Raw genomic sequence first — 108102 nt, 5'->3', positions numbered from 1 at the left:
CTGCGTGCCCGGTATGGTCCGGGTCATTGACCGACAGGATAGCGAATCACCCGGACTCTGGCCAGAGGCTTAACGCCGCCGCCACCACAGATCGGCTGAATAAAGCGCGAGCGCCGCCCAGATCATGGCGAAGGCGATCAGTTTCTCCCGCCCGAAGGGCTCGTGGAAGATGAAGACCGCGGTGAGGAAGATGCAGCTCGGCGCGATATATTGCATCAGGGCGATGGTGGTCAGCTTCAGCTTCTTGGCGCCATTGGCATAAAGCATCAGCGGCACCGCCGTGATGACCCCGCAGCCCAGCATCAGCAGCGTGTCCCAGGCCCCGGTATTGCCCAAGGCCAGCGCACCGCGCGCGGCCAGCCACAGCAGGCAACCCGCCGCCACCGGGAACAGGATCAGCACCTCCAGCGTGAAGCCCTGGTTCGGGCCGATCGGCAGCGCGCGCTTGGCCAGCGCGTAAAGCCCCCAGCTCACCGTCAGGGACAGCGACAACAGCGGCAGCCGCCCCGCCTCCCAGGTCAGCACCGCCACGGCCGCACCCGCCAGCGCCACCGCCGCCCATTGCAGCGGCGTCAGCCGCTCGCGCAGGACGATGGCGCCCAGAAGGATCGAGAACAGCGGGTTGATGTAATAGCCGAGCGCCGCGCTGATCGTCTGGCCCGACTGGATGGTATAGACATAGACCCCCCAGTTGACCGAGATCAGCGCCGCCGTCAGCGCCCCCATCGCCAGAAGGCGCGGCGTGAGCAGCGCCCGCCGCAGATCGGCCGTGCGCCCCAGCCAGACCAGCACCGCCAGCGCCACCGGCACCGACCAGACCACGCGATGCGCCAGCACCTCGGCCATGCCGATATGGCGCAGCTGATGCAGATAGAGCGGCATCGCGCCCCAGATCCCGTAGGCCGCCAGCGCCAGCAGGAAGCCCTGCAGGCTGTCCCCGTCCGACGCGACGGAATCGTCGGCCCGCCCCTTGTCCATCTTCGTTCCTTAAATATCCCGGGGGGAGCGCGGCACGCGCGGGGGGCAGCGCCCCCCTCCCCGGCCGCCTCATGCGCCCCACTTACGCGCCAAGCAGGTCCTGCACAAGTGCAGCAAAATGCTCGCCGCGCTTCTCGAAATTCGGGTATTGGTCGAAGGACGCGGCCGCGGGCGCCAGCAGCACCACCTCGCCCGGTTCGGCCTCGTCGGCGGCGCGGGCCACGGCGCGCTCCATCGTCTCGCAGATCTCATGCGGGGTCGTGCCCAGTTGCAGGGCGAAATCGCGCGCCGAATGGCCGATCATATAGGCCTTGCTGACCGAGCCGAGGAACGGCACCAGCCCGGCGATGCCCCCCTCCTTGCCCAACCCGCCGGCGATCCAGCGGATTTTCGGAAAAGCCTGCAGGGCCTTGGCCGCCGAATCGACGTTCGTGGCCTTGGAATCGTTGACGAATCGCACGCCGTTGCGCTCGCCGATCAGCTGGCTGCGATGCGGCAGGCCCTGGAAGCTGGCCAGACCCGCCTCGATCTGCCGTGGCGCCAGCCCCAGGGCGCGCACCGCCGCATAGGCGGCGCAGGCGTTCTGGTGGTTATGGGCGCCCGGCAGACCAGTGATCGGCCGCAGGTCGATCGAGGCCACCTGCCGCCCGCCCCGCCATTCCGCCAGAAAGCCCTTGCGGGCAAAGACCGACCAGCCCGGCCCTTGAAGCTTCTGGCCCGAGGACACGCGGACCACCCGCAGATCCTCGGCCCCTTCGGCCAGTTGCATCGCCAGATAGCGCCCCTCGGCCTCGTCCACCCCGATCACCGCCCGCGCCGGCGCGCCTTCGGTGAAGAGCCGCCGCTTGGCCGCGAAATAGCCGCCCATCCCGCCGTGGCGGTCCAGATGGTCGGGGCTGAGGTTGGTAAAGACCGCCACATCCGGCGCCAGACGGCGCGCGAGGTCGGTCTGGTAGCTGGAGAGTTCCAGCACCACCACGCCCGCCTCGCCCGGCAGGTCGATGGACAGAACCCCGGTGCCGATATTGCCCGCCATCCGCACGTCCCGGCCTGCCTCGGCCAGCAGATGCGCGATCAGCGCCGTGGTGGTGGATTTGCCGTTCGAGCCGGTGACGCAAACCACTTTCGGCGGCTCGTCCATCCCGGCAAGCGACTGGAAGAAAAGCGAAATGTCGTTGTCGACCGGCACGCCTGCCGTGAGGCACGCGGCGATCACCGGATGCGGCGCGGGATAGAGATGCGGGATCCCGGGCGAGGTAATCAGCGCCGCCAACCCCTCGACCGCGCCCTGTTTCGTCAGGTCCACCGGCACGAATCCCGCCGCCTCGGCCTTGGCGCGTCCCTCGGGGCTGTCGTCCCAGGCGCAGACCTCGGCGCCCCCGGCCTTCAGCGCCGCGCAAGTCGCCAGACCCGAGCGCCCGAGCCCCAGCACGCCCACCCGCCGACCTTCGTATGCTGTGACTGCGATCATCGAACGCTCCCTGATTGGCCCGCAAGCTACGACGCGGCGCGGGCAGAGGAAAGGGCCGCTTGACTCAGTCCCGCCTGCGCCACACCCTTGCCGAACAGCGGCGAGTGAGACCATGCCAGAGCACGACGCGACTTGGGCCTACGCGGAGGCACGCGACGAGATCAGGCGGGTCCGGGAGTCTGGCGCGACCGATCTGGTCCTGTCCGGTTTCGGTTTCGACCCGCTGGAACAGATCCCGCCCGAAGCAGCGCAACTGACCGGCTTGCGGCGTTTCAACTGTGCTCAGACCCGCGTCCGCGATCTGGCGCCGATCGCCGGTTTGACCGGGTTGGTCGAGCTCCAGATCAGCGAAACGCAGGTTCAGGATCTGTCGCCGCTTGAAGGCCTCGATGCCCTCAGGATCCTTTCGGCCGATGACCTCCCGGTGCGCGATCTCTCGCCCCTCGCCGGGCTGCGAGACCTTGAAATCCTGCATCTCGCCGGGACACTGGCGGATGACTTGCGCCCTCTGGCGACTATGCGCGGCCTGATCTCGCTCGGCCTCTGGCGATCGAGGGTCGTCGATCTGGCCCCCCTGGCCCCGCTGACAGGCCTCAAGCACCTCCGACTGGGCAACACGCAGGTCACCGATCCGAGCCAACTGGCGCCGTTGTCGGGCCTTCAATCCCTCACCCTTGAGGAGACGCCGATCACCGACCTTGCACCGCTGGCGGCGATCCGCGGGCTGCGCTCCCTGTCGCTAGGAAAGTGCCGGATCAGCGAGCTGGGCCCTCTGGCGGCGCTGTCCAGGCTCGAAACCCTTTCCCTCAATGACACGCCCGTGTCCGATCTGTGGCCGCTCGCCCGGTTGCCCGCGCTGGCAGGGTTGTCGATCCACCGCACGCAGGTTCACGACCTCCGGCCGCTTCGCGATCTGCCGTTGAACGGCTGGGCGTCGGATGTGCTCGGCCTGCCCGGCCTGCATTTTCGCGACATCCCCGCCTGTCGCAACGACCCCGAGTTGGAGCGGCTGTCGCGGATAGCTGACTGGAGGCAGGCGACGCGCGAAACGCTGGCGTATCTGCGTACGCTGCCGCCCTGATCCGGCCTGGTTCTGGCCCCGTGCCTCGGCCGTCAGAACGACAAAAGCCCCTGCTTGCACAGGGGCTTTTGCAAATGGCGCGGTTGACGGGGCTCGAACCCGCGACCCCCGGCGTGACAGGCCGGTACTCTAACCAACTGAGCTACAACCGCGCGTAGGGGGTCATCTAGGGGGTGCGGCGGGGGGCGTCAAGCGGGAAAACGCACCGCCCCTCACCGATTGTGACAGCCCGGCTCAGCGGCGGAACGCGGCCTCGACATCGGCCTCGGTCAGGCCCATGTCGGCCAGCCGCTCGGCTCCCATCCCGCGCAGCGCCACTTTCTGGCGGTAGGCGGCGTCGGCGGCGGCGATCCGGTCCAGCAGGCGCAGCACGAAGGGGCGCCCCGGGGCGGCAAGGAACGGGCGGGTCTGGGTCAGGCTCTGCATGGCAGGCTCCGTCTTCTTCTGTGTCTCGATGGCCCTTTCTCGCATCCCCCCGCAATCCTTGCGCAAAAGCAGGGCCGATTGCCTCTGTAAGCTGCGCAAGAATTCCGTAAAATCGACAGTGCACTTGCAAGATGGGCGCGATGCCGGACCCAATCCTCCTCAGCCTGCGCCTGAACGGCCCGTTCAGCGCCCGCGGCCCCGACGGCCACGAGATCGCCGGCCTGTCGCGCCGCGCCCAGGCGCTTCTGGCGATTCTGGCCTGCCAACCGGATGGGCGGATCGAGCGCGGGCTGATGGCCGATCTCCTGTGGTCCGACCGGGGCGAGGACCAGGCCCGCGCCTCGCTGCGCCAGGAGCTGTCGGTGCTGCGCAAGGCGCTGCCCGCCGACCTGCTGGGTGCCAACCGGCAATCGCTCTGGCTCGCGCCCGGGCGTTTCACCCTTCTCGCCGCGACGGGCAGCTTTCTTGAGGGATTCGACCTGCCCTCCGAAGGGTTCGAGGACTGGCTGCGCGAACGCCGCAACCGGGCCGAGGCGCCGCCTGCCTCCCCCCTGCCCGCCGCGCCCCTCTCTGCCGCGCCACATGCCCAGCCCTCGCTGGCCGTCCTGCCCTTCGAGGAACTGGGCGGCGGCGGCGACATGTTCGCCGATGGCGTGGTCGAAGAGATCACCGGCGCCCTGAGCCGGGTGCATGATTTCCACGTCATCGCCCGGCAATCGGCCTTCGCCCTGCCCCATCCGCTGCCGGTGCCCGAGGCCGCGCAGCGCCTCGGCGCCGATTACGTCGTCGAGGGCTCGGTCCGCCGCGCTGGCGAGCGGGTGCGAATCGCCGTGCAGCTGGTGAACGGGCCGGATGGCCGCACCCTGTGGTCGGAACGCTTCGACGACCGGCTGGGCGACCTCTTCGACCTGCAGGACCGCATCGCCGCGCTGGTCGCGGGCCAGATCGCGCCCCGCCTCCGGCATGCCGAGATCGACCGCATCGCCTCGATCCCGCCCGGCGACCGCAACGCCTATGGTCGCGTCCTCAGCGCCCTGCCGCATTTCTGGGCCCATACAAGGCGCGACAATACCCGGGCGCTGGCGATCCTCGATCAGGCGCTGGCCGCCGATCCCGCCTATGGCCCGGCGCTGGCCTACAAGGCCTGGGCGCTGGCGCAGCAGGCCACCTATGTCTGGTCCGACGACCCCGAGCGTGACCGCGCCGCGGCGCTGGACCTCACCCGCCGCGCCGCCGCCCGGGTCGGCGATCACGCGCCCTCGCTGGTGGCGCTGGGGGCGGCGGTCTCGCTGGTGTCGACCGAGATCCGGCTGGCCGATTCCTATATCGACCGGGCGCTGGCCATCGACCCGAACAACGCCTGGGGCTGGCTCCGCCGCGGCTGGAGCCGCAATTACGCCGGTCGTACCGAAGAGGCCCGGCGCTGTTTCGACCGGGCCGAGGCGCTGAGCCCGCTGGACCCGTTCCTCTTCAACATCGCCTTCGGCCGCGCCAGTTCCTACCTGCGCGAGGACCGGTTCGACCTGGCGCTGGTGCAGCTCGAACGCGGCGTGGCGCTGTCGCCGGGCTCGGAATGGGCGCATCGGACCCTGGCGGTGGTGCTCTATCACCTCGGACGCCTGGACGAGGCCAGGGCCGCCGTGGCCCGGCTGAAACAGGCCTATCCCGGCCTCACGGTCGAGCGGCTGCGCCATTCGGTCGGCCCCACCATCACCGGCATGCACCGGGGCTATTTCGAGGCCCTGATCGCCTCGGGCCTGCCCGAGGGCTGAGGACAGCGGGAGGCCGGAGCCTGACCCGCGATGGCATCCGCTCGGCCTGTCGCCTCTGTCTGGCCTGCCCCCTGCGCCTGCCTGAACCCCCGCGCCTGCCTGACCGTGACGGGGCGGCCCTGCCCCGGTTCGTGGCCCCGGACCTGACCGGCAACGGCGTGCAGACCGGCCTGGCGAGCGATCCCGGATCGGGCCGTCACCACCTCGGATCCGGCCTGCGATCCGCCGCTGATCGCCGCCCGGCTGGTCTTGGAGAGCACCCCGGCGGGGCGGCATTGCGGTCTGCGGGTGAACGGCCGGAAGATGCGTGTCACCGAGCCTGTCCCTTGCGAAAACCGGCACGGCAGGATCGCCCCTGTCTGTCCGGTGATCGACAAGGCAGCCCTTGAGGCGCAGCTCTCAGCGCGGCTCGCAGCGGCGTGGGACGGACTTGCCAGAAGGTTAACGCGGGCCGCCAAGCCCTTGATCTTCCTTGCCTCGCCCGGTGTTCCATGCCTGGGACAGGCCGTCCAGCGGGCAAAAAGAAAGGCCCCGTGAGGGGCCCTGAGGAAGCTAATGGCGCGGTTGACGGGGCTCGAACCCGCGACCCCCGGCGTGACAGGCCGGTACTCTAACCAACTGAGCTACAACCGCGCGATGGGGGGTGATTAGCCGCCCCGTCCGGCAAGGTCAAGCGCCTTCACGCAAGTTTCCGACGGTCGCGCCAGCTTCCCCAGGCCAGCACCGCCAGATAGGCCAGATCCGACACCGCCAGCACCACCCAGGGCTGCGAGACCAGCGCGCCCGCATAGACCGCGACCCCCACCAGAACCAGCGCCGCCCGCTTCCTCGGCACCCGCCAGCCCTTGGGCGAAGGCGTCGGCAGGCGCGAGATCATCAGGAGCCCGACGAAGGCCATGTAGAGCCCGGCCAGCGCCGGCCATTCCCGCATGTCCATCCAGCCCGCCAGCGTGAGGTACAGCGGCAAAAGCCCCAGCATCGCCCCGGCAGGCGCCGGAACGCCGACGAAATGCACCCGCCCGGGCGGCGGCGGCGCATTGCGGTTCACGTTGAACCGCGCCAGCCGCAGGCAGGCCCCCAGCACATAGATCAGCACCAGCACCCAGCCGAGCCCAGGCCAGTCCTGCAACAGCGCCGAATAGATCACGATCCCCGGCGCCACGCCGAAGCAGACGAAATCGCTGAGCGAATCGAGTTCGGCGCCGAAATGGCTGGCCGCGTTCAGCTTGCGGGCCAGAAGCCCGTCCATCCCGTCGATCAGCGCCGCCAGCACGATGAGCCCCGCCGCCACCTGCCAGGACCCGGCGATGCCATAGCGGATCGCCGTCAACCCCGCGCAAAGCCCCAGCAGCGTCACCAGATTGGGGATCAGCTGCACCAGCGGCAGGGTGCGGCGGTCGGCGGGCTCGCTCTCGTCCTCGAAGGCGGGATCGCGGTCCATGCTCAGCGGACCTCGGCCAGCCGCGCGGGCTCGGCCAGGGTGAGGTCGGCCAGCACCGTCTCGCCCGCGACCATGGTCTGGCCGAGCGAGACGAGCGGCTGAACGCCCTCGGGCAGGTAGACATCGAGGCGCGAGCCGAAGCGGATCATCCCGAACCGCTCGCCGGTTTCCAGCACCGCGCCCGGCTTCACGTCGCAGACGATGCGCCGCGCCACCAGACCCGCGATCTGCACCACGGCCAGCTTGCGCCCGTCGGCCATCTGCACGGCGACCGAGTTGCGCTCGTTGTCGACCGAGGCCTTGTCGAGCGAGGCGTTGAGGAATTTGCCCGGCCGGTAGCTGACGGCGGTGATCGTGCCGGCGATCGGCAGGCGGTTCACATGGCAGTTGAAGACGTTCATGAAGACGCTGACCCGGGTCATCGGCTCGGTCCCCATGCCCAGCTCGACCGGCGGCGCGGCGGGCTCGATCAGCGAGACCACGCCATCGGCGGGGCTGATGATCAGCCCCTCGCGCTGCGGCGTGTAGCGGTCGGGATCGCGGAAGAAGTAATAGCACCAGACGGTCAGCACGACCCCGACCCAGCCCAGCGGCTGCCAGATCAGGAACAGGACCAGCGTCACCGCGGCAAAGATGCCGATGAAGGGATAGCCCTCGCGGTGGACCGGCTTGATGACGGCGGCGAGAATCGAATCGTGCGCGGGGTCGGGCATCGGGGCTCCTTCAGATGTTGGGTCAGGTTCTAGCCCGATCACGGCCCGAGGCAAAGGGGAGAGGGTTTTCGCCCTCGGTTCCTCGGGCGACCGGAAGCGGGGGGCTGCTCGCCCCCCGCACCCCCTCGCCAAAGGGGACCCTCGGGCCCCCTTTGGAAACCCCCGAGGATATTTGGAGAACAAAGATGAAGCGGTCAGGCAGGCGGCAGGCGGGCCGCGACAAGATCGGCGGCGCGGGCGATGGCGGCCTCGATCGTCAGGTCCGAGGTGTCGATCAGCACCGCATCCGGGGCCGGTTTCAACGGGGCGTCGGCGCGGTTCATGTCGCGTTCGTCGCGGGCGATGACCTCGGTCAGGACCTGCGCCTCGTCGCCGCCCAGCTCCAGCCAGCGGCGATGGGCGCGGATCTCGGGGCGGGCGGTGACGAAGAGCTTCACCTCGGCTTTCGAGCAGATCACCGTGCCGATGTCGCGCCCGTCCAGCACCGCGCCGCCCTCGCGCCGGGCGAAATCCTGCTGGAAGGCGATGAGCGCGGCGCGGACCTCGGGGATCGCGGCGACCCGGCTCGCGGCCTGCCCGGCCTCCAGGCTGCGCAGATCGTCGCGGGCGAGGTCGTCGGGCGTCAGGCCCCGCGCCGCCGCCACCGGGTCGCCGCCCCTGGCCCCGACCGCGCGGTACAAAAGCCCCGTATCCAGATGCGCGAGCCCGAAGCGCCGGGCCAGCGCCTTGCTGATCGTGCCCTTGCCCGCTGCCGCCGGGCCGTCCACTGCCACCGTGAAGATCATGCCTGCCTCCGTTTGGCCCTGCCTAGCGCAGGGCCCGCCCCCTTGAAACCCCTGTCCCGGTGCCAATATCGCAGGAAAGGAGATCCCGATGCCCCGCACCCCTTATTACCGCGGCCCGGTCAGCGACCATTTCGACGGGACGCGCTTTTTCAACCCCGGGGGCGAGGCGCCGCGCGGGTTGCGCGACCTCTGGCGCTGGCAGCGCGAGGGGCAGCGGATGCGCTGGCCGGCAAAGGTGGCGGTAACGCCGGTGGTGCCGGCGCCCGTGGTCGATGACCTCAGCGTCACCATGGTCGGCCATGCCACGCTCCTGATCCAGACCGCCGGGCTGAACCTGCTGACCGACCCCGTCTGGTCCGAGCGCGCCTCGCCCTCGCGGCTGGCGGGGCCGCGGCGGGTGGCGCAGCCGGGCGTCCGGTTCGAGGATCTACCGAAGATCGACGCGGTGCTGCTGAGCCACAACCATTACGACCATCTGGACCTTGCGACGCTCAAGCGGCTGAAGGCGCATGACCCGCTGGTCATCACCCCCCTCGGCAATGACGCGCTGCTGAAAGGCACCGGCCTCAGGGTCGAGACCGCCGATTGGGGGGAGAGCCGCCAGTTCGGGCCCCTCACCCTCCATCTCGAACCCTGCCACCATTGGTCCGCCCGCGGGATCCGCGACCGCTCGATGGCGCTCTGGGCCGGGTTCGTGATCGAGGGGCCTGCGGGCAAGATCCTGCATATCGGCGATACCGGCTTCGACCAGGGCCGCCCCTACCGCGACCTGCCCGCCCGCCACGGGCCGCTGCGCCTCGCCATCCTGCCGATCGGCGCCTATGAGCCGCGCTGGTTCATGAGCCCGCAGCACCAGGACCCGGACGAGGCGCTGCAGGGCTTCCGCCTTGCGCGCGCGGCCTACGGGATCGGCCACCATTGGGGCACCTTCCAGCTGACCGACGAGGGACGCGAGGCCCCGCCCGAGGCACTCGCCCGGGCCCTGCACACCCACGCCATCCCGGCCGAGCGTTTCCGCGCCCTCGCCCCGGCCGACAGCTGGGCGATCCCGCCCCTCTGATATCTTCGTTCTGCAAATATCCTCAGGGGGTGAGGCCGTCAGGCCGAGGGGGCGGAACGCCCCCTGCGCGGGGCACCCGCGCCGGCGCGAGGGGGCTCGATGCCCCCGAGCGCCGGCCCTCCTCAGCCCCGCACCCGCCGCCAGCTCGCCCGGGCCGCCAGCACCGCCGCCAGCGCGAAGGCCGCGAATTTCGCCAGGGTGAAGGCGCTTGCGCCCTGCACATCGGCCAGGTCGACGTAATCCGGCCCCCCCTCCAGCAGCCGCTGGATGAACAGGTTCTCGCCCCAGTCGAGCGCGGTATAGGCCAGCGCCGCGGTGGCGCAGACCATGCCGAAGGCGCCGCGCAAGGGCCGCATCCACCACAGGAAGGTCAGCCCCATCAGCGCCGGGAAGACGGTATCGGCCAGCCTGATCGGCCCCTGATAAAGCGCATAGCCTGCCGGGCTCAGCGCGCGCAGATAGGCCCGCACCTCGCCCAGGTCATAGCCCGTCAGTCGCAAATCGAAGGGCGGCAGGCCCTGGGCCTCGACCTGCAAGGGCCGGCCGAGCCAGAGCGCCAGATAGAGATAGGAGGCGAGGGTCGCGAGCGGCAGGAGCCAGGTCAGCGCGCGCCGCATCGCCTCACCGCCGCGCGATCCGGGCGCCGAGCGCCGCCATGAGGGGTTCGAAGGCCGGGAAGGAGGTGGCGATCGGTCCGCCGTCATCGACCGCGACGGGTTCCTCGGCGACCAGCCCCAGCACCAGGAAGCTCATGGCGATCCGGTGGTCGAGCCGCGTCTCGCAGGTGGCGCCGCCCGGCACGCGGCCGGTGCCATGGACGATCAGCGTATCCTCGTCCTCCTCGATGCGGACGCCGCAGGCCTCCAGCCCCCGGGCCATGGCGTCGATCCGGTCGCTTTCCTTGACCCGCAATTCCTTGACGCCGCGCATCACCGTGGTGCCCTGCGCCATCGCCGCCACCACCGACAGCACCGGAAATTCGTCGATCATCGAGGCCGCGCGGTCCTCGGGCGTGGTCACGCCCTTCAGCCCCGGCGAATGGCGCACGCGCAGGTCGGCGACCGGCTCGCCCCCTTCCTCGCGCGGGTTCTCGAAGGCGATGTCGGCCCCCATTTCCAGGAGCGTGACATAGAGCCCGTCGCGGGTCGGGTTGCGGCTGACGCCGGGCACCAGGATCTCGGACCCCGGCACCAGCAGCGCGGCGCAGACCGGGAAGGCGGCGGAGGAGGGATCGCGCGGCACGGCGACCGACTGGCCGGTGAGTTCCGGCTGGCCTTTCAGGGTGATGACCCGGCCTTCCGGGCTTTCCTCGACAATCACCTCGGCGCCGAAGCCGCGCAGCATCCGCTCGGTATGGTCGCGCGTCGCCTCGGGCTCGATCACCACGGTTTCACCGGGCGCGTTCAGCCCGGCCAGCAGCACCGCGGATTTCACCTGCGCCGAGGGCATCGGCAGGGTGTAGCGCACCGGCACCGGCTCGGCCGCGCCGACCAGCGTCATCGGCAGCTTGCCGCCCTGCCGCCCCACCGCCCGCGCCCCGAACAGCGCCAGCGGGTCGGTGATCCGGCCCATCGGCCGCTTGTTGAGGCTGGCGTCGCCGGTGAAGGTGGCGGTGATCGGCGTCGTGGCCATGGCGCCCATGATCAGCCGCACGCCAGTACCCGAATTGCCGCAATCGATGACCTGCGCGGGTTCCGCGAAGCCGCCCACGCCCACGCCCTGCACGATCCACTCGCCTTCGCCCAGCCGGGTGACCGTGGCGCCGAAGGCCCGCATCGCCTCGGCCGTGTCCAGCACGTCCTGTCCTTCCAGCAGGCCGGTGATCCTCGTCTCGCCGACCGACAGCGCGCCCAGGATCAGCGCCCGGTGGCTGATCGACTTGTCGCCGGGGATCTGGGCCACGCCCGTCAGGGCCGGCGAGCGGCGGGCAATCATCGGGATCGGCGTGGCATGGGCGGACATGGGAACCTCGGGCGCTGCTTTCCGCGGGGTGATAGCGCAGCCCCGCCCCTCACACCAGTCCCGCGAGGTGCAGCGCCACACCCGCCAGCGCCGCCGCCCCGATCAGCAGCCCCGGCCCCAGCCTGAACCCGAAGGCCGCGACCAGCGCCAGCGCCGTCAGCCCCGCCGCCCAGGGGTCGAGCGAGGACCAGACCGGCCAGCCCGCGACCGTCTGGTGAAACAGCGCATGGATGCCGAACCACAGCGCCAGATTGGCGATGACCCCGACCACCGCCGCGGTGACCGAGGCCAGCGCGCCGGTCAGCGCCGGATTGCCCCGCAGCCGCTCGGCATAGGGGGCACCGGCAAAGATCCAGAGGAAACAGGGCGCGAAGGTGACCCAGGTGGTAATCAGCCCCGCCAGCGTCGCCAGCCAAAGCCCGCCCGCCTGCCAGCCCGCCATGAAGCCCACGAATTGCGTGACCATGATCAGGGGGCCGGGCGTGGTCTCGGCCATGGCCAGCCCGTCCAGCATCTGCGGCGCCGAGAGCCAGTGGAACTGCTCGACCGCCGCCTGTGCCACCCAGGCCAGCACCGCATAGGCCCCGCCGAAGGTCAGCACCGCCATCTGGCTGAAATAGACCGCGACCTGCGCCAGCACATGCCCCGGCCCCAGCCCGAGCAGCAGCAGCGCGACCGGCCCCAGCCAGAGCGCCGCCCAGACCAGCGCCACCCGCAGGGTCGCGCCCCGGGGCGCCGTGCCGGTCGCCACGGCCTCGCCCCGCGCGGTCAGAAAGCCGATCCCCGCCGCGGCCAGAACCACCAGCGGAAAGGGCACGCCGAAGAAAAAGAGCGCGAGGAAGGCGGCCCCGGCGATGGCCCAGGCCTGCGGCCCCTTCAGCGCCCGCCGCCCGATCCGCACCAGCGCCTCGGCCACGAGCGCGATGACCGCGGCCTTCAGCCCGAAGAATACCCCGGCGATCCAACCGACACCGCCCGCCAGCACATAGACCCAGCTCAGCGCCATGATGGCGAGGATCCCCGGCAACACGAAAAGCCCGCCCGCCAGGATCCCGCCCCGCCAGCCGCCCCTCAGCCAGCCGACATAGGTGGCAAGCTGCATCGCCTCGGGCCCCGGCAGCAGCATGCAGAAATTCAGCGCATGCAGGAACCGCGCCTCGTCGATCCAGCCGCGCCGGTCGACCAGTTCGCGGTGCATGAGCGCGATCTGCCCGGCCGGTCCGCCGAAACTCAGAACCCCGATCCGGGCCCAGACCCTCAGGTCGCTTTCGGGTTGGTCGCTGTCAGGCGCGTTCATCCTTGGGGGATTCCATGACGACATAGGTGCTGATCGCATTGACCTGTGGCAGGGTGCCGAGGATCTCGGTGTGGAAATGCTTGTAGGCGGCGAGGTCGGCGACCTCGACTCGCAACAGATACTCGATCGTCCCTGTCACATTGTGACACTCGCGCACCTGCGGCGCCTGGGCGATGGCGCGCTCGAAGTCGCTCTGGCTGGCCTTGGTGTGCTGGCTGAGGCCGACGGTGATATAGGCCACGAAACCGCGCCCGGTCTGCGCGGGATCGAGGACCGCGCGGTAGCCCTTGATGACGCCTCGCCGCTCCAGCTCCTGCACCCGCCGCAGACAGGCCGAGGGCGAGAGGCCGACGCGCTCGGCCAGCAGCAGATTGGACAGGCGGCCGTCCCGCGACAGCTCGCGCAATATCTTCTCGTTGAGGGGATCATGGTCGATCATGGATTGCAAAGATATCGCCAGAGGACGCATTCTTGCAATTCAATTCGGCGGAAGACCGCATAGGATTGCGCCCAGACCAACCTCAGACATGATCGCCATGCCCCTGCCCTCGGACCTGCTTGCCGCCCTGATGCTCTATGCTTTCGTCTCGTCGATCACGCCGGGGCCGAACAACCTGATGCTGCTGGCCTCGGGGGTGAATTTCGGCTTCCGCCGGACGCTGCCGCATATGCTGGGGATCGGCGCCGGTTTCACGCTGATGGTGGCGCTGACCGGCTGGGGGCTGGCCGGGCTCTTCGCCCTCTGGCCGCCGCTGCATCTTGTGCTGACACTCGCCTCGGTCGCCTATCTGCTGTGGCTCGCCTGGAAGATCGCCCATGCCGCGCCGCCTGCCCCGGGCGAGGCCGCCGGGCGGCCCTTCGGCTTCTGGCAGGCGGCCGGGTTCCAATGGGTCAATCCCAAAGCCTGGAGCATGGCGCTGACCGCGAGCACGCTCTACCTGCCGCCCGCAGGCGGGAACGCCGCGATCCTCGCCCTGGCGCTGGTCTTCGGCGCCATCAACCTGCCCTGCGTCTCGACCTGGGCGGCGATGGGGAGCCTGCTGCGCGGCTGGCTGGCCGATGCGAGGCGGCTGCGGCTGTTCAACGGGGCGATGGCGGTGCTGCTGGTGGCGACGCTCTGGCCGGTGATCCGGGGATGAGCCCCCCTCGCCAGCGCCGCGAAATCGGGTAAGCTCGGGGCATGCCCGCCGATACGATCCTTGCCCTGCTGATCTTCGCCTTCGTCGCCTCGGCGACGCCGGGGCCGAACAACGTCATGCTGCTGAGTTCGGGCGTCAATTTCGGCGTGGCGCGGACGGTGCCGCATATGGCCGGGGTGACGCTGGGCTTTGCGCTGATGATCGCGCTTGTGGGCTTCGGGGTGGCCGGGCTCTTCACCGCCTGGCCCGAGGCACGGCTGGTGCTGACGGTGATCTCGGTCGGGTATCTGCTGTGGCTGGCCTGGAAGATCGCCACTGCCGCCCCGCCGTCCGACTCGGTCAAGGCCGGGGCGCGGCCGCTGACCTTCCTGCAGGCGGCGGGGTTCCAATGGGTCAACCCCAAGGGCTGGACCGCGGCGCTGACCGCCAATGCGCTCTATGCGCCGGGGGCGGACCTGCCCTCGGTCCTGATGGTGGCGGGGGCGTTCCTGCTGGTTTCGGTGCCCTCGGTGCTGATCTGGACGGTGATGGGCCGCGGGTTGCGGCGCTTCCTGGCGGAGCGGCGGCGGCTGAGGATCTTCAACACGGTGATGGCGGCCACGCTGGTGGCGACGCTCTATCCGGTGTTGTTTGGTTAGGGCGGGCCCGGAAGGCGCCGGCTCGCTCAAGGCAACGCCAGCCCGGAATCACGCCGAAGGCGCCGGGCAAGCGCCGGCCCGTCCCCACGGGCTGGCACTTTGGCTGCCGCCCGCGCCGACCTGCCCGTCGACGGATGCCTCACGATAAAGCGCTTCGCACGAGCCTTGCGGCGCCATCCCCCGGGCCGGCGCTTGCCCGGCACCCGCTCGGTGGCAAGGCACAGGTAGGATGGGCAATATTGCCCATCCTACGGGATCCCTCAGGCCGGGATCATGCCCTTGGTACGGGCGATTTCGGTCATCCGGGCCTGCAGCTTCTCAAACGCCCGGACCTCAATCTGGCGGATCCGCTCGCGCGAGACGCCGTATTTCGTGCTCAGATCCTCCAGCGTCACCGGCGGCTCGGCCAGACGGCGCTCGGTCAGCACGTCGCGCTCGCGCTCGTTCAGCACGTCCATCGCTTCCATCAGCATCGCCTGACGCGCCTCGAATTCGTCGCGCTCGGCATAGGCCCCGGCCTGGTCGGCATCCTCATCCTCGAGCCAGTCCTGCCACGAGGACGACCCCTCGTCGCCGCCCACCGTCACGTTGAGCGAGGCATCCGACCCCGCCAGACGGCGGTTCATGTCGACGACCTCGTCTTCGGTGACCGACAGATCCTCGGCCAGCCGCTTGACGTTCTCGGGGCGCAGATCGCCCTCCTCGATGGCGCCGATACGGGCCTTGGCCTTCCTCAGGTTGAAGAACAGCTTCTTCTGCGCCGAGGTCGTGCCCAGCTTCACCATCGACCAGGACCGCAGGATGTATTCCTGGATCGAGGCGCGGATCCACCACATGGCATAGGTCGCCAGCCGGAAGCCCTTTTCGGGGTCGAAGCGTTTCACCGCCTGCATCAGGCCCACATTCGCCTCGGAAATCACCTCGGCCTGCGGCAGGCCATAGCCGCGGTAGCCCATGGCGATCTTGGCCGCCAGCCGCAGATGGCTGGTCACCAGCTTGTGCGCGGCGCCGGTGTCCTGGTGGTCCACCCAGCGCTTGGCCAGCATGTATTCCTCCTCGGGCTCCAGCATCGGGAAGCGCCGGATCTCCTGCAGATACCGGTTCAGGCCCTGTTCGGGGCTGGGGGCGGGAAGACTGGCGTAATCGCTCACCGGGTGTTCTCTCCTTTCAGGTGCTACGAACCTCTTACGCAGCAGCGACGGCTTTCCGTCGTTTTGTCGATCTAGGCACGGGTCAACGGCGATTCAAGCGCCCCGGTTCCCCGGCCGGACCCGTCACAACACCGGACTGACGATGCCCGCAGCATTGTAAAGCAATCGCTTCGGCAGGCTCCAGCCCGAGACGTCATCCCCCGAAACCTGCCTGCTCTGCCCCAGATAGACCTGCTGACGCTCCCGGATCAAGCCGCAGGTCGGGGCGTCGGCGATCAGCATCACATTCTCGAAATTCAGTTCGAAACTGCGCCGGTCGAGGTTGGCCGAACCGATCATCGCCAGCCCGCCGTCCACCGTCAGGGTCTTGGCGTGCAACAGCCCCGGCTGGAATTCATGGATCGCCACCCCGGCCCTGAGGAGCCCGGCATAGGTCGAGCGGCTGGCCCAGGCCACCATCCGGGAATCGTTGCGCGCGGGCAGGATCAGCGTCACCGAAACGCCCCGCAGGGCGGTGGCGCGGATCGCCTCGTCCAGCCCCTGCGTCGGCACGAAATAGGGGGTCGAGATCACCACCTCGCGCTCGGCCGCCGCCAGAAGCAGCGCCACCATGTCCGGCACCGCATTGGCCGACAGGTCAGGCCCGGTTCCCACCACCAGCGCCGGGAAACCGCCCTCCGGGGTCGCCGGAGCCCCGGCCAGCGCGCCGGTGATGTCGTCGCCCCCCTGCGCCATCCAGTCGGCGGCAAACAGCGCCTGCGTCTGCCAGGCGACCGGCCCTTCGATGCGCAGCATGATATCGACCCAGGGCGCGAAACGGGCCTTCGGCAAAAAGGCGGGATCGGCGCAGTTCTGGCTGCCGCACCAGGCGATGCGGCCGTCGATGACAAAGATCTTGCGGTGGTTGCGGATGTCGATCCGGCCCAGAAGCAGCCGCGCCGCCGCCCAGCGGGTGTCGAAAGCGATGCCGGTCCTGACGCCTGCCGCCTTCATCGCCGCCCAGGCCGCGCTTTTCAGCACCCCTCGCGAGCCGAGCCCGTCCACCATCGCCCGGCAGGTCACGCCCCGCGCCGCCGCGCGCGCCAGCGCCGCCATCAGCGCCCGGCCGTTGCCATCGTCGAGCCAGATATAGACCAGGATATGCACGCTCTCGCGCGCGGCCTCGATATCGGCCACGATCCCGGCGATGGCGGCATCCGCATCCGCCGCCAGCTCGGCCCGGTTGCCGCCGACCGGCGAAAAGCCGTTGACCGCCGCCCCGCGACCAAAGGCCGCCCGGGCGGGCGCCGGCAAGGAGGCCGCCCCCTGCCCCGGCACCGCGACCGGCAGCGCCTGCCGCACCGCGCGCATCCGCGCCACCCGGCGGCGGCCGGGGCTGACCTCGCCCAGCATCAGGTAAAGCGCGATCCCGGCCGCCGGAATGCCGAGGATCACCAGCACCCAGGCCACGCGCGAGGCGGGTTCGCGGTCCGGTCGGGTCAGCGCCCGGATCAGGACCGCGATCTGCAAGGCGTAATGCAGGGACAGCGCGACGCCGACCCAAAAGCCCGTCTCCATCGACCCGCCCGGCCTCAGACGAGGGCGAAGACGCCCTCGCGCACCAGACGGCGCAGCATCACCGCCTGCCCCGCCTCGTCGAGGTCGCCCGCCAGTTCGCCCACCGTGACCCGATCCTGCCGCATCGCCTCGCGCAGGCTTTCCTCCACATGGGCGGGGAAGGCGATCTCGGTGCCGTAGACGCCCAGCACCACCTCCTCGCCGACCACGCCGATGGCGTAGATCAGGTCGGGCCGGCGCTCCAGCACCACGCCGGGCTGCACGGCGCCCGCGTCGAAGGTCTGGAACAATTGCCCCGGCACCACCGGCACCCGGCGGCTGCGGAAATCATGGGCGTAGTAATCGAGGGTCCGGTCCGGTTCGATCCGCTCGACGGCACGGGCCAGCAGGTCGCGGAAGACCTGCCGCGCCTCGGTCCGGTCGAAACCGTCATTGGCATGGCCCGGCGGGATCGCCCGGCGGAACGCCGGATCGACCAGCGCCAGCTGGTTGACCGCATCGACGATCAGGTCGATCCAGCGCGGCGTCAGCAGGCCGGTGGTGATGTGCAGCGACAATTCCTCGGTCGCACGCGCATCATGCACCACGCCGCGCGGCACATAACACATGTCACCTGGATGCAGCGTGAAGGTGTCGATCAGCGCGCCCGCCTTGAAGCCCTCGGGCTGGAAGGCCTGGCTGCGCAGCGGCAGCTCCAGCTCCGAGCTTTCGTAGATGTTCCATTCCTTCGAGCCCGCCACCTGCAGGACGAAGACATCATGGCTGTCGTAATGGGTCTTGAACCCCTGCGAGCCCTCGGGCGTGAAGTAGATGTTGGTCTGCAGATCGACGTTGAACACCGTCTCCATCGAGCGGCAATAGGCCGCCAGCGCCGCCACCCGCTTCTGCAAGCCGGGCAGCACGATCGTCGCGCCTTCGTCGAAGAGCCGCGCCACCCGCACCGGGTCGATGAAGCCCGAGGGCGTCTGGAACTCCTCGGCCGGGATCCCCTTGCCGGTGCGCACCATCTGCATTTCTTCGCCCGGGATCATTTGCTGCGTCAGCACCCGGTCAATTTCCGCCACCGACAAAAGGCTAGAGAAATAATCGGGATTATCGCGGCGAATGACGAGGTGTTTCTTTTCGAAATAGTCGACAAAAAAGCTTTGCGGCGTGAGGGGCGCAATGACGCTCGCAAAATCAACCGGAGCGGGTGAATCCTGATTATCTTTCATGAAAAACTCCCTTTTTTTGGGCATCCGGCAGGGTTTCCTTGACCCGAAACGGAACCTGTCCCTACGCTTTGCCAATTAGTCACGAACGGGAGGTCGTGTGCAATGGCCGACGAGTCGAAAAAACCCCGCAAGACATTAAGTGATGACGATATCCGAACCGGCAGCGCTCTTGGACGGCGCTCCGTGCTGCTGGGGGCCGCGGCGGGCGTCGCGACCCTGGCCCAGAGCAAGGTCGCGGGCGCCCAGACGGGTTTCACCGACACCGACAGTGGCGCCTCGGCCGACCCCGCCGGCAACGGCCGGGGTGGCGGCGGGCGAAGCGGCTCGGGCCTCACCGATTCGGACAGCGGTGCCTCGGCGGATCCCGCCGGGAACGGTCGGGGCGGCGGCAGCCGGACAGGCCTCACCGACTCGGACAGCGGCGCCTCGGCCGACCCCGCGGGCAACGGACGTGGCGGCGGTGGTGGTGGTGGCAGTCGCACCGGCCTCACCGATTCCGACAGCGGCGCGGGCGCCGACCCGGCCGGGAACGGACGGGGTGGTGGCAGCCGGACGGGTCTCACCGATTCCGACAGCGGCGCGGGCGCCGACCCGGCCGGCAATGGTCGCGGCGGTGGCAGTCGCACCGGCCTCACCGACTCCGACAGCGGCGCCGGGGCTGACCCGGCCGGGAACGGTCGCGGCGGCGGAAGCCGGACGGGCCTCACCGACTCCGACAGCGGCGCGGGCGCCGACCCGGCAGGGAACGGACGCGGCGGCGGAAGCCGCACCGGCCTCACCGATTCCGACAGCGGCGCCGGGGCTGACCCTGCCGGGAACGGACGCGGCGGCGGCAGCCGGACGGGACTCACCGACTCCGACAGCGGCGCGGGCGCCGACCCTGCCGGGAACGGTCGCGGCGGTGGCAGTCGCACCGGCCTCACCGACTCCGACAGCGGCGCGGGCGCCGACCCGGCTGGCAACGGACGCGGCGGCGGAAGCCGGACGGGACTCACTGACTCGGATAGCGGCGCGGGCGCCGACCCGGTCGGGAACGGTCGGGGTTCGGTCGGCCGCGGCACCGGCCTCACCGATTCCGACAGCGGCCCTACCGCCGACCCCGTCGGCAACGGCCGCGGCTCGGCCGGGCGCGGCACGGGTCTGACCGATCAGGACAGCGGCCCCTCGGCCGATCCGGTCGGCAATGGCCGGGGCAGCAGCGGGCGCCCGCCGCCCAGCGGTGGCAAGGTGCCGGGCTTTGGCGCCTCCGACCAGGACGCGGTGATTTCCGACCCGCAGGGCGCCAGCACCGGGGGCGGCGCACCGATGCAGCCCGGCCTGCCCCAGCGGCCCAGCAAACGCTGGCGCTGAGGCGGTCCGCCCCTTCGGGCATCCTTGCGAGCGGCGTCGATCCGGTGCCGCCCGCAGGCGCCGGGCGCCACCCTCCGGGCCCCTGCGCGAGTGTGATGCGGCGGCGCTTGACCGAAACGCGGCCGCGGCTAGAGTGCAGCATCTTTATCCCTTCATCACGAGAGCATCATGGCTGACGCCGACGATCCCAAGAAGAAGACATTGACCGATTCCGACATTTCCACCCGTTCCGGGATTGGCCGCCGCTCGCTCCTGCTGGGCGCCGCGGCCGGTGTCGCGGCCCTGGCCCAGACCCGGGTGGCGAGCGCCCAGACCGGCCTCACCGATTCCGACAGCGGCTCCAGCGCCGACCCCGCCGGCAACGGCCGTGGTTCGCGCTCGGGGCTGACCGACTCGGACAGTGGCTCCAGCGCTGATCCGGCGGGCAACGGCCGTGGCGGCGGCCGCACCGGTCTCACCGACTCGGACAGCGGCTCCGGCGCCGACCCCGCGGGCAATGGTCGCGGCGGCGGCCGCACCGGCCTCACCGATTCCGACAGCGGCGCCAGCGCCGATCCCGCGGGCAATGGCCGCGGCAGCGGCCCCTCGGGCATGACCGACCAGGATTCGGGCGGCATGGCCGATCCCGGCGGCAACGGGCGCGGCCCCGGCGGCAACCGCACCGGCATGACCGATTCCGATTCCGGCGCCACCGCCGATCAGGCCGGTTACGGCCGCGGCCCGCGCCGCTGACCCACCCCGAGGCCGCGCCGGGTCCCGCCCGGGCGCGGCCTCTCCCGACCCCGCAAACGCCCTGCGAACTGCTTGACCGGCAACATTTTTGCCGTCAATGTCGGGTCATATACTCATCATATTTGGAAAGTGAATCGCATGTCGGACGCAGCCAAGCCCGGATCCAAGCCGGGAAAAGCCACGCTCACCGAAGCTGACATCAGCACCAACCACGGCTTTGGCCGCCGCGCCTTCCTGCTCGGCACCTTCGGCGGCACGACCGTTCTGGCCGGTTGCGTCAGCACCGGCGTGACCGATGCCGACCCCTCGGACCCCGTCGGCAACGGCCGGGGCGGCAGCCGGGTGGTGGTCGTGCAGCGCACGGGCATCACCGACCGCGACCCCTCGGACCCGGTCGGCAATGGCCGCGGGCGCCGCGCCTGCACCGACAGCGACGTCGGCCCCTATTACACCGACCCGGTCGGCCGCGGCCGCAACTGCTGAGGGCTCAGGCCTGACGCGGCGCGCCCAGCGCCGCCAGCAGATCCTCGAAATCCGGCGGGAGCGGCGAGACGAACGTCAGCCGCTCTTCGCTCTTGGGATGGGTGAACCCCAGCGTCGCCGCGTGCAGCGCCTGCCGCGGGAAGGTCGCCACCGCCTCGGCCCCGCCCGGCGGCAGGGCATTGGCCGAGACCTTGCGCCGCCCGCCATAGACCGGATCGCCGACCAGCCCGTGCCCGGCGTGCGCCATGTGCACGCGGATCTGATGCGTGCGCCCCGTCTCCAGCCGACATTCCACCAGCGAGACCTGCGGCGGCGCGCCGATCGCCTCCAGCACCCGGGCCCGCGTCACTGCATGGCGCCCGCGGTCGAAGAAGACCGCCTGCTTCTGCCGCTCGTGCCGGTGCCGGTCCAGCCGTGTGGTGATCTTGACCACGCCGCCCGGCTCGAAACTGACGCCGCGGATGCCCTTGAGCCGCGGATCGCCCGCATCCGGCACGCCGTTGACCAGCGCCAGATAGAGGCGTTCCACCGAATGCGCCTCGAATTGCGCGGCGAGGCCGTGATGCGCCCGGTCGGTCTTGGCCACGACCAGGAGGCCCGAGGTCTCCTTGTCGATCCGGTGCACGATGCCGGGCCGCTTGGCGCCGCCGATCCCCGACAGCGTGTCGCCGCAATGATGCAGCAGCGCATTGACCAGCGTGCCGCGCGGCGTGCCGGGGGCGGGATGCACCACCATGCCGGCGGGCTTGTCGATGACGATCAGCTCGTCATCCTCGTAGACCACGCTGAGGGGGATATCCTCGGGCCGCGCCTCCAGCTCGATGGCCGCCTCGATCTGCACCACGATCTCGTCGCCCTCGGCCACCCTGGCCTTGGTGTCGGTCAGGGCGACGCCGCCGCGGCTCACCCCCCCCTCGGCGATCAGCCTCATCAGCCGTGAGCGCGACAGCGACGCTTCTTCTGGCACATCGCGCGCCAAGGCCTTATCAAGGCGCTCGGGCGGGTTCGCGCCGATCACCACCACGAGTTCGAGGGCCTCGCCGTCCATGTCTTCCCCCGACAAGTCTTCCGATGACGACACGCCGCAACTCCCTGCCGATCTGCGTTTTCTGAAACTGCTGGTCACCACGCTGACCGCGGTGATGATCCTGGGGCTTCTAGCGATCGTCGGGCTGCTTGTCACGCGGCTGGGCGCACGCGCGCCCCTGCCCGCGCTGCCCGAGACCGTCGAGCTGCCCGACGGCGCCGCCCCCGCCGCCGTCACCTTCGCCCGCGACTGGCTGGTGGTGGTGACCGAGGCCGGGGAAATCCTGCTCTACCGGCCCGAGGGCGGCGCCCCGGTCAGCCGCACCAGCCTGCCCTGAGCCCCTTCATTCTGCCTCAAATACGCAAGCCCGCTCACGGCTTGCGATAGGTCAGATACCGGGGCACCCGGCCTTCGCGCAGGGCCTTCTTCTCATATCGGGTCGAGATCCAGTCCGCCCAGGGCTCGGCACTGTCCGAGACCGGCACGAAACCGGCGAGCGGCACTTCCTCGCGGGTCTGGCGGGCGTAATCGGGGATATCGGTCGCGACGCGGAACTCGGCCCCCGGCGCGCAGGCGGCGAAGAGGGGCACCAGATGCTCCTGCGTGACGAAGCGGCGCCGGTGGTGGCGGGCTTTCGGCCAGGGATCGGGGTAGTTCAGGAAGACCCTGGAAAAGGCCCCGTCCGGCAGCACGTCGAAAAGGTCGCGCACATCGCCCGGATGCAGCAGCAGGTTCGGGCAGGGATCCTCGGCCAAGAGGCCCAGCGCCATGGCCACGCCGTTGACGAAAGGCTCGCAGCCGATGATCCGCTGGTCAGGATAGGCCCGCGCCATGCCCGCCATATGCTCGCCGCCGCCGAAACCCACCTCCAGCCACCAGGGCCCCTGCCCGGGCAGCGCGGCGTCGAGGTCCAGAGGCAGCCGGTCCGGGTTTTCGTCGATCGAGACGTTCCTCAGCCGCAGTCTGGGCAGCAACTCGGACAGATAGCCGCGCTGGTTGGGGCGCAGGGTCTTGCCATGGACGCGGCCATAGAAATTGCGATGCGTCCTGAGCGCGGCGAGCGCGGGATGCGGCGGCAGGTCGGGCTTGGGGCTATCGGTCATGGCCGCGCTCCTACGCGGGGCGGGGCCGGAAGGTCAAGCGCCGAGCGCTCCCTCGTGCGGCCGAGTCAGGCGCGCTGGATCAGATAGAGCCCGAAGGCCATGCAGCCGATGCCCGCGCCCCGCATCAGGGTGATCGGCCGGACGATGGCCCCGAAGAGCCCGAACTGGTCGATGGCCGCGGCGCTGAGCATCTGGCCCATCAGCACGAAGAAGACCGCGTTGCCGACCCCGAAGCGCGGCGCGATGAAGGTGACCGACAGCACGTAGAAGCAGACCAGGCAGCCGCCGAGGAACAGGTGCCAGGGCTGGCCCGGCAGCCGGGCGAAGCCTGCCGGTCCCTGGGTCAGCAGCATCACCGCCAGCGCACCGATCAGCGCCACGCAGAACAGCACCACCGCCGCCACGGTGGGCGAGGCGATGCGGGCGCCAAGCTGGGCGTTGAGCGCGGCCAGGATCGGGATACCGACCCCGGCGGCCAGCATGAGCACCGCATAGCGCAAGGTTTCGGGCATAGGATCCTCCGGCCGTGTCTGGTCCTGACGGTGGCGCAGGCCGCCGCCCGGCGCAAGCCCCCGCTACATCCGCATCCGCGCGCCGTCGGGATCGAAGGGCGGCTCCAGCGCGATGGTGGCCGGGCGGCGTTCGCCCATGATCTCGACCTCGAACATCCCCGCGCCGCCCTGGCCTGCCAGCGCCGCCGGGACATAGCCCTGCGCCATCGACTTCTCGACGTAATGCGCATAGCCGCCCGAGGTGACCCAGCCGACCACCCGCCAGTCGCCATCGCGCGAGGGATCGGGTTTCGCCACCTCCGCGCCGCCCGCATCGAACCGCGGCGCGCCATAGCCATGGGGGGCGCCGATGGTGCCATAGTCGGTGTCGCCGACTTTCGCCCAGATCGGCTCGTCCCCCAGCACATCGGCCGTACCCGCGTCGATCACCAGCGAGACGCGGCGCAGTTTCGGGCCCTCGTCGCGTTCCTTCACCGCCGCCGCACGGCCGATGAAATCGGGCTTCTGCAGCTTGATGAAGCGGTCCATGGCGCCCTCATAGGGCCCATAGATCGGCCTGAGTTCGGCGAACCAGGTGGGGAAGTTCTTCTCCAGCCGCATGGACAAGAGCGCCCGCATCCCGAAATCGACGATCCCGAACTCGGCGCCCGCCTCCTTGATCGCGGCATAGACGCGACGCTGGGCCGCGGGTTTCATCCAGATCTCATAGCCCAGATCGCCGGAATAGGTGATGCGGTTGATGAGGCAGGGCGCGCCCGCCACATCCATCTCGCGGAAATCCATGAAGCGGAAGGCCTCGTTCGAGACATCCGCATCGACCAGCTTGGCCAGCACCGCGCGCGATTTCGGCCCGCAGACCGAGAGGCCCACGAGGTCCATGTGGAAGCGGTGGACGCGGACCGAGCCGTCCTTCGGCAAATGGCTCTCGAACCAGCGCATGTGGTACTTGGACGCCCCGAGCGAGCCCCAGATCAGGAACCGCCCCTCGCTTGCCTTGGCGATGGTGAAATCGCCGATCAGCTTGCCGTTGTCGTTCAGCATCGGCGTCAGCACCAGCCGACCGACCTTGGGCATGGCGTTGGTCATCAGATGGTCGAGCCAGGCTTCGGCCCCGACGCCCGTCACCTCGTATTTGGCGAAGTTGGCGATCTCGGTGACGCCGACGCCCTCGCGCGTCAGTTTAACTTCGCGCGCCACATGCTTGAAATCGTTGGAGCGGTGGAACGAGGGCACGTCATGCGCCTCGGCCGCCGAGGGCGCGAACCAGAGGGGCGTCTCCAGCCCCCAGCTGTCGCCCATCACCGCGTTCTGGGCGACCATCAGGTCGTAGAGCGGCGTCGTCTCGGCCGGGCGGGCGGCGGGCAGTTCCTCGTTGGGGAAGCGGATCGAGAAGCGGCGGGAATAATTCTCGCGCACCTTGGCGTTGGTGTAGCGCAGCGTCGCCCATTCGCCGTAGCGGCTCACATCCATGCCGAACACATCGTGGCCGGGATCGCCCTCGGTCATCCAGTTGGCCAGCACGAGGCCGACGCCGCCGCCCTGCGAGAAGCCCGCCATCACCGCGCAGGCCGACCAGAAGTTCGTCAGCCCCGGCACCGGTCCGACCAGCGGGTTGCCATCGGGGGCGAAAGTGAAGGGGCCGTTGATGACCTGCTTGATGCCCGCCCGCTCCACCGCCGGGAAATGGCGGAAGCCCACTTCCAGCGAGGGCGCGATGCGGTCCAGATCCGGCGCCAGCAGCTCGTGGCCGAAATCCCAGGGCGTGTTGACCGGCGACCAGGGTTTGCAGGCCTTCTCGTAGGTGCCCAGAAGGATGCCCTGCCGTTCCTGCCTTGTGTAGATCTCGCCCTTGAAGTCGATGACGCCGACCAGCTCGCGGCCGGTCGACTGGTTGAACTCGATCACCTCGGGCATGGAATCGGTCAGCAGATACATATGCTCCATGGCCAGGACCGGCAGTTCCAGCCCGACCATCCGCCCCACTTCCCGCGCCCAGAGGCCACCGGCATTGACCACATGCTCACAGGTGATCGGCCCGTTCCGGGTGTGCAGCGTCCAGGTGCCGTCGGGCGCCTGGGTGATGTCCTTGACGGGGTTGCGCAGCTCGATCTCGGCCCCCAGCACGCGGGCCGCCTTGGCATAGGCGTGCGTCGTGCCCGAGGGGTCGAGATGCCCCTCGACCGGGTCCCAGAGCGCGCCGACGAAATGGCTCTCGTCCATCAGCGGGAACATCGCTTTGGCCTCGGAGGGGGTGATGAGTTCGGTCTCCATCCCCAGCGCCCGGCCCCGGGCATGGGTCATGCGCAGGAAGTTCATCCGCTCGGGGCTGTCGGCCATCATCACGCCGCCGGTCAGGTGCAGCCCGCAGGACTGGCCCGAGATCTTCTCCAGCTCCTCATAGAGAGACACCGTATAGGCCTGCAGCCGCGCCACGTTCGGGTCGCCGTTCAGCGTGTGAAAGCCCCCCGCCGCGTGCCAGCTGGAGCCCGAGGTCAGTTCCGACCGCTCGATCAGCAGGATGTCCTTCCAGCCGGCCCGCGCCAGGTGGAACAGGACCGAGGCCCCGACCACGCCGCCGCCGATCACCACCGCCCGATAGCTTCTCGTCATGCGTCTTCTCCACCGGGGACCGGCAGGGCCCCGTTCTGCAACAAGATCTGTTTCATGGCCCGGGCGATGCCGGGATCGGTCGCGCGGCTGGTGACATAGGCGATGCCCTTGCGCTCACCCGTCCAGCCGATGACCATGAGCTGCCCGGCCGCCTCGGGCTCGAACCGCTGCGCCAGCGCCCAGGACCGGCAGTCGATCACCGCCAGATCCGCCCCGCCCGCGGCGATCATCCGAACGCTGGCCCGGTGACTGCCGGATTCGACGCCCTCGCCCGCCAGGCTGACCGGATCGGCGCCAAGGTCGGCCATCAGCCCGCGATAGCCCGACATCGATTCCGTGTCGTTATAGGCGAAGCGGCGGCCTGCCAGCACGCCCTCCGGGATCTCGGCCCCCGGCCCCCCGGGCAGGCCAACCTCAGGCGCGATCCCGCCATCGCGCCGCGCCACCAGGGCCGAGCGGTAAAAGATCCCCCGCCCGCCCGGATACCGCCCGTAATCGGGTTGGGCCAGCGGCATCAGATAGTCGATCATGCCGACATCGAGCGGCCCCCAGCAGCATTGTCCGAAGATCAGCGCCGGATCACGCCAATGGTCGTTGAGGAAACCGGCCCGGTCATCGGGCCGGGTCAGCGCCTCCGGCAGGTCGATCCCGGGGATCGCCGCCCGGAACGCCGCGCGCCAGTAGGCGTATTCGGCGTCGGTCTCGGCCCGCGCCTCGGGCCAGTCGTACATCGGCAAGGCCGCCATCGGCGCCGTCATGGCAGGGGCGCCTCACGGTGCAGGACCGGATGCGCGACCGGCTCCTTGGCCCAAAGCCCCCAGCGGCGCCAGAGCGCCAGGTAATTCGGAAAGACATAGCCGCCGTTCATCGCCTGCCATTCCGCCCGCCTCTCGCGGTAAAGGCGCGGCAGGGCGTACCAGGGGGCCGAGGGGGTCTTGTGATGCACGATATGCAGGTTGTTGTTGAGGAAAAGCCAGGCGAGCGGGCTGCGCTCGACGATGATGGTACGCCCCTCGGGCGTCTCGTGCCACTGGTGTTCGGCGAAGGTGCGGATGGCGATCAGGGCCAGGCCCGGCCAGCAGACGCCCAGCAGGTAGAGCCAGAGCGGAATGCCCATCGCCCAGACCAGCGCCAGAACCAGCGCCAGCGCCGGCAGATGGATCGCCCAGGCCCGCCGGACGCCCGGCGCATCGGCGCGGATCTGCCGGGCCTCGTCGACGAAGAAGGCGCCCGCCACCAGCCAGGGGCCCAAGAGCATCCGCCCCAGAAGCGTGTTGTTCAAGGCCAGCAGGTGCCGGAGCACGGCGGGCAGCGCCTCGAACTGCCAGCGCGCGCGGTAATAGGATTCCGGGTCGTCGAAGGGATCGGTCAGCCGCTCGTCATGGTGATGCGCCAGATGTGTGGCCTTGTAGCGGCGGTAGGGATAGGCGAGCGACAGGGGCAGCGTCACCAGCGCCTCGTTCACCAGACGCTTGCGGGTCGGATGCCCGTGCAGACATTCGTGCACCAAGGAGGAATGCAGCGCCGCCATCACCGCCATCACCGCCAGCGCCAGCGGCGGCGCCACGGGATACAGCGCGAACCCCGCCACGGCCCAGAGCCCGTAGCACAATCCGATCAATCCCAGGGTGGGCCATTCAAGACGCATCATCTTCCCCGATCATGCCGCCAGTCCCTTGCATTCTCGTTGAAAGCGGCGCTGCGACAAGGCGCGTTTGCACGGCACGATGATCGCAGATTGACGCCTTTGCCCCCACATGTTTACTGAAGTCAACAAATGAGGAGCCAGACCATGGGCAAACGCGAAACCGCCTCGCTGTTCCGGATCCGGCTCCAGCAATTGCAGGCGGGATCGGGCCTCACCCAATCGGCCTTCGCGCAGGAGATCGGCATCGACCGCTCGGCGCTGTCGCAGCTGACCTCGGGCCAGAACCCGCGCCTGCCCCGGGCCGAAACACTGATCGCGCTGGCCGCGCGGTTCAATGTCTCGGCCGATTGGCTGCTCGGCCTGACCGAGGACAAGGGGCTGACCACGCAGGTGCTGAACGCGGTCGAGACGGAACAGGCGCTGGACGAGGAAAACCGCACGGCGATGGAACGCTGGCACCACGAGGCGACGGGCCAGAAGGTGCGCTACGTGCCCGCCTGGCTGCCCGACCTGATGCGGACCCCGGCAGTGATCGCCTGGCAGGCCTCGGCCAGCGAACAGGAACGCCGCCGCCTGCAACGCCAGACCGACCGGCGGCTGCATGTCTCGCGCATGCCGGAATCGGATATCGAGTTGTGCATGCCCCTGCAATCCTTGCAGATCTTCGCCGAGGGCGCCGGCAATTGGCGCGGTCTCGCGGTGGAGGCACGGCGCGAGCAGCTGGCCCATATCGCGGCGACGGTCGAGGAACTCTACCCCGCCTTCCGCATGTATCTGTTCGATGGCCGCAAACGCTTCGCCCCGCCGATGACCATCTTCGGCTACCAGCGCGCCGCGGTCTATACCGGCGAGACCTACCTGCTGATCCGCTCGAAGGCGCTGATCCGCGACCTGGCGCAGGGCTTCGACGCCCATATCCGCCACGCCGCGATCCACGCCCATGAAGCCGCCGCCTATGTCCGGTCGCTGCGCGTGTGCTGAGGGCAAAGGGAGGGGGGCCTTCTGCCCCCCTCTTGGCCTGCGGCCAATTCACCCCCCGAGGATATTTGACGAACGAAGAGGGGCGTTAGGGTTTTCTTAACCTTCATCTTTGTTCTTCAAATATCCTGCGGGGGGTCCGGGGGGTGCAAAACCCCCCGGCCTTGCAACCCGCGGGCGGCGACGCCCTGAGCGACCGAACACCACAGGGACGCTGACAAGACTGCGCTTGCCGGGGCGCCGGGCGCGGCTCTAGGCTCCGATCCAGTCATGGCGGAGTGCATCATGGGCGACGAGAGCGCGGGGCGCAGGCGGCGGAGCGGCGGGCGCGAGGGCAATGCGCGCAGGGTGAGCGGCTTTCACCTCGAGCAGATGCCCTGGCGGATCCCGAAGAACCCCGACCGGCCGACCGAGCCCGTCGATCCCGAAGGCGTGCTGGCGATCCACAAGGGCGCGATGCGGATCCTGTCCGAGATCGGCATCGAATTCCTCAACGACGAGGCTTTGGCGATCTTCCGTCAGGCCGGGTGCCGCGTCGCCGACCAGAACGTGAGGATGGGTGAGGATTTCGTCATGGAGATGGTGCGCCGGGCGCCCGCCTCCTTCACCATCACCCCGCGCAACCCCGAGCGTCAGGTGGTGATCGGCGACGGGCACATGGTTTTCGTCAATGTCTCGAGTCCACCGAATTCCTGGGACCTCGTGCGCGGCAAGCGGCCCGGCGATTTCGAAACCTTCCGCGATTTCATGAAGCTGACGCAGGTCTTCAACTGCATCCATATCGCCGGCGGCTATCCGGTCGAGCCGATCGACATCCACCCCTCGGTCCGCCATCTCGATTGCCTGTTTGAAAAGCTGACCCTCACCGACAAGGTCTGCCACGCCTATTCGCTGGGCCGCGAGCGGGTCGAGGACGTGATGGAAATGGTGCGCATCGCCGGCGGGCTCAGCCATGCGGAATTCGAGGCCTCGCCGCGGATGTACACCAACATCAACTCGGTCAGCCCGCTGAAGCATGATTTCCCGATGATCGACGGCGCGCTCAGGCTCGCCCGCCGCGGTCAGCCGGTGGTCGTCACGCCCTTCACCTTGGCGGGGGCGATGGCGCCCGTGACCATGGCCGGCGCCGTGGCGCTGAGCATTGCCGAGGGGCTGGCCGCCGTGGCACTCTTGCAATACGTGGCGCCGGGCTGTCCGGTGGCGATCGGCACCTTCACCTCGAACGTGGACATGCGGACCGGCGCGCCCGCCTTCGGCACGCCCGAATACATGCGCGCGACGCAGATCACCGGGCAGCTGGCGCGGTTCTACGGGCTGCCGCTCAGATCTTCGGGCGTCTGCACGGCCAACGTCCCCGACGGTCAGGCGATGTGGGAGACGTCGAATTCCCTCTGGGCCGCGGTGCAGTCCGGCACCAACATGGTCTATCACGCCGCGGGCTGGCTGGAGGGCGGGCTGATCGCCAGTCCCGAGAAATTCGTCATGGATTGCGAAGTGTTGCAGATGATCCAGCGCTACATGGAGCCCGAGACCTTCGCCACCGATCCCGATGCCATTGCCTTCGACGCGGTGCGCGAGGTGGGCGCGGGCGGGCATTACTTCGGCTGCGCCCATACCCAGGCGCGCTATCAGACCGCCTTCTACAACCCCATCGCCAGCGACTGGCGCAATTACGAGGCCTGGGCCCAGGATGGCGCCGTCGAAAGCCCCGAGCGCGCCCATCGCATCGCCCGGGGCTTGATCGACGGGTTCGAGGCCCCGCCGATGGATCCGGCGATCCGCGAGGAGTTGGCGGCCTTCGTCGCCCGCCGCAAGGAAGAGGGCGGCGCGCCGACCGATTTCTGACGCCTTCCCTCATCCCCGCCTGAGAATTCCTCACGCCGCCCGCGGCCGCCTTGGCGGCATGATGCGGCGATGCCAGAGGGAGGATCGTCATGCAGATCGGAGAGGCCGTGCCGGGGGAAATCGCCGCCCGGGCGCGCGAGAGTTTTGCCCGTCAGGGGCTGATGGCCCATCTGGGGGCCGAGATCACCGAGGTCCGCGCAGGGCTCGTGACCCTGCGCCTGCCGTTCCGGCCCGAACTGACCCAGCAGCATGGCTATTTCCACGCCGGCGGCACCTCGGCCATCGCCGACAGCGCCGGGGGCTATGCCGGGTTCACCCTGTTTCCCGAGGGGAGTTCGGTCCTGACCGTCGAATTCAAGCTGAACCTTCTGAGCCCGGCGCAGGGCGCTTTTCTGGAGGCGACCGGCCGGGTGATCCGGCACGGGCGCACGCTGACCATCTGCCAGCTCGATGTCTGGGGGGTGGAGGGCGCGCGGCGGCGGCATGTGGCGACCGGGTTGCAGAGCCTGATCTGCCTGCATGACCGGCCCGACAGCCCTGCGGCCGGTTAGAACAGATCCTCGCGGCGCAGGGGCGGGATCGGGGTGAAGATCGGCAGGCCCTGCCGGTCCAGTCCCAGCGCCCGCAGCGCCGCATCCTCCCGCAGGTAGAAGGCGCGATGGCGGGGCGGCAGGCGGGAGGGGTGCCGCGCCCCTGCCCTGCATTCCTCATCATGTGCCCTGTCCTGCCGCTGCATCGGCGCCTCCGCTGTCGTCCGGGCCAGCATGCCCCGGCACAAGGCGCGGGCGAATTTCCGATCCTTCAGCGGGGGTTGAGAAATCCTCGGGCCACGGGGGCGGGCGAAGTCCTCAATCCCTCACGAGGATTCCTCAATTGTGCAGGGCCACGCGTCGCGGGCAAAACGCGCGCAACACACCGGCCAAGGAAGCCCTGACCATGACCACCCCCGATCAGCCCCTCACCGCCCGGCACGCCAGCCCGGACAACCATTACCCCTGGGGCAATGGCTGCGACGGCTGGCGACTGGTCGAGGATGGCGCCCTGTCGCTGCGCGAGGAGCGGCTGCCGCCGGGCGGGGCCGAGGCGCCGCATCTGCACCGGGTCGCGCGGCAGATCTTTTATGTGCTGGCGGGCGAGCTGAGCATCGCCGTGCCCGGCACGCTGCTGCGCGCCGGGGCGGGCGAGGCGCTGGAAATCCCGCCCGGCCTGCCGCATCTGGTCCGCAACGCCGGGTCGCAGGATCTGCGGATCCTGCTGGTGTCGGCCCCCGACACGATCGGCGACCGCTACCCGGTGGACGCGGCCCTGCCCTGACCGGCGCTCAGGTCCGCTCAGGCCGAACGGTCGAGCAGGTCCAGCACGAAATCCACCCGCTCGGCGACCGGGGCCAGCGGCAGGGGCAGCAGGTCGTATCCCGCCCCGGCATAGGCCCGTTCCATCGCCTGCGCCGTGGCGACGGCCTCGGCGAAATCCTGCCCGCGGTCCTCGTCCTGTTCAAAGATCTCGGGCCAGGGCGGGGCCAGCAGCACCGTCGGGTGATACCGGCAGAGCCGCGCCGCACGGGTGACATGGGCGGGCACATGGCCCTCATAGAGGCTGAGATAGCCGATCACGTCGGGGATGCCGCGGTCGAAGAACACCGGTCCCTCGACCTCCTGCGCTGCATGCCAGGACCGCATTTCCCAGCCCAGCATCAGCTCGGCAAAGAGGCGCCGGTCCTGCCCGTGCCAGCCCGGGCCGCCGATGCGGATCTGGTCGCGGATGATGGCGCGCCCGGCCTCGGGCATGGTGGCGAGACCGGCTTCGGCCAGCGCCGCCAGAAGGGTTGTCTTGCCGGAGCCGGGCCCGCCGGTGAGAACGAAAAGCCGTGTGTTCATGGTCTGCCTGTCAGGTCCGTGGGCCGGGGGTGACGATGCGTCCCGGGGCGCCCGGCGGCAGCGTGCCCGCCAGCAGCCAGTCGGCGGCCAGGGGCCAGAGACTGCCTTCGAACCGGTTGTGGAAAAAGGCGAAATGGCCGATCTCGGGCACGGCGATATCGGCCGGGGCGATGCGCCAATGGCTCCGCTCGGCGCCGGTGTAATAGCCCAGCAGGCGCTCGGCCGCGGCCTCGGTGCAGAAGGGATCGTCGGTCAGGCCAATGGCCAGCAGCCGCGCCCGCGTCGAACCATGGCGCCGCGCCAGCGCGGCCCGGTCCAGATTCGTCAGCACGCTCTGCTCGAAGCGCGGACCCATCCCGCTCCAGTCGCGGACCACGCCGCGCGGCACATCCTCCAGCCAGCCCAGCCGGGCGCCGGGGAAATAGCCCATCAGCCGGGTCACGGCGGGCATGAAGAGGTGCCATTTCAGATACATGCCGCGCCGCTGGTCGGGGGCGAAATCGCGCCAATAGGCGAATTGCGCGCCCACCGTGACGACCCTTTCCAGCCGCGCGGCGCTGTCGGCCAGCCCCAGGGCGAAGCCGCCGATGGAATGCCCCACCGCCGACAGCGGCCGGTCGGGCCAGCGCCCGGCGGCATAGGCCTGCACCGCCTCGGCATCGAGGACGCCCCAGTCGACCCAGCCCGCGGGCAAATGCCGCAAGGGGATCGAACGCGACTCGCCGATGCCCCGGTAATCGAAGGTCAGGACCGTGGCGCCCTGCCCCGCCAGCCAGGCCGCGAAGCGCGCGTAATAGCCTGCGCGCACCGCGGTCGCGGCATGGATCACCACCACCGGCCCGCCGTCGCCCTGCCAGATCCCGCCGCGGATCGGATAGCCATCCGCGGCCCGGACCTCGAACCGCTCTTCGGCGATCGCCGGCCTTGTCTCGTGTGCTGCTGTCCGCATGGGTCTTCGGTTCCGACGCTTCCCCCGGACCGTCGCGCGGATCCCGGGGGCGGCCAAGTGACCTTTTCTAAAAGACGGTTGAGGGCAATTCAATTGCAGGGCGGGCGGCTTTCAGTGCTTTCTGCCGGACAGGAGGCCCCCATGACCCACGCGCCGCTATCCCTCGCCCCCCTCGTCCGGCTGGACGCTCTGCCGCTCTCGCCCCAAACCCACGGCAGCCAGTTTGCCGCCGCAACGGCCGCCATCGCCGCCCCGCTCGGCGCCACGCATCTGGGCGCCCGGCTGGTCGAGGTGCCGCCGGGCATGGCCGCCTGGCCCTTCCACGCCCATCACGCCAATGACGAGATCTTCGTCATCCTCTCGGGCACCGGCACGCTGCGCTTCGGAACCGGGCGGCATCCGGTCGGTCCGGGCAGCGTCGCGGTCTGCCCGGCAGGCGGGGCCGAGACGGCGCATCAGCTGATCGCCGGCGCAAGCGAGCCGCTGCGCTATCTCGCCATCAGTTCCATGCGCGAGCCCGATGTGATGGAATACCCCGACAGCGGCAAGATCACCGTCTTCGCGGGCGCTGCCCCCGGGGGTGACAAGGCGCGGCGCCGGGTGTCGGCCTCGTTTCGCACGCGCGATGCGGTGGATTACTGGGAGGGCGAGGAGGCGTGAGCGCCCTTGAATTCTGGTTCGATTTCTCCTCGGGCTACGCCTTCTTCGCCGCGCAGGAGGTCGAGGGGTTGGCGGCGCGGCTGGGACGTCCGCTGCTGTGGCGACCGTTTCTGCTGGGCACGGCCTACAAGGTCACGGGCGCGCGCGGGCTCTCCGCCACGCCGCTGAAACGCGACTATGCCCGACGCGACTGGGCGCGGATCGCCCGGCAGAAGGGCGTGAGCTTCACCCTGCCAGCCCGGCACCCGCTGATCGCCCTGCCCGCCACCCGCGCCTTCTACTGGATTGACGCGCAGGCACCCGGAAAAGCCCCCGCCTTCGCCCGCCGCGTGTTTGCCGCCTATTATGGCGAGGGGCTCGACACCGCCTCACCGGCGGCCATTGCCGCGCTGGCGCCGGATTTCGGGCTGGAGGCCGAGGCCCTGCTGGCGGGGATCGCCGATCCCGCGCTGAAAGACCGCGTGCGGCGGATCGGCGAGGAGGCGGTGGCGCGCGGCATCTTCGGCTCGCCCTTCTTCGTCCTCGACGGGGAGCCGTTCTGGGGCTGGGACCGCATGCCGATGCTGGAGGCATGGGGCCGGATCGGCGGATGGTAGAGCCCGCCACCCTGCGGGCGCTGACAGCCGAGGATGCCGCGGCGCTGGCCCGGCTGATGAGCGCCTATCGCACAGCGATGCCCGACGGGTCCGGCCTGCCGGTGACCCGCGACGAGGCCCGCGCGCTGATTGCCCGGGCCGGGGAGGATGCCGGTCTCCTGCTCCTCGGCGCCGAGTGGGACGGCGGAGTTTGCGCCTTCGCCCTCGCCTTCGACCTGCCCGAGATCATCGCCGGAGGCCGCGCCGGACAGCTCGACGACCTCTTCGTCGCCCCCGGGGCCCGGGGCAAGGGCCTTGCCCGCGCCCTGATCGCGGAACTCGCCGGGATCGGCGGGGCCCGCGGCTGGAGCCATCTGCGCTGGCTGGTGCCGCGCGACAACCTGCGGGCCAAACGGCTTTACGAGGCCATCGCCGAGCCCGCACCCTGGGACAGTTTCCGCCTTGCCCTGCGGGATCAGCCCGCCGCCTCGTCCGGCTGAAAGATCTGCTCGATCGGCAGGGCGAATAGCCCGGCCAGCCGGAAGGCCAGCGGCAGGCTCGGGTCCTAGCGCCCGCGTTCCAGCGCGTTGACCGTCTGGCGCGAGACATCGAGCCGCTGGGCCAGATCCGATTGCGACCAGCCCCGCGCCTGCCGCAGTTCGGTGATGCGGTTTCTCATCCGAGGCGGACGCGGCCAACCAGCACGCCCACCAGCCAGAGCCCGGCCATGACCGGCCATGACCGGCCAGACCGCGAACATCGACAGCCGCGGCAGGCCGACGCCCTCCCAAAACCCGTAGCCGAAGGTCAGAAGCGCCGTGCCCGCGGGCCAGCGCCTCGACCTGCAACTTGCGCTGCATCTCGTCCATGCCGCGGATCATGCAGATGATGACGACACAGAGGAAGATCGCCGGCAGCATCGGCGCCAGTGATAGCAGGATCTGCATCCCCTCGCCCGCCGTGCCCCCGGCCAGCAGCCGTTGCGACAACACCAGCATCCCGACATAGGCGCAGAGCCCCAGTATAGTGCCCCAGTATCATGGCCCCGATTCCGCGCATCGCCTGCCCTTCTGTAAAGCCTCCTTTACAGACACCCTGTCGCCGCGCCGCCGCACTGCCAGGCACCCTTTACACGCACTCAGCCCAGCGGAAGCCGGTAGCGACGGGCGGGATCGGGCTCGGCGATCCGGTCGTAAAGCCGCTGCGCGGCGTGGTTGTCGGCTTCGGTCTCCCATTCGATGCGGCGCCAGCCCGCCGCCCGGCCCTCGACCGCCAGATGGGCGATCAGCCTCTCGCCCAGACCCTGACGCCGGGCGAAGGGCGCGATCCAGAGGTCTTCCAGAAGCGCCACATGACCCGCGCTGAACGTGTGCCAACGCAGCACCACATGGCCGAGACCCGCAGGCCGCCCCCCGACCCGGATCAGCCAGCCCCAGAGCGGCGCCGCCGGGTCCAGCAGCCGCTGCCAGATCACCGGCAGGTCGGCAAAGGCGCCCTCGGGTGCCCGGAAATGCCGCAGATTGTCCTGCCAGAGCGGTTCCCAATCGGCGCGATCCGCCGCGGCAAGGCGCGCGATCCCGATGCGATCCATGGCCATTCAGGCCCCCCCTGTCCGCTGGCCGGCCAAGACCCGCTCGGCCGCCGAGGCCTCGACCATCCAGCGGCTCAGGTTGCGAACCCGCCGGTCGCGGGCCAGCGCCTCGGGGTAGACGAGGTAATAGCCGCCCCCGGTATCGGCCCGATGCGCGAACAGCGGCGTCAGCCTGCCGGCGCCCACGTCGAAAGCCGCGATTTCGGCCCCGGCCAGCGCCACGCCTGCCCCGTCCATCGCCGCGCGCAGGGCCAGCCCCGCGCTGTCGACCATCATCACCGCTGCGGGCCGGATCGGGCCGCCCGGCAGCGTGGCGTTCCAGCGGGCGTAATTCTCCTTGCGATGCTGGGACAGGAACAGCGTCATGCCGGTGATCCGCGCCCGCATCGCCGAGGGATCGGCGCCGCCCAGCGCCGGCGCGCCGAATAGGCCCACGGTTTCGGGAAACAGCAGATCCGCGCGCAGCCCCTCCCATTGCCCCTGCCCGTGGCGCACCGCCGCATCGGCGACCCCGGCGGCAAGATCCACCGCCTCCTGCGTGGTCGAGATCAGCAGGTCGAAGCCGGTGCGCTCGAACGGATAGCGGGTCAGCCGGGGCGAGAACCAATGCGCGGCGAATGTGGGCAGCATCGACAGCCGCAGCGGCCCGGTGTTGCGGTCCTGCCTCAGCCCGCCCACCGCCTCGATGATCCGGTTGAAGCCGTCGCTCAGGTCGGGGGCCAGCCGGGCGCCCGCCTCGGTCAGTTCCAGCGCCGGGCCGACCCGGCGCATCAGCGTCAGGCCCAGCGCATCCTCCAGCCCCCGCAGCTGGTGGCTGACCGCCGAGGGCGTCACCCCCAGTTCGAGCGCCGCCTCCTTGATCGACAGGTGACGCGCCGCCGCCTCGAAGGCGCGCAGCGCGTTCAAGGGGACGGTCAATCGTTGGGGTCCGGGTCTATCCATGCATCCTCGCGCCCAGCACTATCGCCGATCCGGGGCGGGAAGCGAACGGGGCTTTCTCATCCATGCGTGAAAAAGGCTCACTCGCCAGCCCCAGCCCCTGCCCCGAGACTGGCGCCAGACCCGCAATCGAGGAGGCGCCCGCACGGCCACCGACGCCGCAACCGTCCTCCGGTTCGGGGCCCGCGGCCCGGTCGGGATCGACGGCGTGCTGAGGGCCGCGGGGGAGGCGCAACTGCCCCTGCCCACCCGTTCCCTGCACCAGGGTGGCGCGATCCCCAAGGGGATCCGCGCCCATGACGGCCGCCTGTTCGCGGGGCGCGGGCGGCCCGGCTGCACGCTGCCATGGCGGGTCGGGGATCTGCTGGCCGCCGCGGCTGCGGTCCTCTGGGCCAGAGGCTTGCGCGACGCCCCCCTGCGTCCCTCTGCCCGGCGGGGCGACGAGGGGCGCAGCCCTTCGGGCCGGGGACGCCGCGTGCATCCCGCCATTGCGGCGTGCCACCTCCCGCCGCGGGCCGAGGGGCCGCGCCTTGTCCTGTCGGACCGGCGCCGCCCCCGACCCGGCTCCTTCTGCGACAGCCTGACCAGACGGCATGTCTTCGCGCGGGCCCCGACCTTCGACCTGCCGGTACAGGGAGGGCCGGGCCTGCGACGCCTCGCTCCGGGCTCAGGCGTAATGCCAGACCAGCACCAGCCCCAGACAGACCACGACCGCCCGCAGCACCTGCGGCTTGACCCGCCGCGCCAGCCTGCCGCCAAGGACGCCGCCCAGCGCCGCGCCCAGAAACACCAGCGCCGCCGGTCCCCAGGCCACCGCGCCGCCCAGCGCGAAGATCAGCACCGCGATGCTGGTCGCGAGGGTCGCCAGCGCGTTCTTCACCACGTTCTGCCGCCGCAGGTCGCCGCCACCGGTCACCGCCAGCAAGGCCAGCAGAAGCACCCCCAGCCCGGCGCCGAAATAGCCGCCATAGAGCGCAACAACCGCCTCGGCGATGCCGGCGACGCGGGGCGGCACCCGCGCCTGCCGCCGGGCCAGCCAGCGGTTGACCACCGGCCCCAGGGCAAAGAGCAGCGTCGCGAACAGCAGCAGCCACGGGATCAGCCGCCGGAACAGCGCATCGCCCGAGACCAGCAGCAGCCCCGCGCCCAGAGCCGAAGCCAGCGTGAAGACCGCCACCCGCCCCGGCCGGGCGCCCAGTTCCTGCCTGAGCAGCCCGCCCTCGCCGATCAGGCTGGCGGCATGGCCGGGCCAGATCGCCAGCGCGCTGGTCGCCCCGGCCGAGACCGGCGGCAGCCCCACCGCCAGCAGCGCCGGAAAGGTGAAGAAGGTGCCCCCGCCCGCAATCGCGTTGCACAGGCCGCCCAGCAGCCCCGCCCCCGCCAGCAGCGCCATGTCCGTGATCTGCATGCCTTCCTCCGCCACTCTGTCGCGCGATCCTGACACGGGGGCTGGAAAAATGTATCGCGGCGGTGTCGGGTGATGTCTTGGAGGTGCCAGCATGCAGCAGGACGCAATCGGAGGCTATGTCGAGGACGCAAGCCCGGTGATCGGCATCGTCACCCGCTTCACGCCCGCCACCATGCCCGAGGCCCATGCCCATCAGCGCGGCCAGCTGGCCTGGTGCCCCGACCGGCCGGTGACGGTCGAGACCGGGCAGGCGCTGCATCTGGTCTCGCCCGGGACGGCGATCTGGTTGCCGCCCGGGCATCGCCACCGGATCCGGGCCGCGGGGCCGCGGCAATCGGTCAACCTCTACACCCTGCCGGACGCGGCACCGCTGCCCGCGCGACCCGCCCCCTTCCGGCTGGCAGCGCTGGAGCGCGAACTCTTTCGCAGCCTTGCCGCCGCCTCGCGTGCTGAACGGCGCGAGCCCGCCTTTGCGCGGATGGCGGCGGTGCTCTGGGACCGGCTCGACCGTCCCTCTGGCGCGACCGCCCTGCCCCTGCCCGCCGATCCCCGGCTGCGCCGCATCGCGCTGGCGCATCTGGAGGGTGACGACCGCCCGCTCGATGCCTGGGCCGAGGCGCTGGCGCTGTCCCGCCGCAGCCTGCAACGGCTCGTCACGCGCGAGACCGGGCAGAACTGGGCGACATGGATGCGCGATCTGCGGCTCTCGCGGGCCATCGCCCCGCTGATGGCGGGCGATAGCGTCCAGAATGCCGCCCATGCCGCGGGCTATGCCACCGCCAGCGGCTTCGTCGCCGCCTTTCGCGCCGCGCACGGGATCACGCCGGGGCAGGTGCAGCGCCGCCTGGGGGCCTGACCTCAGCCCGCCCGCCGCTCCAGCAGCAAGCGCAGCGCGAAGGCGATCAGCACCCCGCCGGTCACCGCATCGAGGATCCGCGGCAGACGCGGCCCGCCCAGCGCCCGCTGGAACGGGATGGTCGCGGCGGTGATCGCGGCGAAGAACACCAGCCCCATCGCCGCATGGATCCCCGCCAAGAGCACGCTGAACGGCACCACCGGCACGCCTGCGGGCAGGAATTGCGGCAGGAAGCTGAGGTAGAAGACCCCGACCTTGGGGTTGAGCAGATTGGTCATCACGCCCCGCAGGAACCAGTTGGGCGCCGCCGGGGCCGCGACCTTCGGCAGGCCCGGTGTTTGCGGCCGTGCCGCCGAGCGCACCATGCCCAGCCCCAGCCAGACCAGATAGGCAGCGCCCGCCAGTTGCAGCACCCGGTAGGCGAGTTCCGAGACGGCCAGCACCGCCCCCAGCCCCAGCGCCGCGATCAGGCCCCAGGCCAGAACCCCGGTCACCACACCCGCCCCGGCCAGCATCGCCCGGCGCGGCCCCTCGACCGCCGCGGTGCGCAGAACCAGCGCGGTGTCCAGCCCCGGGGTGACGGTCAGAAGCGCCGCCGCCAGCGAAAAGCCCAGCAATGCCGTGGTGATCTCCATGCCTTACGCTCCGATCTCGTGCAGGAAGGCCGCGAGGATCGCCTGCCCCTCGGGCCAGTCGCCCAGCATCGCCGCGCCGTTCAGGTGACCCCGCGCGCCAAGCCGCAGCGCCCGGGCACCCTGCGCCTCGGCCCAGCCTATCGCCTTGCCCGCCGGATCATAGGGATCATCCGCGCTGGCCACCGCCAGAACCGGCTGCGCGCCGAAGCCCGCCCCGGGCAACTGGCCAAAGGCCCGGGCCGCGGCCGGAAAGGCGGGGCCTTCGGGATCGGGCACCGCCACCAGAAAGGCCGCCGCGACGGGCAGCACCGAGGCCGCGCGCCATTGCGCGAAGAGCAGGCAGCCCAGCGAATGGCAGATCAGCACCGGCGGCCGGGGCGCGGCGGCAATTGCCCGCTCCAGCGCCGCGATCCAGTCGCCAGGCTCCGGCCGGTCCCAGGAGTCCGGCGCGAAACGGTGGGTCCGGGGCCAGCGCCCCTGCCAAAGGCTTTGCCAGTGATCCGGCCCCGAGCCGCCGATCCCCGGCACCATGACGAACCATCGCTGCATGAGTCGCTCCTGACCATCCCCTGCCCCGCAGCCTCGCCGCCCCGGGCCACGCAGGGAATGGCGACTCATCGGAATTTGCGCCAATCTGCCGATGATTTAACGGATCTGGAGGCAGTTCATGCCACCCCATGACCTCGACCGCCTGGATATCGCCATTCTGGAGGCGCTGCAGGACAACGCCCGCACCCCGTTGTCCGAGATCGGGCGCCGCATCGGCCTGTCGCAACCGGCCATCTCCGAACGCGTGAAACGGCTGGAGGAACGCGGCATCATCGCAGGCTATGCCGCGCGGCTCGATCCGGCGGCGCTGGGGCTCGGCATGATGGCGATCATCCGCCTGAAGACCACCCATGAGCATATCCAGCCCGCGCTGCGCGCCTTCGCCCAGATGCCGCATGTGATCGAGGTTCACCGCCTGACCGGCGAGGATTGCTTCCTGCTCAAGCTGCTGGTCCCGACCCCGGGGCAGCTGGAAAGCATCGTCGACACCATCGCCCGTTTCGGCGCGGTCACCACCTCGCTGGTCCTGCGCTCGGAACCCGTAAAGCCGCTGGGCAAGGCGCTGCTGGGCTGACTAGCGCCCGGCTCAGCGCTGTTCGTCGGCGATGAAGCCCGCCACCGCCGCCTTGTTGCCCGGGTCGATCAAGCGCTCGCCATCCGCCACAAGGTCCGCAAGGCTCTGCGCCCGCAGCGCCGCGCGCCAAGCCTGTTCAGCGGCCAGCATCCGGGTCTTGATGAAACAATCGGATGTGTAGACGCAGGGATCCCGCGCCTTGCCGGGACCACGGCGACGGATCTCGCGGCAATGGAAGGCGGGTTCGGTTCCGTCGATCGCCTCGACGATATCGAGAAGCGTGATCTGCCCCGGCTCCCGCGCCAGCCGATAGCCACCCCGGGGGCCGGGCACCGCCTCGATCACGCCCGCCGCCGCCAGCGCCCGCAGATGCTTCAGCAGATAGGATTCCGAGACGCCATGCAGCGTGGCAAGGCTGCGCCCGGTCAGCACCTTCCCGTCCGGCACCGCAGTCAGCACCAGCGCCGAATGCAGCGCCGCCTCGACCCCGTCGCTCATCTTGCGCATCCGACCCTCGCTTGCGGCCCCAAATCATGGATATATATTATCCATGATTCGACGCAACCCAAGGAGAAACCGCGTGTCAGCCCGGATGAGCATCCCCCGCCTCGCCCCCGATCTTTACAAGGCAGTCAGCGCGCTGGACCTGGCCGTCACGCAATCGGGGCTCGACAGCCGCCTGCTGCATCTGGTGAAACTGCGGGCCTCGCAGATCAACGGCTGCGCCTATTGCGTTGATCTGCATGTGAAAGAGGCGCTTGCCGATGGGCTGGACCCGCAGCTTCTGCATCTGGTCTCGGTCTGGCGGGAATCGCCTTTCTTCGACGCCCGCGACCGGGCGGCGCTGGACTGGACCGAAAGCGTGACCCTGGTCGCCACCAGTGGCGTGCCCGACGCCGTCCATGCCCAGCTGCGCGAGGTCTTCACGGAGGCCGAGATCGCCCGGCTGACCATCGCCATCGGCACCATCAACCTGTGGAACCGTATCGCCGTCAGTTCGCGCCTTCAGCACCCGGTCTGAGGGCCGCCCCTCAGGCCTTGAGCGCCAGCGCACCGCCCGCCAGGATCATCGCGCCCCCTGCGGTGCGCCGCGCCGCCCGCCGATACCGCCAGCCCTGCGAGGCGGCGGCGATCCGCCGGGCGGCCACGGCATAGGCGATCTTGACCCCCGCCACCGCGACCACCGTGATCGTGGCGATCAGCGCCACATCGCCCGCCGTGACGCCGAGCGGATCGACAAACACCGGGAACAGCGCCGCGTAGAAGAGGATCGCCTTGACGTCGCCCAGCGTCAGCCCGACCCCGGCGGCAAAGCTGATCCAAAGCCCGCCCCGCCCGGCGCCCGCCCCCGTCGACGCCACCCCGGCGCTGCGGATCAGGCTGAGGCCGAACCAGACCAGATAGGCGGCGGCGGCGTAACGCAGCAGGGTGAAGAAGGTCCCCAGAACCTCGGCCATCGCCGCCAGTCCGGCGATGGCCAGCGCCACGAAGATCAGATCGCCCAGCGCGATCCCCAGCGCGGCGGCGATCCCGTGCCGCATCCCCTGCGTGGCCGAGCGCACCACCACCAGCGCCACGCTGGAACTGGGCAGGGCCGCCAGCGCCACCATGGCCAGAAACAGCGACAGAGCCTCCGCGATGGACATGAACGCCCCTCCCCCCGGTCAACCGACACCACGGACGCCATGGTAAGCGCCGCCCCACGCCGGTGGCAAGCCGTGCGGGTTGAAAAGACCGGGCCGGACGCGCCACTCTGGGCCCGATGGCCCCCTCATCAAGGCAGCAGGCGGATCGACAGGATGGACAGCACAGCAGACAGGATCATCACCGCGGCCGAGGCGCTGTTTTACGAACACGGCCTGCGCAGCGTCGGGGTCGAGGCGATTGCCGAACGCGCAGGCGTCACCAAACGCACGCTCTACAACCATTTCGACAGCAAGGACGCGCTGATCGCCGCCTATCTTCAGGCCCGCGACAGCGCCACCCTGGACCGGTATCGCAGCTGGCTGGGCGACCCTGCCCTGCCCCTGACCGAGCGCATCACCCACCTTTTCGCCGCCCTGGCCGATCACGCCGCCCGTCCCCGCTGGCGCGGATGCGGCTTCACCCGGGCGGCGGTGGAACTGGCCGGACAGCCGGGGCACCCGGCCGTGCAGATGGCCGCGCGGCACAAGACGCGGTTCGTGGACTGGCTGGAGCAGGAATTCCGCACCGCCGGGGCCAGCGATCCGGCGCGCCTCGCCGCCCATATCGCCCTGCTGGTCGAGGGGGCGATCGCCCGGATGCTGATCCACGGCGACACCGCCTGTGCCCTCTCGGCCGCAGAGGCCGCCGTGACGCTGGTCATCGCCGACCGCACCGCGGCCCCGCGGCGGGAGGCCCGCGCGCCCGAGTATACCGAAGAGTGAATGGCCCCCGCCCGCCAGATGGCTAGGCTCGGCCCGTCCTGGAACGGGAAGCCACCATGTCGACGTCAGCCACGGGGCGCTGGACCCCGGCTCTTCTGACCGCCCTGATCGCGGCGGGCACCATCCTGTCGCTGTCAATGGGACTGCGCCAGAGCCTTGGCCTCTTCATGGAGCCGATGGCGCGGGCGGGCGCGGTGAGTGTCGCAACCTTCGGCTTCGCCATGGCGCTGCAGAATCTGGCCTGGGGGATCGGGCAACCCTTCATGGGCGCGATCTGCGACCGCTTCGGCGGGCGGCTGGTCGTGGCCGGGGCAGCGGTCCTCTATGGCGCGGGGCTGGCGCTGATGGCCAGCGGCGGGACGCCGGGCTTCTACCTTGGCGGCGGGCTGCTGATCGGGCTGGCGGTCGCCGCCACCTCGCATGGCGTGCTGGTCGGGATCGTGTCGCGCCTCGCCTCTCCCGCGATCCGCGCCACCGCCGTCTCGATCCTTGCCGCGGCGGGCTCGCTCGGCACCTTCGCCGTCGCCCCCGCGACGCAGTTCATGATCGACCGCTGGAACTGGCAGGGCGCGCTTGCGGGCCTCGCGCTGCTCGCGGCGCTGATGACCGGCATGGCCCTGCTCTTTCGCCGCCCCCCGGCCGGGGCCCCGGGGGCCGCCCCCCGCCCCGACGCCCGCCGCGCGATCATGGCCGCCCTGACGAGCCGCCCGTTCGTCATCGCCACGCTCGCCTTCTTCGCCTGCGGGTTCCAGCTGATCTTCATCGCCACCCATCTGCCCAATTTCATCGTGCTCTGCGGCCTGCCGCCCTCGGTCGGCGCCACGGCGCTGGCCCTGATCGGCCTGTGCAACGCGCTGGGCACGCTGGTGGCGGGCTACCTCTGTCAGCGCTGGGGGAACGAGGCGGTTCTGGCCCTGATCTACCTGCTGCGCACGCTGGCCATCGCGGCCTTCTTTACCCTGCCGGTCAGCGTCGAATCCACGCTGATCTTCGCCGCGGCGATGGGGTTCCTGTGGCTCAGCGTGGTGCCCCCGGTCAGCGGCATGATCGACGGCCTTTTCGGTCCGGCGAATTTCGGCACGCTCTTCGGGGTGATGTTCCTCAGCCACCAGATCGGCGCCTTCCTGGGCGCGTGGCTGGGCGGGCTGAGCTATCAGATGAGCGGCAGCTACACGACCGGCTGGCTGGCGCTGATCGCGGTCGGCATGGCGGCGGCGGTTCTGCAATTCTGGGGCGGCGGGCCGCGGGCGGAGCGCGTGCCACCGCCGTGACGGGCCGGAACGCCATCGACAGCCGGATGGGAATGAATTATCTATAATTCATGAAGCACGCTCCTGATGAGACCCAATCCGCCCGCATCGCCCGCGTCCTCGCCGACCGCATCATCGCCGGCGAGATCCCGCCCGGCGCGCGGCTGCGGCAGGACCACATCGCCGCCGAATTCGGCGCCAGCCACGTCCCGGTGCGCGAGGCCTTTCGCGAGTTGCAGACCCAGGGCCTGGCCGAGAGCGAACCAAGGCGCGGCTTCCGTGTCACCGAATTCGACGTGGCCGAATTGCGCGAGGTGGCCGAGATGCGTTCCAGCCTCGAATCCCTCGCCCTGCGCCACGCCGCGCCCAATATGACCCGCGCCATTCTGATGGAAGCAGAAGAGGTTACGCGCCACGGCGACAGTGCCAGCACGGTCCGCGACTGGGAGGCGGCGAACCGCCATTTTCACCGGCTCATCCTGGCCCCCTGCCGGATGCCGCGCCTGCTGCGGACCATCGACGACCTGCAGGCGGCCAGCGCGCGGTTCCTGTTTGCCGCATGGCGGCGCGACTGGGAGGCGCGCACCGATCACGACCACCGCGCCATTCTGGACGCGCTGCGCAAGGGGCAGACCGACCTCGCCTGCACCACGCTCGCGCGGCATGTCGGCTGGATCGGCAAGCGCAAGACCGCGGTAAAAAACGCCGATGTCAGAGAGACTTACGAGATTCCCGGCTGATTATCTATAAATAAGATTGCCCAACTGCCAAGCAACCTCCGTAATTATAGATAGATTCGATGCCTATCTTCGGAGGACAGACCCATGGCATTTCTCGACCCCTCGCAGACCCGCCCCGCCGCCCTCTGGCGCGGCCTCGGGCTCGCGCTGTTCGGCGCGGCCCTTGTCACGCTGGGCGCCAAGATCCAGATCCCGTTCTGGCCGGTGCCGATGACGCTGCACACGCTGGCGGTGTTCTTCCTGGCCGCGACGCTCGGGCCGCGGCTGGGGCTGGCGGCCGTGGCGGCCTATCTCGCCGCCGGGGCCATGGGGATGCCGGTCTTCTCGGGCTCTCCCGAACGCGGCATCGGGCTGGCCTATATGGCCGGGCCGACCGGCGGCTACCTCGCGGGCTACCTGCTGGGCGCGGGCCTGACCGGCTGGCTGGCGCAGGGGCGCGGGCTGATCGGGCGCTTCCTGGCGATGCTGGCGGGCCTCGCCGTGGTCTATGCCCTCGGCCTTGCCTGGCTGGCGCTCTATGTCCCGGCGCAGGGGCTGCTGGCCGCGGGCCTCACGCCTTTCCTGCTGGGCGATCTGGTCAAGCTGGCGCTGGCCTCGGGCCTCATCGCGGCCATCGCCCGCCTGCGGACCCGCGCGCAATGATCCGGACCGACTGGACCATGGCAGAGGCCAGGGCGATCCACGCCCTGCCCTTCGCCGACCTGATGCATCGCGCCCAAAGCCTGCACCGCGCGCATTTCGACCCCAATGCGATCGAAACCGCGAGCCTGCTCAGCATCAAGACCGGCGGCTGCCCCGAGGATTGCGGCTATTGCTCGCAATCGGCCCATCACGACACCGGGGTGAAGGCCACCAAGCTGATGGGAACGGACGAGGTTCTGGCCGCTGCCCGGCGCGCCAAGGCCTCGGGCGCGCAGCGCTTCTGCATGGGGGCCGCCTGGCGCAGCCCCAAGGACCGCGACATGGACAGGCTTTGCGACATGGTGCGGGGTGTGTCCGAGCTGGGGCTGGAAACCTGCATGACGCTGGGGATGCTGTCGCCCGAACAGGTCGCGCGGCTGAAGGCGGCGGGGCTCGATTTCTACAACCACAACATCGACACCTCGCCCGAGTATTACGCCCAGATCGCCAGCACCCGGACGATGGAGGACCGGCTCGACACGGTCGAACAGGTGCGCAAGGGCGGCATCAAGGTTTGCTGCGGCGGCATCCTCGGCATGGGCGAGGCCGAGGAGGATCGCATCGCCCTGCTGGTGACGCTGGCGACGCTGCCTTCGCATCCCGACAGCGTGCCGGTGAACCTGTGGAACGAGATCGAGGGCGTGCCGGTGCAGGCGCGGGCCCAGGCCGTCGATCCCTTCGCGCTGCTGCGCATCGTGGCGCTGGCCCGCATCCTGATGCCCGCCTCGGTCGTGCGCTTGTCGGCCGGGCGCACAGGGATGAGCGACGAGCTGCAGGCGCTGTGCTTTCTTGCCGGGGCGAATTCGATCTTTGTCGGCGACCAGTTGCTGACCACGGGCAACCCGGCAGCCTGGAAGGATCAGGAGCTGCTGGCGCGGCTCGGCATGCACATTGCCCCCGCGCGGGCCCGCCCCCGGGTCGCGGCGGAATAGGCTCAGCCCGGGAAGCTGCGGGACAGGATCGCCACCGCCTTGGCGATCTGCCCCTCGTCCAGCGCCGCATAGCCCAGACGGAAGGCCTGCGGCGCCGGACCCTCCAGCGCAAAGCGCCTGCCCGGCAGCAGCGCCAGCCCCGCCTGACCGGCGGCTTCGGCCCAGGCCTCGGCCGACACACCGGCGCAGCGCAGCCACAGCGCCAGCCCCCCGGCAGGCAGGTCGAACGTGGCCCGCCCCGCCAGATGCGCCTCCAGCAGCCCCGCCAGCAGATCCCGCCGCGCCCGGTAGACCCGCCGAGCCTTGCGGGCGTGACGGCCCAGATCGCCCTCGCGGATCAGGTCCGCCAGCGCCGCCTCCAGCGGCGCGTCGCCCTGCCGGTCGATGGCGGCCCGCGCCTCGGCCATCCGCCGCAGCAAGGGCTCGGGCGCCAGCGCATAGCCCAGCCGGATCCCGGGCGAGAGCAGTTTCGACAGCGACCCCACATAGATCAGCGGCAGCCCCTCGGGCGCGCGGGCGGCCAGCGGCAGCACCGGACGGCCCTCGAAGCGGTATTCGTGGTCGTAATCATCCTCGATCAGCGCGACCCCGTGGCGCTGCGCCACCTCCAGAAGCTGCAACCGCCGCGCCGCGCCCATGCTCACCGTGGTCGGGTATTGGTGATGCGGCGTGACATAGACCGCCCGGATGCGCGGGTCCTGAACCAGCGCCGCCTCCAGCGCGTCGATCCTGAGGCCCCCGCCATCCACCGGCAGACCCCGCACCCCGGCCCCCGCGGCGCGGAACGCCGCCCAGGCCAGCGGATAGCCCGGCTCCTCGACCGCGATCACTTCGCCCGGGGACAAGACCGCCCGCGCGGCCAGAAACAGCGCCATCTGGCTGCCCCGCGCGATCAGCAGCCGCGCCGGATCCGCCACCACGCCGCGGTCCGTGGCCAGATACCCGGCCAGCGCCTGCCGCAGCGACAATGTGCCCCGCGCATCGCCGTAATCCGCCCCGGCGCGGAAGGCGGGCGACAGCAGCGCCCGGCGAAAGGCCCGGGCCAGCGCCTTGTCGGGCACCAGCTTGGGGTCCGGCGCCCCGTCGGTGAACGCGAGCCCCGCGCGCGGCGCCACCGGCTCGACCGGCACCGGCGCCGCCGAGCGCGCCAGCATCCCCTGCGGCAGATCCTGCGCCACGAATGTCCCCCGCGCCGGTTCGGCCTGCAGCCAGCCCTGGGTCAGCAACTCCTGATAGGCGGCATCGACCGTATTGCGGTTCACCCCCAGCTCGCGCGCAAGCGCCCGCGTGCCGGGCAGCCGCGCCCCTGGCTTCAGCCGCCCGCGGGTGATGTCGCGGGTGATCGCCTCGGCGATGGCGAGGAACAGCGGGCCGCCAAGGCCTGGGTCGATCTCAAGGGCAAGAGGGTCGCGCATCGTTGAAACCGGCCTATCCCAATCTTCCATACTGGCCCTTCTGGCTGGGCCAGTGATTTGCCAAAGAGGGGCGAAAGACAAGAGGTTCCGATGACCAAGACCGCCCTGATCCTGCGCCATGTGGCCTTCGAAGACCTGGGCAGCTTCGCCCCGGTGCTGACGGATGCGGGCTATGACCTGCAGGGGATCGACGCCGGGATCGACCCGTTGCCCGACCCGCTGGCCGCGGATCTGGTCGTCGTGCTGGGCGGGCCGATCGGCGTGAACGAGGGCGCCGCCTATCCCTGCATGGATCAGGAGCGCGACTGGCTGGCCGTGAGGCTGGCGCACGACCGGCCGACCCTGGGCCTCTGCCTCGGCGCGCAGCTGATGGCGGCAGCGCTGGGCGCCCGGGTCGCGCCGCTGCCCGCGAAGGAGATCGGCTTCTCTCCGCTCACGCTGACCGAAGCGGGCCGGGCGGGGCCGCTCAAGCACCTTGCCGACGTGCCGGTGCTGCACTGGCATGGCGAGGCCTTCGAGATCCCCCAAGGCGCGGATCTCCTCGCCTCGACCCCGGCCTGTGCCACGCAGGCCTTCGCCCGGGGCCGGACCCTCCTCGGCCTGCAATGTCACCCCGAGGCCGGGACGCTGCCCGATTTCGAACGCTGGCTGATCGGCCATAGCACAGAGTTGGCGCAGGCGGGGATTGCCCCCAAGGCCCTCCGGCAGGATGCCAGGGCCCATGGCCCGGCCCTGCGGACCGCCGGTCAGGCCATGCTGAAGCAATGGCTGCGGGAGTTGGATGGATGAGGTCCGTCACACTCCTGACAGGTCGCGCCGCTCCCCTGCCCGGATGCGACACGCTGAGCGGGATCGGCAAGACGCCGGTCACCCGCCCGCTGATGCTTGGCCCCGAGGGGTTCGAGGGCGACGAACAGGCCGACCGGCGGGTGCATGGCGGGATCGAGAAGGCGGTGCATCACTATCCGCGCGACCATTACCCGACCTGGCGGGCCGAGCTTGGCGACTTGCCGACCCTCGCCACCCCCGGCGGGTTCGGCGAGAACCTCTCGACCACGGGGCTCACGGAAGCGGAGGTCGCCGTGGGCGATGTCTTCCTGCTTGGTGGCGCCTTGCTGCAGGTCTCGCAGGGGCGCCAGCCCTGCTGGAAGCTCAACCACCGCTTCGGCGTGCCCGACATGGCGCGGCGGGTACAGCAGACCGGGCGCAGCGGCTGGTATTACCGCGTGCTGCAACCCGGCATGGTCGCCCCCGGCGACCGGCTGGAGTTGATCGACCGTCTGGCGCCGGGCTGGACGTTGCGACGGCTCTGGCACGCGCTCTATATCGACCGGATGAACCTGGCCGAACTCGAAGGCATCGCCGCGCTCGATGTGCTGGCCGAGGGCTGGCGGAAATACGCGGTCCGGCGGCTGGAAAGCCGCCGGGTCGAGGATTGGAGCGCCAGACTGGACGGCACCGCATGAAACGCCCCCCTTTCGTCATTTCGATCCAGAGCCAGGTGGTCTTCGGCCATGTCGGCAATTCCGCCGCGCTCTTCCCGATGCAGGCGGCGGGGCTGGAGGTGGCGGCGATCCCCACGGTGCTTTTCTCGAACACCCCCCATTACCCGACCCTGCGCGGCCGCCCCCTGCCGCCCGACTTTTTCGCCGACCTGCTGCAAGGCGCCCGCGACCGCGGGCTGGCAGAGCGCGCCGATTATCTTCTCACCGGCTATATCGGCTCGCCCGACGTGGCCGGGATGGTGGCGGATTTCGTGGCCGAGGCGAAGGCCGCGAACCCGCGCCTGCGCTATGTCTGCGATCCGGTGATGGGCGACACCGGCCCGGGCCTCTATGTGCCCGAAGCCATCGCCGGGGTGATGCGCGACCGGCTACTGCCGATGGCCGATATCGCCACGCCGAACCCGTTCGAACTGGCCTGGCTTACCGGACAGCAGATCCGCTCGCTCGGTGATCTGGAGGCCGCCCGCGCCGCCCTCCCCCTCGGGCCCGAGGCGCAGGTGATCGCCACCGGCTGCGAGCTGGAGGACACCGGCGAGGGTCTGCTGGAGACCGTCCTCCTCGGCCCCGGTCCGGCCAGCCGCCACCGGACCAAGCGCCTGCCCATCGCCCTGCCCGGCACCGGCGATCTGTTCACCGGGCTGGTGGTCGCGGGCATCGGCCAGGGCCTGACCCTGCCCCGCGCCATCGAAGGCGCCCAAACCCTCACCGCCCGGGCGCTTTGCCACGCGGATGCGCTGGGCGCCGGCGAGGTGGTGCTGACCGAGCCCGGGTTCCGCCGCGCGCTGCTGACGCTGGCAGGGGGGGCCCCGGCCGCAGCCGGACAGGGGTAGCGGGACGCAAACCAAAGGGGCGGCCCCGGCCGCCCCGGTCCGGGTCTGCCTTCAGGCCGAAAGCTCCCGCCGGACGATAGCAGCCCCCGCGCCGAGCGCCTTGAGCTTGCCCCGCGCGACATCGCGGGAAAGCGGCGCCATGCCGCAATTGGTGCAGGGATAGAGCTTGTCGGCATCCACGAATTGCAGCGCCTTGCGCAGGGTCCGGGCCACCTCTTCCGGGGTTTCGATGGTATTGGTCGCCACGTCGATGGCCCCGACCATCACCTTCTTGCCGCGCAGCAGCTCGATCAGGTCCATCGGAACCCGGGAGTTGTGGCATTCCAGCGAAACCAGATCGATGGAGGAGGCCTGCAACCTGGGGAAGGTCCGCTCATATTGGCGCCATTCCGAGCCAAGGGTCTTCTTCCAGTCGGTATTGGCCTTGATGCCGTAGCCGTAGCAGATATGGACGGCCGTCTCGCATTGCAGCCCTTCGATCGCCCGCTCGAGCGTGGCGATGCCCCAGTCGTTCACCTCGTCGAAGAACACGTTGAAGGCGGGTTCGTCGAACTGGATGATATCGACCCCGGCAGCCTCAAGCTCGCGGGCTTCCTGATTGAGAATGGTGGCGAATTCCCAGGCGAGTTTCTCACGGCTGCGGTAATGGGCGTCGTAGAGCGTGTCGATCATCGTCATCGGCCCCGGCAGCGCCCATTTGATCGGGCTGTCGGTCTGCGCGCGCAGGAATTTCGCATCCTCGACGAAGACCGGCTTGTCGCGGGAGACCGCCCCCACGACGGTGGGCACGCTCGCCTCATAGCGGTCGCGGATCTTCACCGTCTCGCGCTTTTCGAAATCGACACCGGTCAGATGCTCGATGAAGGTGGTGACGAAATGCTGGCGCGTCTGTTCACCGTCCGAGACGATGTCGATGCCCGCGCCTTCCTGTTCGGCGAGGGTCACACGCAAGGCATCCCGTTTGGCTTCGACAAGCGCCGGGCCTTCGAGTTTCCAAGGGGACCAGAGCTTTTCGGGCTCGGCCAGCCAGGAGGGTTTGGGGAGACTTCCGGCAGTCGATGTCGGGAGCAGCTTGGTCATTGAATTTACCTCGTATGTCTCGCGGTGGGTCAGGCGGCGAACCGGGCGGACCATGCGTCCAGAACGGCCCGATGCGGCTTGATGAAGTGGTCTTCGGCGAATTTGCCCTGCTCGGCGGCCAGTCGGCTGCGTTCCTCGCGGTCATAGACGATGCGGGTCAGCGAATGATCCGGCTGTTCGAGGCTCGGCCGATAGACCGCACCGGCGGCAGAATTGGCGTTGTAGATCTCGGGCCGGTAGATGCGCTGGAAGGTCTCCATCGTGGCGATGGTGCCGATCAGTTCCAGATTGGTGTGATCGTTGAGCAGATCGCCGAAGAAATAGAAGGCCAGCGGCGCCGCGCTCTCCGGGGGCATGAAGTAGCGGACCTGCATCCCCATCTTCCGGAAATATTCCTCGGTGAGCGATGGTTCGTTCGCGAGGTATTCAAAGCCCATGACGGGGTGGTGATTGGCCGTCCGCCGATAGACCTTGTTGTGCGAGACGCTCAGGCAGATCACCGGCGGCTTGCGGAAACGGGCGCTGTAGGTGTCGGAAGACACGAAGCTCCTGAACAGCTTGCCGTGCAGATCGCCGAAGTCGTCCGGAATGACGAAGCCTGACCGATCCTTGTTGTACGCGGGCAGCCGCACGCTGAAGTCATAGTCCCGCACATAGGAGGAGAAGTTGTTGCCGACCAGCCCGTCGATCCGCGCGCCTGCCTTGTGGTCCAGGATCGTCGTCTTCAGGACCTCGATGGCCGGAAAGGCGCTGCCACTGCCGTCAATATCCAGATCGACCGAGACGATATCCAGCGCGACGCCGTAGCGGTTGCCCTCGGGATTGTCCCATGGCGCGAGGGCGTTGAAGCGGTTGTCGATCATCCGCAGCGCCCCCCGCAGGTTCTGCTGCCGGTTCTCCCCTCTCGCGAGGTTCGCGAAATTGGTGGTGAGCCGGGTGCTGTCGGCTGGCGCATACTCCTCGTCGAAACGAAGGCTCCTGATCGTGAAGGTGACGTCTCTGGTCATGGTGATCTGGTCTCCTGGCTGCCGAGACAAAGCCCGAGGCCGCTTCTTTCTCGTTCAGATGGTGCCTGACTCTTGGTTTCAGGCGGGCTCAATCGGTGGTCGACCGGTGTCAGCCGGCCGGCCAGCGGAGGTATGCCCGAGCAGGACCATGAAGAAAAATGATGATATTTCAGAGAAACATGACAGCCTGACATGTCCAGTGCGACTCACGCCTGGAACCGCTCGGTCTGCAAACCCGGCCCCCTTCCGCACCGAAGCCCGGGGCGAAGCCGAAGACCATCCGCGACAAAGTCGGCGGCGTTTCAGATCTGGACGGCCTTGGCCAGATGGATGAACCCGTCCAGATAGCCGGCCGTCTTGCCCGAGCGACGACCCAGGTGGATGGATTTCGCGATGCCGTCGCCAAGCCGCACACCCGTCACCCCTTTGGCCCCGCGCAAAAGCCAGTCGGGGGTCGCACTGACGGCGCGGCCCGAGGCCACCAGTCGCAGCATCAGATCGGTCGTCTCCACCGTGCGATGGCGGCGCGGCAAGGCATGGGCCGGGACAAGGAAGCGGGTGTAGATATCCAGCCTCTCGCGCGAGACGGGATAGGTAATCAGGGTCTCGCCTGCCAGATCTTCGGGCGCGGCCCGCTGTTTGCCTGCCAGAGGATGTGTCTCGGCCACCGCCAGGACCAGTTCGTAATCGAAGACGGGCGTGTATTCGAGCCCCGGACGCTCAACCGGGTCGGGCGTGACCAGAACGTCGATCTCATGGCCCAGCAGCGCCGCCAGCCCGCCGAACTGGAAGGCCGTGGTCACGTCCAGATCGACATCGGGCCATTGCGCCAGAAACGGGTCCACGACCCGCATCAGCCAGTCCTGGCAGGGATGGCATTCCATTCCCACGCGGATCGCGCCGCGCCGCCCGCGCGCATAGTCGTCAAGCACCGTCGCGCCGTGTTCAAGCTGTGGCAGCACCCGCAGCGCCAGCCCCAGCAGATAGTCTCCCGTCTGCGTGAGTCGGAGTTTGTGCCCCTCGCGCTCCCAGAGCTTCACGCCATGACGCTCCTCGAACCGCCGGATCGCATGGCTGACCGCCGATTGGGTCAGGTTCAAGCGGTCGGCGGCAAGGGTCAGGCTGCCTGTCCGGTCGATCTCGCGCAGAATGGCCAGAGGTTGAATATCGATCACTGGAAATGACTCCCTGTCACGTCGCGCCCAAATCTCCAGGCCGTCTTGTCATGGCCATGACAGAAATTCCATCGAGATCGGCCCCCGGTTCGGCAGGGACGATGACAGCTCGGGCCATGGCCCCGATCATCCGCGGTCGACGATTGAGAGCGAGCCGCAGGAAATGCGGCGTTTCCGGTGCCCGCTGTCAGGCCGGAAATCCCGAAGAACACGTCGCCATGCGCGGACATGGCCAGCGCGGTGGTGACGCCGGACCCCGAGATCGAGGCGACGATGGTGCAGGCGCCGACCGCGACCGGCCCCAGCCCGCCCCGCATCCAGCCCAGGATCGCCGTTGCCATGCCCAAAACCGGCAGCGACCTCAGAAGATCGTTTTTCAACCCGTCGATCATCTTCTGCGCGACCAGCGTCATCGCGGCATAGCCCTCGGAGACAATGAGCAGGCAGACCGCCCCCCCATCACCACGAACAGCGGCGTGCCCAGAAGCAGGAGCCCCGGCAGCAGGAGGACAAGCAAGGCGACCGACATCAGAGCCCCTCGCTTCCCGGGCCCCCGGCGCCGGTAATCAGCGCGACAAGGCGGAACAGAAACAGAACCGACATCAGGGCGCAACTCGTGGTCTGTGCGGCGAAATACATCCACATCGGGAAGCGCAGCGCGATGAGCGAGCGCTCGCCGATGTCCCGGGCTTCACAGGTGATGAGGCCGCCGTACCAGACAAGCGTGCCCGAGAAGATCAGGCTTATCAACGTGGTGGCGATTTCGAGCTTGCGGCGCACCGGCTCGCTGCAATTTGCCACGACCAGATCGACACCGATGTGCCGGCCCTCGGCCACCAACAGGGCGCCCGACAGCAGGACCGCCCAGACCAGTAGGTAGATCATCACCTCATGGTATCGCGCGATCCAGGCGTCGTTGCCGGCGAACCTGGCCAGGATATGCGCCGAGGACAGCAGCAGGGCCAGCAGGGCGGCAAACCCGCATGACAGGCGGACCGTTCGGCGATTTTTCGAGCCCCGAGGCCTATCGGCGCGAGGCTGAGCGCGCCGCCATCATCGGCATGGTCGGAAAATGGGCGATCCACCCGTTGCAGGTGGCCATCGCGCAGGAGGGGTTTTCGCCGCAGCAATCCCGGGTGGACGAGGCACGGGCGATGCGGGCAGCCTTCCATGAGGCGCTGGAACAGGGGCTGGGCGCGGTGCGGTACAAAGGCCAGCTGGTCGATATCGCCTCGCTCCGCCACATCGACAACATCATCCGGCGGCTGACCATAGGCGGCTTTCCCAGACTTTGCAGGTGGCACTCTGGGGCTGTGCTGTCGCCACATGTCCGCGCGACCCTTGAGCGCGGGTCATGATTCCCGACGGTCCGAAGCTGCGGACCGCCTCGTTCGGGGCCTTACCGCGGCAGTCTGCCTCCGGCGTGTTCGCGATGGTTCACGCCAAGACCTTGCAGGTGAACCAGTCCACGCTCGGGCCGAAGTCGAGGAAGCCCCGTCGCAGCCAGTGCCCGGCAGGCAAATTGCGAGGCAAATCTGCCGAGAGGGGACAAATGGATGGCATCGGTGACCTGCCACTGAACTTTCATCCAACCGCGACCCGAGCCCGGTTTGGACTTGATCCGCCTCCACCGGTCCTTGGACCGCACGCGATCAGGCGTTTGGCGGGCGGTGGCGGTGGCCGGCAGCGCTGTCTGCGCTGCCGGCCATGATCTTCTGACCCTGGGTCGCTGCCGCTCAGCGGATCGCGGAACCGGCGCCCAGAGCGATCTGCAACTGGGCCCAGGCCTGCGCCGCGTCGTTCTGGGCGCTGGCGACGCCGAGCCGGGCCTGGGCGCGCGAACGCTCGACCTGCAGCAGGTCCAGCAACAGCAGCGAGCCGTCCGCGAAGCTTTGCTCCGCCAGACCATAGGCCTGCCGCAACGACTGATCCGCCTGACGCATCAGATCGGTGCGCTGTCGGAAGTTGCGCAGGTTCGATTGTGCCGTCTGCACATCGTTGACAGCGCGCGACACCGCGGCACGCCAGGCGATCTCGGCCTGCGCCGCCTCGGAGACGCGGGTGTCGCGGACCGAGCGCAGGGCCGTCTGGTTCAGCAGGGGCAGCGACAGCTGCGGGCCGAACCGCCAGCTGTCCGTACCCGGATTGCTGCTGGCCACGCTGCCGATGAGCGAGAGCGAGGGATAGAGATCTGCCTCCGCCACGCCCACCCGCGCCACTGCGGCCTGCAGCTGATGCTCGGCCTCGCGCACATCGGGCCGGTTGCGCAGCAGCTCGGCCGGGACCCCGGCGCGGGGCGTGGCCGGCACGCGTAGCATGGCGGATCCGCGCTGCATTTCGGCCACCAGGGGCGCCGCCGGACGATCCAGCAGCAGCGCCAGCCCGAAGACCTGCGCATTGAACGCGGCCTGAAGGCTGGGCAGATCGGCGCGGGCCAGATCCAGCTCGGCCTGCGCCTGCGACAGCTCGAATTGCGTGGCGCCGCCGGCGGCGATGATGCCGCGGGTGATCTCGACCGTGCGCTCGCGCGAGGCGAGGGTCTGGCGGGTCAGCGCCATGCTCTCCTGATAGAAGCGGGCGTTGCCATAGGCGGCGATGACCTCGGCGATCCAGGCCAGCCGCGCGGTCTGGGCCCCGGCCTCGGCCGACAGCAGGGCCGCCCCCGCCGCCTGACGGGTGCGTTGCGCGCCACCGAACAGATCGAGGACGAAGCCCGCGCTCAGCGTACCGCTCTCCAGCCGCGAGATCGCGCCGGTGCCGGGATCGCTGCGCAACGTGGCCACGGAGCTTTCGCCCGCCAGCTGGCTGGCCAGCACGCCGGTGCCGCGGAGCCCGGCCCGGGCGGCGCGGATCCGCTCGTCCGCCGCCTGCACCGAAAGGTTGGCGTTCAGACCCTGGGCGATGAGCGCGCTCAGCATCGGGTCGTTGTAGTCGCTCCAGAAGGCGCGGGCCGCCACCTCGCCAACGGGGATCGCGTCCCCCTCGACATAGGTGACGGGCAGCGACAGTTCGGGCCGCGCCGAGGGATCGGGCCCCAGCGCGCAGCCGGCGAGCAGCGAGAGCGCGGCCAGCGCGCCCAGGGGACGGGTGATCGAGGCGATCATCGGGAGATTTCCTTCCGGTTCTTGCGGCCGAGGCGTTCGACGAGGGCGAGGATCGCGACATAGAAGGCGGGCACCATGAAGATGCCGATCGCCCCCGACGAGGTCATGCCGCCCAGAACCCCGATCCCGATCGAATGCTGGGCCGCGGCCCCTGCCCCGCTGGCGATGGCCAGGGGCAGCACGCCCAGCATGAAGGCGAAGGTGGTCATCAGGATCGGGCGCAGGCGCATCATCGCCGCCTGGGTCGCGGCCTCGCGCAGGGGTTTGCCCTGATGGTAGAGCTGTTGCGCGAATTCCACGATCAGGATGGCGTTTCGCGCCGCCAGACCGATGGTCGTGAGCAGCCCCACCTTGAAATAGACATCGTTCGACTGGTCGAACGTGCCCGCCGCCAGCACCGCCCCAAGGATGCCGATCGGCACCGCCAGCATGACCGAGAGCGGCACCGACCAGCTTTCATAAAGCGCGGCCAGCGCCAGAAAGACCACCAGCGCGGCCAGCGCGAACAGCATCGGCGCCTGATTGCCCGAGAGCCGCTCCTGATAGGACAGGCCGGTCCAGGACACGGCATAGCCGCCGCCCAGATCCGCGACCAGTTCCTCCATCGCCAGCATCGCCTCGCCCGAGGACAAGCCCTGCGTGGCCTCGCCGCTGATCTCGATGGCGCCGGTGCCGCCGAAGCGCGAGATGCCCTGCGCCTGATCGTCCCAGGCCCGCTGCGAGAAGGCCGAGAAGGGGACCATCTCGCCACTGGTGTTGCGCGCGTACCAGCGGTCGATGTCCTCGGGCGCGGACCGCGCCTCAGTCATGCCCTGCACGATCACCGGGCGCAGATCGTTGCCCAGGGTGAAGTCGTTGACCTCGCGCCCCGAGAAGATCACCGACAGCATGGCGTTGATCTCGGTGATCGACAGCCCGTAGGCGCGGGCCTGCTGCTGGTCGATGTCGAGCCTCAGCGCGCTCTGGAACGGTGCGCTGTTGCCGCGCAGATTGGTGACGCGCCCGTCGGCCATGCCCGCCGCGACCAGCCGGTCGGCGGCCTCGGACAGGGCCTCGGGGCCCCGGTTCGCCTGATCGACGAGATACATGGAGAAGCCGGCCGAAGCACCCAGTCCCTGGATCGCCGGCGGCTGCAGGAAATAGACCATGCCGCCGCGGTTGTTCATGAAGAAATGCCCGTTCAGCCGGTTCACCAGATCGGCGGCCGACAGCGCGGTGCGCTCCTCGTAGTCCCTGAGCTTGACGAACAGCATGGCGCCGTTCTGTCCGGCCCCCGACATCGAGAAGCCGACGATGCCGAACACGGCCTCGACGCTCTCGGCCTCGGCGGTGAGCAGGTGTTGCTCGACATCGGCGAGCAGCGCCTCGGTGATCGCCATCGTCGCCCCGCGCGGGGCTTCGACCATGGCCATGAGCACGCCCTGATCCTCTTGCGGGATGAAGGACGAGGGCAGCGCCTGGAAGCGGTCCAGCGTGACATAGCTGATGCCCAGAAGGATCAGGATCATGAAGATCGGCCGTTTGACCACGGTGCCGACGGTCTTGCCATAGCCCCGGGTCAGCCGGTCCAGCCCGCTGTTGAACCACCGCGCGAGGAAGAAGCCGTCGCCGTGCTTGCGCGGCTTGAGCAGGGTGGCGCACATGGCGGGGGTCAGGATGACCGCGACGCCCAAGGACAGCACCATGGCGCTGATGATCGTGACCGAGAACTGGCGGTAGATCACGCCCGTGGAGCCGGTCATGAAGGCCATCGGCAGGAACACCGCCGACAGCACCGTCACGATGCCCACCAGCGCCGAGGTGATCTCTTTCATGCTGCGTTCGGTGGCCTCGACCGGGCCGAGGCCGGTTTCCTCCATCACCCGCTCGACGTTTTCGACCACGACGATGGCGTCATCGACCAGAAGGCCGATGGCCAGCACCAGCGCGAACATGGTCAGCGTGTTGATCGAGAAGCCGAACAGCGACAGCACGCCGAACGTGCCCAGCAGCACGACCGGAATGGCGATCACCGGGATCAGCGTCGCCCGCCAGTTCTGCAGGAAGACGAGGATCACCACGAAGACCAGCGCCACGGCCTCCAGCAGGGTCTTGTAGACCTGACCGATGGATTTCTCGACAAAGGGCGAGGTGTCATAGGGGATGACGATCTCGACCCCCTCGGGCAGCGAGGGTTCGATCCGCTCCAGCGTCGCGCGCACCGCATCCGCCGTGCTGACCGCATTGGCGCCGGTGGCGAGGTTGATCGCGAAGCCGGTCGCCGGATTGCCGTTGTAGCGGGTGGCGAAATCGTAGCTGTCCTGCCCGATCGAGATGTCGGCCACGTCGCCGAGGAACACGGTCGAGCCGTCTTCCTGCACGCGCAGGAGGATCCCTTCGAATTCCTCGACCGTCGACAGCTGCGACTGGGCCGAGATCGGGATCGTCAGGCGCTGGCCCTCCCGCGTGGGCTGGCTGCCCAGCGTGCCGACCGTGACATTGGTATTCTGTTCGCCCACCGCCGCGATCACGTCCGAGGGCACGATCTGGTATTGCACCATGCGCATCGGATCGAGCCAGATGCGCATCGCGTAGCCGGCGCCGAAGGACTGGATGGAGCCGACGCCGGGGGTGCGCAGGATCGGGTCTTCGACCATCTGCGCGGCGATATCGCCCAGTTCCACCGAGGAGATGTCCCCGTCCCGGCTGGTCATCGAGGCGACCATCAGGATCGACGAGGTAGAGCGCGCCACGGAAAGCCCGTTCTGCTGCACCACGGTGGGCAGCTGCGCCTGCGCCAGTTGCAGACGGTTTTGCACCTGCACCTGGGCGATGTCGGGATCGACGCTGTCATCGAAGGTCAGCGAGACCGAGGCCGAGCCCGGCCCCGAGCTGGAGGTCATGTAGATCATGCCGTCGATGCCGGTCATCGCATCCTCGACGACCGTGGTCACCGAATCGGCCACGATCTCGGCCGAGGCGCCGGTATAGACCGCGCGGATCTGCACCGTGGTCGGCGCGATTTCCGGATATTGGGCGATCGGCAGACGCATCAGGCCCATGGCGCCCAGCACCATGGTCACGATGGCCAGCACCCAGGCGAAGACCGGCCTGTGAATGAAGAATTGCGCCATGCGGTCTTACTCCGTCGCGGCCGAGGGGGTATCGGCGGGGGCATCGCCCTCGGGCGGCAGCGTGTGCACGATGCCGTTCTCGTCGACGCGGGCGGGCACCGGCTGCACCGGGGCGCCGGGCGCCAGACGGCCAAAATTGTCGACGATCAGCTGCGCCCCGGGTTCGAGCCCCCCGGTGATGATCCAATGGTGGTTGTAGCTGCCCGCATCGGTCACGCTCACCTGCTGCGCCGCGCCGTCCTCGAACAGCCAGACGCTGAGGTTGCCCTGCCGGTCACGGAACGCCGCGTGCTGGCTGACCAGGAAACCCTCGGTGCGGCCGATCTCGATCTGGCCGCGCAGGAACATGCCCGGCAGGATGCGGAACTCGGGGTTGTCGAAGCGAAAGCGCGTGTCGATGGCGCCGGTGGACATCGACACCTCGAAGCCCGGCGAGACCAGTTCGCCCTGCGTGGCATAGGGGGTGCCGTCGTTCAGGATCAGCGTGGCGCGCATGTTCAGCACCTCGGCCGCATTGCCCGCGCCCAGCGTGTCGACCAGCTGTTGCAGCCGCGCCACCGGACCGAAGAGATCGACCTCGATAGGGTCGAGCGCGGTGACGCGGGCCATGGCCTGCGCCTGCCCGGCGGTGACCAGATCCCCGACCGAGACCTGTGCCACCCCGGCCATGCCGGCGATCGGGCTGGTCACGGTGGTCCAGCCCAGCTCCATCTCGGCCACCCGCTGCCCGGCCTCGGCCGCGGCCAGCGCCGCCGCCGCCTGATCCAGCGCCGCGCGCGCCGTGTCGACGTTGGCCTGCGTCGTGCCGGTGCCGACCAGCCGCGAGGCCCGGTCGAAGGCCGATTGCGCCTCGCGCTGGGACGCCTCGGCCGAGGTCACCTGCGAATGCGCCTGCGCCAGCGCCGCCTCGTAGGTGGCGGATTCGATACGGAACATGGGCGTGCCGGCCTCGATCTGCTGACCGGCGGTGTAGAGCAACTCGGTCACCATGCCGCTGACACGCGGACGGATGTCCGTCGCCTCGGCGGCGACCGCGCGCCCGGGGATGATGGCCAGCTGCGGCACCGTTTCGGGCTGAAGCGTCACCACTCCGACCGGCGTGGGCGGCATCTGCCCCGGTGCCCCCTGCGCATGGGCGGCGGGCGCGGCAAATACCAGAGCGGCCCCGAGCGCGAGCGCGAGACCTGCCCGGGTCCCGGCCGGGTGAGCGAGAAGATCGGTCATGATTACCTCTGTTCCGACGTGTTCTTGGGCGCGGGCGCGACCCGGCCTGCCCGCCCGCGCGCCCGTCGCCGCGATGGCGCCGGGCAGGGAAAAGCAGGGGCCGGGCGCCGGGCGCCAGATCCTGTCGGTCACAGATAGGCGGGCAGCGTTTCCGGTTTAGGTCTCTTTTGTTGCGAAACATTGCTGCGGAAGGAAATTTGTGTCTGAACATTTCCCGGGCCCGGGCAGCAACATTCGGATGCAAAACTCCTCTCGCCCGCGGGCGGCTTGGTGTAAGACAGGTCCCGGCGCAAGACTGGCCCCGGTCCCGGTATCGACCCGCACCGCAGGGCCTCGGCTGCCGGGCAGGGGAACAACCGGGGCGCTGGACCCGGACCGAGAGGGTGGCATGGCTTCGATCCTTGTCGTTGACGACGACGCCGAGATCCGCACGCTGTTGCAGCGCTATCTGCGCGAGCAGGGCTTCCGCGTCCGCATCGCGCAGGACAAGGCCGAGTGCCGGGCCGAACTCGCCCGCGCGCGTCCCGACCTCATTGTCCTCGACGTGATGCTGCCCGATGGCTCGGGGCTGGAGATCTGCCGCGCGCTCAGCGACCAGACGCCGAAGATCCCGGTCATCCTGCTGACCGCGCTGCGCGAAGAGATCGACCGCATCGTCGGGCTGGAACTGGGCGCTGACGATTACCTCGGCAAACCCTTCAACCCGCGCGAGCTGGTGGCGCGGATCAAGGCGGTCCTGCGCCGCAGCGCGCCCGATGCGGGCACCGCGCCCGAAGCCGAGGAATACCGGCTGGGCGACATCACCGTGGCCGTGGCCCAGCGTCGCGTCACCGACGGCCACGGCGCCGAGATCGAGCTGACCTCGGCCGAGTTCGACCTGTTCCACGTCTTCCTCGAACGCCCGGGCCGGGTTCTGTCACGCGAGCTGCTGCTCGATCTGACCCGCGGGCGCGACCATGACCCGCTCGACCGCTCGATTGATGTCCTGATGAGCCGCCTGCGGCGCAAATTGTCCGCCGCGGTGGCGGAGCCGGTGTTCAAGACCGTGCGCAACGGCGGCTACCAGCTGGTGCTCAGCCCCTCGTCCTGGACCGCCGACGACCTGCCCTCCGCGCCATGAACTCGATCCGCTTCCGCATCGCCGGCCTGTTGGTGGTCTCGGTCCTGATCCTCAACATGCTGGCCGTCGCACTGATACTGGCGATCATCGAGCCCCGGCTGACCGCGGCGACCATGACGCCCGTCGCCAACCAGCTCGCCCTTCTGGCCGAGGCGGCCGAGCGCGATCCGGCCAGTATTGCCCTGCTGGGCGCGGTGGTCGAGGACCAGCCGCTGGACGGCCCCGAGGACGACTTGGCCGCGGGAATGCTGCGCGACATCCTGGCCGAGCGCGGCATCGAGCGCGACCTGCGCGTCTTCTTCCGCCCCGGCGTGGTCGGCGCCACGGCCCTGGTCGGGTTGCAGGGCGGTCGCTGGCTGAGCGTGGTGATCCCCGATCTGAGCCCGCAAAGCAGCGGTTTCGACGCGTTGCTGATCTGGCTCATCGTGCTGACCACCGGCACCGGCATCGTCTCGTTCTACGCCGCCTGGCGGGTGACGGTGCCGTTGCAGCTGCTGCACGACACGATGCTGACCTTCGGCACGGATGGCGTGCCCGCCCCCCTGCCCGAGGCCGGCCCCATCGAGGTCAAGCAGACGGCGATGGCCATCAACCGGCTGTCGGCGCGGCTGCGCAAATCCATCGCCAGCCGGATGCGGGTCGTCGCCGCCGCCGGTCATGACCTGCGCACCCCGCTGACCCGGCTGCGGCTGCGCGCCGAATTCATCCGCGACGAGGCCGAGCGCGAGAAATGGCTGGCGGATCTGGCCGAGCTGGAGGGGATCGCCAACAGCGCCATCCGGCTGGTGCGCGAAGAGACCGGCGGCGAAGAGCCCGCGACCTTCCGGCTGGACGATCACCTGCGGGTCATCGTCCGCGACCTGCGCTCGGCCGGGCATTCCGTGTCGCTCGACATCCGGTCCCCGGTGACGGTGCGGGCCGGGCCGATTGCGCTGCGCCGCGCGCTGAGCAACCTGATCGTCAACGCCGCGACGCATGGCGGCGGCGCCGAGGTCAGCCTGACGCTTCAGGACGGCACGGCGGCAGTCGATATCGTCGACAACGGCCCCGGCATCCCCGAGGCGCTGCTGGAGCAGGTCTTCGAGCCCTTCTTCAGCGCCGATCCGGCCCGGCGGCGGACGGTGCCGGGCGCGGGGCTCGGTCTCTCGATCGCCCAGAGCATCCTCGAAAGGTCAGGCGGGACGGTGAGCATCCAGAACCGGCCCAACGGTGGGCTGCGACAGCATGTCGAACTGAAGGCGATCGTCGCGGAGGCCCCGCTGAACTAGGTGATGGCCGCTGGCGCGGTGACCCCGGTGGCACGGGGGCTCAGCCAGCGCCGGAGGCGCAGCCGTGCCGGGCACCACCGGCACCCGAGCGGGTCAAGGGCCACCTCGTCATCGGTGGAAGAAATCGCCTTGCCCGGCGCAATCGGGCGTCCCGGATCCGGCCGTCATCCCCTCGGCCTCGGCGCTGGCGCCCGGGTGGATACGCGCATCGACTGCACCGTGGCCGTCGCCCCGGGAGGCGTCAAGAGGCTGACGTCGGACAGCCTGGCTCGGATCGGGGTGCCGATGCCGGACGAGACCCCGCGCGAGAAGGACCGCGACCCCGCCCGGGTCCATGCCCGCGCCCGATCAGAGGCCACGCCTTGTGCCGTCTGCCGCATGACCCGCATCGCAACGGACCCCGTAATCCGCCGCCTTCAGCGATCACGCAAGGCGGTGGCGGCCTCCTCGGCGATGATCGCCTTCCAGTCGGCGATGCGCTCCGGCGTCGCCTCCGGGGCGTGCACGGCGATGGAGAGGGCGAAGCTGGGTATGTCCGTGCCGCTGCGCACCGCCATGCCCAGGCCATAGACCGAGGCATAGGCCCGACCGTGGCTTTCGGCGAAACCGTCGAGATTGGCCTGCGTCACGGCGGTGCGGATGCTCTCGGTCGTGAGGTCGTTGTAGCGGTGAAGCTGCGGCTCGACGCTGGACAGCACCCGTTCCACCGCCTCATCGCCCATCGCGGCCAGCAGCGCGGTCGCGCCCGCGCCGACACCCAGCAGGCGGCGTTGCCCCACCTCGACCGGGATCGCCCGGATCAGCGCCCGGCCCTCGGCCTTGTGGACGCAGACCGCCTCGATCCCCGAACGCCGCATGAGATAGGTGGTGACATTCGCCCGCAGCGCGATGCGATCGGCGGCGGCGGTCAGCGGCACCATGCCGAGCGCGCGGTCGGTCACGGCAAGGCCCAGCTCGTAGCTCAGCATCCCGATCTCGTAGCGGCGCGTCGCGCTGTCATAGGCGACCAGCCCCTCGTCCGTCAGGCATTTGAGGATCCGGTGCGCCGTCGACCGCGACAGGCCCACGGTTTCCGAGATCTCCCGCAGGGTCGAGGCCCCGGCGTCGCTGGCGCGCGCGATGCAGCGCAGCATCTCGGCTGCGCGGCGGATCGCCTGGGTTCCATCCTGAGTCACCGCATCCCCATTGTCCAAACTGTCCGAACCTTGTCGCACGCGGACCGGGGGCGGGCAATCACCCCCCGGCGGCGAGGCGGCGCAGATCCGGCTTCTGCACCTTGCCGACGGCATTCATCGGCAGGCTGGCCATCAGCCGCAGCTCCTCGGGGAATTTCTGCCGCGCCAGCCCCTGCCCTTCCAGATGCGCCGTCATCGCCGCCATGTCGAAGGCAGCGCCGGGCGCGGGCACCACGAAGGCCACGACCATCTCGCCGCGCTCGGGGTCGGGGCGGCCGACAACGGCGCAGGCCGCCACATCCGGGTGACGCATCAGCGCGTTCTCGATTTCCAGGGGCGCTATATTCTCGCCCTTGCGGATGATGATGTCCTTCTTGCGCCCGGTGATGACCAGATAGCGCCCCTCGACCCACGCCCCCAGATCGCCCATGCGGAAGAAACCGTCCCCGGTGAAGGCGCCTTCGTCGTCGGCGGGGTCCAGATAGCCCGCCAGCATCTGCGGCGCGCGCACGGTGATCTCGCCCTCGACCAGCGTCACCTCGCAGGTCGCCTCGCCGTCGGTATCAGCATGGGCCTCGGCCTCGGCCCGGGTGCGCAGGCCGGGGCAGATCAGCGGCACCTCGGACGAGCCGAAGGCGCGCGAGACCACCGCGTTGGGAAATTGCGCGAGCCCGCGCCGCACCAGTTCGGGCGGTACGCTGGCGCCGCCGCAGATGAACCGGGTGAGCGAGGGCAGGCTGCTGTCCGCCCGCCGGGCCGCGTCGATCAGCCCGGACAGGAACGGCGTGGCCCCGGCGATGAAGGTCAGCCCCTCGGCGTCGATCAGGCGCACCGCGCGGTCGGGGTCCCAGGCATCGTCCAGCCGGGCGATACAGCCCGTAGCCCAGGGAAACTCGAAGGCATAGAGCATCCCGCCGATATGCCCGACCGGCGAGGGCACATGCAGCCGGTCCTGCTCGGTGATGCCCCAGAACCCCGCCGCGTGGCGGATCAGCGCATCCATCGCGTCAAGGGTGTGGATCACGCCCTTCGGCGAGCCGGTGCTGCCCGAGGTGAAGATCACCAGCTTGGCGTCGGTGCCGGGCGCGGGGTCAGGCGTGCCGGGCGCGTGGGACAGCAGCGCCTCGAACGCCCCCTCGGCGCGCAGGGTCACGACATGCGGCGGGCGATAGGTCAGCGTCGCGACCAGCGCGCGGTGATCGGTGCCCCGCCACTCCCCGGGGATGAACAGCGCCTCGACCTGACAGGCGTGCAGGATGTGGTCCAGCTCGGCCCGGCGGAAGATGGTCAGCAGCGGCACCACCCGCCAGCCGAAGAGCGCGGCGGCCAGGTTGATGACGCAGGCTTCCCACCAGTTCGGCAGCTGGAACGCCACCACCGCGCCCCGGCGCAGCCCCCGCGCCTGCATCGCACCACCCAAGGACAGCGCCATGTCGAGCATCTGGCGCCGGGTGAAGGAGCGGCTGCCGTCGGTCACGATGATCCGCTCGGGCTCGGCCGCCGTCGCCTCCAGCGCGACGCGGGCCAGACCGGGGCCGGCGGGCGGGGCGGGGCGCAGGCCGGCCAGCGCCTTCAGGCGAAAGTCGAGCGGTGTCACGTGCGCTCCCTCCGGGCCCTGAGCGCCGCGACGCGGGCGCGATGCGCTTGGGTGCGCAGGCTCAGTGCCTCATAGGCTAGCCCGGGGTCCAGCAGCGCATGGGCCAGGCGCTTGAGTTCAAGGTTGATCGTGACCTTGGTCCAGCGGATCGCCTCGGTCGCGCCCGAGAGCAGCCGGTTGCAGAAGGCCTCGACCTCAGCGTCCAGTTCCGCATCGGGGACGACGTGGTTGATGAGGCCGATCTCGGCGGCGCGGCGGGCGGTCAGCAGATCGCCGGTCATCAGGAATTCCTTGGCGCGGTTGAAGCCCACCAGCTGCGGCCAGATCACCGCCCCGCCATCCCCGGCCACCAGCCCGACGCCGACATGCGGATCGCCGATCTTCGCGCTTTCGGCGACGAAAGTCACATCGCACAGCAGGGCCAGCGTCGCCCCCAGACCGACTGCATGGCCATTCACCCGCGCGATCACCGGCTTTTCGATGTCGAGCAGCGCGAAGACCAAGAGCTTGGCGTCGCGCACCTCGGCCTCGAAGAGCGCGGGCTCGGCGATCATCCGCTCCATCTGCTCCAGATCGCCGCCGGCGGAAAAGGCCCGCCCCTCGCCGGTCAGGACGATCACATCCGATCCCGCATCGCGCGCGGCAAAGGCGAAGGCGTCGATCAGCTCGCGATGCAGCTGCGTGTTGACCGCGTTCAAGACGTCAGGCCGGTTGAACGCGATGGTCAGCAGCCGACCGGCGCGGGTCAGCCGCAGGGTCTGCAGCGCTGGCAGGTCGGTCATGACACCCCCCAATAGTTATCGGCAAAGGCGCGCAAGGCCGCCGACGGCCCGCCCAATGCGGTCCGCAGCATCTTTGCGCGATAGGTGAAACGGTGCAACGGATGCTCCAGCGTCAGGCCCATGGCGCCCATGAACTGATGCAGGTCGTAGATCATGCGCAGGGCCGCGTTCTGCGCATGTCCCAGCGCCAGCGCCGCATCGCCGGTGCCGCCGGTCTGCGCGGCCCTGAGCACCATCCAGCGCGCGGAATCGAGCTGCACCGCATCTGCCGCCAACCGGTGCTGCACCGCCTGGAAGCTGCCCAGCGGACGGCCGAACTGCTGGCGGTCGCGGACATGGGTCAGGACCGATTCGAGGCCGCCGGTCAGGGCGCCGACCAGCTCGGCCGCCAGCGCGACCTGCCAGCGCGCCCGCACCATCGCCGGGTCCGGCGCCAGATCGCGCCAGTCCAGCGCGCCCGTGTCGATCGCGCCGACCGGAAAGGCAAAGATCGTCTCGCCCGGCGTGACCGCGCTGTCGGGCAACAACGCCGCGCGCGGCCTGTCGCCCAGCCAGATCACCGAGCGCGCCTCCGGGGCGAAGCGCACCACGCGCGCTTCCCCGTCGATCACCGCACAGGGGCGCGGCAGGTCCATGTCCAGAAGCGGCAGCAGCAGGGCCGAGGCCGCGCATTCTACCACCACCGGCCGCGCGGCGATCCGCATCACCAGCTCGGCCGCCGCGACCGGGCCCAGGGTCTCCTCCCGCGCGGCGTCGAAGAAGCCGTTCTCCGTCAACGTGGCATCCAGCGCGGTGCCATAGTCCCATCGGCCCCACTCGGCAACGGTGCGGAACTCGCTGGCCTCAGCCCCCAGCATCTGGTCGAGCGCCGCGTTGAACATCTGCTGGTCGTCGTTGAAGGCAAGGCGCATCGGTCAGGCCCCCTTGGGCAGCGCGAGCCGGCGCTGCGCCACCAGATTGAGCTGGATCTCGGCGGCCCCGGCGGCGATGCCGGTGACGATGGCGCGCTCGTGATGCGCCAGCAGGGCGGGATGGCCATCGCCGTGATAGCACTCAGGCAGGAATTCCATCCCGAAATCGTTGACGGCGTTGTCGGCCGCGATCACCGCCAGCCGCGCGGTGCTGGCCTCGGCGGCGATCCCGCGGGCGCGGGCGTCGATCACCGCATAGACCAGCAGCCGGGCGGCATCGCAGGCCGCGGCGGCTTCGGCCGCGCGCAGCCGCACCACCGGATCGGCAAAACCGGCACGCGCTTGCAGCAGGCCCACCATGTCGTCCAGCACCTGCCGGGCCAGCGCATAACGCGGGATGCCCACCCGCTCGTTGGCCAGCGCGGCCGAGATGATGGTCCAGCCCTGCCCCGGCTCGCCCAGCCGGGCGCTGGCCGGGACCCGGACATCGGTGAAGAACACCTCATGGATGTCGCCGTGGCCGATCAGGCTGGGGATGGCCCGCACCTCGATCCCGGGGCTGTCCATCGGCACGAGGAAGACCGCGATCCCCGCCTTGCCCGCCTTCTCGCCGCCGATCCGCACCAGCAGGAAGCAGGTTTCGGCCATCCCGGCATACGAGGTCCAGATCTTCTGCCCGTTCAGCACATAGGTGTCACCGTCGCGGTCCGCGCGCGTGCGCAGGCTGCCAAGGTCCGACCCCGCGCCGGGCTCCGAGAACCCCTGGCACCAGATCGCCCGCCCCTGCGCCATCGGCGGCAGATAGCGCGCCTTCTGCGCCTCGCTGCCGAATTGCATCAGGACCGGCCCGATCCAGTTGACGTTCATGTATTGCGGCCCGCGCGGCTCGCCCGCCGCCCACATTTCTTCGCCGAGGATGAAATGCTCCCAGACCGTGCCGCCCTGCCCGCCCCATTCGCGCGGCCAATGCGGCACCAGCAGGCCGGCCTCGGCCAGTTGCGGGCAGAAGGACAGGCTGAAGAGCGTCTGCTCGCGCGACCCCGGCCCGTGCCGCGCGATCACCTGCCAGTCGGCGGGCAGCGCGGAGGCCAGCAGCGCCCGTATCCGGGCCCGATGGGTGCGATCCTGTTCCGTCCAGGCAAACTCCATTGGTACTTTCCCGTATTCTGAGACGATTTTCGTGAGGAACATATCTGAATTGTCAGGCGCAAGCTGTCAATCCGAAAGATATTGACCCGTGTATGGGCAAAAAGCTAGGGTGACCGCGCGGGATCGGCCAATCTTGCCCGATCCACACAGAGTTTGAATGTCCACAATATGAGACAAATGGGATAGCCAAGCCGCATGGACCTGACCCCTTCCCCCGACGATCACCGCTTTCGCCAGAGGGCGCGCGACTGGCTGGGCGCCAATGCGCCCCGCCACCGCGCCCCGGCCGGGGGCGCGGGCGCGCGGCAGGCCGCGACGGCCTGGCTGGCCCGCTGTCACGCGGCGGGTTGGTCGGGGCTGGCCTGGCCGCGCGACTGGGGTGGGCAGGGCCTCTCTGCCGACCGGCTGCTGATCTGGTACGAGGAATACGCCCGCACCGGCGCCCCCTCGCCGCTGGATTGCACCTTCGTCGGCCTGCATCACGCGGGGCCGACGCTGATCGCCTTGGGCAGCGAGGCGCAGAAGGCCTTCCACCTGCCGCGCATCCTGCAGGGCCAGTCGATCTGGTGTCAGGGCTTTTCCGAGCCCGGCGCCGGGTCGGATCTGGCCAGCCTCAGGACCTCGGGCCGGGTCGAGGGCGACATACTGGTGGTGAATGGCCAGAAGATCTGGTCCAGCTATGCCGAGGATGCGGATTATCAGGAACTCCTGATCCGTACCGAGCCCGGCTCCGCGCGGCATCGCGGGCTCAGCTGGGTCATCTGCGACATGCGCGCGCCCGGCATCACCGTGCGCCCGATCGCCAACATGGCGGGCGAGACGCATTTCGCCGAAGTGTTCTACGACGATGTGCGCATCCCCCTGTCCAATGTCGTGGGCGGGCTGCACAACGGCTGGGCCACGGCGATGACCACGCTGGGGTTCGAGCGCAAGACTGCCGCCATGGCGCTGCAACTGGACCTTTCGGTACGGGTGGAGCGGCTGATCGCCGAAGCCGGCGCGGCGCCCGGTTCGGCCTTGGCCGAGACGCTGGCCGATCTGCGCGCCGAGGCGGCGGGCCTCAGGGCGATGACCTGGCGCAGCGTGCTGCGCGAGGGGGGCACGCCCTTTGACGGCTCGCTGGTGCGGCTGACCTTTGCTGAGCTCGCGCAGCGCGTGCACCGGCTGGCGGCTGAACTGCTGGGGCCGGAGAGCCTGCTGCAGGGGCCGGTGATGACCGATTATTTCGAGTCCTATTCGGAAACCATCGCTGGCGGCACCGCCGAGATCCAGCGCAACATCATCGCCGAGCGCATCCTCGGCCTGCCGCGCGAGGGGCGGGCATGAACCTCGACCTGAGTGACGAGCAGAGCCAGATCCTCGATGCCGCCGAGGCCCTGCTGCAGGCCGAATACCCGCTGTCGCGGCTGCGGTCGGGCGCGGCGGAGGATCTGACCCGGCTGGTGGAATTCGGCCTCTTCGGGCTGGGACTGGCCGGTGAGGACGGCTCCGACCTGCTGACCGAGGCGCTGCTGCATGCGCGGCTGGGGCGGCACCTGCTGACCCCCTCGACGCTGGCGGCAGCCGTTGCCGCGCGGCTGGCCGCGCAGGCCGGGGACGATGCCTTGGCCAGCCGGATCGCCGACGGAGCCCTGCCCGTCTCAGCCGGCGTGGCGACGGGCGGCGACCTGCTGCTCTGCGACGCGCCGGGGGCCACGATGGCGGTCTGGCGCGAGGGCGACACACTGCGCTGGGGCCCCTGCGACAGTGGCGCGGCGGCACCCCCGGCCGGCGGCGGCCTGCCGCTGACCCGCACCCCCCGCCCGGCCGGGGCCGCGACGGCCCCCTCGGCGCCCTGGCAACTGCTGGTCGCCGCGCAACTCCTCGGCACGGCCGAGGCCGCGCTCGACCTGTCGGTCGCCTATGCAAGGACGCGCGAGCAATTCGGCCGCCCCATCGGCGCGTTTCAGGCGATCAAGCACCATTGCGCCGATATGGCGCTGGGGGTGGCGATGGTCTCGGCGCAGCTCGACTTCGCCGCGCTGGCGCTGGAGGCCGGGCAGGAGGATGCCGATTTCCAGATCGCCGCCCTCGCCAGGCTCGCCCCCCGCATCGCGCTGCGCAACGCGCGGATGGCGATCCAGATCCATGGCGGGATCGGGTTTTCCGACGAAGCCGACGCGCATCTGATCCTCAAGCAGGCGCATCGGCTGGGTCAGCTGCTCCTGCCCGCCGATCTGATGGCGCTGGACGCCCCCCTCACCCCCCTGAACAGGAGTTCCTGATGCGCGTCGCTCTCATTACCGGGATGTCCAGCGGCATCGGCCTGGTCACGGCGCAGGCCTTTCTGCGCGCGGGCATCGCCGTGGTCGGCGTCGCCCGCGATCCCGACAAGATGGCAAGGGCCGAGGCCGCCTGCGCCGACCTGCCCGCGCCGCTGGCCACGCTGGTCGCGGATGTCACCGCCGAGGACACGCCCGACCGCGCGGTCGCACTGGCGCTGGAGCGGTTCGGGCGGCTGGATCATCTGGTGAACAACGCGGGCGTCGGCAGCCCAAAACCCGTGCATGAAACCGACGACGCGATGTTGGACCAGTTTCTGGACCTGATGCTGCGCGCGCCCTTCCGCATGATCCGCGCCGCCCTGCCCGCCTTTTCGACCCCGGCCAGCATCGTCAACGTGTCCTCGACCTTCGCGCTGGTCGGCGGGTTGCGGGGCGGGGCCTATTCCGCGGCCAAGGGCGGGCTGAACGCGCTGACGCTGCATCTGGCGGCGCAATACGGCGCCTCGAGGATCCGCGCGAATGCCGTGGCGCCGGGCGTGGTGCCGACGCCGATGACCGAACACCGCCTGCAGAACGAGGCCTTTCGCCGGATGAACACCGAGATGACCCCCAGCCACCGCGCCGGCACGGCCGAGGACGTGGCGCAGGCGATCCTGTGGCTGTCGCAACCGGCCTCGGGCTGGATCAACGGGCAGGTGCTGGCGGTGGACGGCGGCTGGAGCAGCACGAAATACCTGTCCGAGGCCGCCCTCAGCGCGGTGCGCGTCGAATGATCCCCGCCGCGCTCAGCCCCCTGCGCCTGCCCGCGATTGCCGCGCCGATGTTTTTGACCTCGGGCCCCGATCTGGTGGTCGAGACCTGCCGCGGCGGGGTGGTCGGCAGCTTTCCCGCCCTGAACCAGCGCAGCACGCAGGGCTTTTCCGACTGGCTCGACCAGATCGCGGAACGCCGGGCGCCGGGCGATGCGCCCTACGGTGTCAACCTGATCGTCCATCGCTCGAACCCCCGCCTTCAGGCCGATCTGGAGGTCGTGGTGCGCCACAAGGTGCCGCTGGTCATCACCTCGCTGGGCGCGGTGGTCGAGGTGGTTCAGGCGGTGCAATCCTATGGCGGGCTGGTGTTTCACGACGTGATCGGCCGCCGCCACGCCGAGAAGGCCGCCGCAGCCGGGGTTGACGGGCTGATCGCCGTCGCCGCCGGGGCGGGTGGTCACGCCGGGACGCTCAGCCCCTTCGCCCTGCTGGCCGAGCTTCGCGCGGTGTTCGACGGCTGTCTGGTGCTTTCGGGCGCGATCAACACCGGCGCGCAGATCGCCGCCGCCCGGCTGATGGGCGCGGATCTGGCCTATCTGGGCACGCGGTTTCTGGCCACGCGCGAGGCGATGGTGGCCGAGGGCTACAAGCAGATGGTCGTGGACAGCCGGGCCGAGGACATCCTCTATACCCCCAACATCTCGGGCGTGAACGCCAATTTCCTGCGCCCCTCCATCGTCGCGGCCGGGCTGGACCCCGAGGCGCTGCCGCCGCATGGCACGCTGGACATGCAGACCGAGGCGAAGGCCTGGAGCCGGGTCTGGTCGGCCGGGCATGGCGTCGGCGGCATTCACGACATTCCGGGGGCGCGGGCGCTGTGCGACCGGCTGGCGCAGGAATACCGCGCGGCCATGGCGCAGGCCGCGGCCAACCCGTTCGGAGGGGGCGCATGAAGGTCTTCGAGGCGCTGGCGCGCTGGCTGGCCGAAACCGCCGAGACGCCGCTCTTCGGCGTGGTGGGCGATGCCAACGCCTATCTGGTGGACGACTTCAAGCACCGCTTCGGCGGCGCCTATGTCGCCGCCGCCAGCGAGAATGGCGCGGTGCTGATGGCGATGGGCGCGGCGATGGTCTCGGGCGGGACGGGCTTTGCCACCGTCACCCACGGCCCTGCCCTGACCAATTGCGTCACCGCGCTGGCCGAGGCCGTGAAGTCCAACACGCCGCTGGTGCTGCTCAGCGGCGCGGTCAAGGCCGCGGACCGCGAGAACCTGCAGGCCATCGACCAGCGCGCGGTGGTCCTGTCCAGCGGCGCCGGGTACGAGCGCCTGCATGCGCCCGCCACCGCCCTGGCCGATCTGGCCCGCGCCACCCGCCGCGCGCGGGCCGAGCGTCGGCCGGTCGTGCTGGACATGCCCGCCGATCTGCTGTGGGAGGCTGCGGACTGGCGCCCGGCCAGCGCCCATGTGCCTGAGCTGCCGCCGGGCGAGCTGACCGGCGAGGCGCTGGACCATGCCATCGGCATCATCGCCGCCGCCCGCGCGCCGGTGGTGCTGGCCGGACGCGGCGCGATTGGCGCGCGCGAGGCGCTGATCCGGCTGGCGCAGCGGATCGACGCGCCGCTGGCCACAACGATGCGGGCGAAATCGCTGTTCGCGGGCGCGGATCATGTGCTGGGCATCCACGGCACCGTCAGCACCCCCGCCGCCGCCGAGGCCCTGGCGCGCTGCGATTGCCTGATCGCCTTTGGCGCCAGCCTGAACTTCCACACCACCGCGCAGGGCGCGTTCCTGCGCGACCGGCGCATCATCCAGATCGCCGACCGGGCCGAGGATCTGGGCCGCAACGCCACCGCCGATGTCGCGATTCTGGGCCGGTCCGAGGATGTGGCGACGACGTTCCTGCACTGGCTGGACGAGGCCGAGATCCCGGGCTCGGGCTTCACGCAGACCCTGCCCGCGCAGGGCCTCGACAGGCCGCCCCCGGCGGTTGCGCGCGATCCCGGTCCGGGCGCGGTGGATTTCCTGACCACTTTGCAACAACTCGACCGGATCCTGCCAGCCGAGCGCACGCTGATTACCGATGCCGGGCGCTGGATGGTGCGCAGCTATGCGCAGTTGAGCGTCCCGGGCCCGCTGGATCATGTCACCACCGCCAGCTTCGGGTCGATCGGTCTGGGCATGGGGGCCGCCATCGGCGCCGCCGCCACCCGGCGCGACCGGACGGCGGTGCTGGTCTGCGGCGACGGCGGCTTCATGCTGGGGAACCTGACCGAATTCCACACCGCCACGCGCGAGACGCTGGACCTGATCGTCGTGGTCTTCAACGATGGCGCCTATGGCGCCGAGCATATCCAGTTCGTGGAAAAGCAGCGCGACCCGGCCATCGCGCTCTTCGACTGGCCCGATTTCTGCACCGTCGCCCGGGCCTTCGGGGCCGAGGCTTTGCGGGTCTCGTCCCCCGAATCACTGGCGGCGCTGCCCGCGACGCTGGAGGCGCGCGACCGGAGCCGGCCGTTCCTGATCGACGTCCGCCTCAATCCCGATCAGGTCGCCATGTGGTAGGGGATCGGTCCCAACATGCGGGACCAATTATCCCACTATACGGAACACTTTTGCCCTCGGCGTTCAGCATGTGAGGGGGCGGATGGGTAGTTTTCGCACCGAAAACCCCAGAATCAGGCAATTTCCGGGAATTATCGTGCCCGCCTCGGCCAAACCACGCCAAATCCATCGCCAAGACGTGTTTCTGTTTGTTCACATCGTAGGATATGCTAGCGTCGTCGAACGCAGCAGGGAGAGCTGCATCGGGATCTATTTTCGGGTTGGGAGGAAGACATGACGCGTTCAACAGGGAAGGTCTGCGTGGCGGTTCTGGGGCTGGTTCTGTCGGCCACGCCGGGACTGGCGCAGGATTGGCTCGAGGGGCTGGAGCCGCGGGTGCTGCGGCTGGCCGATTTCTCGGGCAACGAGACGGCCAATTTCGGCCGCGCCATGGTCGCCTGGGAGCAGGAGATCACCGAGTTCACCCAAGGCCGCATCACATTCGAGAATTACTGGTCCTCGTCATTGCTGAACGCGACCGGAACGCTGAGCGGGGTCAGCGACGGGGTGGCGGATATCGGGCTGATTATCCCCACCTATTACCCGCAGGATCTGCCGGTCGCCGCCTGGCTCTTCGGCATGGGGGCGGCGCTGTCCGGCTCGACCGTGCATGACGTTGCCGCGGGCGGCGCCACGGCGCTGGAAACCCTGCTGACCCTGCCCGCCGTGACCGAGGAATACGCGGGACATAATCTGGTGGTGCTGCAGGGCACCTCGACCCCGGCCTATAACCTGTTGTGCAACAAGCCGGTCAACTCGCTGGCCACGGCGCAGGGAATCCGCGCGCGGGCCATCGGCTCGGTCTGGTCCTCGACCGCCGAGGCTTTGGGCATGACCCCGGTCTCCATCGCCTTCAACGAGGCCTATGAGGGGCTGCAACGCGGCGTCTTCGACTGCATGGTCATCAACCCGAACCAATACGTCGACGGGCTGACGCTGCGCGACGTGGCGCCCGAATATGTGCCGGTGACCTTCGCGCAATTGCAGGCCTCGACCTGGGTGATGAACCTCGACACCTGGAACAGCTTCCCGGTCGAGTTGCAGAACTTCATCATCGGCGCCAACGCAAGGGCTGCGCAGGCCATCTGGCAAGGCTACATGCGGATCGAGGCCGCGGCGGGTGAACTGATCGCCTCGGGCGGGGTCCATACCAACGACGTGTCCGAGCTGGAGCCGGTCGCCGCCGCGCAGCGCGCGGAATACGTGGCGGCGATGGCGGGCAACGCCCCGGCCGCGGTCGGCGACGCGCAGGCGGTGATCGACGCCTATCTGGCGCGGATCGCCTATTGGACCGGCGTGCTGGAGGAACAGGGCATCCCGGTGGCCGAACGCACCCCCGAAGCGATTGTCGAGGCCTTCCGGGTTCTGGGCGATGTCGACCTCGAACCCTTCATCGCCCGGTTCAACGATGAGGTCCTTCCCGGCCTGATGATCCAGTGACATCCTGCGCCGCCGCCCGCCTTCCGGCGCGGGCGGCGGCGCCGTTACCCCCGTGTCCGCTCCGATAGGCCGCATGATGACCCTTGCCGACCCGCCCAGCCCCTGGCCGATCCGGATGATCGACCGGCTCAGCGCGTTCTTTCTGCTGCTGGCGGGGCTGGCCATGGGGTTGATGGTGGCCACCGTCGCCGTCGATGTCATCGGGCGGACCCTGTTCAACCGCCCGCAACCCGGCGCGCTGGAGATGACGGCGCAATGGTGGATGCCGATGCTGACGCTGCTGGCGCTGGGGCATGCCGAGCGGATGGGCGAGCAGATCCGCGTCACCATGCTGCTCGACAGTCTCTCGCCCCGGATGCGGGGCGCGGCCGAGGCGATCTTCGCGCTGGTCGCCGCCGCCTTGCTGGTCCTGCTGGCCTGGTATTCGCTGCAAGAGGCGCTGCACGGCGCCCAGCTGCGCCGCACCACCGCCTCGCAACCGCCGGTGCCGATCTGGCCCTTCGCCTTCGTCGCCGTCGCCGGTCTGACGATGCTGGCGCTGCAATATCTCGCCACGGCCTGGCGCGGTTTCCATTCTGCGGCGCGGGCGTGAGCGGATGACGGGCTCTCCACCCGCCGCCCGGGGCCGCATCGGCCTGTGGATCTTTGCCGGCGTACTTCTGGCCTCGGTCTTGGTCGGCGCCGCCATGCTGGGCCTGTCGCTGTCGCGGCAGACCATCGGCATTCTGGTGATCGCGCTCAGCATCCTGCTGCTGCTTCTGGGCCTGCCGGTCGGCATCGCCATGCTGGGCGCGGGCCTTCTGGGCCTTTACGCGATGAACGGGCCGCGGGTGGCGATCTCGACCATGAAATCCGTCGCCTATGACAGCACGGCGTCGTGGTCCTACAGCGTGATCCCGATGTTCATCCTGATGGGCATGATCCTGTGGAAGACCGGCCTCACCTCGGCCGCCTATGACACGGCGCGGCGCTGGCTGGGCTGGTTGCCCGGCGGTCTGGCGGTGGCCACGAATTTCGCCGGGGCGATTCTGGCCGCGTCGAGCGGCAGCACCATCGGCATCACCTATGCGCTGGGGCGCGTCTCGATCCCCGAGATGCTGAAATCGGGCTACCATCCGCGCCTCGCCGTCGGCTCGGTCGCTGCCGCCGGCACGCTGGGACAGATCATCCCGCCCTCGCTGCTGCTGGTGATCTACGCCGGGGCCGCGTCGGTCCCGATCGGGCCGCAATTGCTGGCGGGGATCGTGCCGGGCATCCTGCTGGCAATCGCCTTTGCCACGACCATCATCGGCTGGGCGATCCTGTTCCCCGCCTCGGCCCCCCGCCAGAGGGGCGAGCCGGGCGGCTGGCCCGCGCGGTTGCGCTCGTTGGCGGCGGTCGCGCCGGTGGCGCTGATCGTGCTGATCGTGGTGGGCGGGCTGTTTCTGGGCGTGGCCACCGCGACCGAGGCCGGGGTGTTCGGCATGCTGGCGGCGCTGATCTTCGGTGTCCTGCACCAGCGGCGACAGGGGACGGGCTGGCGCGCCATCGGCCGGTTGCTCCGCGACTCGGCGGTGGGCACGCTGACCGGGACCGCCGCCATCTTCCTGCTGATTATCGGCGTTGCGGTGCTGTCGCGGGTCATGGCCCTCAGCCAGGTGCCCAATGCACTGGCCGGGCTGATCGTCGGGTCCGAGCTGGGCAGGATCGAGCTGCTGCTGATCCTGATCCTGGTCTACATGGTGCTGGGGATGTTCATGGATACCCTGGCCATGATGCTGCTGACGATCCCGGTCCTGCTGGTGCCCCTGCAGGCGGTGGGCGTCGATCCGCTGTGGTTCGGCGTCTTCCTGGTGGTGATGGCCGAGGTCGGCCTGCTGACCCCGCCCCTGGGGATCCTGGCCTTCATCGTGCATCGCATCGCCGACGACCCAGAGACCAATCTCGGCCGGCCGATCAGCCTGACGACCGTGTTTCAGGGCGTGGCGCCCTTCGCTGCCACCGCCTTGGTCGTGCTGGTCGCGCTGATCCTGATGCCGGGGCTTGTGACCTGGCTGCCGGGCGCCAGTCTGGGCGGCTAACAGGCTCCCGAGGGGCTCGGTCGCGTGGATCTTCCGGCGCGGACCGGCTGCTTGCCGGGCGGGGCGCCTTCGACCTCAGGGCGCTTTGATCCGGGGAAATTCCCCCGTTTGACGCGGGAGCTTTCCGGTCCACTTTTCCCGGCCTCGAAACAATGTTCGACAACGGCGATCCCTGGGGAGACGCGATGTTGCGCGGTGACGACCGAGAATTGCCCCTGACACCAAAAAAGGGCACTCGCGCACCGCGCTTCAACGTGGCGCATGGGCCGGTGCCGGATGCCCGGTCCGTGATGACCGCTGCGTTGCTCAGGGCCTGCGGCCCTTCATCCTTGCCGATCCGGATGGCAACGGGGAACGATGTCGGCGAACCGCTCTGACCGGCCAGAGGCGCACCCGTTTGACAGGGCACGTCTCCACCGCTAATTCTCGTCTTGCGGTTCAAGCCGCCTCCGGACCCGCGGGAAGGGCAGAGCCCCCTTGATCGAAGCCTGTCAGGTTTCCAGACCTTTGTGCTGCCGGTTTGCGGGTCGTCGGCGTTCCATCGCACGGAGGTTTGCATGCACACCCTTCCCGACAGACCGAATCCCGACCAGCTGAAGCGGCAGGCAAAGGAGCTTCTCGCCGCCTTCCGTTCCGGCGATGCCGCCGCGATCAATCGGTTCCGGGCCTCGCTTCCGGCCGCTGCGGGCCAGCCGGATGACGCCATCCGCAACGCCGGATTCCGGCTGCACGACGCGCAATCCTGCCTCGCCCGCGAATACGGCTTCCCCTCCTGGAGCGCGATGGCGGCTTTCGTCGACACCGCCCGGCTGCGGGATGAGGATGCGACCACGCGCCGAACCGCGTTTCTGCGGGCCCTTCATGCGGGCGACATCTGCGGCGGCATGGACAACCCCCGCCCGTCACATGCCGCCCGGCTTCTCGAAACATACCCGGATGTCGCGCAGGGCTGCGCGGTCACCGCCTGCGCCACCGGCGATATCGCGCAGGTGCGGCAGGCGATTGCCGAGGACAGCACATGGATCAATCGCCCGGCCGGGCCGCTGGCCTTGCCACCGCTTCTGGCGGCGACCCATTCGAGCCTGATCGGGAATGAAGCCTTCCGCCCCCGGATCGTGGAAACCGTGCGCCTCCTGCTCGCCTCCGGCGCTGATCCGAACCAGCGGGTCGGCAGCCGCTGGCCGCCCGCCTCACTCGCGGCACCAGACGAGCGCACGCCGCTCTCCGCGCTCTACGGCGCTGCGGGGCGCAACCATGATGCGGCGTTGACGGCGCTTCTGCTCGAGGCCGGTGCCGATCCCGATGACGGCGAGTCGCTCTATCATTCGCTCGACGGTCCGGCCTGCACGAGGCTGCTGCTCGAAGCGGGCGCCACGGTGACCGGGACGAATGCCCTTTTCCGGGTTCTGGACATGGACGACGTTGCCACGCTCCGGCTGCTGCTCGACCATGCCAGAGAGGCGCCGGAACTGGATGACGGACGGCTGCTGTTCTGGGCGATACGCCGGCGGCGCTCGCCCGCGCATATCCAGGCCCTGCTCGACGCAGGCGTTTCGGCATTGGCGCGAACAGAGGCAGGTCTTTCGGCCGCGCAGCTGGCACTGCGCTACGGGCTGCCAGCCGTTGCGGCGCTGCTGGGCGACCATGGGGCGCAGGTGTCGTCCCCGCGCGACGAGCAATTCATCGCCGCCTGCGCAGGGGCCGACGCCGACGCGGCCCGGCGCATCCTCGCGGCGGAGCCGGACCTGCTGTCCCGGCTGGATCAGGCAGATCTGCGCCTGCTGCCGGAACTTGCCGCCGCCGGAGCCTCGGATGCCGTGCAGGTCATGGTATCCCTTGGCTGGCCCGTCGAGACATGCGGCGGCGACTGGAACGCGAGCGCACTGAACCACGCGGTTTTCCGAGGAGACCGTGCGATGAAGGAATTCCTGCTGACACACGGGGCATCCTGGCGGGCGCAGCACGGGTTCGGCGACGATGTCTCGGGCACGCTGGGCTGGGCCTCGCTGAACCGCCCGGAACCGGACGGCGACTGGGTGGGCTGCGCCGAGGCCCTGCGCGCTCATGGCATGCCCGCAGTTCAGCGAGACCCCGGCGACCCGACAACGATGTTGCTTGAAGGGCGGCCGCGACGGTTTTCCGAGGACGTCGCGGCCTGCCTGTCGGGGGAAGAGGAGACGTTGCAGTAGCGCCTCTCAGGCGGTCCAATCCGGCGCAACCGATGCGGCGATACTCTGGTCCAGCGCCTCGAAGTCATTGAGGCCGATGGTGTCGTACAGCTCCTTTCGGGTCTGCATCTCGGGGATCATCGCGGTGGTCGCCCCGTCGCGGGCAAGCGCCGCGTAGAGCCGCTCCTGCGCCTTGTTGGCCACGCGCAGCGACGAGACCGGCCAGATCACCATGTCATAGCCCAGTTCCTCGAACTCCTGCGCGGTCAGCGCCGGGGTGCGGCCGAACTCGGTCATGTTGGCCAGAAGGTTGACCCCGGGCAGCGCGGCGCGGACTTCCCTGAACATCTCGACCGAGGTCAGGGCCTCGGGAAAGATCGCATCGGCTCCGGCCTCGATGTAGAGCTTGGCGCGGGCCACGGCCCCCTCGACCCCCTCGGACGCCGCCGCATCGGTGCGGGCGATCACCACCAGATCCCGCGCGGCTTTCGCCGCAGCCGCGACCTTGGCCGCCATATCCGCCGCCGAGGCCAGTTTCTTGTCGTTCAGGTGCCCGCATTTCTTCGGCAGAAGCTGGTCCTCCAGATGCACCGCACCGGCCCCCGCCTCTTCGAAGGCGCGCACCATATGCATGACGTTCAGCGCCTCGCCATAGCCGGTATCGCCGTCGACCAGCAGCGGCAGACCCGAGGCGCGGGCGATCTGACGGATGAAGAACGAGACCTCGTCGATGGTGATGATGCCCAGATCGGGCAGCCCCATCGACGCGGACATCGCCGCCCCCGACAGGTAGAGCGCCTCGAAGCCTGCGGCCCTGGCCTGCAAGGCGGCCTGACCATTATGGGCGCCGGGGAGCCGCAGGATCCCCGGCTCGTTCAGCGCGCGGCGGAACCGCTTCCCGGCGCTTTCCACCGGCAGGTCATCGGCAATCAGATAGGTCATGGCATCACTCCGCAGCGGCTGACAGGGACAGGCCGCGCTTGTCGAGCGGTAGGAAGGCCCGGTTGTCAGGGCCGGTGTAATTGGCCGAGGGGCGGATGATCTTGTTATCCTCGCGCTGCTCGATCACGTGGGCCCCCCAACCGGCAGTGCGCGAGATGACGAAGACCGGCGTGAACATCGCCGTCGGCACCCCGAGCAGGTGGTAGGAAACGGCGGAATACCAGTCGAGGTTCGGGAACATCTTCTTGGCATCCATCATCACCGCTTCGATCCGCTCGGCGATGGCGAACATCTTCGTCGCGCGCGCCTGCTCCGACAGCGCGCGGGCGACGCGCTTGATGACCACATTGCGCGGGTCCGAGACGGTATAGACCGGGTGCCCGAAACCGATCACGACCTCCCTGCGCTCCATCCTCGCCCGGATGTCCGCTTCGGCCTCATCGGGCGTGGCATAGCGCTTCTGGGTCTCGAAAGCGGCCTCGTTTGCCCCGCCGTGCTTCGGTCCCCGCAACGCGCCAATGGCCCCCGTCACCGCCGAATAGACATCCGATCCGGTCCCGGCGATCGAACGCGCGGTGAAGGTCGAGGCGTTGAATTCATGCTCGGCATAGAGGTTCAGCGTGGTCTGCAGCGCCCGCACGTGCTCGGCCGAGGGCGCCTTGCCGTGCAGCAGGTGCAGGAAATGCCCGGCGATGCTGTCGTCTTCGGTTTCCACCGCGATCCGCCGGCCGTTCTGGGCGTAGTGATACCAGTAGAGCAGCATGGAGCCCTGCACGGCGATGAGCCGGTCGGTGATGTCGCGCGCCCCCGGCGTGTTGTGATCCGCCGCTTCGGGCAGCGCGCAGCCCATCGCCGAGACGCCCGAGCGCAGCACATCCATCGGATGGGCCGCGGCCGGGATCGCTTCCAGCGTCTCGCGGACCACCTTGGGCAGGCCGCGCAGGCCCCGGAGTTTGCCGCGATAGGCCGTCAGCTCGGCCGCATCGGGCAGGTGCCCGTGGATCAGCAGATGCGCCACCTCCTCATAATCGCAGGCCTCGGCCAGATCGAGGATATCATAGCCGCGATAATGCAGGTCATTGCCGCTCTGCCCGACCGAGCAGAGCGCGGTATTGCCCGCCGTGACGCCCGAAAGCGCCACGGATTTCTTCGGTTTTCTGACATCACCGCTCATTGTGCCCTCCAGTCAAAGATGCCACGGGGACGCGGGGCGCCGAGCCTGTCGGCATCGACGGCGAAGGTGAGCTGCCCCAGATCGCCCGCCTTGAGGTCGGCCAGACCCTCGGCCACATCGAGGAAACGCTGCTGCTCGGACGCGCTCAGCACGCCTTCCGAAAGGGTCAGGAACTTGCGCACGTAATTCGCGCGCACGAAGGGGCGCGCGCCGTCGGGATGCGCATCGGCGAGCGCCAGTTCGTCGACGATCCGGGAGCCGTCATCAAGCGTGACCGTGACCCGCCCGCCGAAGGCCTTTTCCTTCGGATCACGGGCGTGATAGCGGCGCGTCCATTCGGGATCCTCGGCGGTCGAGATCTTGTGCCAGAGCGCCACGGTCGAGGGCCGCTGCGCGCGCTCGGGGGCATAGCTTTTCTCGTGGTGCCAGCCACCATCCTCCAGCGCCACCGCGAAGATATACATGATCGAATGGTCCAGCGTCTCGCGGCTGGCGCCCGGATCCATCTTCTGCGGATTCTTGGCGCCGGTGCCGATCACGTAATGGGTGTGGTGCGAGGTTTCGATCAGGATCGACTGCACCTGTGACAGATCGCCGATCTTCGGCCCCATCCGGCGCGCAAGGTCGATCAGCGCCTGGGATTGGTACTCGGCTGAATGCTCCTTGGTATAGGTGTCGAGGATGGCGCGCTTGGCCTCGCCCGGTTCGGGCAGGGGAACGTGGTAAACCGCTTCCGGCCCAGAGAGCAGCCAGGCGATGAAGCCGTCCTCCCCCTCCCAGGCGGGGTTGGGCGCACCTTCGCCCCGCATCACGCGGTCCACCGCCTCGATCGCCATTTTGCCCGCGAAAGCGGGGGCGTAGGCTTTCCAGCTGGAAATCTCGCCCTTGCGGCTTTGCCGCGTGGTGGCGGTGACATGCAAGGCCTGCTGGATCGCCTGATAGATCATCGCCACCGGCAGCTTCAGCGCCGTGCCGATCCCGGCGGCGGCTGACGGCCCGAGATGGGCGATATGGTCGATCTTGTGCTCGTGCAGGCAGATGCCCTTGACCAGATCGACCTGGATCTCATAGCCGGTCGCCAGCCCGCGGATCAGGTCGGCGCCCGACAACCCGCAATGCTGCGCGACCGCGAGGATCGGCGGGATGTTGTCGCCCGGGTGCGAGTAATCGGCGGCCAGGAACGTGTCGTGAAAATCCAGTTCCCGCACCGCCGTGCCATTGGCCCAGGCCGCCCATTCCGGGCTGACCCGGCTCTCGGCCGGCATCCCGAAGACAGTCGCGCCGGGCGCATAGGGGTGGCACAAAGCCTGCGCCCGGGCCGAGGCCACCGGACGGCGCGCGACCGAGGCGGCCGCGACCGCGGCGTTGTCGATCACCCGGTTGACGATCATCTCCGCCACGTCGGGCTCGACCGCGACCGGATCGGCGGCAACCTCGGCGATCTTCCAGGCCAGCTGGTCTTCACGGGCCAGATGTTCGGCGGATCTATACGTCCGCAGCTCATGCGTCTTCATGCCGTCTCTTCCTTCCTTGAGGGATTGTCAGTGAGGGCGCGTGGGCGCCCGGATGCATCCACCGCCACCATTTCGAACTGGCCGTTCAGGGCGTCGCGACGGGTGCCGGTGCTCGCCTCCTCGACAACGCCGGTGACGGCCACGCTCAGAGAGCTGCGGCCTAGGCGGGTGATCTCGGCCCGGAGTTCCAGAAGCTCGCCCACCCGGACGGGCGTGGTGAAATTCACCTGCTCGGACCGGGCCATGACCACCGCCCCCCGCACCCTGCGGGTCGCGGCGACAAAGGCGGCCCGCGCCATCAGCGACAGCGCAGTGCCGCCGAACAGCGTGCCATAATGGTTCGCCTGTTCGGGAAAGATCATTTCGACCATCACGGTCTGATCGACTGGTTGCTGAGACATCCGGGCTCCCTCTGCCGGCCTTGGGGAACCGGACTTCGCAAACTTGGCAAAGGGAGCTTTCCACTATGGATGTCTCGCGATAAACTACTGAAATAGCGTAGTATTGCGGATGTTTGCTCTGCGAATTGCGAATGTTGCGAAGGGTCGGGGAATGAAAAAGCCATTCATGGGCGTCCGCTTGCGCCGCCTGCGCGAAGAGCGCGGCATGACCCAGGCCGCGCTTGCCCGCGCGCTGGAGATTTCGGCGAGCTATCTCAACCAGCTGGAGCGTAACCAGCGTCCGCTGACCGTGCCGGTGCTGTTGAAGCTGAACGCCGTCTTCGGGCTGGATGTGCAGCTCTTCTCCGAAGCCGAGGAGGCGCGGCTGATCCCTGATCTGCGGGCGGCACTGGCCGATCAGGGGGCGGGCGCATCGCTGGCCGAGGTGCGCGAGATCGCCGCCAACATGCCCGGTGTCGCCCGCGCCATCATCGCCACGCACGCGCGACTGCGTGAGAGCACCGAGCGCATGGACCTGATGAACGGGCGCATCACCGGCGAAGTCGGAGCCGGGCCTGCCCCTTTCGAGGCGGTGCGCGACTGGTTCTATGAACAGCGCAATTATGTGCCGACCCTGGACGAAGCGGCCGAGAGCATCGGGCGCGGCTTGCGCCCGGGCCGGATGGCCGAGGGGCTGACCGACCGCCTCGCCGGACGCCATGGCATTCGCGTGGCATTGGAGGACGGTCCCGGTGCCTTGCGCCGCTTCGACGCCGCCGCATCCCTGCTGCATCTGTCGGCGCGGCTGACCCCCGGTCAGCGCGCCTTCCAGATGGCAACACAGATCGCGCTCTTGGAATCCGGAGACGAGATCGACCGCCTGACAGCCGAAGCCGGCATGGAAACCGACGAAGCCCGCGACCTGCTGCGGATCGGCTTGGCCAACTACCATGCCGGGGCGCTGATCCTGCCCTATGGCGCCTTCCTCGAGGCGGCGGAAGCCGAACGCTACGACATCGAATTGCTCGCCCGACGTTTCGGCGTGGGGTTCGAGACGACCTGTCACCGGCTCTCGACCTTGCAGCGGCCGCAGGCGCGGGGCGTGCCGTTCTTCTTCATCCGGGTGGACCGGGCGGGGAACATCTCGAAACGGCAATCGGCCACGGATTTCCATTTCAGCCGGATCGGCGGCTCCTGCCCGCTGTGGAATGTCTATGAGGCCTTCTCGCGCCCCGGCGAGGTGCTGACGCAGGTCGCCCAGATGCCGGACGGTCGCAGCTATCTCTGGGTTGCGCGCACGGTGAGCCACGGCGCGGGCGGATACGGCGCGCCGGTCAAGCGTTTCGCCGTGGCGCTCGGCTGCGATCTGGCCCATGCCGAGCGGCTGGTCTATGCGCGCGGGCTCGATCTGAAGAATCCCGGCCTCGCCACGCCGATCGGCGCCGGGTGCAAGATCTGCGACCGACCCGCCTGTCCGCAGCGCGCCTTTCCGATGGCAGGACGCCCCCTGCGCCCTGACCCCAACCGCTCGCGCTTTGCGCCCTATTCCAGCTCCGACGCCAAAGGCTGACGGCAAATGCCGCCGCCCGGTGGGGCGGCGGCAATCGGACCCGATCTATCTGTTACCGCTCACTCGGCCGCGAACTGATTCATCGTGTTGGCCGAACCGCCTGCCTTGAGCGCGCGTGCGCCGCCGACCATTTCCTTGAAGCTGTCGCCCAGATCCGAGCCGACCTCGCGCTGGTGCTTCACCGCCGAGATGCCGCGGCGGATCTCCTCGCGCTGGACGGTGGCAACATAGGCCAGCATCTTGTCCTCGCCGAAATAGCCGCGGCTGAGGTCGTCCATCGACTTGGCGGTGAGGTGGAAGGTCGGCAAGGTGATGAGGTTGTGGAACACCCCGGCCCGCGCCGCGATATCGGTCTGGAACGCCCGCAGCCGCGCTTCCGCCTCAAGGCCCAGGTCGGTGGCGTCGAAATCGGGTTTCATCAACGCGCTTCCGGCGGGATAGTCGCCTTCGGCGATCCTGCCCTCGGCGATCCACTGGGCGCGGACCTGCTTGCGCAGGTTCAATGTCCAGTTGAAGCTGGGCGAGTTGCTATAGGTGAGCTTGGCGCCCGGTGCCTTTTCGCGGATCTCCGCCACCATGCCGGCGATCTCGTCGACATTGGGCGTGTCGGTCTCGATCCACAGCAGATCAGCGCCGCCTTCGTTCAGGGAGGCGATGCAATCCTCGATCACGCGGGCGCGGCCAGTGCCTGCCTTGAAGGGAAACAGCCCGTTGGGCAGGCGGCGCGGCTTCACGAATTCGCCGCCCTGATAGAGCGCCATCTCGCCTTCGCGGATCGGATTGGCCTCGGTGATCTGCTCGGTATCGAGCCATTTGACATAGTCGGAGGCCAGATCGCCCGGCCGGGCCGAGACCGGCACTTTCTGGGTGAGACCGGCGCCGAGGCTGTCGGTGCGGGCAACGATCACGCCGTCATCCACACCCAGCTCCTCGAAGGCCAGACGGCAGGCGCGCAGCGTCTCGATGAAATCCTCGCGCGGGACCGTGACCTTGCCATCCTGATGGCCGCATTGCTTGGCATCGGACACCTGGTTCTCGATCTGGAGCGCGCAGGCCCCGGCCTTGATGAGTTCCTTCGCCAGCAGATAGGTCGCATGTTCGTTGCCGAAGCCCGCGTCGATATCGGCGATGATCGGCACCACATGGGTTTCGAACCCGTCGATCGCGGCGATCGCCTCGGTGGTGGCCGCGCGCAGGTCCTTGAACAGATCGTTCAGCGCCACCTCGTCGGCCTGCCGCAGCGAGGTGTAGATTTCCTCGATCAGATCAGCGACGGCGGTCTTTTCATGCATCGACTGGTCGGGCAGATGGCCCCAGCGATTGCGCAGCCCGGCAACCATCCAGCCGGAGAGGTAGACATAGGTCCCCTTGGCGGTGCCGCGCAGCCGCTTGACGGACTTGATCATCTGCTGGGCGTGGAAACCCGACCAGCAGCCCAGCGATTGGGTGAATTTCGACGCGTCGGCATCATAGGCGGCCATGTCGGCGCGCATCACACGGGCCATCTCGCGGGCGATGTCGAGATGCGTGTCCCCGGTATTCTGCCGCTTGAGCTGCACGATGTCATCGACGGAAACGCCGCCGGATGTGCGCCCTTCCGGGTAGCGGGCCAGCGCTTCCGCGTGCAAGTCGGCATAGGTCCTGCGTTGTGCCATGGTCTGTCTCCTGTGTGGCAGATGAAAGGCGGCGCCCGGTATCTCAGGGCCGCCGTAGGGGGAAGCGATGCGGAGCGGCTGCATCAGTCGAGCGCGTTCAGCACCGCATACGCGGGGGTGGTGATGAAGTCGGGCAGGATATCGGCGCAGGCCACGTCCTGGAAAATCCGGGCCGCAGAGGCATAATGGCCCCGGTGGAATCCGGTGGTGCCGAGGCGGGCGAGGATCGTCTCGATCTCTTGCTGGACCAGTTCGGCCAGCCAGTCCGCGTCCATCCGCCGGGTCCCGCCGTCCTTCAGGTCGACATCGACGCCATGGCGGATCCATTGCCAGATCTGGCTGCGCGCGACCTCTGCCGTCGCCGCATCTTCCATCAGGTTGTGGATCGGCACCGCGCCACGCCCCGACAGCCAGGCGGCCAGATATTCGATCGCGACCGAGGCGTTCCCGCGCAGGCCCGCCTCGGTCACCTTGCCGGAATGCGGTTTGAGGAGCGCGTCGGCATCGACACGGACAGGCTGTCTCGGCTGCCTTATCTGGTGGGCGCGCGGCCTATGGGCGTCGAACACTGCCATCGCCACCGGCACCAGATCGGGATGCGCCACGCAGGTTCCGTCATGCCCCGCGCTGACCGCGCGCAGCGTAGCCGCGCGCAGCGTGGCAAAGGCGGCCTCGGTCGCCGCCGCGTCGCCCTTGACCGGGATCTGCGCCGCCATACCGCCCATGGCGTGGAGGCCCCGACGATGGCAGACCTCGACCAGCCGGGCAGAACACGCCGCCAGAAAGGCGCCGTCCATCGTCACCTGCGCGCGGTCGGGCAACACGAACTCCGGGTATGCGCCCCGGCTCATCTATGCGCAGGATCTGAAGCTGGACGCGGTGCAGCCCGTGCCGATCGGGGTGAACTGCTATCTTTGCGAGCGGCCCGATTGTCCGTCGCGTGCCTATCCGCCGATTAACCGGCTGTTCAGCTTTTCCGAACGCTCGCGCGGGGTGTCGAGCTTCGGTTTCGCACCCGACACAAATTAGCTGTACCCGCCGACGTTCATTGGTCTTTTTCAGGTCAAGGGGCGTCGCAAACAACCGATCGAAGCCCTCGCGCCGAGCTAATCTAGGGACACATGCAAGGTGCGGGCGCTGGGGACTTTCAGCGTTCGATAATTGGGAAGCCGGTGTAATTCCGGCACTGCCCCCGCAACGGTAAGGAACGAGGACCTCGACAAGGGCCACTGGGGAGGAGTTCCCGGGAAGGCGTCAGGGTCGCGGCGCAAGCCACACGTTCCAAGTCCGGAAACCAGCCGGCATGACGTCAAACCGCGGGTGGCGGTGGGGGCGATCATGACATGTGCCGACTCCTCGGCGCATGCTGGTCCTTGCCTCTGTGCCCGTCCCAGAGACCGCCGGGACCAAGCCCCGGCCACGGAGTACAGGCCATGGGTGCCGAGGCCAAAGCACGCGACCTTCTGAGCCGGCGCAAGTCCGGCCATTCCCTCGAACAGGCATTCTATGCCGATGCCGATCTTTACCAGCTGGACCTGGAGCGGATTTTCTACCGTGACTGGCTCTATGCCATGCCGGCCTGTTCGCTGCCCAAGCCCGGCAGCTATGTCACGCACCGGGTCGGCGCCTATGGGCTGATGCTGGTGCGCGGTCAGGACCGGGTGATCCGGGCCTTCCACAACACCTGCCGGCACCGGGGCTCGATCCTGTGCAAGGGCGCGTCGGGCCATGTGCCGAAGCTGGTCTGCCCCTATCATCAATGGACCTATGAACTGGATGGCCGGCTGCTCTGGGCCCGCGACATGGGCCCCGATTTCGACGCCAGCAAGCACGGGCTGAAGGAGATCCACTGCCGCGAACTGGCGGGCCTCGTCTATATCTGCCTCGCCGCCCAGGCGCCCGACTTCGAGGCTTTCGCCGGGCAGGCGGCCCCCTATCTGGCGCCGCATGACCTGACCAACGCCAAGATCGCCCATCAATCGACTATCATCGAAGAGGGCAACTGGAAACTGGTCTGGGAAAACAACCGCGAATGCTATCATTGTGGTGGCAACCACCCGGCCCTGTGCCGCACCTTCCCCGATGATCCGGCGATTACCGGCATCGAGGGCGGGGCGACCCCCCCGCATCTGATGGCCCATTTCGACCGCTGCGAAACCGCCGGGCTGCCGTCCCGGTTCCATCTGGCCGAGAGTGGCCAGTACCGGCTGGCGCGGATGCCGCTGAAAGTCGGTGCCAAGAGCTATACGATGAGCGGCGACATCGCGGTGCGCCGCTGGCTGGGGCGGGTGCCGTTCGACGATGCGGGATCGCTGCTGAAATTCCATTACCCGACCACGTGGAACCACTTCCTGCCCGATCATTCGATCACCTTCCGCGTCACGCCCGTCGGGCCGCAGCAGACCGAGGTCCAGACCACCTGGCTGGTCAACAAGGATGCGGTCGAGGGCGTCGATTACGATCTGAAAGGCCTGACCGAGGTCTGGGAGGCGACCAACGACGAGGATCGCCGCGTGGTCGAGGACAACCAGCAGGGCATCAACTCGCCCGCCTACGAGCCGGGGCCGTATTCCGGGCTTCAGGAAGCCGGTGTCAGCCAGTTCGTCGACTGGTATTGCGACACGCTCGCCAGCCGCCTCGATCCGATCCGCGTGGCCGCGGAATGAGAGTGCCGCAGCCGACGATCTCGCATCCGGTCCTGATCTGGGACGGGACGGAAATGCTCGAATGCGTCTCGGTCATCCCCGAGGCGCCGAATGTGGCGAGCTTCTGTTTCCAATCCCCCAGCGGGGCGCTGTTTTCCTACGTGCCCGGACAATTCCTCACGCTGGAGCTGCCGGTACCGGGCGGGCCGCTCTATCGCACCTATACGATCTCGTCCTCGCCCTCGCGGCCGATGTCGATCTCGGTCACGGTGAAGGCGCAGGACGGCAGCCTCGGCACCCGCTGGATGCTGGACCACCTGAAACCCGGGATGCGGATCAAGGCGACCTCCCCGGCCGGGACCTTTTCCAGCCACAACCATCCGGCGGGCAAGTATCTGTTCATCTCGGCCGGCTCCGGCATCACGCCGATGATGTCGATGACCACCTGGATGTTCGACATGGGCCGGCCCGCGGATATCGTCTTCGTCAATTGCGCGCGCCGCCCGTCCGAGATCATCTTCCGCGAGCGGCTGGAACACATGGCCAGCCGGGTGCCGGGGATCGACCTGAAACTGGTGGTCGAGGGCACCGACCTCTATCATCCCTGGACCGGCTATCAGGGCATGTTCAACCAGCTCATGCTGGGTCTGATGGCGCCCGATTATCTGGAGCGCGAGGTGTTCTGCTGCGGCCCCGAACCCTTCATGCAGGCGGTGCGCGAGGCGCTGGCCGGTCTCGGCTTCGACATGGAACGCTACCATCAGGAAAGTTTCCAGCCGTCGCTGGCGGCCGAGGCCGCGGACCCCGCCGAGGGCGATGTCATCCCGGACGAGGCGAATGCGGCCGAGGTGGATTTCACCCTCTCGGGCGTCACGCAACGCTGCGCCGAGACCGACACCATCCTGGCGACGGCGCGGACGGCGGGGCTGAACATCCCCTCGGGCTGCACCTTCGGGGTCTGCGGCACCTGCAAGATCAGGAAATTGTCAGGCCAGGTGCATATGGTCCACAACGGCGGCATCACCGAGGACGACATCGCCGCAGGCTATGTGCTGGCCTGCTGTTCGCATCCGATCGGCCGCGTGGAGGTAGCGGTCTAGGACGCCCTTTCGTCATCGCTGACGGTTCGGGCCCGGCGGCAACGCCGGGCCTTTCTGCACCAGTCCGACGCTTTCCCCACGCCCTTCGCGAAACGGCAACGGCCGGTCCCCGGACTGGTCCCCCGCTTTCAGAAATCCCAATCCTCATCCTCGGTCGCGACGGCCTTGCCGATCACATAGGACGAACCGGACCCCGAGAAGAAGTCATGGTTCTCGTCGGCATTGGAGCTGAGCGCGGCCATGATCGCCGGGTTCACCTTGCAGAGTTCATCCGGGAAAAGGCTCTCGAATCCGAGGTTCTGCAGCGCCTTGTTGGCGTTGTAATGCAGGAAGGCCTTCACATCCTCGGTCAGCCCCAGCGGATCGTAGAGCGTTTCGGTATACCGGCTTTCGATCTCGTAGAGGTCGAACATCAGGGCGAAGGCAAAGTCCTTGATCTCGGCGCGCTCGGCTTCGGACAGGCGCTCCATGCCGCGCTGGAACTTGTAGCCGATGTAATAGCCATGCACTGCCTCGTCGCGGATAATCAGGCGGATCAGGTCGGCGGTATTGGTCAGCCGTGCGCGGCTGGACCAGTGCATCGGCAGGTAGAAGCCCGAATAGAACAGGAAGCTTTCCAGGAAGACGCTGGCCACCTTCCTGCGCAGCGGATTGGCGGTGGCGTCGTATTCGCTGAGGATCAGGCGCGATTTCTGTTGCAGCTGCGCGTTTTCTTCCGACCAGCGGAAGGCCTCGTCGACCTCGGCGGTCGAACAGAGGGTCGAGAAGATCGAGGAATAGGAACGCGCATGCACCGCCTCCATGAAGGCGATGTTGGTCAGCACCGCCTCTTCATGCGGGGTGACCGCATCGGGCATCAGCGAGGGCGCGCCGACCGAGTTCTGGATGGTGTCCAGCAGCGTCAGCCCGGTGAAGACGCGGATCGTCAGCCGCTGTTCTTCCTCGGTCAGCTGCGACCAGCTGGGAATGTCGTTGGACAGCGGCACCTTCTCGGGCAGCCAGAAATTCACCGTCAGGCGGTTCCAGATCTCCAGATCCTTGTCGTCCTGAAGCCGGTTCCAGTTGATCGCGCGGGGGATCGGGCGGGTGTGGGTCATGTCTTTCATGGTGTGAATCCTCAGAGCGAGCAGGACACGCAGCCCTGCACCTCGGTCCCCTCAAGGGCCATCTGGCGCAGGCGGATGTAGTAGATCGTCTTGATCCCCTTCTTCCACGCGTGGATCTGCGCCCGGTTGATGTCGCGCGTGGTGGCCGTGTCCTTGAAGAACAGCGTCAGCGACAGGCCCTGATCGACATGCTGGGTCGCGGCGGCATAGGTGTCGATGATCGCCTCGGCGCCGATCTCGTAGGCGTCCTTGTAGTATTCAAGGTTGTCGTTGGTCATGAAGGCGGCCGGGTAATAGACGCGGCCGATCTTGCCCTCCTTGCGGATCTCGATCTTCGAGGTGATCGGGTGGATCGAGGAGGTGGAATTGTTGATATAGCTGATCGAGCCGGTGGGCGGCACCGCCTGAAGATTGCGGTTGTAGAGGCCGTCCTTCATCACCGCCTCTTTCAGCGCGACCCATTCCGCGCGGCCGGGCACGGCGATGCCGAATTTCTCGAACACCGCCTTCACCGCCTCGGTTTCGGGCAGCCAGTCGCGGGTGACGTATTTGTCGAAGAACGCCCCCCCGGCATAGGTCGAGTCGCGAAAACCGCGGAAGGTCTGTCCCCGCTCGCGCGCCAGCGCGTTCGAGGCGCGCAGGCAGTGGTAGAGCACGGTGGCGAAATAGATGTTGGTGAAGTCGATCCCCTCGGCCGAGCCATAATGGATGCGTTCCCGCGCGAGAAAGCCGTGCAGGTTCATCTGGCCAAGGCCGATGGCGTGGCTTTCGTCGTTGCCGCGCCGCACCGAGGGGACGGAATCGATGGCCGACATCTCGCTGACCGCGTTCAGCGCGCGCACCGCGGTTTCCACCGTCGCCCCCAGATCGCCGCCGTCCATCGCCTTGGCGATGTTCAGCGAGCCGAGGTTGCACGAGATATCGGTGCCGAGGTGCCTGTAGCTGAGATCGTCGTTGAACCTTGACGCCTCGTTCACCTGCAGGATCTCGGAACAGAGGTTCGACATGGCGATGCGCCCGGCGATGGGATTGGCGCGGTTCACCGTGTCTTCGAACATAATGTAGGGATAGCCCGATTCGAACTGGATCTCGGCGATGGTCTGGAAGAACTGCCGCGCGTTGATCTTCTTCTTGCGGATCTTCGGATTGCCGACCATCTCGCGGTATTTCTCGGTGACCGAGATTTCCGAGAAGGGCTTGCCATAGACCTTTTCGACGTCATGCGGCGAGAAGAGGTACATGTCCTCGTTCTTCTTGGCCAGTTCGAAGGTGATATCGGGCACCACAACGCCAAGGCTCAGCGTCTTGATGCGGATCTTCTCGTCGGCATTCTCGCGCTTGGTGTCAAGGAAGCGCAGGATATCGGGATGATGGGCGTTGAGATAGACCGCCCCCGCCCCCTGCCGCGCGCCCAGCTGGTTGGCGTAGGAGAAGCTGTCCTCCAGCAGTTTCATCACCGGGATGACGCCGGACGACTGGTTCTCGATCCCCTTGATCGCCGCGCCATGCTCGCGGATGTTGGTCAGCATCAGCGCCACGCCGCCCCCGCGCTTGGACAGCTGGAGCGCCGAGTTGATCGCCCGGCCGATGCTTTCCATGTTGTCCTCGATCCGCAGCAGGAAGCACGAGATCAGCTCGCCCCGCTGCGCCTTGCCGGCGTTGAGGAAGGTGGGCGTCGCCGGCTGGAACCGCCCGGCGAGGATTTCCTGCATCAGCGCCATCGCCTGCGCCTCGTCCCCGCGCGCAAGCGTCAGGGCGACCATGACCACGCGGTCCTCGAAGCGTTCGAGATAGCGTTTCCCGTCGCGGGTCTTCAGCGTGTAGCTGGTGTAATACTTGAACGCGCCAAGGAAGGTCGGAAAGCGGAACTTGACCCGGAAGGCCGCGTCCCAGATGCGGGCGATGAAGGCGCTGTCATATTGTTCGATGACCGCCGCCTCGTAATAGCCTTCCTCGACCAGATAGCGCAGCTTTTCCTCCAGCGAGTGGAAGAAGACGGTGTTCTGGTTGACGTGCTGCAGGAAGTACTGCCGCGCCGCCATGCGGTCGGCGTCAAAGCGGATGCGCCCCTGATCGTCATAGAGGTTCAGCATCGCGTTCAGCGCGTGATAGTCGAGCCCCTGCCACTCGGCGGGCACCGCCTTGGCGGGGGCTGCGTCGCTCAGATCGCGGTCGAGAATTGCGTCTTCCAAAACCTGTCCAGTCCCTCTTTGACGCGGGCGACATCCGTCTCTGTCCCCGCGAGTTCGAAACGATAAAGCACCGGCACACCACATTTCCGCGCCACCACATCCCCAGCCGAGGCGAAGAGCGCGCCGAAATTGCGATTGCCGGAGGCGATGACTCCCCGCAGGTGGCGGCGGGTGTCCGGGTCGTTCAGGAACCGGATCACCTGCTTGTGGACTGCGCCCCGTCCCTGACCATCGGCATAGGTGGGCGTGATGAGCACGAAGGGCGCGCGGGGGCCGGGCAAGGGGGCATCCCCCTCGATCGGGATTCGCATCGCCGCCAGACCCAGCCGGTCGACGAAGCGGCGCGTGTTCCCCGACCGCGAGGAGTAATAGACCAGGCCCCCCATCGGTCGGCTCAGGCCAGATCGGCGATCTTGTCGGGGCGGAAGCCGGCCCAATGATCCTCGCCCGCCATCACCACCGGCGCCTGCCGATAGCCGAGCTCGGTCACGCGGGCCATCGCCTCGGCGTCTTCGGTCAGGTCGACCAGATCGAATGCGAGGCCCTTGGCGGCGAGCGCCCGGGTGGTGGCGGTGCATTGCACGCAGGCGGGTTTGGAATAGACGGTGATGCTCATGTCGTGCCCCTAGTCAGGTCTGGCGCCGTGGCCGGAAGACAAGAGGACGCGGGGCACATGCAGCCTCGCCGCATTTGCACAACGCCTCCGGGCCCACCGACCGGTTCGGTTATCTCGTCCTGGCAGGTCTCCTGGCTCGCGGCTCAAACGCTTCGGCCCTCCTTCCCGACGCAGGGCGCCAGTGGAACAACGGGCCTCGGCTTACCGCTCACAGTTGCGGGGGCAGCGCCGGTTTCGCACCGGCTTCCCTTTTCACCCACGACGAGTCGCAGGCACCAAGACAACTTCATATAGATACCCCCACCGGGCGCATGTCAACATGTAGTGCGGAAGTATTCCAGGTTCCTCAGCAAGGTCCGATCCTTGTGCCTTTTGCCGACCCGGGCGAGAAAGCGCCTGCGTGACAGGGCATTCCCTTGAGCCCCCCGGAAACTGGGCGTGACCGAGGCTGCGCTCTGACGTCTGCGGGGCTCCAGGCGCACGACGATCAGGACCGGTCGAAACCCAGGAACCGCGAGGCGGCAGTCAAAGCGCGGCGGCGCTGGACGCAAGAGCGCCGCAGGCGGAACTGGCCGCCGAACAGGGCGCGCACCCGACGCTGATCCCGCACGGGAAGCAGGTGCTGCTGAAGGGTGCCACAGGCATTCTCGCGCGGGGCGGCAAGGTGCGGTGGCGGCCAAGCGCCCGCCGTGGTCTGCCTCAACCCCATCGAAACCGATCAGCAGGCGCAGACAGCCGCTTCACTCAGCCGAAAACCAGTCCAGGAGTTGGGGGGCAGCGCATCTCGGAATTTCGAGAGAAATGGCGCACCCAGCACGATTCGAACGTGCGACCTTTGCCTTCGGAGGGCAACGCTCTATCCAGCTGAGCTATGGGTGCTTCCTGCGCCCCGTATAGCGCCGGGTTCGCGGGGCTGCAACGGGGGAAATGGCCTGGGACGGCGATGGCGCCCGAGTTGCGGGCCGGGGCGCCCTCAGCCGAAGAGGTCGTGGCAGAACTCCAGCGCCTCGATCAGCGCGTCGACCTCGGCCTCGGTGTTGTAGAGCGCGAAGGAGGCGCGGCAGGAGGCGTTGATGCCCAGATGCTCCATCAGCGGACCGGTGCAATGCTGGCCCGCGCGCACCGCGACGCCCTTCTTGTCCAGAACCGTCGAGATATCATGGGCATGCGCGCCGTTGTTCATGGTGAAGCTGAAGATCCCGCCCTTGCCCGGCGCATCGCCCTGCACGTTGAGCCAGTTCAGCCCCTTGAGCCGCTCGCGGGCATAGGAGGCCAGCGCGCGCTCATGCGCGGCGATAGTCTCCATCCCCAGACCCATCATGTAGTCCAGCGCCACGCCAAGACCGATTTGCTGAACGATTCCGGGGGTTCCCGCCTCGAACTTGTGGGGCGGATCGTTGTAGATCACGTCATCGCGCGTGACCTCCTTGATCATGTCGCCACCGCCGATGAAGGGCCGCATCTCGGCCTGACGCTCGCGGGTGATGTAGATCGCGCCCGAGCCCGAGGGGCCATACAGCTTGTGCCCGGTGATCGGATAGAAATCGACGCCCAGATCCTGCACATCGACCGGCATATGCACCGCCGATTGCGAGCCGTCGGCCAGGATCGGCACGCCCCGCGCCCGGCACCCGGCGGCGATGGTCTTGATGTCGACCACCGTGCCCAGCACGTTCGACATATGGGTGACCGCCACCAGCTTGGTCTTGGGCGTGATCGCCGCCAGCACCCGCGCGGGGTCCAGCGAGCCGTCGGCCTCGGGCTCGACCCAGACCAGCTTCACGCCCTGCCGTTCGCGCAGGAAATGCCAGGGCACGATATTGGCGTGGTGCTCCATGACCGAGAGGACGATCTCGTCCCCGGCCTGCATCCGCGGCGCAGCCCAGCCGTAGGAGACCAGGTTGATCCCCTCGGTGGTGCCGGAATTGAACAGGATCTCGTCCTCGTGCCCGGCGTTCAGGAAACGTCTGACAATGCCGCGCACCGCCTCGTATTTGTCGGTGGCGAGGTTCGAGAGGTAATGCAGCCCGCGATGGACATTGGCGTACTCCATCGAATAGGCCTGCGCGATGGCGTCGATCACCACCTGCGGTTTCTGGGCCGAGGCGCCGTTATCGAGATAAACCAGCGGCTTGCCGTTCACCTGCCGCGACAGGATCGGAAAGTCGCGGCGGATCGCCTGAACGTCATACATTGGAAATCTCCGGCGGGGCGAAGCCCAGGAACAGCAGGACCATCGACAGCAGGAAGCTGAGGATCAGCAGCGTCATGAAACCGCCGACCAGCACGGTCACGCGCGATTTGAAACCGTGCAGCGCACAGACATAGCCGACCAGCACCCAGATCGACAGCGCCACCGAGGCCACGCCGATCGGGATGTTGAGGAAGGGCAGCACCAGCAGCGCCACGACCTGCACCAACAGCAGCGCCGCCGTCACCATCTGCATCCAGCCGACCAGCCAGACCGCGTCGAGGAAATTTCCCGTCCCGCCGAAGGCCCGGCCGACGAAGGTCACCACGGCGATGACGATCAGGTTCATCAGCCCCTGCGTCGCGGCAAAGGCGAAGGGCGCGGGCAGTACGTCATGTTCGCCCATCAGCACGGGCAGCACGTAGAGCAGCACCACCGAGACCAGCACCGCCGCCCCCAGCAGCATCCAGCGGATCACGGGCGGCGGATTCAGGGCGATGATGCGCCGCCCGCCCTCGACCGGATCGGCGAGCGAGAGGCGGATCAGCGGGAAAACCTCGGTCATTGGCGGGTTCCTTAGGCCGGCTGCGCGCCGGGCTCGAGCGCGACCCTGAGGCCCGCGACGAGGATCGAGATGAAGGCGGCCAGCGCCGGCAGCCCCAGGACGAGGCTTTGCACCCCGGGCCCAATGAAGCCCGCGGCCAGCCCGTAGAGCAGGAACAGCGGCGCCGCCGCCAGCACCGCCCAGAAGACGCCGAGCCGCAGCGCGAAGCCGTCGACCGGCCCCGCCAGCCGCAGAACCAGCGACAGGATCCCCCCCAGCGCGTAGAACGCCAGGGGGGCGATGAAGACCCAGGCAAACAGCGCCCCGGCCAACAGCGCATCGAGCGGCACGCTCTCGTCCAGATGCGCCTCGCGCGCCAGACGCGGCCATTGGGCGATGAAGATCAGCCCGCAGCCCAGCATCAGATAGACCAGGATGCGGGCCTCGCGCCGGTCGCCCCGCAGGCGGCGCAGCACCGCCCGGGGACGGCGATAGCTGGCGAGGATGTCGGTGGTCAGCGCCATGGCCTAGTGCGAATGCCTCTCCAGCCACCGGCGCAGCCTGAGCCGCATGTCGTTGGCGATGTCCTCGTCGTCGATCTCGTCCAGCGCCTCGGCGAGGAAGGCCAGCACCAGAAGCAGCTTCGCCTCCTCTTCCGGCACACCGCGGGCGCGCAGGTAGAAGAGGTGATCGGCGCTGATCTCGCCCGAGGTCGAGCCATGCGAGCATTTCACGTCATCGGCGTAGATCTCAAGCTCGGGCTTGGCCAGGAACTGGCACCGCTCGTCCATCAACAGCGACTGGCTCAGCTGGTAGCCATCGGTCAGCTGCGCCGCCTGTTCCACCAGGATCTTGCCCTGGAAGACGCCGACCGCGCCGTCGCGAAGCACCTTCTTGAACACCTGACGGCTTTCGCAGCCGGGCGCCTGATGGGCCACGAAGACGGTGTCGTCGTGGTGAAACGCCCCCTCGCCCAGCGCGGCGCCCGCGACATGGGCGGTGCCGTCCTTGCCCGCCAGCCAGACCATCACCTCATTGCGCATCAGGCGGCCGTTCATCGACAGCGAGAAGGACTTGAGCGTCGCCTTCTCGGCCACCCGGGCGAAGACATGCGTGACGGCCTTGCGTTCGTGGTCGCGGCCCATGGTGCGGACGTGGTGCAGCGCTGCGCCCTCGCCCACCTCGGCCTCGATCACCATCGAGGCGCGGGCGGCCACGGGGCCGTTTTCCAGCAGCGTCAGCTCGGCGCCCTTTTCCAGCTTCACCACATGGTGCAGCGTCACCGCGCTGTCGCGGCCCGCCCGGCGATAGATCAGCGAGACCGGGCGCTTCACCTTGCCGGTGGCGCGGATCAGCACGCCATCGGTAGCCAGCGCCGAGTTCAGCGCCGCCAGCGGGCGCGGCACCGGCGACTGGCCCATCGCTTCGAGCGTGCCGTAAAGATCCTTCGCCCAATGGATATCGGCCGACTCGGCCAGCCGGGTGATCTCCAGCCCCTCGCCCGCCAGCGGATCGCTGTCCGCAGCCGAGAAGACACCGTCGACGAAGACGATCTTCAGCCGGTCGATGCCCTGATACATCGGCGGCTCGTCGGTGATCTTGAACACCTCGGCCGGGCGCACCTCGGCCGAGATCAGCTTCTCGGGGTTGGTGTAGGACCAGTATTCGTCGCGCCGGTCGGGCAGCGTCAGCTCGGCCACCCGGGCCAGGGCCGCCTCACGCGCCGGTTTCAGCCAGGCGGGGGCCGTGGGCAGGGTCAGGCCGGCCAGCCTTTCGGCCGTGGCCTGCTGGCGCGCCGCACGCCGGGCCGCCCGGGGGCTTGCCGCTGCGCTCATGCCTGCACCTCGGCCAGGATATCGGCATAGCCGTTCTCTTCGACCTCGAGCGCCAGCTCCGGCCCGCCGGTCTTGATGATCCGGCCGTTGGCCATGATATGCACGACGTCCGGTTTGATATGGTCCAGAAGCCGCTGGTAATGGGTGATGACCAGGAAGGCCCGGCCTTCGGAGCGCAGCGCGTTCACGCCCTCGGCCACCAGCTTCATCGCATCGACGTCGAGGCCCGAGTCGGTCTCGTCCAGGATGCACATGCGGGGCTCCAGCATGGCCATCTGCAGGATCTCGTTGCGCTTTTTCTCGCCGCCCGAGAAGCCGACGTTGACCGGACGCTTCAGCATCTCGGCGTCGATCTTCAGATCCTTGGCCTTGGCGCGGATCACCTTGAGGAACTCGCCCGAGGAAAGCTCGGGCTCGCCGCGGGCCTTGCGCTGCGCGTTCACCGCGGTGCGCAGGAAGGTCATGTTGCCGACGCCCGGGATCTCGACCGGGTACTGGAAGGCCAGAAACAGGCCATGGGCCGCGCGTTCCTCGGGCTCCATGTCCAGCAGGCTCTCGCCATCCAGCGTGGCGGTGCCGTCCGTCACCTCGTAGCCGTCGCGCCCGGCCAGAACATAGCTCAGCGTCGATTTGCCCGAGCCGTTCGGCCCCATGATCGCATGCACCGAGCCCGCCTCGACCGACAGGCTCAGCCCTTTCAGGATGGCCTTGTCCTCGTCTTGAAGCTTGACGTGCAGGTTGTTGATTTCCAGCATTCTTTCCTCATTCCGGCCGTCGGGCCGAGCTTGTCCGCCGCCTCAGCGACGCATCACGAATTTCGCCGACAGGTGGCTCAGGACGACGGCGATCACCGCCGCGAAGGCTGCCATGCCCCGGCCGCCCGGGTACCAGATCGGATAGGTCAGCGACATCATCAGCACCACGCCGATGGCCACCAGAAGCACATAGCGCGGGCGCGGTTCCCCGGCCGAGAGCAGCCATTTCAGGTTCATGTCCTCAGCTCCGTTTCCTCGTCGCGTATCCGCCGCGCCGGGCCCTTCGCGGGGTCCAGAAGCGCGGCGGGCAGCGCATCGACATAGGCCTCGGCCAGATCGGCGGGCGCGGCGCCGCGCTCGACCAGGCGGTCCAGCAGATGGATCACCACCGAATGGCTGGAAAACACGCTCGCCGCAAGCAGGCACATCTGCGCCAGTTCCTCGGCGCCGATCGCCTCGGGACGCGACAGGTCGCGCAGATAGACGCAATCGCCGTCGATCAGCTGGTCGCGCACCTGACGGCGCCGGAAGCGGTGGCTCTGGGACGAGGCGACGGGCCGCGCGGTCGGTTGCAGGAATTTGTGCAGCCGGAAGCCCTGCCGCCTGAGTTCCAGATCCACCTCGGCGAACAGCGGCTCGCCCTGATAGAGCGGGAAAAAGCGCTGCTCGATGATGACCACACCGGTCTGGGCCAGCGTCGCCTCGCCGCCCTTCAGCGCGTCGAGCTCGCCACCCTGAATGTCGATCTTCAACAGATCGACCGGCGCCAGCCCCGGCAGGTCATCGAGCCGCGTGGTCGGCAGGTCGAGCGTGCCGCGCAGGGTTTCCCAGCCGCCCAGCCCGTGGAAGGCGGGCCCGGGCAGATAGGGGTCATAGACCGAGTTGAAGCCCGAATGCGCATAGAGCCGCAGCTGCCGCCCCTGCCCGTCACCGATCGCCGCCGGGTGATAGGTCACGCCCGGGGTCGGGTCGGCCATGAGGGCGGCATAGGCCTCGGGGTCGGGCTCGAAGCCGACCAGATCGCAGGCGCCCGCAGCCAGCAGCGCGGCATAGGGCGGCGGATAGAGGGGGTTTGCGCCGACATCGACCACCCGGGTCCGCCGTCCGCGCGGCAACCGCTCCAGAAGCAGCCGCGCCGCGGGGGGCAGCGGCTCGACCTCGGAGACGATGGGTTCAGGGGGGTTCATCGCGCGCCGCCCCGTCAGCCCAGGCTCACCGCGGTGCCCGAGGCCGAGACCATCAGCATCGAATTGCCCACCACCTCGTAATCGAGGTCCACGCCGACCACCGCATTGGCGCCCATCCGCGCCGCCCGGTCCTGCATTTCCCTGAGCGCGACCTCGCGGGCGTCCTGCAATTTCGATTCGTAGGCGCCCGAGCGGCCGCCGATCACATCGGTCACCGAGGCGAAGAAATCGCGCACCACGTTGGCACCCATGATCGCCTCGCCCACCACGATACCGTGGTAGGTGCGGATCGGGCGGCCTTCGACATTGGGGGTGGTGGTGACGATCATGACAGGGCTCCGTTGACGCGCAGGCTGGACCAGAGGGCGGCGGCGAGGGCGCTCAGCAGGATAGCCGCCAGCGTGAGCCCCGCAACGCGACGCATCGACGCCGGCAGACCGGCCTGGCCGAGGGGTTCACCACCGCGCCCCTGGGTCATCCCACCGAGCCTTCCAAGGAAATCGCCACCAGCGCCTGCGCTTCCATGGCGAATTCCATCGGCAGGGCCTGCAGCACCTCGCGGCAGAAGCCGTTGACCACCAGCGCCACGGCCTCTTCCTCATCCATGCCGCGCTGGCGGCAATAGAAGAGCTGGTCGTCATCGACCTTCGAGGTCGTGGCCTCATGCTCGACGCGGCTCGAGGCGTTCTTCACCTCGATATAGGGCACGGTATGCGCGCCGCATTGATCGCCGATCAGCAGGCTGTCGCATTGGGTGTAGTTGCGCGAATTCGTCGCCTTGGGGTGCATACTGACCAGCCCCCGGTAGGTGTTCTGCGCATGCCCCGCCGAAATCCCCTTCGACACGATCCGCGAGCGCGAATTCTTGCCCAGATGGATCATCTTGGTGCCGGTATCGGCCTGCTGCCAGTTGTTGGTGATGGCGATGGAATAGAACTCGCCCGAGGTATCGTCACCGCGCAGGATGCAGGAGGGGTATTTCCAGGTGATGGCGGACCCCGTTTCGACCTGGGTCCACATGACCTTCGCCCGGTCCTCGCGGCAATCGGCGCGCTTGGTGACGAAGTTGTAGATGCCGCCCTTGCCGTCCTCATCGCCCGGATACCAGTTCTGGACGGTCGAATACTTGACCTCGGCATCCTCCAGAATGACGATCTCCACCACCGCCGCGTGCAGCTGGTTGGTGTCGCGCTTGGGCGCGGTGCAGCCCTCAAGGTAACTTACATATGCACCTTTATCGGCAATAATGAGCGTGCGCTCGAATTGCCCGGTGTTCTCCGCGTTGATGCGGAAATAGGTCGACAGCTCCATCGGGCATTTCACCCCCGGCGGCACATAGACGAAGGACCCGTCCGAGAAGACGGCCGAGTTCAGCGTGGCGAAGAAATTGTCCGAGACCGGCACGACCGAGCCCAGATATTGCTTCACCAGATCGGGGTATTCGCGGATCGCTTCCGAGATCGAGCAGAAGATCACGCCCGCCTTCTTCAGCTCTTCCTTGAAGGTGGTGCCGACGCTGACCGAGTCGAAGACCGCATCGACCGCGACCTTGCGCGGCGCCGCGATATCGCCATCCGCGCCCTCGACCCCGGCCAGAACCATCTGTTCCTTCAGCGGGATGCCCAGTTTCTCATAGGTGGCCAGCAGCTTGGGATCCACCTCGTCCAGCGACTTCGGCTTTTCCGCCATGCTCTTGGGCTTGGCGTAGTAATAGACGTCCTGATAGTCGATCGCCGGGATCTCCAGCATCGCCCAATCGGGTTCTTCCATCTGCAACCAGCGGCGGAAGGCCTGCAGGCGCCAGTCGGTCATCCATTCCGGCTCGCCGTTCTTGGCCGAGATGAGACGCACGATGTCCTCGTTCAGCCCCTTGGGGGCGAAGTCCATCTCGATCTCGGTTTCCCAGCCGTACTTGTACTTGCCGGCCATCGACTGGACGGTTTCCACCGTCTCGCGGTCCACGCCGTCGCGCACCTCCGCCGTATTGTCCAAAGCCGCCATATCGTCGTCTTCCCGTTATCGCGGCAGGTCTGCGCCTGCCTGTTTCATGCGTTCACCGGCCCGTTTGAAGGCCCGGCCATAGGCTGCGGCGAAGCGCAGCGCGTCTTCCTTCGTCACCCCCGGGCCGATCGAGACCCTGAGGGCCGCGCCCGCCTCGGCCTCCGAATAGCCCATCGCGCGCAGCACGCGGCTGGACGTGACCTTGCCCGAGGAACAGGCGGACCCGGCCGAAACCGCGAAGCCCTGAAGGTCCATGGCCATGACCTGCGTCTCGCCCTTCCAGCCGGGCGCGATCAGGCTCAGCGTGTTGGGCAGGCGTGGGAGGCCCTTGGAGACCAACATAATCCCGGGACAGGCGTCTTCCAGAGCCGATTCTAGAAGATTTCTAATCTCGGCGACCTCGTCCCAGACACCGTTCGCAAGGTCAAGGGCCGCAGCCTCGGCCGCCGCGCCGAAACCGGCGATGCCCACCACATTCTCGGTCCCCGCCCGGCGGCCCATTTCCTGCCCGCCGCCCTTGATCTGCGCCGCCACGTCGAGGCCCCGGCGCAGCGCCAGTGCGCCAATGCCCTTGGGCCCGCCCAGCTTGTGCGCGCTGACCAGCCCCATGGCGCAGCCCAGCCAGTTGAAGGCCAGGGGCAGTTTGCCGAAAGCCTGGGTCAGGTCGCTGACCGCCAGCCCCTCGGGCAGATCCTGCACGATGCCGGTCTCGGAATTGGCCAGTTGCAGGCTGCTGCCTGCCGGATCCGCCACCGCGACCGCGCCATCGCGCCCGGTGGTCAGCGCGGCGCGACACCAGGCCGCAACCGCGTCATGCTCGATACCCGCGCAGGCCAGATCCCGCCCGGCATGGGCCAGCGCTGCCGCCTCGGTCGCGCCCGAGGTGAAGACGATATCCGCCCCATCCGCGCCCAGCGCCGCCGAAACCTGCGCCCGGGCGCGTTCGATCAGGCCGCGCACCGCCCGCCCCTCGGCATGGATGGAGCTGGCGTTGCCCACCAGATCCAGCGCCGCGATCATCGCGGCGCGCGCCTCGGGCCTGAGCGGCGCGCTGGCGTTCCAGTCGAGGTAGAGCCGTGCGCTCATGCCGTGACCTGAAAGAGGGTCGGCACCGCCGGGCAGGGCTTCAGCCCGTTGGCGGCGACATCGGCCAGCGTCGTCTGGTGCAGGAAGACATAGACCTGGGCCGAGAGCGATTCCCACAGCCGGTTAGTCATCGACTGCGCCTGCGAGCCGGACACCCCGCCCGAGGCCCCTGCCCCCAGCTCCATGGCGCTGACCGTCTCCTCGACCGCTTCCAGCACCTCGGCCACGCGGATATCCGCGGGCTCGCGCGCCAGACGATAGCCGCCGCCCGGGCCGCGCACGGATTCGACCAGACCGGCGCGACGCAGCTTGACGAAAAGCTGCTCCAGATAAGGCTGGCTCACGTCCTGACGGCGCGCGATTTCGGCCAGCGAGACGTGGCGCACGCCGGCCCGGCGCTGCAACAGCGCCAGATCCACCATTGCCACCGTCGCATAGCGGCCCTTGGTCGACAGTTTCATCGTGCAACCCCTCGGTGAATGCCCCTGGCCTGCGGCGAAACGCGCAAAACGATTGACGGGCCGGGCCGCCTTGCTTAACTGCTATCCCGCCCAACCCGACTCCGACAGAGCCGGGAGCGCAACTTAGAAACGTTCTAGATTAGGTGACTTCTTTTGTCAACAAAGGAACGCCAGCTGGAACCCGTGAGGCAGCAGAAGGTCCGTTTATGCCTGAAGTGATTTTTGCCGGTCCCGATGGCCGCCTCGAAGGACGTTACCATCCGCAACCGAACCGCGACGCGCCGATCGCCATCGTGCTGCATCCGCATCCGCAGTTCGGCGGGACGATGAACAACAAGGTTGTCTACAACCTGCACTATGCCTTCCATTCGCTGGGCTTCTCGGTGCTGCGGTTCAACTTCCGCGGTGTCGGCCGCAGCCAGGGCGAATACGACCAGGGCATCGGCGAGCTGTCGGATGCGGCCTCGGCGCTGGATTACCTGCAGTCGATGAACCAGAACACCCGCCATTGCTGGGTCTGCGGTTTCTCCTTCGGGGCCTGGATCGGCATGCAGCTGCTGATGCGGCGGCCCGACATCACCGGCTTCGTCTCGGTGGCGCCGCCCGCCAACCTCTATGATTTCAGCTTCCTCGCCCCCTGCCCCGCGTCGGGCCTCATCATCAACGGCACCGCCGACCGCGTGGCGCCGCCCAAGGATGTGACCGGCCTCGTGAACAAGCTGCACGAGCAGAAGGGAATCACCATCACGCACGAGCAGATCGAAGGCGCCGACCACTTCTTCCGCGACGAAGAGGCGCATATGAACCCGATGCTCGACACCGTGAAAACCTATGTCAAACGCCGCCTCTCCGAGGCCTCGCGCTGACCCAAGGGCGGCAGGGCGTGTCGCAAATGCGGCAACGCGCCCTGCTGCGGCTGCAAAAAACCCCGCTTTTGTCGCCAAACCACGCCATGACTGCCCGGTTTTGGCCCTCTTCGCCCCTGATATCCGATCCTGAGGCTGCCCGGGAACAGGGCGCCATGGACATGGTATGCGAAACAGGAGCAGGGAATGCGGACGAACCGATCGATGACTTTCGACAAGGGCACCAACAGCCTGAGCGGCTGGCATCCCACGTTGATCAGCAAGGACACCTCGCCGATGAATGCCAATGAACTGCGCGAATCCATCCTGCGGCATCTGGAATTCTCGCAGGGCAAGGATCTGGCGCATTCCAGCACCTTTGACATGCGCATGGCGCTGACGCTGGCGATCCGCGACCGGGTGATCGAGCCCTGGTTCCGCGCCACCCGCGCCACCTATGCCGCCCAGTCGAAGCGCGTCTATTACCTGTCGATGGAATTCCTGATCGGCCGCCTGCTGGAAGACGCGGTGATGAACCTCGGCCTGACCGAGATGGCGCAGGAAGCGGTCACCGGCCTCGGCTTCGATTTCCGCGCGGTGCTGGACGACGAACCCGATGCGGCGCTGGGCAACGGCGGGCTCGGGCGTCTGGCGGCCTGTTTCCTCGATTCGATGTCGACGCTCGGCTGCCCGGCCTATGGCTACGGCATCCGCTACGAACACGGCCTCTTCCGCCAGAGCTTCGGTCCCGATGGCCGCCAGGTCGAGGATGCCGAGGAATGGCTGCGCCAGTCGCATGGCTGGGAATTCGAGCGCCCCGAGGCGAGCTTCCGCATCGGCTTTGGCGGGAGCGTCGCCGAAAGCGGCCGCAGCGCCGTCTGGACCCCGGAATCGGCGGTGATGGCCAAGGCCTTCGACACGCCGGTCGTCGGCTGGCAGGCGAAATGGGCCAATACCCTGCGCCT

The 108102-nt window shown here is 68.8% G+C and carries 110 protein-coding genes, 3 tRNA genes, 1 pseudogene and 2 riboswitches (1 of these 116 only partly in view); of the genes and pseudogenes, 46 read left to right on the top strand and 68 right to left on the bottom strand.

Annotated features, from left to right (window positions below; genetic code table 11):
* Positions 1 to 69: 69 nt before the first annotated feature.
* Positions 70 to 978 (bottom strand): EamA family transporter RarD, encoded by a 909-nt coding sequence (rarD, locus tag DDE23_RS05465; RefSeq protein WP_107750608.1) that lies wholly within the window; start codon positions 976 to 978, stop codon positions 70 to 72.
* 82 nt (positions 979 to 1060) lie between these two features.
* Positions 1061 to 2449, bottom strand: a complete 1389-nt coding sequence (gene murD, locus DDE23_RS05460; protein ID WP_107750609.1) for a UDP-N-acetylmuramoyl-L-alanine--D-glutamate ligase — start codon at positions 2447 to 2449, stop codon at positions 1061 to 1063.
* 112 nt (positions 2450 to 2561) lie between these two features.
* Here murD and DDE23_RS05455 point away from each other — a divergent pair, with 112 nt between their 5' ends.
* Positions 2562 to 3530, top strand: coding sequence for a leucine-rich repeat domain-containing protein (locus tag DDE23_RS05455; protein ID WP_107750610.1), 969 nt, complete (start codon positions 2562 to 2564; stop codon positions 3528 to 3530).
* A gap of 75 nt (positions 3531 to 3605) precedes the next feature.
* On the opposite strand, the gene DDE23_RS05450 is transcribed toward DDE23_RS05455, so the two are convergent.
* Both DDE23_RS05450 and DDE23_RS05445 read right to left on the bottom strand, forming a co-directional pair.
* Positions 3606 to 3682: transfer RNA gene (locus DDE23_RS05450), tRNA-Asp, on the bottom strand.
* A gap of 82 nt (positions 3683 to 3764) precedes the next feature.
* Positions 3765 to 3956, bottom strand: a complete 192-nt coding sequence (locus tag DDE23_RS05445) for a hypothetical protein (RefSeq protein WP_107750611.1) — start codon at positions 3954 to 3956, stop codon at positions 3765 to 3767.
* Positions 3957 to 4096: 140 nt separating this feature from the next.
* Here DDE23_RS05445 and DDE23_RS05440 point away from each other — a divergent pair, with 140 nt between their 5' ends.
* Both DDE23_RS05440 and DDE23_RS25850 read left to right on the top strand, forming a co-directional pair.
* Positions 4097 to 5728: a tetratricopeptide repeat protein gene (locus tag DDE23_RS05440; RefSeq protein WP_133239522.1), complete on the top strand. Its 1632-nt coding sequence runs from the start codon at positions 4097 to 4099 to the stop codon at positions 5726 to 5728.
* Between the two features lie 174 nt (positions 5729 to 5902).
* A pseudogene (locus DDE23_RS25850) lies at positions 5903 to 6265 on the top strand (ester cyclase); the annotation flags it as partial.
* 19 nt (positions 6266 to 6284) lie between these two features.
* Here DDE23_RS25850 and DDE23_RS05430 read toward each other — a convergent pair.
* The 4 genes from DDE23_RS05430 to DDE23_RS05415 form a co-directional block, all read right to left on the bottom strand.
* Positions 6285 to 6361: transfer RNA gene (locus DDE23_RS05430), tRNA-Asp, on the bottom strand.
* A 46-nt stretch (positions 6362 to 6407) separates the two neighbouring features.
* Positions 6408 to 7169: a CDP-diacylglycerol--serine O-phosphatidyltransferase gene (pssA, locus tag DDE23_RS05425; RefSeq protein WP_107750614.1), complete on the bottom strand. Its 762-nt coding sequence runs from the start codon at positions 7167 to 7169 to the stop codon at positions 6408 to 6410.
* Between the two features lie 2 nt (positions 7170 to 7171).
* Positions 7172 to 7882: a phosphatidylserine decarboxylase gene (locus DDE23_RS05420; RefSeq protein ID WP_107750615.1), complete on the bottom strand. Its 711-nt coding sequence runs from the start codon at positions 7880 to 7882 to the stop codon at positions 7172 to 7174.
* Positions 7883 to 8076: 194 nt separating this feature from the next.
* A complete protein-coding gene (locus DDE23_RS05415; RefSeq protein WP_107750616.1) occupies positions 8077 to 8667 on the bottom strand; it encodes a (d)CMP kinase in 591 nt (196 codons plus the stop codon).
* Between the two features lie 88 nt (positions 8668 to 8755).
* Between DDE23_RS05415 and DDE23_RS05410 the strand changes: the two genes are divergently transcribed.
* Positions 8756 to 9727, top strand: a complete 972-nt coding sequence (locus DDE23_RS05410) for an MBL fold metallo-hydrolase (protein ID WP_107750617.1) — start codon at positions 8756 to 8758, stop codon at positions 9725 to 9727.
* A 122-nt stretch (positions 9728 to 9849) separates the two neighbouring features.
* Here the strand turns inward: DDE23_RS05410 and DDE23_RS05405 are convergent, their stop codons facing one another.
* From DDE23_RS05405 to DDE23_RS05390, 4 genes are read right to left on the bottom strand one after another with little or no spacing between them, the layout of a single operon-like run.
* Positions 9850 to 10344: a hypothetical protein gene (locus DDE23_RS05405; protein ID WP_107750618.1), complete on the bottom strand. Its 495-nt coding sequence runs from the start codon at positions 10342 to 10344 to the stop codon at positions 9850 to 9852.
* A gap of 4 nt (positions 10345 to 10348) precedes the next feature.
* Positions 10349 to 11689 (bottom strand): 3-phosphoshikimate 1-carboxyvinyltransferase, encoded by a 1341-nt coding sequence (aroA, locus tag DDE23_RS05400; protein ID WP_107750619.1) that lies wholly within the window; start codon positions 11687 to 11689, stop codon positions 10349 to 10351.
* 49 nt (positions 11690 to 11738) lie between these two features.
* On the bottom strand, positions 11739 to 12986 hold the full coding sequence (chrA, locus tag DDE23_RS05395) for a chromate efflux transporter (protein ID WP_202863222.1): 1248 nt from the start codon (positions 12984 to 12986) through the stop codon (positions 11739 to 11741).
* Positions 12973 to 13425 carry an Lrp/AsnC family transcriptional regulator gene (locus DDE23_RS05390; RefSeq protein ID WP_107750621.1) on the bottom strand — a complete coding sequence of 151 codons (453 nt, stop codon included), beginning with the start codon at positions 13423 to 13425 and terminating at the stop codon, positions 12973 to 12975. The genes chrA and DDE23_RS05390 overlap by 14 nt, the downstream gene beginning before the upstream one ends.
* A gap of 103 nt (positions 13426 to 13528) precedes the next feature.
* On the opposite strand from DDE23_RS05390, the gene DDE23_RS05385 reads away from it, so the two are divergent.
* Together DDE23_RS05385 and DDE23_RS05380 are read left to right on the top strand one after the other, a co-directional pair.
* Positions 13529 to 14125 (top strand): LysE family translocator, encoded by a 597-nt coding sequence (locus DDE23_RS05385; RefSeq protein WP_107750854.1) that lies wholly within the window; start codon positions 13529 to 13531, stop codon positions 14123 to 14125.
* A 41-nt stretch (positions 14126 to 14166) separates the two neighbouring features.
* Positions 14167 to 14763 carry a LysE family translocator gene (locus DDE23_RS05380; RefSeq protein ID WP_107750622.1) on the top strand — a complete coding sequence of 199 codons (597 nt, stop codon included), beginning with the start codon at positions 14167 to 14169 and terminating at the stop codon, positions 14761 to 14763.
* 260 nt (positions 14764 to 15023) lie between these two features.
* On the opposite strand, the gene rpoH is transcribed toward DDE23_RS05380, so the two are convergent.
* The 3 genes from rpoH to DDE23_RS05365 form a co-directional block, all read right to left on the bottom strand.
* Positions 15024 to 15914, bottom strand: a complete 891-nt coding sequence (gene rpoH / locus DDE23_RS05375; RefSeq protein ID WP_107750623.1) for an RNA polymerase sigma factor RpoH — start codon at positions 15912 to 15914, stop codon at positions 15024 to 15026.
* A 123-nt stretch (positions 15915 to 16037) separates the two neighbouring features.
* On the bottom strand, positions 16038 to 17471 hold the full coding sequence (locus DDE23_RS05370; protein ID WP_107750624.1) for a phospholipase D-like domain-containing protein: 1434 nt from the start codon (positions 17469 to 17471) through the stop codon (positions 16038 to 16040).
* Between the two features lie 14 nt (positions 17472 to 17485).
* Positions 17486 to 18517 carry a cupin domain-containing protein gene (locus DDE23_RS05365; protein ID WP_337589827.1) on the bottom strand — a complete coding sequence of 344 codons (1032 nt, stop codon included), beginning with the start codon at positions 18515 to 18517 and terminating at the stop codon, positions 17486 to 17488.
* 270 nt (positions 18518 to 18787) lie between these two features.
* On the opposite strand from DDE23_RS05365, the gene DDE23_RS25295 reads away from it, so the two are divergent.
* From DDE23_RS25295 to DDE23_RS05350, 3 genes are all read left to right on the top strand, one after another.
* Positions 18788 to 20035 (top strand): hypothetical protein, encoded by a 1248-nt coding sequence (locus DDE23_RS25295; protein ID WP_192883709.1) that lies wholly within the window; start codon positions 18788 to 18790, stop codon positions 20033 to 20035.
* A 168-nt stretch (positions 20036 to 20203) separates the two neighbouring features.
* Positions 20204 to 20767 carry a hypothetical protein gene (locus tag DDE23_RS05355; RefSeq protein ID WP_202863221.1) on the top strand — a complete coding sequence of 188 codons (564 nt, stop codon included), beginning with the start codon at positions 20204 to 20206 and terminating at the stop codon, positions 20765 to 20767.
* A 138-nt stretch (positions 20768 to 20905) separates the two neighbouring features.
* Positions 20906 to 21250 (top strand): hypothetical protein, encoded by a 345-nt coding sequence (locus tag DDE23_RS05350; protein ID WP_107750626.1) that lies wholly within the window; start codon positions 20906 to 20908, stop codon positions 21248 to 21250.
* A gap of 4 nt (positions 21251 to 21254) precedes the next feature.
* Here the strand turns inward: DDE23_RS05350 and DDE23_RS05345 are convergent, their stop codons facing one another.
* Complete coding sequence (locus tag DDE23_RS05345; RefSeq protein ID WP_107750627.1) at positions 21255 to 22298, bottom strand: RluA family pseudouridine synthase; 1044 nt, start codon at positions 22296 to 22298, stop codon at positions 21255 to 21257.
* Here DDE23_RS05345 and DDE23_RS05340 point away from each other — a divergent pair.
* Positions 22297 to 22614, top strand: a complete 318-nt coding sequence (locus DDE23_RS05340; protein WP_107750628.1) for a DUF6476 family protein — start codon at positions 22297 to 22299, stop codon at positions 22612 to 22614. The genes DDE23_RS05345 and DDE23_RS05340 overlap by 2 nt on opposite strands.
* Before the next feature lie 34 nt (positions 22615 to 22648).
* Here the strand turns inward: DDE23_RS05340 and trmB are convergent, their stop codons facing one another.
* The 5 genes from trmB to DDE23_RS05315 form a co-directional block, all read right to left on the bottom strand.
* The gene (trmB, locus tag DDE23_RS05335; protein WP_107750629.1) at positions 22649 to 23380 is read right to left on the bottom strand and encodes a tRNA (guanine(46)-N(7))-methyltransferase TrmB; all 732 of its coding nucleotides are present in this window, start codon (positions 23378 to 23380) and stop codon (positions 22649 to 22651) included.
* Between the two features lie 65 nt (positions 23381 to 23445).
* Complete coding sequence (locus tag DDE23_RS05330; RefSeq protein WP_107750630.1) at positions 23446 to 23892, bottom strand: DMT family transporter; 447 nt, start codon at positions 23890 to 23892, stop codon at positions 23446 to 23448.
* A 63-nt stretch (positions 23893 to 23955) separates the two neighbouring features.
* Entirely contained in the window at positions 23956 to 26502 is a 2547-nt protein-coding gene (locus DDE23_RS05325; protein ID WP_107750631.1) for a GcvT family protein, read from the bottom strand.
* Positions 26499 to 27260, bottom strand: coding sequence for a phosphate/phosphite/phosphonate ABC transporter substrate-binding protein (locus DDE23_RS05320; RefSeq protein WP_107750632.1), 762 nt, complete (start codon positions 27258 to 27260; stop codon positions 26499 to 26501). Before DDE23_RS05320 ends, DDE23_RS05325 begins: the two co-directional genes overlap by 4 nt.
* Positions 27257 to 28153 carry a fatty acid desaturase gene (locus DDE23_RS05315; protein WP_170121785.1) on the bottom strand — a complete coding sequence of 299 codons (897 nt, stop codon included), beginning with the start codon at positions 28151 to 28153 and terminating at the stop codon, positions 27257 to 27259. The genes DDE23_RS05320 and DDE23_RS05315 overlap by 4 nt, the downstream gene beginning before the upstream one ends.
* A gap of 141 nt (positions 28154 to 28294) precedes the next feature.
* Here DDE23_RS05315 and DDE23_RS05310 point away from each other — a divergent pair, with 141 nt between their 5' ends.
* The 3 genes from DDE23_RS05310 (at position 28295) to DDE23_RS05300 (ending at position 31524) form a co-directional block, all read left to right on the top strand.
* Positions 28295 to 29131, top strand: coding sequence for a helix-turn-helix domain-containing protein (locus DDE23_RS05310; protein ID WP_107750633.1), 837 nt, complete (start codon positions 28295 to 28297; stop codon positions 29129 to 29131).
* A 282-nt stretch (positions 29132 to 29413) separates the two neighbouring features.
* Positions 29414 to 30973, top strand: coding sequence for a trimethylamine methyltransferase family protein (locus tag DDE23_RS05305; protein WP_107750634.1), 1560 nt, complete (start codon positions 29414 to 29416; stop codon positions 30971 to 30973).
* A gap of 89 nt (positions 30974 to 31062) precedes the next feature.
* Positions 31063 to 31524 carry a PaaI family thioesterase gene (locus DDE23_RS05300; RefSeq protein WP_107750635.1) on the top strand — a complete coding sequence of 154 codons (462 nt, stop codon included), beginning with the start codon at positions 31063 to 31065 and terminating at the stop codon, positions 31522 to 31524.
* Here DDE23_RS05300 and DDE23_RS05295 read toward each other — a convergent pair.
* Positions 31521 to 31709 carry a hypothetical protein gene (locus DDE23_RS05295; RefSeq protein ID WP_133239521.1) on the bottom strand — a complete coding sequence of 63 codons (189 nt, stop codon included), beginning with the start codon at positions 31707 to 31709 and terminating at the stop codon, positions 31521 to 31523. The genes DDE23_RS05300 and DDE23_RS05295 overlap by 4 nt on opposite strands.
* A gap of 200 nt (positions 31710 to 31909) precedes the next feature.
* Here DDE23_RS05295 and DDE23_RS05290 point away from each other — a divergent pair, with 200 nt between their 5' ends.
* Complete coding sequence (locus DDE23_RS05290) at positions 31910 to 32287, top strand: cupin domain-containing protein (RefSeq protein WP_107750637.1); 378 nt, start codon at positions 31910 to 31912, stop codon at positions 32285 to 32287.
* A 17-nt stretch (positions 32288 to 32304) separates the two neighbouring features.
* Here the strand turns inward: DDE23_RS05290 and DDE23_RS05285 are convergent, their stop codons facing one another.
* Together DDE23_RS05285 and DDE23_RS05280 are read right to left on the bottom strand one after the other, a co-directional pair.
* On the bottom strand, positions 32305 to 32850 hold the full coding sequence (locus DDE23_RS05285; RefSeq protein ID WP_107750638.1) for an AAA family ATPase: 546 nt from the start codon (positions 32848 to 32850) through the stop codon (positions 32305 to 32307).
* Positions 32851 to 32860: 10 nt separating this feature from the next.
* Complete coding sequence (locus DDE23_RS05280) at positions 32861 to 33799, bottom strand: alpha/beta hydrolase family protein (protein WP_107750639.1); 939 nt, start codon at positions 33797 to 33799, stop codon at positions 32861 to 32863.
* 141 nt (positions 33800 to 33940) lie between these two features.
* On the opposite strand from DDE23_RS05280, the gene DDE23_RS05275 reads away from it, so the two are divergent.
* From DDE23_RS05275 to DDE23_RS05265, 3 genes are read left to right on the top strand one after another with little or no spacing between them, the layout of a single operon-like run.
* Complete coding sequence (locus DDE23_RS05275; RefSeq protein WP_107750640.1) at positions 33941 to 34459, top strand: cupin domain-containing protein; 519 nt, start codon at positions 33941 to 33943, stop codon at positions 34457 to 34459.
* Positions 34456 to 35055 carry a 2-hydroxychromene-2-carboxylate isomerase gene (locus DDE23_RS05270; protein ID WP_107750641.1) on the top strand — a complete coding sequence of 200 codons (600 nt, stop codon included), beginning with the start codon at positions 34456 to 34458 and terminating at the stop codon, positions 35053 to 35055. Before DDE23_RS05275 ends, DDE23_RS05270 begins: the two co-directional genes overlap by 4 nt.
* On the top strand, positions 35049 to 35534 hold the full coding sequence (locus DDE23_RS05265; RefSeq protein WP_107750642.1) for a GNAT family N-acetyltransferase: 486 nt from the start codon (positions 35049 to 35051) through the stop codon (positions 35532 to 35534). Before DDE23_RS05270 ends, DDE23_RS05265 begins: the two co-directional genes overlap by 7 nt.
* A 65-nt stretch (positions 35535 to 35599) precedes the next feature.
* Here the strand turns inward: DDE23_RS05265 and DDE23_RS25390 are convergent, their stop codons facing one another.
* The 4 genes from DDE23_RS25390 to DDE23_RS05235 form a co-directional block, all read right to left on the bottom strand.
* On the bottom strand, positions 35600 to 35713 hold the full coding sequence (locus DDE23_RS25390) for a helix-turn-helix transcriptional regulator (RefSeq protein ID WP_202863220.1): 114 nt from the start codon (positions 35711 to 35713) through the stop codon (positions 35600 to 35602).
* Positions 35714 to 36172: 459 nt separating this feature from the next.
* Positions 36173 to 36631, bottom strand: coding sequence for a GNAT family N-acetyltransferase (locus DDE23_RS05250; protein ID WP_107750643.1), 459 nt, complete (start codon positions 36629 to 36631; stop codon positions 36173 to 36175).
* Complete coding sequence (locus DDE23_RS05245) at positions 36632 to 37567, bottom strand: LysR substrate-binding domain-containing protein (protein WP_107750644.1); 936 nt, start codon at positions 37565 to 37567, stop codon at positions 36632 to 36634.
* 664 nt (positions 37568 to 38231) lie between these two features.
* A complete protein-coding gene (locus DDE23_RS05235; protein WP_107750645.1) occupies positions 38232 to 38972 on the bottom strand; it encodes a sulfite exporter TauE/SafE family protein in 741 nt (246 codons plus the stop codon).
* 91 nt (positions 38973 to 39063) lie between these two features.
* On the opposite strand from DDE23_RS05235, the gene DDE23_RS05230 reads away from it, so the two are divergent.
* Positions 39064 to 39828 (top strand): AraC family transcriptional regulator, encoded by a 765-nt coding sequence (locus DDE23_RS05230; protein ID WP_107750646.1) that lies wholly within the window; start codon positions 39064 to 39066, stop codon positions 39826 to 39828.
* A gap of 2 nt (positions 39829 to 39830) precedes the next feature.
* Here DDE23_RS05230 and DDE23_RS05225 read toward each other — a convergent pair whose 3' ends face one another.
* Positions 39831 to 40463, bottom strand: a complete 633-nt coding sequence (locus DDE23_RS05225) for a LysE family translocator (RefSeq protein WP_107750647.1) — start codon at positions 40461 to 40463, stop codon at positions 39831 to 39833.
* A gap of 3 nt (positions 40464 to 40466) precedes the next feature.
* Positions 40467 to 41012 carry an RBBP9/YdeN family alpha/beta hydrolase gene (locus tag DDE23_RS05220; RefSeq protein WP_107750648.1) on the bottom strand — a complete coding sequence of 182 codons (546 nt, stop codon included), beginning with the start codon at positions 41010 to 41012 and terminating at the stop codon, positions 40467 to 40469.
* Between the two features lie 118 nt (positions 41013 to 41130).
* On the opposite strand from DDE23_RS05220, the gene DDE23_RS05215 reads away from it, so the two are divergent.
* Complete coding sequence (locus DDE23_RS05215) at positions 41131 to 41586, top strand: Lrp/AsnC family transcriptional regulator (RefSeq protein ID WP_107750649.1); 456 nt, start codon at positions 41131 to 41133, stop codon at positions 41584 to 41586.
* A 12-nt stretch (positions 41587 to 41598) separates the two neighbouring features.
* Here the strand turns inward: DDE23_RS05215 and DDE23_RS05210 are convergent, their stop codons facing one another.
* Positions 41599 to 42084: an Rrf2 family transcriptional regulator gene (locus DDE23_RS05210; RefSeq protein ID WP_238149907.1), complete on the bottom strand. Its 486-nt coding sequence runs from the start codon at positions 42082 to 42084 to the stop codon at positions 41599 to 41601.
* An 82-nt stretch (positions 42085 to 42166) separates the two neighbouring features.
* Here DDE23_RS05210 and DDE23_RS05205 point away from each other — a divergent pair, with 82 nt between their 5' ends.
* Positions 42167 to 42607, top strand: a complete 441-nt coding sequence (locus DDE23_RS05205; protein ID WP_238149906.1) for a carboxymuconolactone decarboxylase family protein — start codon at positions 42167 to 42169, stop codon at positions 42605 to 42607.
* A gap of 10 nt (positions 42608 to 42617) precedes the next feature.
* Here DDE23_RS05205 and DDE23_RS05200 read toward each other — a convergent pair whose 3' ends face one another.
* Positions 42618 to 43232 (bottom strand): LysE family translocator, encoded by a 615-nt coding sequence (locus DDE23_RS05200; RefSeq protein WP_202863219.1) that lies wholly within the window; start codon positions 43230 to 43232, stop codon positions 42618 to 42620.
* Between the two features lie 153 nt (positions 43233 to 43385).
* On the opposite strand from DDE23_RS05200, the gene DDE23_RS05195 reads away from it, so the two are divergent.
* The 5 genes from DDE23_RS05195 to bioB all read left to right on the top strand — a co-directional run bounded on the left by DDE23_RS05195 (position 43386) and on the right by bioB (position 47597).
* Positions 43386 to 43994: a TetR/AcrR family transcriptional regulator gene (locus DDE23_RS05195; protein ID WP_107750652.1), complete on the top strand. Its 609-nt coding sequence runs from the start codon at positions 43386 to 43388 to the stop codon at positions 43992 to 43994.
* A gap of 56 nt (positions 43995 to 44050) precedes the next feature.
* Positions 44051 to 45265 carry an MFS transporter gene (locus tag DDE23_RS05190; protein ID WP_107750653.1) on the top strand — a complete coding sequence of 405 codons (1215 nt, stop codon included), beginning with the start codon at positions 44051 to 44053 and terminating at the stop codon, positions 45263 to 45265.
* Between the two features lie 50 nt (positions 45266 to 45315).
* A complete protein-coding gene (locus DDE23_RS05185; protein WP_107750654.1) occupies positions 45316 to 45984 on the top strand; it encodes a GntR family transcriptional regulator in 669 nt (222 codons plus the stop codon).
* Between the two features lie 84 nt (positions 45985 to 46068).
* On the top strand, positions 46069 to 46626 hold the full coding sequence (locus DDE23_RS05180; protein ID WP_107750655.1) for a biotin transporter BioY: 558 nt from the start codon (positions 46069 to 46071) through the stop codon (positions 46624 to 46626).
* Positions 46623 to 47597, top strand: a complete 975-nt coding sequence (gene bioB, locus DDE23_RS05175) for a biotin synthase BioB (RefSeq protein ID WP_107750656.1) — start codon at positions 46623 to 46625, stop codon at positions 47595 to 47597. Before DDE23_RS05180 ends, bioB begins: the two co-directional genes overlap by 4 nt.
* 2 nt (positions 47598 to 47599) lie before the next feature.
* Here bioB and pdxR read toward each other — a convergent pair whose 3' ends face one another.
* Positions 47600 to 49012 carry a MocR-like pyridoxine biosynthesis transcription factor PdxR gene (gene pdxR, locus DDE23_RS05170; protein ID WP_107750657.1) on the bottom strand — a complete coding sequence of 471 codons (1413 nt, stop codon included), beginning with the start codon at positions 49010 to 49012 and terminating at the stop codon, positions 47600 to 47602.
* A gap of 90 nt (positions 49013 to 49102) precedes the next feature.
* Between pdxR and DDE23_RS05165 the strand changes: the two genes are divergently transcribed.
* From DDE23_RS05165 to pdxY, 3 genes are read left to right on the top strand one after another with little or no spacing between them, the layout of a single operon-like run.
* Positions 49103 to 49801 carry a glutamine amidotransferase gene (locus tag DDE23_RS05165; RefSeq protein WP_107750658.1) on the top strand — a complete coding sequence of 233 codons (699 nt, stop codon included), beginning with the start codon at positions 49103 to 49105 and terminating at the stop codon, positions 49799 to 49801.
* Positions 49798 to 50478, top strand: coding sequence for an MOSC domain-containing protein (locus DDE23_RS05160; protein ID WP_107750659.1), 681 nt, complete (start codon positions 49798 to 49800; stop codon positions 50476 to 50478). Before DDE23_RS05165 ends, DDE23_RS05160 begins: the two co-directional genes overlap by 4 nt.
* A complete protein-coding gene (pdxY, locus tag DDE23_RS05155) occupies positions 50475 to 51347 on the top strand; it encodes a pyridoxal kinase (RefSeq protein ID WP_107750660.1) in 873 nt (290 codons plus the stop codon). The genes DDE23_RS05160 and pdxY overlap by 4 nt, the downstream gene beginning before the upstream one ends.
* Positions 51348 to 51398: 51 nt before the next feature.
* On the opposite strand, the gene DDE23_RS05150 is transcribed toward pdxY, so the two are convergent.
* The 5 genes from DDE23_RS05150 to DDE23_RS05130 form a co-directional block, all read right to left on the bottom strand.
* On the bottom strand, positions 51399 to 52427 hold the full coding sequence (locus DDE23_RS05150) for a methionine synthase (RefSeq protein ID WP_107750661.1): 1029 nt from the start codon (positions 52425 to 52427) through the stop codon (positions 51399 to 51401).
* A 29-nt stretch (positions 52428 to 52456) separates the two neighbouring features.
* Positions 52457 to 53434, bottom strand: a complete 978-nt coding sequence (locus tag DDE23_RS05145; RefSeq protein WP_107750662.1) for a DUF1852 domain-containing protein — start codon at positions 53432 to 53434, stop codon at positions 52457 to 52459.
* A 302-nt stretch (positions 53435 to 53736) separates the two neighbouring features.
* Entirely contained in the window at positions 53737 to 54609 is an 873-nt protein-coding gene (locus DDE23_RS05140; protein WP_107750663.1) for a LysR family transcriptional regulator, read from the bottom strand.
* On the bottom strand, positions 54606 to 55022 hold the full coding sequence (locus DDE23_RS05135; protein WP_107750664.1) for a TRAP transporter large permease subunit: 417 nt from the start codon (positions 55020 to 55022) through the stop codon (positions 54606 to 54608). Before DDE23_RS05135 ends, DDE23_RS05140 begins: the two co-directional genes overlap by 4 nt.
* Positions 55023 to 55137: 115 nt before the next feature.
* Entirely contained in the window at positions 55138 to 55563 is a 426-nt protein-coding gene (locus tag DDE23_RS05130; RefSeq protein WP_272947871.1) for a TRAP transporter small permease, read from the bottom strand.
* A 29-nt stretch (positions 55564 to 55592) separates the two neighbouring features.
* Here DDE23_RS05130 and DDE23_RS05125 point away from each other — a divergent pair, with 29 nt between their 5' ends.
* Complete coding sequence (locus DDE23_RS05125) at positions 55593 to 55967, top strand: hypothetical protein (protein ID WP_107750666.1); 375 nt, start codon at positions 55593 to 55595, stop codon at positions 55965 to 55967.
* Positions 55968 to 56345: 378 nt separating this feature from the next.
* On the opposite strand, the gene DDE23_RS05120 is transcribed toward DDE23_RS05125, so the two are convergent.
* From DDE23_RS05120 to DDE23_RS05110, 3 genes are read right to left on the bottom strand one after another with little or no spacing between them, the layout of a single operon-like run.
* Positions 56346 to 57713, bottom strand: a complete 1368-nt coding sequence (locus tag DDE23_RS05120) for an efflux transporter outer membrane subunit (protein ID WP_107750667.1) — start codon at positions 57711 to 57713, stop codon at positions 56346 to 56348.
* On the bottom strand, positions 57710 to 60826 hold the full coding sequence (locus DDE23_RS05115; protein ID WP_107750668.1) for a multidrug efflux RND transporter permease subunit: 3117 nt from the start codon (positions 60824 to 60826) through the stop codon (positions 57710 to 57712). Before DDE23_RS05115 ends, DDE23_RS05120 begins: the two co-directional genes overlap by 4 nt.
* A 6-nt stretch (positions 60827 to 60832) precedes the next feature.
* Entirely contained in the window at positions 60833 to 62050 is a 1218-nt protein-coding gene (locus DDE23_RS05110; protein ID WP_107750669.1) for an efflux RND transporter periplasmic adaptor subunit, read from the bottom strand.
* A gap of 388 nt (positions 62051 to 62438) precedes the next feature.
* Here DDE23_RS05110 and DDE23_RS05105 point away from each other — a divergent pair, with 388 nt between their 5' ends.
* Together DDE23_RS05105 and DDE23_RS05100 are read left to right on the top strand one after the other, a co-directional pair.
* Positions 62439 to 63170, top strand: coding sequence for a response regulator (locus DDE23_RS05105; RefSeq protein WP_107750670.1), 732 nt, complete (start codon positions 62439 to 62441; stop codon positions 63168 to 63170).
* Positions 63167 to 64438: an ATP-binding protein gene (locus DDE23_RS05100; protein WP_107750671.1), complete on the top strand. Its 1272-nt coding sequence runs from the start codon at positions 63167 to 63169 to the stop codon at positions 64436 to 64438. The genes DDE23_RS05105 and DDE23_RS05100 overlap by 4 nt, the downstream gene beginning before the upstream one ends.
* Positions 64439 to 64854: 416 nt before the next feature.
* Here DDE23_RS05100 and DDE23_RS05095 read toward each other — a convergent pair whose 3' ends face one another.
* Genes DDE23_RS05095 through DDE23_RS05075 form a run of 5 tightly spaced genes read right to left on the bottom strand, consistent with a single transcriptional unit; the run spans position 64855 to position 70052 of the window.
* Positions 64855 to 65613, bottom strand: a complete 759-nt coding sequence (locus DDE23_RS05095) for an IclR family transcriptional regulator (protein WP_238149905.1) — start codon at positions 65611 to 65613, stop codon at positions 64855 to 64857.
* A 58-nt stretch (positions 65614 to 65671) separates the two neighbouring features.
* The gene (locus DDE23_RS05090) at positions 65672 to 67210 is read right to left on the bottom strand and encodes an AMP-binding protein (RefSeq protein ID WP_107750673.1); all 1539 of its coding nucleotides are present in this window, start codon (positions 67208 to 67210) and stop codon (positions 65672 to 65674) included.
* Positions 67207 to 67992 (bottom strand): enoyl-CoA hydratase/isomerase family protein, encoded by a 786-nt coding sequence (locus DDE23_RS05085; RefSeq protein ID WP_107750674.1) that lies wholly within the window; start codon positions 67990 to 67992, stop codon positions 67207 to 67209. Before DDE23_RS05085 ends, DDE23_RS05090 begins: the two co-directional genes overlap by 4 nt.
* Complete coding sequence (locus DDE23_RS05080) at positions 67989 to 68903, bottom strand: acyl-CoA dehydrogenase family protein (protein WP_107750675.1); 915 nt, start codon at positions 68901 to 68903, stop codon at positions 67989 to 67991. The genes DDE23_RS05085 and DDE23_RS05080 overlap by 4 nt, the downstream gene beginning before the upstream one ends.
* Positions 68904 to 68906: 3 nt before the next feature.
* Entirely contained in the window at positions 68907 to 70052 is a 1146-nt protein-coding gene (locus tag DDE23_RS05075; RefSeq protein ID WP_107750676.1) for an acyl-CoA dehydrogenase family protein, read from the bottom strand.
* Between the two features lie 195 nt (positions 70053 to 70247).
* Between DDE23_RS05075 and DDE23_RS05070 the strand changes: the two genes are divergently transcribed.
* The 9 genes from DDE23_RS05070 to DDE23_RS05030 all read left to right on the top strand — a co-directional run bounded on the left by DDE23_RS05070 (position 70248) and on the right by DDE23_RS05030 (position 81359).
* Complete coding sequence (locus DDE23_RS05070) at positions 70248 to 71378, top strand: acyl-CoA dehydrogenase family protein (RefSeq protein ID WP_107750677.1); 1131 nt, start codon at positions 70248 to 70250, stop codon at positions 71376 to 71378.
* Positions 71375 to 72316, top strand: coding sequence for an acyl-CoA dehydrogenase family protein (locus tag DDE23_RS25685; protein ID WP_107750678.1), 942 nt, complete (start codon positions 71375 to 71377; stop codon positions 72314 to 72316). Before DDE23_RS05070 ends, DDE23_RS25685 begins: the two co-directional genes overlap by 4 nt.
* Complete coding sequence (locus tag DDE23_RS05060) at positions 72316 to 73089, top strand: SDR family NAD(P)-dependent oxidoreductase (RefSeq protein ID WP_107750679.1); 774 nt, start codon at positions 72316 to 72318, stop codon at positions 73087 to 73089. The genes DDE23_RS25685 and DDE23_RS05060 overlap by 1 nt, the downstream gene beginning before the upstream one ends.
* A complete protein-coding gene (locus DDE23_RS05055) occupies positions 73086 to 74021 on the top strand; it encodes an NAD(P)H-dependent flavin oxidoreductase (protein WP_107750680.1) in 936 nt (311 codons plus the stop codon). Before DDE23_RS05060 ends, DDE23_RS05055 begins: the two co-directional genes overlap by 4 nt.
* Entirely contained in the window at positions 74018 to 75631 is a 1614-nt protein-coding gene (locus tag DDE23_RS05050) for a thiamine pyrophosphate-binding protein (protein ID WP_107750681.1), read from the top strand. Before DDE23_RS05055 ends, DDE23_RS05050 begins: the two co-directional genes overlap by 4 nt.
* A 273-nt stretch (positions 75632 to 75904) precedes the next feature.
* A complete protein-coding gene (locus DDE23_RS05045) occupies positions 75905 to 77110 on the top strand; it encodes a C4-dicarboxylate TRAP transporter substrate-binding protein (protein ID WP_107750682.1) in 1206 nt (401 codons plus the stop codon).
* Positions 77111 to 77183: 73 nt separating this feature from the next.
* Positions 77184 to 77702: a TRAP transporter small permease subunit gene (locus DDE23_RS05040; RefSeq protein ID WP_202863216.1), complete on the top strand. Its 519-nt coding sequence runs from the start codon at positions 77184 to 77186 to the stop codon at positions 77700 to 77702.
* Positions 77703 to 77706: 4 nt separating this feature from the next.
* Positions 77707 to 79170, top strand: coding sequence for a TRAP transporter large permease (locus DDE23_RS05035; protein ID WP_107750683.1), 1464 nt, complete (start codon positions 77707 to 77709; stop codon positions 79168 to 79170).
* A 557-nt stretch (positions 79171 to 79727) separates the two neighbouring features.
* Positions 79728 to 81359 carry an ankyrin repeat domain-containing protein gene (locus DDE23_RS05030; RefSeq protein ID WP_107750684.1) on the top strand — a complete coding sequence of 544 codons (1632 nt, stop codon included), beginning with the start codon at positions 79728 to 79730 and terminating at the stop codon, positions 81357 to 81359.
* 6 nt (positions 81360 to 81365) lie between these two features.
* On the opposite strand, the gene prpB is transcribed toward DDE23_RS05030, so the two are convergent.
* From prpB to DDE23_RS05010, 4 genes are read right to left on the bottom strand one after another with little or no spacing between them, the layout of a single operon-like run.
* Entirely contained in the window at positions 81366 to 82280 is a 915-nt protein-coding gene (prpB, locus tag DDE23_RS05025) for a methylisocitrate lyase (RefSeq protein ID WP_107750685.1), read from the bottom strand.
* A gap of 4 nt (positions 82281 to 82284) precedes the next feature.
* Positions 82285 to 83454, bottom strand: a complete 1170-nt coding sequence (gene prpC / locus DDE23_RS05020; RefSeq protein ID WP_107750686.1) for a bifunctional 2-methylcitrate synthase/citrate synthase — start codon at positions 83452 to 83454, stop codon at positions 82285 to 82287.
* Positions 83451 to 84968: an MmgE/PrpD family protein gene (locus DDE23_RS05015; protein ID WP_107750687.1), complete on the bottom strand. Its 1518-nt coding sequence runs from the start codon at positions 84966 to 84968 to the stop codon at positions 83451 to 83453. Before DDE23_RS05015 ends, prpC begins: the two co-directional genes overlap by 4 nt.
* On the bottom strand, positions 84965 to 85369 hold the full coding sequence (locus tag DDE23_RS05010; protein ID WP_107750688.1) for an acyl-CoA thioesterase: 405 nt from the start codon (positions 85367 to 85369) through the stop codon (positions 84965 to 84967). Before DDE23_RS05010 ends, DDE23_RS05015 begins: the two co-directional genes overlap by 4 nt.
* Positions 85370 to 85520: 151 nt before the next feature.
* Between DDE23_RS05010 and DDE23_RS05005 the strand changes: the two genes are divergently transcribed.
* Positions 85521 to 86918 (top strand): short-chain fatty acyl-CoA regulator family protein, encoded by a 1398-nt coding sequence (locus DDE23_RS05005; protein WP_107750689.1) that lies wholly within the window; start codon positions 85521 to 85523, stop codon positions 86916 to 86918.
* Between the two features lie 59 nt (positions 86919 to 86977).
* On the opposite strand, the gene DDE23_RS05000 is transcribed toward DDE23_RS05005, so the two are convergent.
* Positions 86978 to 88573, bottom strand: coding sequence for an isocitrate lyase (locus DDE23_RS05000; RefSeq protein ID WP_107750690.1), 1596 nt, complete (start codon positions 88571 to 88573; stop codon positions 86978 to 86980).
* Between the two features lie 83 nt (positions 88574 to 88656).
* Positions 88657 to 89394 carry an aldolase/citrate lyase/malate synthase family protein gene (locus DDE23_RS04995; RefSeq protein ID WP_238149904.1) on the bottom strand — a complete coding sequence of 246 codons (738 nt, stop codon included), beginning with the start codon at positions 89392 to 89394 and terminating at the stop codon, positions 88657 to 88659.
* On the opposite strand from DDE23_RS04995, the gene DDE23_RS04990 reads away from it, so the two are divergent.
* From DDE23_RS04990 to DDE23_RS04980, 3 genes are all read left to right on the top strand, one after another.
* Positions 89297 to 89602: a short-chain fatty acyl-CoA regulator family protein gene (locus DDE23_RS04990; protein ID WP_107750858.1), complete on the top strand. Its 306-nt coding sequence runs from the start codon at positions 89297 to 89299 to the stop codon at positions 89600 to 89602. The genes DDE23_RS04995 and DDE23_RS04990 overlap by 98 nt on opposite strands.
* A gap of 79 nt (positions 89603 to 89681) precedes the next feature.
* Positions 89682 to 89891: riboswitch (cobalamin riboswitch) on the top strand.
* A gap of 115 nt (positions 89892 to 90006) precedes the next feature.
* The gene (locus DDE23_RS04985; RefSeq protein ID WP_107750691.1) at positions 90007 to 91239 is read left to right on the top strand and encodes an aromatic ring-hydroxylating oxygenase subunit alpha; all 1233 of its coding nucleotides are present in this window, start codon (positions 90007 to 90009) and stop codon (positions 91237 to 91239) included.
* Complete coding sequence (locus DDE23_RS04980) at positions 91236 to 92318, top strand: FAD-binding oxidoreductase (RefSeq protein WP_107750692.1); 1083 nt, start codon at positions 91236 to 91238, stop codon at positions 92316 to 92318. Before DDE23_RS04985 ends, DDE23_RS04980 begins: the two co-directional genes overlap by 4 nt.
* A 128-nt stretch (positions 92319 to 92446) precedes the next feature.
* On the opposite strand, the gene nrdF is transcribed toward DDE23_RS04980, so the two are convergent.
* From nrdF to iscR, 16 genes are all read right to left on the bottom strand, one after another.
* A complete protein-coding gene (gene nrdF, locus DDE23_RS04975) occupies positions 92447 to 93424 on the bottom strand; it encodes a class 1b ribonucleoside-diphosphate reductase subunit beta (protein WP_107750693.1) in 978 nt (325 codons plus the stop codon).
* 11 nt (positions 93425 to 93435) lie between these two features.
* A complete protein-coding gene (gene nrdE / locus DDE23_RS04970; protein ID WP_238149918.1) occupies positions 93436 to 95517 on the bottom strand; it encodes a class 1b ribonucleoside-diphosphate reductase subunit alpha in 2082 nt (693 codons plus the stop codon).
* Positions 95518 to 95585: 68 nt separating this feature from the next.
* Positions 95586 to 96002 carry a class Ib ribonucleoside-diphosphate reductase assembly flavoprotein NrdI gene (nrdI, locus tag DDE23_RS04965; RefSeq protein ID WP_116548230.1) on the bottom strand — a complete coding sequence of 139 codons (417 nt, stop codon included), beginning with the start codon at positions 96000 to 96002 and terminating at the stop codon, positions 95586 to 95588.
* A gap of 8 nt (positions 96003 to 96010) precedes the next feature.
* On the bottom strand, positions 96011 to 96232 hold the full coding sequence (nrdH, locus tag DDE23_RS04960; protein WP_107750695.1) for a glutaredoxin-like protein NrdH: 222 nt from the start codon (positions 96230 to 96232) through the stop codon (positions 96011 to 96013).
* A 104-nt stretch (positions 96233 to 96336) separates the two neighbouring features.
* Positions 96337 to 96527, bottom strand: a riboswitch (cobalamin riboswitch).
* Positions 96528 to 97034: 507 nt separating this feature from the next.
* Positions 97035 to 97111, bottom strand: a tRNA-Arg gene (locus DDE23_RS04955).
* A 94-nt stretch (positions 97112 to 97205) separates the two neighbouring features.
* Positions 97206 to 98426 carry a cysteine desulfurase gene (locus DDE23_RS04950; RefSeq protein ID WP_107750697.1) on the bottom strand — a complete coding sequence of 407 codons (1221 nt, stop codon included), beginning with the start codon at positions 98424 to 98426 and terminating at the stop codon, positions 97206 to 97208.
* Entirely contained in the window at positions 98419 to 98988 is a 570-nt protein-coding gene (locus tag DDE23_RS04945; protein ID WP_107750698.1) for a YIP1 family protein, read from the bottom strand. The genes DDE23_RS04950 and DDE23_RS04945 overlap by 8 nt, the downstream gene beginning before the upstream one ends.
* Before the next feature lie 11 nt (positions 98989 to 98999).
* Positions 99000 to 99491 (bottom strand): YIP1 family protein, encoded by a 492-nt coding sequence (locus tag DDE23_RS04940; RefSeq protein WP_107750699.1) that lies wholly within the window; start codon positions 99489 to 99491, stop codon positions 99000 to 99002.
* A 3-nt stretch (positions 99492 to 99494) separates the two neighbouring features.
* The gene (locus DDE23_RS04935) at positions 99495 to 100802 is read right to left on the bottom strand and encodes a SufB/SufD family protein (protein ID WP_107750700.1); all 1308 of its coding nucleotides are present in this window, start codon (positions 100800 to 100802) and stop codon (positions 99495 to 99497) included.
* Positions 100799 to 101557 carry a Fe-S cluster assembly ATPase SufC gene (sufC, locus tag DDE23_RS04930; protein WP_107750701.1) on the bottom strand — a complete coding sequence of 253 codons (759 nt, stop codon included), beginning with the start codon at positions 101555 to 101557 and terminating at the stop codon, positions 100799 to 100801. Before sufC ends, DDE23_RS04935 begins: the two co-directional genes overlap by 4 nt.
* 42 nt (positions 101558 to 101599) lie before the next feature.
* Positions 101600 to 101794, bottom strand: coding sequence for a hypothetical protein (locus tag DDE23_RS04925; protein WP_107750702.1), 195 nt, complete (start codon positions 101792 to 101794; stop codon positions 101600 to 101602).
* Complete coding sequence (locus tag DDE23_RS04920; RefSeq protein ID WP_107750703.1) at positions 101791 to 102744, bottom strand: FkbM family methyltransferase; 954 nt, start codon at positions 102742 to 102744, stop codon at positions 101791 to 101793. The genes DDE23_RS04925 and DDE23_RS04920 overlap by 4 nt, the downstream gene beginning before the upstream one ends.
* A gap of 14 nt (positions 102745 to 102758) precedes the next feature.
* Complete coding sequence (locus DDE23_RS04915) at positions 102759 to 103073, bottom strand: heavy metal-binding domain-containing protein (RefSeq protein ID WP_107750704.1); 315 nt, start codon at positions 103071 to 103073, stop codon at positions 102759 to 102761.
* A gap of 145 nt (positions 103074 to 103218) precedes the next feature.
* Positions 103219 to 104745, bottom strand: coding sequence for a Fe-S cluster assembly protein SufB (gene sufB, locus DDE23_RS04910; protein ID WP_107750705.1), 1527 nt, complete (start codon positions 104743 to 104745; stop codon positions 103219 to 103221).
* A gap of 15 nt (positions 104746 to 104760) precedes the next feature.
* Positions 104761 to 105831, bottom strand: a complete 1071-nt coding sequence (locus DDE23_RS04905; RefSeq protein WP_107750706.1) for a cysteine desulfurase family protein — start codon at positions 105829 to 105831, stop codon at positions 104761 to 104763.
* Complete coding sequence (gene iscR, locus DDE23_RS04900; RefSeq protein WP_107750707.1) at positions 105828 to 106292, bottom strand: Fe-S cluster assembly transcriptional regulator IscR; 465 nt, start codon at positions 106290 to 106292, stop codon at positions 105828 to 105830. Before iscR ends, DDE23_RS04905 begins: the two co-directional genes overlap by 4 nt.
* A gap of 206 nt (positions 106293 to 106498) precedes the next feature.
* Between iscR and DDE23_RS04895 the strand changes: the two genes are divergently transcribed.
* Together DDE23_RS04895 and DDE23_RS04890 are read left to right on the top strand one after the other, a co-directional pair.
* Positions 106499 to 107158 carry an alpha/beta hydrolase gene (locus DDE23_RS04895; RefSeq protein WP_107750708.1) on the top strand — a complete coding sequence of 220 codons (660 nt, stop codon included), beginning with the start codon at positions 106499 to 106501 and terminating at the stop codon, positions 107156 to 107158.
* 276 nt (positions 107159 to 107434) lie between these two features.
* Positions 107435 to 108102 carry the beginning of a glycogen/starch/alpha-glucan phosphorylase gene (locus DDE23_RS04890; protein ID WP_107750860.1) on the top strand. It continues 1708 nt past the right edge of the window, so only the first 668 of its 2376 coding nucleotides appear in the window; it begins with the start codon at positions 107435 to 107437; its stop codon lies beyond the right edge, outside the window.

Source organism: Pararhodobacter aggregans (assembly GCF_003075525.1).
In the GTDB taxonomy this organism is placed as follows: Bacteria; Pseudomonadota; Alphaproteobacteria; order Rhodobacterales; family Rhodobacteraceae; genus Pararhodobacter; species Pararhodobacter aggregans.
Note: the sequence above shows the minus strand (reverse complement) of the source record. Positions and strands in the feature narration are given on the sequence as shown.

What these genes read in the sequence shown, in the direction of transcription:
- DDE23_RS05115 (WP_107750668.1), bottom strand. Translation starts at nt 60,826, where the DNA reads ATGGCGCAATTCTTCATTCACAGGCCGGTCTTCGCCTGGGTGCTGGCC.
- DDE23_RS05250 (WP_107750643.1), bottom strand. Translation starts at nt 36,631, where the DNA reads ATGGCCATGGATCGCATCGGGATCGCGCGCCTTGCCGCGGCGGATCGC.
- DDE23_RS05195 (WP_107750652.1), top strand. Translation starts at nt 43,386, where the DNA reads ATGGACAGCACAGCAGACAGGATCATCACCGCGGCCGAGGCGCTGTTT.
- DDE23_RS05315 (WP_170121785.1), bottom strand. Translation starts at nt 28,153, where the DNA reads ATGATGCGTCTTGAATGGCCCACCCTGGGATTGATCGGATTGTGCTAC.
- DDE23_RS04920 (WP_107750703.1), bottom strand. Translation starts at nt 102,744, where the DNA reads ATGAACCCCCCTGAACCCATCGTCTCCGAGGTCGAGCCGCTGCCCCCC.
- DDE23_RS05045 (WP_107750682.1), top strand. Translation starts at nt 75,905, where the DNA reads ATGACGCGTTCAACAGGGAAGGTCTGCGTGGCGGTTCTGGGGCTGGTT.
- DDE23_RS05120 (WP_107750667.1), bottom strand. Translation starts at nt 57,713, where the DNA reads ATGATCGCCTCGATCACCCGTCCCCTGGGCGCGCTGGCCGCGCTCTCG.
- nrdE (WP_238149918.1), bottom strand. Translation starts at nt 95,517, where the DNA reads ATGCTGAACCTCTATGACGATCAGGGGCGCATCCGCTTTGACGCCGAC.
- DDE23_RS04925 (WP_107750702.1), bottom strand. Translation starts at nt 101,794, where the DNA reads ATGAACCTGAAATGGCTGCTCTCGGCCGGGGAACCGCGCCCGCGCTAT.
- DDE23_RS05085 (WP_107750674.1), bottom strand. Translation starts at nt 67,992, where the DNA reads ATGACCGACCTGCCAGCGCTGCAGACCCTGCGGCTGACCCGCGCCGGT.
- DDE23_RS05370 (WP_107750624.1), bottom strand. Translation starts at nt 17,471, where the DNA reads ATGGAGACGGGCTTTTGGGTCGGCGTCGCGCTGTCCCTGCATTACGCC.
- DDE23_RS04945 (WP_107750698.1), bottom strand. Translation starts at nt 98,988, where the DNA reads ATGACCGAGGTTTTCCCGCTGATCCGCCTCTCGCTCGCCGATCCGGTC.
- DDE23_RS05345 (WP_107750627.1), bottom strand. Translation starts at nt 22,298, where the DNA reads ATGGACGGCGAGGCCCTCGAACTCGTGGTGGTGATCGGCGCGAACCCG.
- DDE23_RS04940 (WP_107750699.1), bottom strand. Translation starts at nt 99,491, where the DNA reads ATGGCGCTGACCACCGACATCCTCGCCAGCTATCGCCGTCCCCGGGCG.
- DDE23_RS05125 (WP_107750666.1), top strand. Translation starts at nt 55,593, where the DNA reads ATGACAGGCGGACCGTTCGGCGATTTTTCGAGCCCCGAGGCCTATCGG.
- DDE23_RS05295 (WP_133239521.1), bottom strand. Translation starts at nt 31,709, where the DNA reads ATGCAGCGGCAGGACAGGGCACATGATGAGGAATGCAGGGCAGGGGCG.
- murD (WP_107750609.1), bottom strand. Translation starts at nt 2,449, where the DNA reads ATGATCGCAGTCACAGCATACGAAGGTCGGCGGGTGGGCGTGCTGGGG.
- DDE23_RS05050 (WP_107750681.1), top strand. Translation starts at nt 74,018, where the DNA reads ATGAAGGTCTTCGAGGCGCTGGCGCGCTGGCTGGCCGAAACCGCCGAG.
- DDE23_RS05000 (WP_107750690.1), bottom strand. Translation starts at nt 88,573, where the DNA reads ATGGCACAACGCAGGACCTATGCCGACTTGCACGCGGAAGCGCTGGCC.
- DDE23_RS04895 (WP_107750708.1), top strand. Translation starts at nt 106,499, where the DNA reads ATGCCTGAAGTGATTTTTGCCGGTCCCGATGGCCGCCTCGAAGGACGT.
- DDE23_RS05040 (WP_202863216.1), top strand. Translation starts at nt 77,184, where the DNA reads ATGATGACCCTTGCCGACCCGCCCAGCCCCTGGCCGATCCGGATGATC.
- DDE23_RS05100 (WP_107750671.1), top strand. Translation starts at nt 63,167, where the DNA reads ATGAACTCGATCCGCTTCCGCATCGCCGGCCTGTTGGTGGTCTCGGTC.
- DDE23_RS04985 (WP_107750691.1), top strand. Translation starts at nt 90,007, where the DNA reads ATGGGTGCCGAGGCCAAAGCACGCGACCTTCTGAGCCGGCGCAAGTCC.
- DDE23_RS05165 (WP_107750658.1), top strand. Translation starts at nt 49,103, where the DNA reads ATGACCAAGACCGCCCTGATCCTGCGCCATGTGGCCTTCGAAGACCTG.
- DDE23_RS05420 (WP_107750615.1), bottom strand. Translation starts at nt 7,882, where the DNA reads ATGCCCGACCCCGCGCACGATTCGATTCTCGCCGCCGTCATCAAGCCG.
- DDE23_RS05310 (WP_107750633.1), top strand. Translation starts at nt 28,295, where the DNA reads ATGGGCAAACGCGAAACCGCCTCGCTGTTCCGGATCCGGCTCCAGCAA.
- DDE23_RS05415 (WP_107750616.1), bottom strand. Translation starts at nt 8,667, where the DNA reads ATGATCTTCACGGTGGCAGTGGACGGCCCGGCGGCAGCGGGCAAGGGC.
- DDE23_RS05445 (WP_107750611.1), bottom strand. Translation starts at nt 3,956, where the DNA reads ATGCAGAGCCTGACCCAGACCCGCCCGTTCCTTGCCGCCCCGGGGCGC.
- DDE23_RS05010 (WP_107750688.1), bottom strand. Translation starts at nt 85,369, where the DNA reads ATGTCTCAGCAACCAGTCGATCAGACCGTGATGGTCGAAATGATCTTT.
- prpC (WP_107750686.1), bottom strand. Translation starts at nt 83,454, where the DNA reads ATGAGCGGTGATGTCAGAAAACCGAAGAAATCCGTGGCGCTTTCGGGC.
- trmB (WP_107750629.1), bottom strand. Translation starts at nt 23,380, where the DNA reads ATGACCGATAGCCCCAAGCCCGACCTGCCGCCGCATCCCGCGCTCGCC.
- DDE23_RS05105 (WP_107750670.1), top strand. Translation starts at nt 62,439, where the DNA reads ATGGCTTCGATCCTTGTCGTTGACGACGACGCCGAGATCCGCACGCTG.
- DDE23_RS05380 (WP_107750622.1), top strand. Translation starts at nt 14,167, where the DNA reads ATGCCCGCCGATACGATCCTTGCCCTGCTGATCTTCGCCTTCGTCGCC.
- DDE23_RS05235 (WP_107750645.1), bottom strand. Translation starts at nt 38,972, where the DNA reads ATGCAGATCACGGACATGGCGCTGCTGGCGGGGGCGGGGCTGCTGGGC.
- chrA (WP_202863222.1), bottom strand. Translation starts at nt 12,986, where the DNA reads ATGAACGCGCCTGACAGCGACCAACCCGAAAGCGACCTGAGGGTCTGG.
- DDE23_RS05305 (WP_107750634.1), top strand. Translation starts at nt 29,414, where the DNA reads ATGGGCGACGAGAGCGCGGGGCGCAGGCGGCGGAGCGGCGGGCGCGAG.
- DDE23_RS05330 (WP_107750630.1), bottom strand. Translation starts at nt 23,892, where the DNA reads ATGCCCGAAACCTTGCGCTATGCGGTGCTCATGCTGGCCGCCGGGGTC.
- DDE23_RS04950 (WP_107750697.1), bottom strand. Translation starts at nt 98,426, where the DNA reads ATGTATGACGTTCAGGCGATCCGCCGCGACTTTCCGATCCTGTCGCGG.
- DDE23_RS05290 (WP_107750637.1), top strand. Translation starts at nt 31,910, where the DNA reads ATGACCACCCCCGATCAGCCCCTCACCGCCCGGCACGCCAGCCCGGAC.
- DDE23_RS05410 (WP_107750617.1), top strand. Translation starts at nt 8,756, where the DNA reads ATGCCCCGCACCCCTTATTACCGCGGCCCGGTCAGCGACCATTTCGAC.
- DDE23_RS05035 (WP_107750683.1), top strand. Translation starts at nt 77,707, where the DNA reads ATGACGGGCTCTCCACCCGCCGCCCGGGGCCGCATCGGCCTGTGGATC.
- nrdI (WP_116548230.1), bottom strand. Translation starts at nt 96,002, where the DNA reads ATGGGGGGCCTGGTCTATTACTCCTCGCGGTCGGGGAACACGCGCCGC.
- DDE23_RS05200 (WP_202863219.1), bottom strand. Translation starts at nt 43,232, where the DNA reads ATGTCCATCGCGGAGGCTCTGTCGCTGTTTCTGGCCATGGTGGCGCTG.
- DDE23_RS05275 (WP_107750640.1), top strand. Translation starts at nt 33,941, where the DNA reads ATGACCCACGCGCCGCTATCCCTCGCCCCCCTCGTCCGGCTGGACGCT.
- sufB (WP_107750705.1), bottom strand. Translation starts at nt 104,745, where the DNA reads ATGGCGGCTTTGGACAATACGGCGGAGGTGCGCGACGGCGTGGACCGC.
- DDE23_RS05005 (WP_107750689.1), top strand. Translation starts at nt 85,521, where the DNA reads ATGAAAAAGCCATTCATGGGCGTCCGCTTGCGCCGCCTGCGCGAAGAG.
- DDE23_RS05015 (WP_107750687.1), bottom strand. Translation starts at nt 84,968, where the DNA reads ATGAAGACGCATGAGCTGCGGACGTATAGATCCGCCGAACATCTGGCC.
- DDE23_RS05285 (WP_107750638.1), bottom strand. Translation starts at nt 32,850, where the DNA reads ATGAACACACGGCTTTTCGTTCTCACCGGCGGGCCCGGCTCCGGCAAG.
- DDE23_RS05080 (WP_107750675.1), bottom strand. Translation starts at nt 68,903, where the DNA reads ATGCGCCTTGCCTTCAACGACGACCAGCAGATGTTCAACGCGGCGCTC.
- pdxR (WP_107750657.1), bottom strand. Translation starts at nt 49,012, where the DNA reads ATGCGCGACCCTCTTGCCCTTGAGATCGACCCAGGCCTTGGCGGCCCG.
- DDE23_RS05070 (WP_107750677.1), top strand. Translation starts at nt 70,248, where the DNA reads ATGGACCTGACCCCTTCCCCCGACGATCACCGCTTTCGCCAGAGGGCG.
- DDE23_RS05325 (WP_107750631.1), bottom strand. Translation starts at nt 26,502, where the DNA reads ATGACGAGAAGCTATCGGGCGGTGGTGATCGGCGGCGGCGTGGTCGGG.
- DDE23_RS05215 (WP_107750649.1), top strand. Translation starts at nt 41,131, where the DNA reads ATGCCACCCCATGACCTCGACCGCCTGGATATCGCCATTCTGGAGGCG.
- DDE23_RS04980 (WP_107750692.1), top strand. Translation starts at nt 91,236, where the DNA reads ATGAGAGTGCCGCAGCCGACGATCTCGCATCCGGTCCTGATCTGGGAC.
- DDE23_RS05405 (WP_107750618.1), bottom strand. Translation starts at nt 10,344, where the DNA reads ATGCGGCGCGCGCTGACCTGGCTCCTGCCGCTCGCGACCCTCGCCTCC.
- nrdF (WP_107750693.1), bottom strand. Translation starts at nt 93,424, where the DNA reads ATGAAAGACATGACCCACACCCGCCCGATCCCCCGCGCGATCAACTGG.
- DDE23_RS05320 (WP_107750632.1), bottom strand. Translation starts at nt 27,260, where the DNA reads ATGACGGCGCCGATGGCGGCCTTGCCGATGTACGACTGGCCCGAGGCG.
- pdxY (WP_107750660.1), top strand. Translation starts at nt 50,475, where the DNA reads ATGAAACGCCCCCCTTTCGTCATTTCGATCCAGAGCCAGGTGGTCTTC.
- DDE23_RS05055 (WP_107750680.1), top strand. Translation starts at nt 73,086, where the DNA reads ATGATCCCCGCCGCGCTCAGCCCCCTGCGCCTGCCCGCGATTGCCGCG.
- DDE23_RS05030 (WP_107750684.1), top strand. Translation starts at nt 79,728, where the DNA reads ATGCACACCCTTCCCGACAGACCGAATCCCGACCAGCTGAAGCGGCAG.
- nrdH (WP_107750695.1), bottom strand. Translation starts at nt 96,232, where the DNA reads ATGAGCATCACCGTCTATTCCAAACCCGCCTGCGTGCAATGCACCGCC.
- DDE23_RS05180 (WP_107750655.1), top strand. Translation starts at nt 46,069, where the DNA reads ATGGCATTTCTCGACCCCTCGCAGACCCGCCCCGCCGCCCTCTGGCGC.
- DDE23_RS05150 (WP_107750661.1), bottom strand. Translation starts at nt 52,427, where the DNA reads ATGACCAAGCTGCTCCCGACATCGACTGCCGGAAGTCTCCCCAAACCC.
- DDE23_RS25295 (WP_192883709.1), top strand. Translation starts at nt 18,788, where the DNA reads ATGGCCGACGAGTCGAAAAAACCCCGCAAGACATTAAGTGATGACGAT.
- prpB (WP_107750685.1), bottom strand. Translation starts at nt 82,280, where the DNA reads ATGACCTATCTGATTGCCGATGACCTGCCGGTGGAAAGCGCCGGGAAG.
- DDE23_RS25685 (WP_107750678.1), top strand. Translation starts at nt 71,375, where the DNA reads ATGAACCTCGACCTGAGTGACGAGCAGAGCCAGATCCTCGATGCCGCC.
- DDE23_RS05110 (WP_107750669.1), bottom strand. Translation starts at nt 62,050, where the DNA reads ATGACCGATCTTCTCGCTCACCCGGCCGGGACCCGGGCAGGTCTCGCG.
- DDE23_RS05355 (WP_202863221.1), top strand. Translation starts at nt 20,204, where the DNA reads ATGGCTGACGCCGACGATCCCAAGAAGAAGACATTGACCGATTCCGAC.
- DDE23_RS05145 (WP_107750662.1), bottom strand. Translation starts at nt 53,434, where the DNA reads ATGACCAGAGACGTCACCTTCACGATCAGGAGCCTTCGTTTCGACGAG.
- rarD (WP_107750608.1), bottom strand. Translation starts at nt 978, where the DNA reads ATGGACAAGGGGCGGGCCGACGATTCCGTCGCGTCGGACGGGGACAGC.
- DDE23_RS04990 (WP_107750858.1), top strand. Translation starts at nt 89,297, where the DNA reads ATGGCGTGGAGGCCCCGACGATGGCAGACCTCGACCAGCCGGGCAGAA.
- DDE23_RS05075 (WP_107750676.1), bottom strand. Translation starts at nt 70,052, where the DNA reads ATGGAGTTTGCCTGGACGGAACAGGATCGCACCCATCGGGCCCGGATA.
- DDE23_RS05230 (WP_107750646.1), top strand. Translation starts at nt 39,064, where the DNA reads ATGCAGCAGGACGCAATCGGAGGCTATGTCGAGGACGCAAGCCCGGTG.
- DDE23_RS05455 (WP_107750610.1), top strand. Translation starts at nt 2,562, where the DNA reads ATGCCAGAGCACGACGCGACTTGGGCCTACGCGGAGGCACGCGACGAG.
- DDE23_RS05440 (WP_133239522.1), top strand. Translation starts at nt 4,097, where the DNA reads ATGCCGGACCCAATCCTCCTCAGCCTGCGCCTGAACGGCCCGTTCAGC.
- DDE23_RS04905 (WP_107750706.1), bottom strand. Translation starts at nt 105,831, where the DNA reads ATGAGCGCACGGCTCTACCTCGACTGGAACGCCAGCGCGCCGCTCAGG.
- iscR (WP_107750707.1), bottom strand. Translation starts at nt 106,292, where the DNA reads ATGAAACTGTCGACCAAGGGCCGCTATGCGACGGTGGCAATGGTGGAT.
- pssA (WP_107750614.1), bottom strand. Translation starts at nt 7,169, where the DNA reads ATGGACCGCGATCCCGCCTTCGAGGACGAGAGCGAGCCCGCCGACCGC.
- DDE23_RS05210 (WP_238149907.1), bottom strand. Translation starts at nt 42,084, where the DNA reads ATGAGCGACGGGGTCGAGGCGGCGCTGCATTCGGCGCTGGTGCTGACT.
- DDE23_RS05160 (WP_107750659.1), top strand. Translation starts at nt 49,798, where the DNA reads ATGAGGTCCGTCACACTCCTGACAGGTCGCGCCGCTCCCCTGCCCGGA.
- DDE23_RS05300 (WP_107750635.1), top strand. Translation starts at nt 31,063, where the DNA reads ATGCAGATCGGAGAGGCCGTGCCGGGGGAAATCGCCGCCCGGGCGCGC.
- DDE23_RS05280 (WP_107750639.1), bottom strand. Translation starts at nt 33,799, where the DNA reads ATGCGGACAGCAGCACACGAGACAAGGCCGGCGATCGCCGAAGAGCGG.
- DDE23_RS05390 (WP_107750621.1), bottom strand. Translation starts at nt 13,425, where the DNA reads ATGATCGACCATGATCCCCTCAACGAGAAGATATTGCGCGAGCTGTCG.
- DDE23_RS05340 (WP_107750628.1), top strand. Translation starts at nt 22,297, where the DNA reads ATGTCTTCCCCCGACAAGTCTTCCGATGACGACACGCCGCAACTCCCT.
- DDE23_RS04915 (WP_107750704.1), bottom strand. Translation starts at nt 103,073, where the DNA reads ATGATCGTCACCACCACCCCCAATGTCGAAGGCCGCCCGATCCGCACC.
- DDE23_RS05190 (WP_107750653.1), top strand. Translation starts at nt 44,051, where the DNA reads ATGTCGACGTCAGCCACGGGGCGCTGGACCCCGGCTCTTCTGACCGCC.
- DDE23_RS05350 (WP_107750626.1), top strand. Translation starts at nt 20,906, where the DNA reads ATGTCGGACGCAGCCAAGCCCGGATCCAAGCCGGGAAAAGCCACGCTC.
- aroA (WP_107750619.1), bottom strand. Translation starts at nt 11,689, where the DNA reads ATGTCCGCCCATGCCACGCCGATCCCGATGATTGCCCGCCGCTCGCCG.
- DDE23_RS05245 (WP_107750644.1), bottom strand. Translation starts at nt 37,567, where the DNA reads ATGGATAGACCCGGACCCCAACGATTGACCGTCCCCTTGAACGCGCTG.
- DDE23_RS05135 (WP_107750664.1), bottom strand. Translation starts at nt 55,022, where the DNA reads ATGACGCTGGTCGCGCAGAAGATGATCGACGGGTTGAAAAACGATCTT.
- DDE23_RS05185 (WP_107750654.1), top strand. Translation starts at nt 45,316, where the DNA reads ATGAAGCACGCTCCTGATGAGACCCAATCCGCCCGCATCGCCCGCGTC.
- DDE23_RS05220 (WP_107750648.1), bottom strand. Translation starts at nt 41,012, where the DNA reads ATGCAGCGATGGTTCGTCATGGTGCCGGGGATCGGCGGCTCGGGGCCG.
- sufC (WP_107750701.1), bottom strand. Translation starts at nt 101,557, where the DNA reads ATGCTGGAAATCAACAACCTGCACGTCAAGCTTCAAGACGAGGACAAG.
- DDE23_RS05060 (WP_107750679.1), top strand. Translation starts at nt 72,316, where the DNA reads ATGCGCGTCGCTCTCATTACCGGGATGTCCAGCGGCATCGGCCTGGTC.
- DDE23_RS04935 (WP_107750700.1), bottom strand. Translation starts at nt 100,802, where the DNA reads ATGAGCGCAGCGGCAAGCCCCCGGGCGGCCCGGCGTGCGGCGCGCCAG.
- DDE23_RS25390 (WP_202863220.1), bottom strand. Translation starts at nt 35,713, where the DNA reads ATGAGAAACCGCATCACCGAACTGCGGCAGGCGCGGGGCTGGTCGCAA.
- DDE23_RS05265 (WP_107750642.1), top strand. Translation starts at nt 35,049, where the DNA reads ATGGTAGAGCCCGCCACCCTGCGGGCGCTGACAGCCGAGGATGCCGCG.
- bioB (WP_107750656.1), top strand. Translation starts at nt 46,623, where the DNA reads ATGATCCGGACCGACTGGACCATGGCAGAGGCCAGGGCGATCCACGCC.
- DDE23_RS05225 (WP_107750647.1), bottom strand. Translation starts at nt 40,463, where the DNA reads ATGGAGATCACCACGGCATTGCTGGGCTTTTCGCTGGCGGCGGCGCTT.